The sequence below is a fragment of the Nonomuraea sp. NPDC051941 genome, from assembly GCF_044593615.1.
In genome coordinates this window covers 1-113,209 of record NZ_JBIUCF010000046.1, presented here as the reverse complement: position 1 = coordinate 113,209, position 113,209 = coordinate 1, and the positions used below count along the sequence as shown (strand labels likewise).

The following is a 113,209-nucleotide window of genomic DNA, read 5'->3' as shown; positions in this document are numbered from 1 at the left end:
TCGTCACCCGGCCGCCTGCGCCGCTGCGCGATCAGGTTCACGTAGTAGACGGCGAGGCGCAGCCCCGCGCCGATGGTCTCGCCCGACCTCTCGTCGGTGCCGTCCTCGCAGTGGTTGAGCAGGTCGTTGTCGGCGCGGATCCGGTCCCGGTCCGCCGCCGGTATGCCGACGACCTCGCACATGACGTCGTTCGGTACGGCTGCCGCGAAGTCCGCGAAGTCGAAGACCCCGCCGTCCCGTGCGGGCGCCAGCCTGGCCCGCGTCAGCTCCCGTATCCGGGGCTCCAGCGCCGCCACCCACCGGGGCTTGAACGTGTTGCCCAGCAGGCGGCGCATCGCACCGTGGTCGGGAGGGTCCATGGCGAGGAAGAAACTGGTCTTGACCGCGGCCTGCCCCCACAGATCCGGCTCCAGGGAGATGCCGTTACGGCTGGAGAACAGCCCCGGGTTCCGCAGCGCGGGCAGGACGTCCTCGTAGCGGGACAGCGCCCAGAAGTCCCGCTCGGCGTTGTGGTAGAGCGGCGCGTGCTCGCGCATCCAGGCGAACACCGGATACGGGTCCTCGTGGATCCGGTACGAGAACGGGTCGTAGACGAGCTCACCCGGTGCCAGGTTGCGCATATTCGGAACGTACGGACATGTCGCCCGTGTCGCCTGTCACGCGAACCAGGGGCTACCCCGGAAGCAGCGTGGTCTCCAGGTCGGGAAGCTTCTCCCACCAGCGGTCGTAGCGGCGATACGGGTGCGGCTCGCGCCCGGCCAGCAGGGCCACCAGGGCCTTCGCCTCGGCCGCGAGCCCGTCCCACGCCTCGTCCGGCAGCGGATGGAACGCCGCCGCCTCGATCCCTCCTTCGGCCGGCCGCCACACCCCGGCGACGTAGCCGTCGACGAGCAGCGTGGGCAGCACGTCGCCGTTGGCGCGGATGACGAGCTTGCGGTAGGCCGGCGGGAGCAGGCGGTCGCGCTCCACGTGCGCGAGCAGCGTGTTGTCCCACATGGCCATCAGCCGGGGCGGCGCCGGGACGTCCTCGGGCGGGCGGGACGCGCCCCGCAGGTCCCACATCACCTTGCCGCCGGGGCCTTCGAACTGCTCGACCTCGCCGTCCATGGCACGCAGCGCGACCTTGACCCGGGCCTGCTGGACGAGCGCGAACTGGGCGACGTCCGCCACCGACGCCGGTCCGAACGCCTCCAGGTAACGCCGCGTCAGCACCCGCAGGGCCTCGGCCGAGGCGTCCAGGTCGAGCGTGGGCCGAGGTGAGGAGGCCACGCACGACACCCGCGTGGTGAACGACCACGACCCGCCGGTCGGCACCCGCAGCAGCGGCGTGTACGAGCGCAGGATCGCCCACACCCCCGCCGCCGACAGCTCGCCGAGGCGTGGCTCCAGCCAGTCCTTCATCTCCTCCACGGTCCGCGGCTCAGTGGCGAACTCCAGCAGGTCCCTGACCAGGATCCGCCCCGCCTCGACGGTGAGGCCGCGCGGCGTGAAGCGGCCGTTCAGATGGGTGGCGTACATGGTCGGCTCGATGGCGTCGCGGAAGGCCGGATAGTCGTCGACGTGCACGGCGTGCAGCGTCATCCGCATCATCGTCCCCCGCACGACCGTGTAGCTCGAGAAGGCGGCGTCGAGGTCGGCGAGGTCCAGGTCGGCGACGCGGTTCCACAGCGCGACATACGGCGAGGCCGCCTGCTGCGCCTGCAACGCCATCACGCGGCGCACCGCCTCGGCCACCTCCAGCGGCTCCCTCCGCAGCAGGAGCTGCCGATCGAGTGTGGCCCGGTTGAGTGCCCGCGCGGTGAGCTTCATGCCCGGATTCTCTCAGCCCCCGTCTCCCGGGCAGATCCCCCGGAGGTCCCCAGTAGAGGGGACAGGTGCGCGACCGTGGCTCGACCTAGGCTGCCGCTGCGGCGGCATATGCCGCGAAGCCCCATGTCATGCCGCTGGGAGGGCCACAGATGATCGAGGTTGGCAACCTCACCACGATGGAAGTCGACGCGCTGACCGACGTCGATGGCGGCCTCAACCTAACCGACGGTCACGCGAGGCTGGTCCTCTCCGAGCAGCAGGCGGCCATCGTCGCCCGGATCCCGGAGATGTTCGCCGAAGCGTCCCGCCGTCCATTCCCCGACATCGAACGCGAGGCGCACGCCACGTTCCTGAAGGCGATCGGGCAGCACAGCGCCCCGGTCGGCACCGGTCGCATCCTGAGCTGCTACTCCTCGACGCTCGCCACCGACATCGTGGCGCGGGCGCTGCCCGCCGGGTCGACCGTCGCCGTGCTGCACCCCACCTTCGACAACATCGCCGACCTGCTCGTCACCCGCGGGCTGAAGCTGGTGCCCCTGGCGGAGGAGGAGCTGCTCGACATGAGCTGGCCGGGGCCGCCGGTCGGCGCCATCGTGGTGACGCACCCGAACAACCCGACGGGGCTGGTCACCCCCGAAGGCCATCTGCGCTCGCTCGCCGAGCACGCCGTACGGCACGGCCAGATCATCATCGTGGACGCCAGCTTCCGCGGGCAGGTGCGCGACGCGCAGTACGACACCTACGCCGTCCTCGACGAGGCGGGCGCCGACTGGATCGTGATCGAGGACACCGGCAAGCTGTGGCCGACGCACGAACTCAAGATCGGGCTGCTGGCCTACAGCGCGCGGACGAAGCTGCCCATCGACCGGGCGTTCTCCGAGTCGCTGCTGTCCGCCTCGCCGGTGGTCCTGCTGCTCATCGCGAACCTCGCCGGCGACTGGGTGAACGGCGGCTACGAGCGCGCCCGCGACCTGGTGACGCGCAACCGGACGGTGCTCAGGGAGACGATCGGCGAGGTCGATCTGCGGCTGGCCGACCCCGCCTCGCAGATCAGCGTCGCGCGGATCGAGCTGCCTTCCCACGGGCCGGACTCGTCGCTGTTGTACAAGGACATGGTCGGGCGCGGGGTGCACGTGCTGCCGTGCGCGCCGTTCCACTGGGCCGACTCGGACAGTGGTCTCCGGTTCATCCGGGTGTCCCTGGCGCGCCCGTACGACACGGTGGAGTCGGCGGCGCGGACACTGGTCCAGTCGTACACGGAGATGTCCGCGCGAAAGCCGTGAACCCCGGTTACTCTCCCGTCTCCCCGTCCACCGACTCCCGGAGGAGGTCGGCGTGACCGTTGTGGCGTGCGTACTCCTCGATCATGTGGACCACGATCCAGCGCAGGCTCGGCGCCTGGCCGTTGGGCCAGGCGCGCTGGGCCGGGCGGTCCAGCCCGCCGTCCTCCAGCGCCTCGGCGACCGCCTCGCGGGAGTGGTCCACGGCCTTCTGCCACAGCGCGAACAGCTCGTCCGGGGTGTCGCCGGCGGCGGAGTGCCACTCCCAGTCCTGGTCGGCGCGCCAGTCCACGGTGTTCCACGGAGCGGAGCGGTCCCGGCCGTGCAGCGCTCGGGAGAACCAGTCGTCCTCCACGTAGGCCAGGTGCTTGAGCAGCCCGCCCAGCGTCATCGACGAGGCGCCGACCGTCGCCGTCAGGCCCGCGGTGTCCAGGCCCCGGCACTTCCAGGCCAGCGTCGCGCGCTGGTAGTCGAGGAAACCCAGGAGGGTCGCGGTCTCGTCGCCTGCGACGGGCGGCCACGGCCGATCGTGCTCGTCCATGTCTGTCATGGGCAGCGAGTGTAGCCACTGGGGCCCTCCACCGGTCACGACTCGCCAGGCCCCAGGTTCCGGGGACGCGACGAGCGCGTGGCCCCGCCGTACAGTCGCCGTGAGCAGCAGTGGAGTGTTGATGCCGCATTACGATCCGTTCGACTTCAAGGTGCAGGAGGATCCGCATCCCGTCTACGCGTGGATGCGTGAGCACGCGCCGGTCTATCGCAACGAGGAGCGCGACTTCTGGGCGCTGTCACGCCACGCCGACGTCCACGCCGCGCTGCGCGAGCCGCACCTTTTCTCCAACAGCCACGGCATCTCGCTGGAGCCGGAGTTGTGGGGGCCGCAGGCGAAGAAGACGAGCCTGTTCCTGTCCATGGACCCTCCCGAGCACGGCCTCTATCGAGGGCTGGTGGCCTCGGCGTTCACCCCCCGCCGCATGGCCGCGCTCGAACCCCGCATCCGCGAGCTGGCCCGCGCCCGGCTGGAGCGGCTGTGGGACGAGCCGACGTTCGACTTCTGCGCCGACTACGCCGCGGCGCTGCCGAACGACGTCCTCTGCGAGATGCTCGGCTTCCCCGCCGACGAGTGGGACGCGGTCCGCGCCGACACCGACCTGCTCAACCACCACGTGGACGGCTCGGACGGGCGCAGCCCGGACTCGGCCATGGCCGCCCTGCGCCTGGCGAGCCGCTTCGTCGTCCTGGTGACCTCGCTGCGCCGCCGGCCCGGCGACGACCTGACCTCGGCCATGATCGCGGCGGAGGTCGGCGGCGCCAGGCTCACCGACGCGCAGATCGTCGCCTTCCTGTTCGTGATGATCGGCGCGGGCAACGAGTCCACCGGCAAGACGCTCGGCAACGCGTGGTACCACGGCTGGCTCCGGCCCGACGTGCAGCGGGCGGGGCTCGACGGGCGGGCCGACGACTGGGCCGCCGAGACGCTGCGCTACGACTCCTCCAGCCAGATGGTGGCGCGCGTGCTGACCGAGGACACCGTCATGCACGGCGTCCGGATGCCCAAGGGCGCCCGGATCGCGCTGCTGCCCGCCTCGGCCAACCGGGACCGGCGGGTGTTCCCCGACCCGGACACCTTCGACCTGGACCGCGAGACCAAACGGATGATCAGCTTCGGGCACGGGCCGCACCACTGCCTCGGGGCCGCGCTGGCCAGGCTGGAGATGCGGATCGCGCTGGAGGAGATCGGGGCGTTGATCTCCTCGTACGAGATCGACCTGGCCAACGCCCGGCGGTCACACTCGCCGCACCAGTGCGGGTTCACCTCGCTGCCCTGCGTGGTGACCCCTCGTACCTGAGCCGAGCGGTACGGCCCGGGCCAGGCCGTACCGCTCAGGCGAGGTCGTGGCTGATGGTCCTGATCACCTGCTGCTCGCCGGCGGAGTCGAAGAAGTGCCCGCCGGGCACCGGGTCGAGGTCGAAACGCGCCGTTGTCTCCACGCGCCAGCCGTCCATCCGCGGCGGCGGCGACTCGATGTCCTCGGTGCCGGCGAAGGCGCGGATCGGCACCTCCAGCGGCTTGTCCGGGTGGAAGCCGTGCGTGCTGAGCACGGTGAGGTCGGCACCCAGCGTGGGCAGCAGGCCCGCGAGCAGCTCGGGCTCGGCCAGCACCTCCGCCGGCGTGCCGCCCATCTCGCGCACGTAGCCCTCCAGGCCGTCCTCGCGGTCTTCCCACGCCCAGGTGCCGTCGTCCAGGCAGGGGGCGATGCTGGCCGCGACGAACAACACGCGCGGCAGCGGCAGCGCGCGTTCCCGCAGCTCGTGCGCGAGCGCCCAGGCCACCCGCGCGCCCATGCTGACGCCGTAGCAGGCGAACGGACGGTCGAGCAAGGGCTTGATCACCGCGATCAGCTCGTCCACGAGCGGCGCCATCCGATCGAACGGCGGCTCGGCGAACCGGTCGGCCCGGCCGGGAAGCTGCACCGCGATCGGCTCGACGTAGCTCGGCACGAGCTGCGGCCAGTGCCGGTACATCGCCGCGCTGCCACCGGCGTGGTGGAAACAGAGCAACTGGACCTCGGCGGGCGTGCCACGCCCGAAACGCTTGAGCCAGCGGGGGTCGCCGTGCCGCACCTGCCCGTCCTTTCCTACCCGTCCTTACGCTGCGCTCAGCCCTGAGCACATCACGTCCAGCAGATCCTCGGGCGCCTCGATGAAGCGGTGGTGGCGGCCGTCGAGGAGCACGGAGGCCGTCTCGCCGCACTCCCCCCATCCGCCCATGGTGGAGAACGGGATCTCGTCGTCCTCGGTCCAGCCGATCGCCGTGATCGGGCACGACAGCCGGTACGGCTCCGGCATCACGTACCGTTTGTTGGTCTCGACGTCGGCCCGTAACACCTCCAGGTAGAGCTCGATGAGCTCCGCGCTGGGCTTCCCCCCGAGCTGGGTGATCAACTTCTCCAGCTCGGCGCCGAGCCCGGCGTCGTCCATGGACAGGAACCGCCCGGCGGGCCCGTCCTGCGGGGCCACCTCCGAGGAGACGTAGACCCGGGCGGGCGCGGGCATGCCGCTCCTGATCAGCTCGGCCGACACCTCGTAGGCCGCCAGAGCGGACCCGCAGTGGCCGAAGAAGCCGAACGGCACGTCGAGATGGTCCTCGAGCCCGATCACCATGCTCTTGGCGAGCTCCTGGTAGGTCTCGAAGTTCGGCTCGGCGAAGCGGGTCTCGTGGCCGGGCAGTTCGACGGGCAGGAACTCGACACCGCCGCGCCGCCGCGGCCACTGGCGGTACATGCTGGCGCCACAGCCCGAGTACGGGATCAGGAAGACCCGGCCGGTCGCCGTGGCCGACGGCTCGTGCGGCAGCCATGGGTTGCGGCGCTTCGGGCGGTTTGCCATGAGCGGCCCTCCGGGAGTCAGAGCGTCTTAGCGGTGATCGGCAGGTGCTTGAAGCCGGAGATGAAGTTGGAGTGCAGGCGGACGGGCTCGCCGGCCGGCTCGAAGGCGGTGAAGCGCGACAGCAGCTGGTTGAACAGGATGCGCAGGGTGACCCGGGCGACGGTGTGGCCGACGCAGTAATGCGGGCCGATCCCGAAGGCGAGGTGCTTGTTGGGCTTGCGGCGCAGGTCGAACGTCTCGGCGTCCGGGAAGACCTCCGGGTCGCGGTTGGCCGCGCCGAGCCAGGAGACCACCGCCTGACCGGCCTTGATCCTGGTGCCGCGCACCTCGGTGTCCTGGACGGCGTACCTCATGAAGTGGCTGACCGGGGAGCCGAGGCGCAGGCCCTCCTCGACCGCGGTGGGGGTGACGCTCAGATCGGCCGCCCACCGGTCCAGCAGGCCGTCGCCTATGTGCTCGGTCATCATGTAGTTCGGCGAGTGCGGGGTGGTGACCACGGCGCCCAGCAGCACGCTGTAGCAGTTGGACATGACCTCGCCGGGCGACATGGTGCGCCCGTCGACCTCGGTGGTGATCAGGATGCTGATGAGGTCGTCGCCGAGGTTGCGGCGGCGCTCCTTGTAGATGTCCTGGAAATAGGCGAACAACTCGCGGTGCGCCTGGTCCAGGGTGGCCTGCGCGCCGCCGGGCACCCGGTACTCCGGATCCTCGGCGGCGATCGAGGCGTTGAGCAGCTGGCCGAGCCAGGGCCAGTCGGCCCGGGGGAGGCCCATGGACTCGCCGCCCACCGCGACCGGCAGGGCCAACATGGCCTCGGCGAAGTCGAACGGACCACCGTCGGCGAGCGGGGAGATCACCTCCAGGACCAGGTCGCGGATCAGGTCCTGCTGCGCCTCGATGGACTTGATGGCCAGCGCCTTCTGCAGGCGGGCCCGCATGATCGTGTGCCGGGGCGGGTCGGTCGCGGCGATCTGCCTGCCGCCCGCCGGGTCCTCGACGCCGAGGATGTTGAGCAGTGTGCCGCGTTCGGAGGTGAACGTCTGGGCGTCGCGCAGCACCCGGTCGACGTCGTGGTATTTCACGACCGACCAGAACCCGTTCCGCTCGTCGATCTGCTCCCAGTCCAGGTGGTCTTGGTTCCGCAGGTCCGCCCACTTCTCGCGGAAGCGGAAGTCGAGATCGGCGTAGAGCATCGGGTCGGCCAGCCCTCGCGCGGCGGTGCTGACTGGGCAGCCGGGCGCGGCCTGCTCGCCGGTGCTACTGGGTCCCTGCATCCGCGCTCTCCTTCCTGGTCGTGCCGGGCTCCTGCCTCAGGAGCAGTTCCTCGGCGAGGGCGGCGATCGTCGGCCGCAGGTAGAGGATGCGGGCCGGCAGGTTGACGTCGAACTCGGCCTGGAGCGCGGACAGCAGCTCGGCGGCGAGCAGCGAGTGCCCGCCCAGGTCGAAGAAGTTGTCGTCCACCCCGATCGGCTCGACGTCCAGCGCGTCGCTCCAGATCTCGGCCAGGCGGCGCTCGACCGGGCGGTCCGGCTCGACGTAGTCGTTCCAGACGTTGCGGGGGATCTTCTCGGTGGGCAGCGCCGAGCGGTTCACCTTGCCGTTCGGGTTGAGCGGGATGTCCCTCACCACGATCACCGCCCACGGCACCAGGTGGGCGGCGACGGTCGCGATGAGTTTCTCCCGCAGCGCCGTACCGAAGGAGGTCCACTCGGCCGGATCCATGTCACCCACGGCCACGTAGGCGATCAGGCGGGTGTCACCGGCCCCGTTCGTACGGGTGAGGACGGCGGCCTGCTCGACGCCCGGCTGCCTGAGCAGCTCCATCTCCACCGTGCTCAGCTCGACCCGGTAGCCGCGGATCTTGACCTGCCGGTCGGAGCGGCCGAGGAAGTCCAGCACGCCGTCCTCGGTCCAGCGCGACAGGTCGCCGGTGCGGTACATGCGGCTGCCCGGCGGCCTGGACGGGTCGGGGTCGGCGACGAAGCGCTCGGCCGTCGCGCCGGGCCGGTTGAGGTAGCCGGTGGCGACGCCGTCGCCGCCGACCCACAACTCGCCGACGTCCCCGTGGGGGACCTCGTGCAGCTGTTCGTCCAGGACCCTGCCGGTGCTGCCGTCGATGGGCACGCCGATCGGCACGCGCGTCGCGTCGCCGCTGTCGCGGGTGGTCCAGCACGTGCTGAACGTGGTGTTCTCCGTCGGGCCGTAGCCGTTGGTGAAGATCAGATCCGGGTAGGCGGCCATCACCCGCTGGACGTGCGCGGGGGACAGCACGTCGCCTCCGGCCAGCAGGTGGCGGATGCCGGACAGCCCGTCGAGGTGATGGGTGACGATCTTGTGGAACAGGCCGGTCGTCAGCCACAAGACGCTGACGCCTTCGTCGCGGAGCGTCGCCACGATCTCCTCGAGGTCGGCGTGCCCGGTCGGTGCGAGCGCCAGCCTGCACCCCTTCACCAGCGGCATCCAGATCTCGAAGGTGGAGACGTCGAAGCCGACCCGGGTCAGTTGCAGGAAGACGTCGTCGTCGCGGACGTCGATCCAGCCGGGAGCGTTGATCAGCCGCCAGACCGCGCGGTGGGGGACGACGACGCCCTTGGGCTCGCCGGTGGAGCCGGAGGTGTAGCAGACGTAGACGGGAGTGTCGGGGTGGAGCGGCTGCGCCGTTCCGGCCGGCTCAGGTGCGCTCGCCTCGGTCATCTCGGGCTCGACGTAGAGGATGTGCTCCACGTCCGGCGCCTGCTCACCGAAGCGCGAGCCGACGACGGCGAACCGGGCCCGCGCGTCGCACACGATCTGCTCCCGCTGGCCGGACGGCTCCGCCGGGTCGAGATAGAGGTAGGCGCCGCCCGCCTTGAGGATCGCGTACAAGGTGACGATGAGCTCCGGCGTGCGGCCCAGGACCACCGCGACCACCGATCCGCTGCCGACCCCGGCCGTTCGCAGGCGCGACGCCAGAGCCTCCGCGGCCTCGTCGAGCCGGCGGAAGGTCAGGGTGCTGCCGCGGAAACTGACCGCGATCCGGTCAGGCGTGCGTGCGACCTGCTCGGCCACCATCTCGTGGATGCATCGCGGTGCTCCTGCGTCGGTCATCGCCACTCCTACTCGTGAGCGGTACTCGCGAGGTGCTCGCGACGGGCGCTGCGCGGGCGCAGGTCCGTCCAGTTGGCCTCGATGTAGTCCAGGCACGCCTGCCGCGTGTCCTCGCCGTGCACGACCCGCCACCCGGCGGGGACGTCCAGCGCCGCCGGCCACAGCGAGTGCTGGTCCTCGTCGTTGACGAGCACCGTGAAGCTGCCATCGGGGTCATCGAACGGGTTCATGAAGTCCTCTCCTTACGCTCCACCAGCAAAGCTAACGAGGACGCCGCTCGCCCGGATGTCCCCTCTAACGGGGACCCATGCGGGACGCGGATGGCTCCTACACTCCGGAATGTCACCGACATGGAAGGGAACCGCGGTGCGCCGTTTGACGCTGACACCGGAGGACAACGCGGAGCTGTCCCCGATGATCGCCGAGATCGCCAAGGCCTATGACACGGTCGAGAACCCCGAGCTGATCCGCCGGGCGCCGGTGCTCGCCCGGTCCTTGCCGGTCCACGTGCTGGAGTTCCTGGAGGAGTACCGGATCGGGGAACCCTCGGCCCTGTGCGTGATCTCCGGGCTCGACGTCGACGAGGCGCAGCTCGGGCACACCCCCGAACACTGGCGCGACAGCCAGTACGACTCCCCGGCCTTCCCCCAGGAGGTGTTCTTCCTCCTGTGCGGCTCCGTGCTCGGCGACGTGTTCGGCTGGGCCACCCAGCAGGACGGCCGGATCATGCACGACGTGCTCCCCATCAAGGGCCACGAGCACTACGAGATCGGCTCCAACAGCCTGCAGCACCTGTCCTGGCACACCGAGGACGCCTTCCACCCCTGCCGGGGCGACTACGTGGCGCTCATGTGCCTGAAGAACCCCGACGCCGTCGAGACCATGGTCTGCGACGCCGCCGACCTCGACTGGCCGGCCATCGACGTCGAGACGTTGTTCGCCGCCGAGTTCACGCAGATGCCCGACAACTCGCACCTGCCGCAGAACGCCACCGAGTCCACCGGCGACCCGACCATCGACCGGCTCCGGGCCAGGAGCTTCGCGCTCATCCAGTCCTGGAACGACGATCCGGTCAGGCGGCCCGTCCTGTTCGGCGACCGCGCTCAGCCGTACATGGCGCTCGACCCGTACCACATGAAGACCGAGGGCTGGTCCGAGGCGTCGCTACGCGCCTTCCAGGGGTTGTGCGACCAGATCGAAGCCAACATGAAGGACGTCAGCCTGCGTCCCGGCGACTGTGTGTTCATCGACAACTTCCGGGCCGTGCACGGACGCAAGTCCTTCCGTCCTCGCTACGACGGGTCCGACCGCTGGCTCAAGCGCCTCAACATCACCCGCAACCTTCGCGGCTCTCGCGCATGGCGGCCGGCTGCCGACAACCGCATCATCTACTGAACCCGCGCCGCGGAGGTAAAAGGGCCAGTGACCAGAGGAGACTTCCCCAACGTTCGCACGGTCGCCGAGGTGGAGACGCTGGCGTGGCTGCTCCGGTGGCGGGCTGCCCGCCGGCCCGAGCAGGTCGGTCACGTCTTCCTCGCCGAGGACGGTGCCGAAACCCCCCTCACCTACGGCGAGCTGGACCTCCGGGCCCGCGCGATCGCGGTCCGGCTGCGGCGGGCGGGCCTGGCCGAGGGTGATCGGGCGCTGCTGCTCTACCCGCCCGGCGCCGACTTCCTCGCGGCGTTCTTCGGCTGCCTGTACGCCGGCGTGGTCGCCGTCCCCACGTTCCCTCCCGACCCGCTCCGGCTGGACCGCACGCTGCCGCGCCTGATCGCCACCGTCACGGACGCCGATCCTCGCGCGGCGCTCACGGTCACGCCACTGCTGCCCCTGGCCGGCAGCCTGCCCGGGCAACCGGCCTGGATCGCCACCGACGCACCTGCCTCGGACGCCGCCGAATGGCGGCCGCCCGAGGCGACCGCTTCCTCCACCGCCGTGCTGCAGTACACCTCCGGCTCCACCGCCGAGCCCAAAGGCGTGATCCTCTCCCACGGCAACCTGCTGCACAACTCCCGGCTCATCCACGAGTTCTTCGGCACCACCGAGGACAGCCGCGGCATGAGCTGGCTGCCTCCCTACCACGACATGGGCCTGATCGGCGGTCTCCTCCAGCCGCTCTACGCAGGCTTCCCCGTCTGGCTCATGTCTCCCCTCGACTTCCTGCGGCGGCCGCTGAGCTGGCTGGAGACGCTGTCGCGGGTGGGCGTGACGGTCAGCGGCGGCCCCAACTTCGCCTACGACCTGTGCGTGCGCAAGACCACGGCGAGCGAGCGGGACCGCCTGGACCTCAGCTCATGGCGGGTCGCCTTCAACGGCGCCGAACCCATCCGCCGCGCCACCCTCGAACGCTTCGCCGACGCCTTCGCACCCGCCGGTTTCTCCAAGGAGTCCTTCTTCCCCTGTTACGGCCTCGCCGAGGCCACGCTCATCGTCACCGGCGGCTTCGCCTCCACCGTGGACGACTCCGTGGACGACTCCGTAGACGACCGGGTCAGCAGCGGCCGAAGCGCACCCGACCAGAGCGTCGAGATCGTCGACCCCGGCACCTGCCGCCCCTGCCCGCCCGGTCAGGTCGGCGAGATCTGGGTACGCGGCCCCAGCGTGGCAGGAGGCTACTGGGGCCGTCCCGACCTGAGCCGCGAGGTCTTCCAGGCGAAGCTCGCCGCTGGTCCGGGCTACCTCCGGAGCGGCGACCTCGGCTTCCTGCGCGACGGCGAGCTCGTGGTCACCGGCCGGATCAAGGACCTGATCATCATCCGGGGCCGCAACCACTACCCCCAGGACCTCGAGGCCACCGCCGAGCGGGCCCACCCCGCCGTGCGTCCCGGCGGGGTCGCCGCCTTCCTCGTCGAAGACCGGCCGGCCCTGGTGTACGAGCTCGCCAGGGACGCCGGTGACGTGGACATGGCCGCCGTCTCCCGCTCGATCCGCCACCGGGTCGCGGAGGAGCACGGGGTGAGCGCCGGCCTGGTCGTGGTCATCCCTGCCGGCGCTCTGCCCAAGACCACCAGCGGCAAGGTACGGCGTGACGCCTGCCGTCAGCGACTGCTGGCAGGTGAGCTGCCCGAGATCGGCAGAAGCGAAAGCGACCCCGACGCGATGGACGTGTCCGCCGCCGGTCTCACCCGGGAGGCGCTGCTCGCCATGCCCGGCGACCGGCGGGCCGGGGCCGTCCAGGACTACCTGCGCGCCCGGCTCGCCGCCCTCTGCGCCGTGCCCGCCGACGACCTGACGCCGGACCTGCCGCTGCTGGCCGCCGGGCTGGACTCGCTGGGCGCGCAGCAGCTCCAGCAGGACGTGGAGACCGAGCTGGGGTTGCGCCTGCCTCTTGCCGACATCCTCAGCGGCGCCGCGCTGTCCGAGGTCGCCACCCGGATCGCCGCGTCCGCGGACGGCGAGGCCGTGCCGGACCCGCACACCACGGCACCGGCGGCACCCGAGACGACGACGCGGCTCACCCCCGGCCAGCGCACCCTGTGGTTCCTGCAGCAGTTGGCGCCGGAGAGCACCGCGCACACCACGGTGGCGGCGTTCCGGCTGAGCGGCCCGCTCGACCCGCTCGCGCTGCGGGCTGCCTTCGACGCGCTCGTGTCCCGGCACGACGCGCTGCGGGCGGCCTTCACCGGCAGGGACGGCGAGCCCGTACGGGTGGCCCTGCCGCACCTGCCGGGAGCCTTCGAGCACGTCGAGGCGGACGGGCTCGACGACGAGGCGCTGCGGGCGCGGCTGGCCGAGGACGCCCACCGGCCGTTCGACCTCGCCTCCGGCCCGCTCGTGCGACTGCGCCTGTACCGGCGCGCGAGCGACGAGCACGTGGTCCTGGTGACGGCGCACCATATCGTGACGGACTTCTGGTCGACGATGATCCTCGGCCGTGAGCTCGCGGCGCTGTACACGGAACGGGCGGGCGGCCCGCCCGCCGAGCTCGCACCGCCCGGCGCGGAAGTCATGGACGTGCTCGCGTGGCAGGACGCGCTGCTCTCCGGCCCGGCCGGACGTGAGCTGGATCGCTACTGGAGCCGGCGGATCGGCGAAGGCGCTCCTCCGCTGGAGCTCGCGTCGTGGAACGCGGACAACGCATCGGATCGCGGTCAGGCCCGGCATTTCAGGATCGACAGCGCGCTGATCGGCAGGCTGAAGCGACGCGCGGCGGAAGAAGGCGTCACGCTGAACGTGCTGCTGCTCGCCGGTTTCCAGGCACTGCTGCACCGGCTGACGGGCCAGGACGACATCGTGGTCGGCACGCCGGTGGCCGCCCGCACCGGACCGGGTTTCGCGGAGATCGTCGGCTACCTCATGAACCCGGTGCCGATCAGAAGCCGCGCCGACGGACGGCTCACCTTCCGGCACCTGCTGAAGGAGACCAGAAGCCAGGTCATCGGCGCGATCGAGCACCAGAACCTGCCCAGCGCGCTCCTGGCCGAGCGGCACGCGCGCCGCGGGTTGTTCCAGACGATGTTCGTGTTCAACCAGCCGAACGCCGCCGACCTGGCGCGCTTCCCCGCGGTGCTGCTCGGCCACGCGGGGGTGCGCAGAGCCTTCGGCGGCGGTCTGGTGGCCGAGTCGCTGCCGGTCGAACCCCGGGAGAGCGCGTTCGACGTGGAGGTGTCGCTGTCCGAGATCGACGGCGAGGTCCGCGGCCTGCTCCGATACCGGACCAGCGTGTTCGACGGCCCGGGAGCGGAGCGGTTCGCGGAGACCTTCCTGACGCTGCTGGAGGCCGCCGCCGACGATCCGGAGACCCGGCTCGGCACGCTGCTGCCCGCGACGGGGGCCGAGCGCGTGCGGGTCCTGCGGGAGTGGAACGCCACGGATCGCGCCGTGGACACGAGCACGACCGTGGCGGAGCTGTTCGAACGGCAGGCCGCCCGGACACCGGACGCGATGGCCGTCGTGGCGGGCGGCGAGCGGGTCTCCTATCGGGAGCTGGACGAGCGCGCCAACCAGCTCGCGCACCTGCTCGGCGAGAGAGGGGTCAGCCCAGGAACACGGGTGGGGATATATCTGGACAAGGGGCCGGCCATGGTCGAGGCGCTGCTCGCGGTCGTCAAGGCGGGTGCGACCTATGTCCCGCTCGATCCCCTCAACCCCCCGGAGCGGGTCGCCACCGCCTTCGCCGACGCCTCCGTGAAGAGCGTGCTGAGCGAGCATGCCCTGAGAGACAAGCTGCCGGAAGCTCCGGTGATCCTGCTCGACGCGGACCGGCCGGAGATCCGGCGGCAGCCGACGACGCCGCCACGGATGAAGCCCTCCGACACGGCATACGTGATCTACACCTCAGGCTCGACGGGGACGCCGAAGGGGGTGGCGGTCCCGCACGCGGCCCTGACCAATCACACGCTGCACGCCGCCGGGATGTACGGGATCAGCCCGGCCGACCGGATCCTCCAGTTCGCCTCGATCGGGTTCGACGCCAGCGCCGAGGAGATCTACCCCGCCCTGGCTCAGGGCGCCTGCCTGGTCCTGCGCACGGACCGCATGCTGGCCGACCCGGCCGGGTTCCTGCGGGCCTGCGCGGCGGAGGCGGTGACCGTGCTCGATCTGCCGACCGCGTTCTGGCACGACCTGGTGGGAGCGCTGGAGGACGGCGAAGCCGTACTGCCGGAAACCCTGAGGCTCGTCATCATCGGTGGCGAGCGCGCGCTGCCGGACCGGGTCGCGGCCTGGCGGGGACGGGCCGGCGACCGGGTGCGGCTGGTCAACACCTACGGGCCCACGGAGGCCACGATCGTGGCCACGTCCGGCGAGCTGACGGGCGCCGCGGCCTCCATCGGCCGTCCGATCGCGAACACCCGCGCCTACGTGCTCGACGAGGCGTGCCGGCCGGTGCGGGCCGGAGTGGTGGGTGAGCTGTATCTGGGTGGCATCGGACTGGCCCACGGCTACCTCGATCGGCCGGCGCTGACGGCGGAGAGGTTCGTGGCCGATCCGTTCGGCCCCGCGGGCGGGCGGCTGTACCGGACGGGCGACCTGGTCAGGCACCTGCCGGACGGCTCGCTGGCGTTCGTGGCCCGCGCCGACCGCCAGATCAAGCTGAACGGCTACCGCGTCGAGCTCGGCGAGATCGAGTCGGCGCTGCGCCGCCTGCCCGGCGTCGCCGACGCGGCGGTGACCCTGCGAGCGCACCTGATCGCCTACGTGACGCCTGCCCTGCCCGCCGAGGAACTGCCCGCCGAGGAACTGCCCGCCGAGGAACTGCGCGCGTCTCTGCGCGCCGTCCTCCCCGGGTACATGGTCCCGGCCCACTACGTCCTCTTGGCCGCGCTTCCCCGGACCGTCAACGGCAAGATCGACTACGCCGGGCTGCCCATGGCCGATCCCACCCCCGTGCGGGAGGGCCCGGCCGAGCCGCCGCGGACGCCGGAGGAGCGCGCGCTGGCGGAGATCTGGCGCGAGGTGCTGGGAGTGCCGGAGGTGGGGCGGCACGACGACTTCTTCGCGCTCGGCGGCCACTCGCTGCAGGCCACCAAGGTGCTGGCCCGCGTGGCCGACACCCTCGGGCTGGACCTGCCGTTGCGCGCGGTCTTCGAGTCGCCCACGCTCGCCGCCCTCGCGGCCCGCCTTCCCGGCGCCGCGCCCACCCGGTCCGGGCCGGTGCCGCCCGCCCCGCGGGACCAGCCGCTGCCCCTGTCGTTCGTCCAGGAACGCATCTGGTTCCTGCAGCAGGTCGAGCCGGACAGCACCAATTACAACGTCCCCCGGGCCATGCGCCTGTTCGGCAAGGTGAACCTGGAGACGGTCACCCGGGCGCTGGCCGACCTGGAGGTCAGGCACGAGATCCTCCGCACGACCTTCCCCGACTTCGACGGCGAGCCGGTGCAGCACGTGCACGAGCCACGCGGCATCCCGGTGACCACGCTCGACCGGACCGGGCTGCCCGAGCACGAGCGCGACGCCTGGATCCGCGACTACATCCTGGCCGCGGGACAGGAGCCGTTCGACCTGGCGGAGGGCCCGCTGCTCCGCGTGTCCCTGGTCCGGCTGGCGGCCGAGGAGTACGTGCTGGTCGTCGTGGAGCACCACATGATCCACGACGGGTGGGCACAAGGGGTGTTCCTGCGCGACTTCCTGGAGCTGTACGAGGCGCACGCCACCGGCCGCGAGCCACGCCTGCCCGAGCTGCCCGTCCAGTACGCCGACTTCGCGCACTGGCAGCGCCGCGCGATCGCGGGGGAGCGGCTGACGACCCTGCTGGACTTCTGGCGCGGCCGGCTCGACGGCGCGCCGCCCCTGCTGAAACTCACCACCGACCGGCCCAGGCCCGCCGAGCCGACGTTGCGCGGCGGTGAGGAGGTCCTGGTCATCGAGGACGGCCTCGCGCGGCGACTGCGCGAGCTCGGACGGGACCACGACGCCACCCTGTTCATGACCATGTTCGCGGCGTTCGCGATGCTGTTGTACGGCGACAGCCGCCAGCAGGACATCGTCATCGGCAGCGGCATCGCCAACCGGCAGCGGGCCGAGCTGGAGAACCTGCTCGGCATGATGATCAACACCGTTCTGCTGCGGGTGGACCTGTCCGGGGACCCGGCCTTCCCGGAGCTGCTGGAGCGGGTCCGTGACACCTGCCTGGAGGCGTACGCGCACCAGGACATGCCGTTCGAGAAGCTCGTCCAGCACCTGCGACCGGCGCGGAGCCTGAGCCACACACCGTTGTTCCAGGTGATGTTCAGCTTCCTCGACACGCCGATGCCGAGACTGCGGCTGCCCGACGTGCGCCTGGAGGTGCTGAACGCGCACAACCGCTCGGCCAAGTTCGACCTGAACGCGGTGATCATCCCGCATGCCGAGGACCGCTTCCAGGACGCGGGCTCCGGGCCGCGTGAGGAGACGATCACGGTGTTGCTGGAGTACAGCACGGATCTGTTCGACGCGGCGACCGTGCGCGGGATGCTGGATCGCTACCTCACGCTGCTGCGGGCGGTCGTCGCGCGGCCGGGGATGTCGGTGGCGGAGCTGGTGACGGGTGACGGGGTGCTCCTGTGAACGACTCGCTTCCCGCGTTGTTCGCGGAGGTGTGCGCGCGGCAGCCGTACCGGATCGCGGTTGTCTGCGGCGCGGAGCGCCTGACCTACGCGGAGCTGGACGCCGCGGCCCGGGGGCTCGCCGCCGAGCTCGTGCGCCGGGGTGTGCGGCGCGGGGAGCTGGTGGGGCTGCGGGTGAGCCGGTCGGCCGACGTTCCGGTGGCGGTGCTCGGGATCATGCTGGCGGGCGCGGCGTATGTGCCGCTCGATCCGCGGTATCCGGCCGAGCGGCTGCGGCTCATGGTGGACGAATCCGGGATTCGGCACACGGTGGGCGGCGACGTGCCGGTCTGGGGCCACGAGCCGGCACCGGCGGACGGGCTGCCCGCGCTCACCCCCGGCGATCTCGCCTACGTGATCTACACCTCCGGCTCCACCGGGCGGCCGAAGGGCTGCGTGCTCACCCACGCGAACGTGCTGAGCCTGCTCGACGCCGCGCTGCCGCTGTTCGACGTCGGGGCCGACGACCGGTGGACGCTGTTCCACTCGATCAACTTCGACTTCTCGGTGTGGGAGCTGTGGGGGGCGCTGGCCACGGGCGCGACCCTGGTGATCGTGGACGCCGAGACCTCCGTGGACCCGGTGGAGTTCCTGGAGCTGCTCATCCGGGAGGGGGTGAGCGTGCTCAACCAGGTGCCGCCGGTGTTCCGCGTGCTGGTGGAGACGCACGCCGACGCGGGACGGCCGCCGCTGCCGCTGCGCTATGTGATCTTCGGCGGGGACGCCGTGGACCTGGACGTCACCGCCGCCTTCCTGGACGCGCTGCCCGAGGACGGCAGGCCGGTCGTGGTCAACATGTACGGGATCACCGAGACCACCGTGCACGTCACCTTCAAGGAGCTCGACCAGACGGCGTTGCGGGGCCCCGACCGCTCGCCGATCGGCCGTCCGCTCCCGCATCTGGACGTCGTGCTCCGCGACGCGTACGGCGCGGCGGTGCCGGACGGCGAGGCCGGCGAGATGTGGGTGTCCGGCGGCGGGGTCGGCGCGGGTTACCTGGGCCGTGACGACCTGACGGCCGAGCGGTTCGTCGTCGCGGACGGCGTTCGCTGGTACCGGTCGGGGGATCTGGCCCGCCGTACAGGTGACGGCGAGTTGCAGTACCTCGGGCGGGCCGACCGGCAGGTGAAGCTGCGCGGGCTGCGCGTCGAGCTCGGGGAGATCGAGACGGTGTTGCGCGGGTGCACGGGGGTCCGGGACGCGGTGGTGCGGTTGGTCGCCGATCGCACGCTCGGGGATCTCCTGATCGCCTATGTGGTCGCGGGCGACGGCTATGACGCCGAGCTGGTGCGGGACGAGTGCGGGACGGTGTTGCCCGCCTACATGGTGCCCGCCCGGTACGAGACCCTGCCGGCGATTCCGCTGTCCACCACCGGCAAGGTCGACCGGGCTGCCCTGCCATACCCCTAAGGGCGCTTCATCGCGACGATGCGCAGCTCGGCGGTGTAACGGGCGCCGCGGGCGTCGCGCAGCCACAGGCGGTCGATGTCCGGCAGCATCTCCGAGATCGTGACCGTGCCGGTCCCGGTTTCGGCGCTACGGCGGATGGACTTGCCGAGCAGGTTCACCAGCGACAGGCTCCTGAAGTCCACGGCCATCGGCTTGCGCTCGGTCGGCACCCGGACGAAGCCGCGTTCCGGCAGGCCATGCTGAGCGCGCCAGCGTCGTCCCTGCACGTAACGCCGCCGCTCGTCCTTGACGAAGGCCCAGGCCACGTCGGCGGCCGGGAACGTCCACGCCTCGCGGTTGACGACCAGCCGGTCGATGGTGATGCGCGGGCTGTGCGCCGCGCCGCCGAACGGCTTGAACGCGTCGACGACCAGCGAGCTGAACAGGTCGCCCGCGGCCTCCGTGAACGTGTGCTCGCGGCCGTGCCCGGAGCGATGCCGCACGACGAGGTCGTCCCCGCGCCGCTCCACCACCAGGTCCAGCACGGAGACCAGCGGAGACTCCGGTGGCGGCTCGAACGACTCGGCGCCGATGCACAGGTAGGTGTAGCCGGACAGCATCATCTCGTCGGCGCGCGACATCCGCGTGGTGGCCAGCGGCGAGTCGGCGCGCGGGACGACCACCACGCGCTCGTCCAGGCCGCTGGCGACGGCGGCCTCGTGCAGGCGGCGCGGGTCCGGGTGCTGGTTGACGAATACCTTGTTCTCCAGCGTGTTGGCCGAGCAGTGCAGCTCGCCGAGCACGAAGTCCACGTCGCCGCGGGCCAGCGCGTCCTCGTCGGCGGTGAGGAGCATGAGGTCCGGCGAGAACCAGTGCGCGGCGCTCCAGCGCGGCACGCCCGTGGCGAACTCGGCCGCCACCCGGCCGGCGAGCTCCCCGGCGGTGAACCGGAGCTCCCGCGTCGAGCCGAACTCCTCCGGCGGCAGCTCGATCACCCGCCGCCAGCGCCGCCGGAACTCCTCCACGACCTCGTCCACGATCTCCGACCCCGGCGTCAGCGTGAGCCTGCCCAGCTCCGGCATGACCGAGGTCAGCAGTTGCAGCAGCGGCATCGTGGCAGAGCCCGTGCGGGCCGTCTCGCGGTCGAACGACTCGCGCGCCCGCGCCTCGTAGCGCTCGGCGACGGCATCGGTCAGCCACCTCGCGCTGTCCAGCACCAGTCCGAGCGGCGCGGCCAGCGCGTCGGTCACCCTCCGTCCCAGCCGCACGTCGAGGTCGCGGACGGTGTCCTCATAGACGAGGGTACGGCCGGCGTACACGCCACCGGAGCGGCGGGTGGCCTGCCGGCCGGTGATCCGCTCGAACGTCTCGGCCAGCTCACCCTGCGCCGCCATGAGCCGCTCCGCGTCGCCCGCCGCGGCCGACACGGCGTCACGCGCGCCGACCAGCTCGTCCAGCGAGGACCGGGCGCGGGCGCGTACTGCGGCGTCGGCGATCAGGTCGATGCGCTCGGCCAGCTCCCGCTCGGGCCAGGTGACCAGCTTGCCGTTCAGGTCGACGCGCACCGCGCCGAGCTCGCACAGCCGTAGCAGGACGGCGACGATCGCCGGATCCGGCGGGTCGCCCGCGAGGTCGCGCACGGTGCGGCGGCCGTCGCAGCGTCCGAGGACACGCAGCTCGGCGGCCCGCAGCGGGACCGGCTTGCGGAACGGCAGCCGCAGCACCCCTCCGGTGAGCGTCGCCGCCGCGTCCGTCGTGGGACGCAGCCAGGGCCACACCTCGGGACGTGCCGCGAGCGTCTCCGCCACGGCGTCGATGGCCCAGCCCTCGAAGTAGGCGGTGCGCCGGGACAGCAGCCCGGACCCCGGAGTCATTTCCAGGCCGGTGTCATCCGCGCCGATCCGGGCCCAGCCGAGCGGGCCGAAGAAGCCGACGGTGTCGTTCTTGAGGGAGTAGCGCTGCAGGTATGTCGTGATGGTGAGCTCGTGGCGGCGGCCCTCGCGGTGCGAGCGAGGCTCACCGGCGGCCACCTTGTCCAGGCAGACGCGGACGACCTGCGGGTTCTGCCAGGCCACCGCCTCGCGGAACAGGGGATCGGTGGACGCCCGGCGCATGACGGCGGTCAGCCGGTCGGTGGCGGCGGCCCAGACCTTCTCCCACTGCTGCTGGGTGGCCGGAGCGCGCTCATCCAGGTGGTCCGCCGCGGCGGCCAGCTCGGCGTCGCACAGCTCGGCGAACCACGCGGCCGGGAACCCCGTGCTGCGCAGCGCGCATTCGCGCCACAGCATCCAGCCTGTCGCGCCGAGCGGCGTGTGGTGCTCGGTTTCCTGGGTCATCGTCCTCAAGCTCCCGGTCCTGCCGACTCGATCTCGTTCAGCAGCGCTTCGAGGTCGTCGGCGCCGTACAGCTCTCCCTGAGCGCGGACGATCAACTGGGCCAGGCTCTCCACCGTCGGCGAGCCGAAGACGTCCCGCAGCGACAGCTCGATGCCGAACGTGTCACGGATGCGCGAGGCGAGCTGGGTGGCCAGCAACGAGAAGCCGCTCAGCTCGAAGAACGTGTCGTGGACGCCGACCCGCTCCACGTTGAGCAGCTCTTCGAAGATCGCGACGAGACGGTGTTCGATCGGCGTGCTCGGCGGCGCATAGTCGTCGACCGGGTCGCCGTCGTCGTCGGGGACGGGGAGCGCGTCGAGGTCGTAGTCGCCGTCGCGGGTGCGGGGCAGCTCATCCAGGACGAACAGGTGCTCGGGCATCAAGGCGTCGGACAGCACCGTGAGGAGGTACTGGCGGATCTTGACGGTGCCGAGCGCCGGGTCGGGGCCGGTGAGGTAGCAGGCCAGCACGATCCTGCCGTCCGCCGCGACATGCTCGGTCACCAGCGCGTCCCGGATGTCCGGGCCGTCGCGCAGCGCGGCCAGCGTCTCGACGGGATCGGCGTCCGCCCGGCCGATGAACTCCAGCGTGCCGTCGATCCAGCGGCGGGCCAGGTCGCCGAAGTGCTGGGAGCCGGAGCAGAGCTCGGCCACCTCGCCCACGGCGGCGAGCTGATCGCCGGAGTGGCGCAGCTCGGCCCGGTCGTCGGCCGGACCGCCGCTCAGCGGCACCCGCACGCCTGCGTTCTGCGGCTGCCAGTCGGCCGGGACCGGATAGACGGCGACCGGCCGCCCGTCGCGGCCCACCCGGTAGACGCCGACACCCCGGCATCCGGGAGACAGGCGGCGCAGCGCCACCAGGTCGTGGGAGATCAGGTCGCCGGAGTTCTCCACGAACGCGTGGCGGAGCGCCGGGAGCGTCTCGCGGGCAGCGTCCAGACCGCGCAGGATCGCCGGGGTCAGGTAGGCGACCGTGACCGCGTGTTCCCGCAGCAGGGACAGGTCGCCGCGCTCCGGCAGCAGCAGCGCCGCTCCGGCGCCGAACGCGCTGGACATCGCCGACACCAGGTGACCGGGCAGGGCCGACAACACCGCGAACCGGTCATCCTCCTCCAGCCCGAACCTCCGCACCGCCCAGTCAGCCTCCGGCCGCTCGGGATCCGGCCCCTCCGTGGCTCCGGTCACCCTTTCGCCGTCGTTGCCGGATATTTCGGCGAAGATCGGGCTCAGATCGACATCCACTTCGCTCCCCGGGAGCACGTCCACCACCGTGGAAACCCCGAGATACCGTGCCGCGACCGGCCCCGCCTCCTCGATCACGGAGAAGGTCACGCCCGCCTTCCCGCATCCGAGGACCGCCGCCACGAAGGCCGCCGAGGCTCGCCGTACCACCCCGAAGTGCTCCATCTGCGACGCCGCACGCTCCGACACCACGCGAGCCACCCGATCGGCCGCGCGGCTGATCCAGCGGTAGCTCCGCTCGCCGTCCCGGTCGATCACCGCGACCCGATCCCGCCCCTGCGCGAACCAGTCCACCGCCAGATGCGGCGCCACGGCAGGCCAGTCACCGGCGGCCGTCTTGTCGGCCGCGTCCGGCGGGTAGTCCAGCAACCCCCGGCCGGGATCCTCCACCACGGCGTGCAGGAACACCCGCAGCTGCTCCATCAACACCCGCATCATCGCCGACCGGTACCGCTCGGCGTTGAACTCGAGGTGGATCTGCAGCGCCTCCCCGACCTCCTGCGCGCTGATCATGAGATCGAACTTGCTGTCCAGCGCGGGCATCTCCATCGGCTCGACCGCGACGCCGGTGATCTCCTCCGCCACCGGACTCCCGATCACGTTGAGCAGCACCTGGAACAGCGGCGTCCGGCCCGGGTCCCGTGGCACCCGCAGCTCCTTCACCAGCACGTCGAACGGCGCGTCGGAGTGCGCGTACCCGTCCAGCGCGACCTGGCGCACCCGGGTCAGCAGGTCCGCGAACGTCGGCTCGCCCGACAGGTCCACCCGGAACGGCAGCGTGTTGACGAAGAACCCGATCAACCGATCGGTGCCCTCGTCCGTACGCCCGGCGACCGGCACGCCGATCACCACGTCCCGCTGCCCGGACCAGCGGCCCAGCGTGGTGGCCAGGCTCGCCAGCAGCACCATGAACGGCGTCACACCGTGCTTGCGGCACAACTCGTGCAGCTCACCGGTCTCCTGCGGCGACAGATCGAACCGCAGCCGCTCACCCCGCGCTCCCCTGGCCGGCGAGAACCGGCGCGCCAGCGGCAACGCCAGCGGCGGTGGCGCGTCGGCCAGATGCTCGCGCCAGTAGCCCACCTCTCGCTGGAGCGCCTCGCCCGCCAGCGCCGCCCGCTGCCACACCGCGTAGTCCCGGTACTGGATCGGCAGCTCGGCCAGCTCCGCCCGCTCCACGTCGCCGCCGGCCTCGTACAACGCCGACAACTCACGCACGAACAGCCCGACCGACCAGGCGTCGGAGACGATGTGGTGCATCGTGACGGCCAGCACGTGCTCGGTGTCGCTCAGCCTGACCAGCAGGCACCGGAACAACGGCCCCCGCGCCAGGTCGAACGGAGTGGTCGCCTGCTCGTCCGCCAGCCGGCGCGCCTCGTCGAGATCGGCGCCGTCGACGACCTCCAGCCTCCAGTCGGCACCGAGATCGTCCACCACCTGGACCGGCCGCCCGTCCACGGTCGGAAAGCGGGTACGCAACGTCTCGTGCCGGACCAGGATCGCGCGGATGCTCGCCTCCATCGCCGCCACGTCGAGCGGCCCCACCAGCCGCCGCCGCCCGTGCACGTTGTAGGCGGTACCCGGCCGGAGCTGGTTCTCCAGCCACAACCGCTCCTGGTCGAACGACAACACGGGCTCGGCCTCAGCCGTACGCGGCTCGACGGCGGAACCCTCCGACGACGAGCGCGCGGCCACCACCGCCGCCAGCCCGGCCACGGTGGGGGCGGCGAAGAACTCCTTCACCGAGACCCGCACACCCAGGATCTTCCTGATCCGCGCCACCACCTTGGGCGCCAGCAGCGAGTGCCCGCCCAGCTCGAAGAAGTCGTCGAACACGCTCAGGTGCGGAGAGCCGAGGATGTCGCGCCAGATATCCGCGACAACCTCCTCATAGGGGGTACGCGGGGCCATGCGCCGGCTCGGAGCCCAGGAAGGGTGTGCCATAGCCGAACCGTACGTGTCGCCCCCGGGCGTCCGGATGTCACACAAAAGGGGGATCGCAGCAGCCCGGCCCGTCCGGGCGCTACCCCCGGATCACGTGCTCCGGGCCGGGCAGCGCCGCCGACTCGGGGCTGCGCAGATATCCCATGACGAGATCGGCCAACCCGGCCCGCCGCGCCTGCCCGCGCGGGTTGGGGGCGGGCTCGCCCCTGACGAGGAGCTCGGCCTGCCTCCCGGCACGGCTCGCGCTCACGACCGCGGCCCCGGCTGCCATCGGCCCGGCCGGTTCGGTGGACCCGGTGAGGACGTAATGGCCGGCCAGTAACTCCTCGATGTCGCCGCTCACCTGCACCTGCCCGTCGTTCAGCATGACCAGCCAGTCACAGGTCTCCTCGATGTCGGCGACCACGTGCGAGGACAGCAGCACGGTCAGCTCCCGCTCGGCCACCTCCGCCATGATCGAGCGCATCACATCGTGCCTGGCGAGGGGGTCGAGGTTGGCCAGCGGTTCGTCCAGCACGAGAAGGTCGGGCCGCCGGGCCATCGCCAGCGTGATCGCCACCTGCGCCCGCTGCCCGCCCGACAGGACGCCCACCTTCCGATCCAGAGGCACACCCAGCCGGCCGAGCCGGTCACGGGCGGCGCCGTCGTCGAAGCGGGAGTTCACCCGGCGGCCGAAGGCGAGCATCTCGGCGGCGGTGAACCTCTCGGTCAGCGGCCTGTCCTGGGCCACGAACGCCACCTCGCCGTGCACCACGACGCTGCCGCACGTGGGCTTGAGCATGCCGACGGCGGCGTGCATGAGCGTGGTCTTGCCCGCGCCGTTCGGTCCTACGAGCGCGGCCACGCGCCCGGCCGGGATGGACAACGAGCAGTCACGCAACGCCCAGGAGCGGCGGTACCGCACACCCAGCCCGTTCGTCTCCAGCGCCGGCCTCACGCCGCCCCTTCCTTCGCGCCCTTCCCGGGGCCGCCCTTCTGGGAGTCCGCGAGGACAACGGTGACCAGCGCCCTCAGGTCCTCCTGGTCGAGCCCGGCCTCGCGCGCCTCGCGTACCCACCTCTCCAGGTCGCGCCGCAATCGGGTGTGCGCGACGAGCGTCGCGCCCGTGACACTCTGCAGCACGAATGTCCCCATGCCCGGCCGCCCTTCGACCAGCCCGTCCCGCTCCAGCTCGCGGTAGGCCTTGAGCACGGTGTTGGGGTTGATGGCCAGGCTCTCGACCACCTCGCGGGCGGTGGGCAGCTGGTCTCCCGGCCGCAGCGTGCCGAGCCTGAGAGCCTGCTTGACCTGGTGCACGAGCTGGAGGTAGGTCGACACTCCCGAGCCGCGGTCGAGATGGAACTCGATCACCGCAACACCCTTTCTCTATTCGAATAGTGAAAGAGTGTTGCAGGGGATCACCTGTTGTCAACTCCGAGCCGCGTCATGGGGTGAAGCGGTAGCCCATGCCCGGCTCGGTGATCAGGTGGACCGGGTGGGCGGGGTCGCGTTCGAACTTCTTGCGCAACTGGGCCATGTACTGGCGCAGGTAGTGGGTCTCCTTGACGTGCTTGCTGCCCCACACCTCGGTCAGCAGGTAGCGCTGGGGGATGAGCTTGCCGGGGTTGCGCAGCAGGATCTCCAGGATGTGCCATTCGGTGGGGGTGAGCCGCTGGCCACCCGAGATGGTCTTGCCGACGAGGTCGACCGTGTGGTCGCCGATCTGGATGCTGGCCAGCTCGGCCTCGTGGATGGCGGCGCGGCGGGAGACGGCCCGGATGCGGGCCAGGAACTCCTCGATGCTGAACGGTTTCGTCACGTAGTCGTCGGCGCCGGCGTCCAGAGCGTCGATCTTGTCCTGGTTCCCGGCCCGGCCGGACAGCACCACGATCGGGATGCGGGTCCAGCCGCGCAGGCCGTGGATGACGTCGACGCCGTCGATGTCGGGCAGGCCGAGGTCGAGCACGACGAGGTCGGGATGCCATTCGGCGGCTTCGCGCAGCGCGGAGGAGCCGTTCTCGGCGACGGCGACCTCGTACTGGCGGGCGGCCAGGTTGATGCGCAGGGCCCGCAGGATCTGCGGTTCGTCGTCGACGACGAGGATCTTGGTCATACTGTCACCGCCTGGGATGAGATGGGCATCTGGACGGTCATGGTGAGACCTCCCCCTGGTGTCTCTTCCGGTATGAGCGTGCCGCCCATGGCCTCGGTCAGGCCGCGGGAGAGCGCGAGCCCGAGGCCGACGCCCGTGCCGTTGTCGCGGTCGCCGAGCCGCTGGAACGGCTGGAAGACCCGGTCGCGGGCCTCGGGCGGGATGCCGGGGCCGCGGTCGATGACGCGGATCTCCACCTGCTCGTCGTGCCAGCTGGCGGTGATGAGCACCTTCCGGCCGGCGGGGCTGTAGCGGACGGCGTTGGTCATCAGGTTGACCAGGACGCGCTCCAGCAGGGCGGGGTCGGCGACGATCTCGGGGAGTTCGATGGAGATGTCGCCCTCGACGCGGTCGCGCAGCGATCCGAGGTCGTCGATCGCCCGCGGCACGACCTCTTCCAGGGCGACCGGCTGGAGTGACAGGCCGAGCACTCCGGCCTGCAGGCGGCTCATGTCGAGCAGGTTCTCCACCAGCCGGTCGAGCCGGCCCAGTGATTCATGGGCGGTGTCGAGCAGTTCGTCGCGGTCCTGGGGAGACCAGTCGATGTCGGCGCTGCGCAGGCTGTCGACGGAGGCCTTGGCGGCGGCCAGCGGGGTGCGCAGGTCGTGGCTGACGGCGGCCAGCAGGGCGGTGCGCATCTTGTCGGCCTCGGCCAGGGGCTTGGCCTGCCCGGCCTCCTCCTCCAGGCGTTCCTGCCGCAGCGCGACGGCGGCTTCGGCGGCGAACGCCTCCAGCACCCGCCGGTCGCTGGCGTCCAGCAGCCGGCCGCGGGCGGCGAGCACGAGCCGGTCGTTGATCTGCACGTCCGTGTCGGCCGCGCCAGGGTTGGTGCACGGGGTCTGGCCGGTGGTGGCGATGATGCGCCAGGCGGCGGGCTCGGACTGGTCGTCCGGGGTGGGCTCGCCGAGGCGTTCGAGCAGGGTGACCGAGTCCAGCCCGAACGTCTCGCGCAGGCGGCCGAGCAGCGACGGCAGCGCCGCCTCGCCGCGCAGCACGTGCCCGGCCAGCGTGGACAGCGCCTCGGCGTCCGCGCTCGCGCGGGCGGCCTGTCTGGTACGGCGGGCGGCGAGGTCCACGATCGAGCTGACCGCCGCCGCGACCAGCACGAACACGACCAGCGCGAACAGGTTCTCCGGATCGTTGATGGTGAACTCGCCGATCGGCGGCGTGAAGAACCAGTTGAGCAGCAGCGATCCCCCGACGGCCGCGGTGACGGCCGGCCACATGCCACCGGCCAGCGCGACCCCGACGGTCAGGCAGAGGAAGAACAGGATCTCGCTGGGCAGCGACAGCACGTCCCTGAACGGCGCGAGCAGGGCCGTGAGCAGCGGCATCCCGGCCACCGCCAGTGCCCAGCCGGTCAGGCGGCGCTTCCTGGTCAACGCGGCCCGCGAGCGTTCGGGACGCCTGCGCCCCTGCTTGACCTCCTCGTGGGTGATCATGTGGACGTCGATGGAGCCGGACAGGGCCGTGGTCTCCACGCCGACGCCCCGGGAGAAGATCTGCGCGAAGCGGCCTCTCCGCGACGCTCCGAGGACGAGCTGGGTGGCGTTGACGCCGCGGGCGAAGTCGAGCAGCGCCTGGGGGATGTCGTCGCCGACGACCTGGTGGTAGGTGCCGCCCATGCTCTCGACCAGCGTGCGCTGGCGGGCCAGGTTGGCCGGGTCGCCGCCGGCCAGTCCGTCGGCGCTGGTGACGTGGACGGCCAGCAGGTCGGCGCCCTTGGTGCGGGCGGCGACGCGGGCCGCCCGGCGTACCAGCGTGTCGCCTTCCGGGCCGCCGGTCAGTGCGACCACGACGCGTTCCCGGGTGTCCCAGGTGGTGGCGATGCCGTGCTCGGCGCGGTAGCGGTCGAGCTGGTCATCGACCTTTCCCGCGACCCAGAGAAGGGCGAGCTCACGGAGGGCCGTGAGGTTGCCGACGCGGAAGTAGTTCGACAGGGCGGCGTCGACCTTCTCGGGCATGTACACGTTGCCGTGGGCCATGCGGCGGCGCAGCGCCTCCGGCGACATGTCGACCAGCTCGACCTGGTCGGCGCGGCGCACCACCTCGTCGGGGACGGTCTCGCGCTGCGGGATTCCGGTGATCTCCTGGACGACGTCGTTGACGGACTCCAGGTGCTGGATGTTCACCGTGGAGATGACGTCGATCCCGGCGTCCAGGATGTCGTCGATGTCCTGCCAGCGCTTGACGTTCCTGGAGCCGGGCACGTTGGTGTGGGCCAGCTCGTCGATCAGCGCGATCTTCGGCTTGCGCTCGATGACGGCGTCCACGTCCAGCTCGGTGAAGGTGGCCCCGCGATAGACCAGCGTCCTGCGCGGGATCACCTCCATGCCCTCCAGGAGGGCCGCGGTGCGGGCGCGGCCGTGGGTCTCGACGAAGCCCACGACCACGTCCCGGTCGCGTTCCAGTCCGCGGCGGCCCTCGCAGAGCATCGCATAGGTCTTGCCGACCCCGGGCGCCGCGCCCAGGTAGACCCTCAGCCGCCCTCTCATGTCACCCCCTGTCGAGTGCGAGGTTGAGTTCGAGCACGTTGACGGCGGGTTCGCCCATGAAGCCGAGCGCCCGGCCCGTCGTGTTCTCGTTGATCAGCGTCTTGACCTTGTCCAGGGCCAGACCGCGTTCCTTGGCCACGCGAGGCGCTTGGAGCTCGGCGTAGGCGGCGGAGATGTGCGGGTCGAGGCCGGAGCCGCTCGCCGTGACGGCGTCGGCGGGCACGGCGGGCGTGCCCGCGTTCCCCCGGATCGGGACGGTGCGGCCGGCGGCGTAGTCCTCGCCGGGCTTGGCGCACTCCACCTTCAGCCCCTGGTATTCCGCGATGAAGGGGGTGGCGGGGCAGGCCTGGTTGATGCTGACGGCCCGGTCGGGGAAGACCTTGAGGACCGCGCCGACCCCGTCGGGGGTGCAGTACGGGCGGGCGCCGCTGACGCCCTCCAGCTCGCCGACCGCCTTGGAGCGGGTGCACACCCGGGTCAGCAGCGACTGCTTGCCCTCGTCCGGGTTGCCTTCCTCGTCCTTGGCGCCGGGCACCGGCAGCACGTCGACGACGTCCTCGGGACCGAGGTTGCTGGCGCCGGTCGAGGTCGGGTCGTAGCCGTCGCCGGCGGCCGACGGGCGGGACTGGAAGTACTTCTTGACCGCCTTGCCGTCGGCGTCGGTGAAGGACTGGCCGATGATCGCGCTGCCCACGTCCTTGCCGCCGGCCCGCACGATCGAGCCGTTGGCCTTGCCGTTGAACAGCGCCTGCGCGATCCCGGTCGTGGCCAGCGGATAGATCAGGCCGAGCAGCACGGTCAGGACGGCCACGGCCCTGATCGCGGCCAGATGCCGGCGCAGCCAGCTGGGTAGACGGTCCATTACGACATCCCCGGAAGAAACTGGATGAACAGGTCGATGATCTTGATGCCGACGAACGGCGCGACGATGCCGCCCAGGCCGTAGACGTACAGGTTGCGCGAGAGCAGCTTGGAGGCGCTGGAGGGCCGGTACCGGACGCCGCGCAGCGCCAGCGGGATCAGCGCGATGATGACCAGGGCGTTGAACACGACCGCGGACAGGATCGCCGACTGCGGGCTGGCCAGGCGCATGACGTTCAGGGCGTCCAGGCCCGGGTAGACCGCCGCGAACATGGCCGGGATGATCGCGAAGTACTTCGCGATGTCGTTGGCGATGGAGAACGTGGTCAGCGCGCCGCGGGTGATGAGCAGCTGCTTGCCGATCTCGACGATCTCGATCAGCTTGGTCGGGTTGGAGTCGAGGTCCACCATGTTCCCGGCCTCCTTGGCGGCCGAGGTGCCGGTGTTCATCGCCACGCCGACGTCCGACTGGGCCAGGGCGGGGGCGTCGTTGGTGCCGTCGCCGGTCATCGCGACCAGGCGGCCGCCCTGCTGCTCCTTCCTGATCAGGGCGAGCTTGTCCTCGGGGGTGGCCTCGGCCAGGAAGTCGTCCACGCCGGCCTCGTCCGCGATGGCTTTGGCGGTCAGCGGGTTGTCGCCGGTGATCATGACGGTGCGGATGCCCATGCGGCGCATCTCGTCGAAGCGTTCGCGCATGCCCTGCTTGACCACGTCCTTGAGGTGGATGACCCCGAGCACGCGGCCCTTCTCCGCGACGACCAGCGGGGTGCCGCCGGAGCCGGAGATGCCGTCCACGATGTGCCCGACCTCGTCGGTGGGGTGGCCGCCCCGGTCGCGGACCCACTTCATCACCGCCGTCGCCGCGCCCTTGCGGACCTGCCGATCGCCCAGGTTGACCCCGGACATGCGGGTCTGGGCGGTGAACTGCACCCACTCGGCGCCGTGGATCTCCCGCTCGCGCAGGCCGTAGCGCTGCTTGGCGAAGACCACGATCGAGCGGCCCTCGGGGGTCTCGTCGGCCAGGCTGGACAGCTGCGCGGCCTCCGCGAGCTCGGCCTCGGTGACGCCGTTCACGGGGACGAACTCCGACGCCTGCCGGTTGCCCAGGGTGATCGTGCCGGTCTTGTCCAGCAGCAGCGTGGACACGTCCCCGGCGGCCTCGACCGCGCGGCCGGACATGGCCAGGACGTTGCGCTGGACGAGGCGGTCCATGCCCGCGATGCCGATCGCGGACAGCAGCGCGCCGATCGTGGTCGGGATCAGGCACACCAGCAGCGAGACCAGCACCACGCCGGTGACGCCGTCGGCGTTCAGCGCGAGCGAGTCCGGCACGCCCGGGTTGGTGAGCTTGGAGTAGATGGCCAGCGGCTGCATGGTGACGGTGGCCACCAGGAAGATGATCGTCAGCGCGGCGAGCAGGATGTTGAGGGCGATCTCGTTCGGCGTCTTCTGCCGGTTCGCCCCCTCGACCAGGGCGATCATGCGGTCGATGAAGCTCTCGCCGGGCTTCTGGGTGATCTGCACGACGATCCGGTCGGACAGCACCTTGGTGCCGCCGGTGACCGCCGAGCGGTCGCCGCCGGACTCGCGGATCACCGGGGCGGACTCGCCGGTGATGGCCGACTCGTCCACCGACGCGATGCCCTCGACCACGTCGCCGTCGCCGGGGATGGTCTCCCCGGCCTCGACGATCACGAAGTCGCCCTGCCGCAGCTCGGGCGCGCCGACCACGTCCCAGTCCGTGGAGGTGCGGCTCTTGAGGCGGCGGGCCCGGGTGTCGGTCTTGGCCTTGCGCAACGTGGCCGCCTGCGCCTTGCCGCGCCCCTCGGCGACGGCTTCGGCCAGGTTGGCGAAGACGGCGGTCAGCCAGAGCCAGACCACGATGGCCCAGGCGAAGAACGACGGGTCGAGGATCGCCAGCACGGTGGTGAACGCGGCGCCGACCTCGACGATGAGCATCACCGGGTTGCGCCACAGCGTGGCCGGGTTGAGCTTCTTCAGCGCGTCCGGCAGCGACCTCAGCAGCTGTTTCGGATCGAGCAGACCGCCGCCCACGCGGCCGTTCCGCTCCGCTGTCTTGAGCGCGGGGGATGACATGTCAGGACAGTCCTTCTGCGATGGGGCCGAGCGCGAGCGCCGGGAGGAAGGTGAGGGCGACCAGGATGATCGTCACGCCGACGACCATGCCGACGAACTGCGGCCGGTGCGTCGGCAGCGTGCCGGCGCTCTCGGGGACCGGCGACTGCGCGGCCAGCGATCCGGCCAGCGCCAGCACCAGGATGATCGGCAGGAACCGGCCGAAGGCCATGCACAGGCCGAGCGCCACGTCGTACCAGGGTGTGTTGACGGTGATCCCGGCGAAGGCGGAGCCGTTGTTGTTGGAGGCGCTGGTGAACGCGTACAGCACTTCGGACAGGCCGTGCGGGCCCGAGTTCAGCATGCTCGCCCGCTGCTCGGCCGAGCCCATCGCGAACGCCGTGCCGACCAGCACCAGCACCGGCGTGACCAGGAAGTACAGGGAGGCCAGCTTGATCTCGCGCGAGCTGATCTTCTTGCCCAGGTATTCGGGGGTGCGGCCGACCATCAGCCCGGCCACGAACACCGTGATCACGGCCAGGATCAGCATGCCGTACAGGCCGGAGCCGACCCCGCCGGGCGCGACCTCGCCCAGCATCATGTTGAACAGCGTCATCATGCCGCCGAACGGCGTATAGGAGTCGTGGAAGGAGTTGACCGCGCCGGTGCTGGTCAGCGTGGTGGCGGCGGCGAAGGTGGCGGAGTCGGAGACGCCGAAGCGGACCTCCTTGCCCTCCATCGCCGCCCCGACGGCCTGCGGCACGGTCGCGTGGCCGCCCAGCTCGAAGACGTTGGTGAGCAGCACGCTGGCCAGCGCGATCACGCCCATCACGGCGAGGATCGCGTACCCCTGCCTGACCTGCCCGACCAGCTTGCCGAAGGTGCGGGTCAACGAGAACGGGATCACCAGGATCAGGAAGATCTCCAGCCAGTTCGTCCAGGTGGTGGCGTTCTCGAACGGGTGGGCTGAGTTGGCGTTGTAGAAGCCGCCGCCGTTGGTGCCCAGCTCCTTGATGACCTCCTGCGAGGCGACCGGACCGCCGGTGATCGGCTGGGTGCCGCCGGTCAGCGTGGTGATCTCGTGCGGGCCGGCGAAATTCTGGATCAGCCCGCCGGCCACCAGCACCAGAGCGCCGACGAAGGCGATCGGCAGCAGGATCCGGAGCGAACCGCGGACCAGGTCCACCCAGAAGTTGCCGATCGTGTCGGAGGTGCGCCGGGCGAACCCGCGCACCAGGGCGATGGCCACGGCCATGCCCACCGACGCCGACACGAAGTTCTGCACGGCCAGCGCGGCCATCTGGGTCAGGTGGCCCATCGTGGACTCGCCGGAGTAGGCCTGCCAGTTGGTGTTGGTGACGAAGCTGATCGCCGTGTTCCAGGCGATGTGGTCGGTGACCGGCTTCATCCCGACGCTGAGCGGCAGCTTGTCCTGCAGCCGCTGGATCGCGTACACGAACAGGATCGAGACCAGCGAGAACGCCAGCAGGCTGCGGGCGTAGACACCCCAGCTCTGCTCGGCGTCCGCGCGCACCCCGAGCAGCCGGTAGATCACGCGCTCGACGGCGTTGTGCTTGGCGCTCGTGTAGATCCGGTGCATGTAGTCGCCGAACGGCTTGTGCACCAGGGCCAGAGCGGCGATCAGGGAGACGATGAAGATCATCCCTGCGACGGTCGTGCTCATCAGAAACGCTCCGGGAACAGCAGGGCCACGACCATGAAGATCACCAAACCGGCGACCACGATCAGGCCGGCGGCGTTGACGGCACTCACAGCCGCTCCACCGCCTTCACCACGAGCCCGAAGATCACGAAGATCGCGATCGTCAGGGCGACGAAGATGACGTCAGCCATCCCCACTCCTCAATCTGGACATGTTGGTTGGGCCGCGCCCATCTCGGGCGGCGCCAAGGCCAGCAAACCCTGAGATTTGGGGCGTTTTTCCTTTCTTGACGGGTTCCATACGGCCGGAGCCTGATTTTTGACGGCATCCCTACGCGCCGCTTCGAGCGCCGTCTTCTTGGCGCGTCAGGGTCTCGTGGACGTTCGTCATCGAAGTGTCCAGGACCTGTCACGACTGGCCGCGTCCGCGCTCAGGGGAGGAGTAGTGCCTTGAAGACCCTTGGAGGAGGTTCATGGTGCGAGATGGGCCGCCCGATGTGAGATATGCCGGGATCGAGCAGTTGCATCATCCGCGTCCCATGTCCTGGGGCGGACGCCCTACCCCCGTGCGAGAGCGGCTTCTGAGCGGAACATGGAAACCCTGTCGAGGTCCGGGCCGGTTGGCCCGGTAGGCCGATCGCAAGTGGAGCGGAAACCTCCAGCAGGACAGGATGCCCAAGAAGCGGATGCCGGTCACCGAAAGGCAGCGGGACCCGAGGCAACGAGCCGCTACTCCAAGCGGTCGTCTCGGGTACCGGCCGAATACCGGCCCCTGCGGATACGCAACATCCTGTTCTAGGATCGCTCGCGACTGGCGTCGGCCAGGGCGGGGCGTGGGGAACGGTGCCGTGCTCGGGATGTCATGCCTACGGTCGCGGCCACGTCGGCCGCGACCGTAGGTGAAGATCGGACGAACTACTTACCGGTGACCAGGGGCAGCGACACCGAGGTGCCGGCCAGGTCGACGGTGACCTTCGCCCCGGTGCCGGGTTCGACGTCCGCCCCGGTGCCGTTGCCGGACACGTCTTTGTTGAAGTCGTCGTTGGTTCCGGTCAGCACCAGGCCCAGCCGGTGCCCGGCCTTGAACTCGTAGTCCTGCGGCAGCATCTTCCAGGCGATCTGGTACGGCTTGCCCAGCGTGAGCGGTGTCGAGCGGCTGAGCGACTCGTGGTTCTGCGCGTCCAGGATTCCGCGGGTGACCACGTTGAAGCCGGAGGTCTCCAGGTTGTCGCCGGCCTTGAGGTAGCAGCCGTCGTCCTGGGCCGTGCTCTGGCCGACGCAGGATTCGCCGCCGATGAACGTGAGGCCTTGCGCGGCCGTCAGGCTGTTCTCGAGGTAGTCGATGCGGGTGTCGGTGCCGTAGTCGACGAGCAGGACGCCCAGGTTGGCGGTCGGCTTGTCCAGCTTGAGGCGCAGGCTCACCGACGGCGTTCCGGACAGCCGCATCGCGTTCTGCAGCGGCGGGGTCAGGTAGGCCAGCCGGTTGGAGTTGGTGGTGGCGGGGTTGTCGGCCATCGCGACCTCGGTCTGGGCGGTGTCGAGGTAGCTGCCCGTGCCGGTCGAGGGCTTGGCGCCCAGGGAGCCGTCCTGCTGCGGCCTGAAGGTCACCTTCTGCGCCGGTGCCGGCCAGTCGGCCTGGGTGATCCACCGGTCCGGGCCGAGCTGCACATCGACGCGCGGCTGCCGCATGATGTCGTTGGCCACGCCCATCAGTTCGTGGTCGAACCACTGGTGCAGGGTGTCGACCCACACCTCGCGGCGGGCCCAGAACGGCTCGAGATGCCCGTACTGCGTCACCCACATCTTGCGCTGGACGTTGGAGGGCAGCAGGGCCCACCACTCGGGGATCTGGTTGCTCACCACGTTGCGGTCCTGCATGCCCATCACCGCGAAGACGCTGGCCCGGATGTTGCGCGCCTTGGAGATCGACCCGTTGCGGTAGTTGCGCTCGTGCCAGTAGGCGTTGTAGTTGCCGGTGGCGTCGTCGGAGTCTTCGAGCATCTTCTGACGTACCGCCGCGCACTTCTCGAGCGGATCCTTGTCGACCCGCTCGGCCTGCCACGCCGCCGCACCCTTGAACCAGGTCAGGACGCCGTTGATGCGCGAGTTCTCATACCCGCTGGTGTAGCCGGCGATGTTCACGATCGTCGCCAGCCCTTCCGCGCCGGTGCCGGCGACGGCGGCGCCGAGCGCTCCCTCATAGGAGTGGCCGATCATCCCGGTACGTCCGGTGGTCCAGGTGGCCTTGACCGGAGCACCCTGGTCGTCGAAGGCGTCCGCCCGGCCGTTCAGCCAGTCGACGACCGCCTTGCCGCCCAGCGCCGTAGGAGGCCGGGCAGCCCTCCGACAGCCTGGTGCCGATCATGTCGACGGACACGAACGCGTACCCGCGGGGCACGAAGTAGTTGTCGTACCACATCGGGAACTTCGTCACGTTCCCGTTCGCGTCGTAGGTCTTGTGTTCGACCTCGTAGCCGACGCCAGGGTCGTCGTAATACGGGGTTTCCTGCATGACCACGGGGACCTTGAGCCCGGAACCGGACTCCTTCGGCCGGATGATGTCCACCCGGACCAGGTCCTTCTTGCCGTCGCCGTCACTGTCGACCTGCGACTGCACCCGGACGTGCTCACGGATGGCGTCGGCGTAGGAGAAGACTGGCTGCGTCACCCCGCCGGAGACTTTGATCTTCGGCTCCGCCGTCGCGGACGCGGCGGGAGCACCGGCGACCACGAGCGCGGTCGCGAGGGTGACTGCGGCGAGAGACCTTCGCCGTCGCGAGGGTAACATGTGTATCCCTTCTAGGGTCGGTTGCTGTCATGGGTGAAGCCATCGCCGGCGCCATGTGGCGTTTCCGCTTGTCAGTGCGGGTGTGCCGGCCAGATCAGCGGGATCAGCGTCGGCTAGCGGAGCACGCGGAGGTGGCGGCGAGTGCGCCGCCGGACAGCGGCAGGCTCGTCGTGGCGCGGGCGAACGGTGAGGGTGCGACCGGCAGTGGCCTGGGTGCAACGCGAGCGCAGCGGGCAACCGGTGCAGAACGCGGCACAGTGGCGGGTTTGATCACGGCGCGGATGCCCGGCGCCCGCTGTGTCGGCCAGGGGGAGCGGGCCTGGCTTGGCACCTCTGGCGGGATCGGCCCCTGCCTGACACAGCGGTGGCTGCGCGGGTCGACATCCCGTCAAGCGGCGTCGAGGGCTTCGGTGATCTTGCGGGTCATGTCCGCCACGGTGGGGCTGGGCTGTCCCTGGTGGGGGCGGGCGGATGCTTCGATGGCGACGAGGACGGTGCGGCGGAAGTTGTCGGCCTCTGCCGGGTCCTGCTTGTTGAGCAGGCTCACGGCTGCCGTCAGAGCCGGCAGCACCTGGTCGGCGATTGCGGCTACCGACTTGCTGTCCAGCTTCATGTCCTTTGGGTACTCGGCGAGCACGTGCCCGACCAGGCCGGTTGCGGAGGCCAGGGCGATGGAGCCTTCGGTGGCGGCCTTGTGGGGCTTGCCGGCGGCATCGGCGGCGGACATCAGCGTGACGGCGCCGTAGGCGGCGGTGCGCAGGGTGAGCTTGTCCTGGTCGGTAAGGGTGATGGACATGGTGGTGTGCTCCTTTGATTCTGTTCTGAAGTTCAATCGAACGGACGGATGGTGGAATGCGGTCCTGGTGGTGCCCGGGGTGTCTCCATTGCTGAGGCCGGTCGCCCGAGGGGAATCGCAACCCTCGGGCGGCCCGGCCTCAGGTAGACAGGGCCAAGCCCGACCCCGCGCGGAGACGTCGACGGTTCGGCCGCCAGGGCCGACCGGTTGGGTGCCGTGGGTTGCAGGCAGGCGTACCGGGCGCGGGCTTGGTGTCAGTTGTCGATGGCCTGGTAGAGCGTGGTCCAGAAGTCGTGCATCAGCTGCATCGAATTCGAGGCGGACGCGCCGACCTGGGTGAGCAGGATGCCGGTGAGCTGGTTGGCCGGGTCGGCGTAGGTGGAGGTGCCGCTTCCGCCGTCCCAGCCGAACTGGCCGATGGGCGCGTAGTCGCCGCGGTAGGTGCGCACCGCCATCCCGAAACCCCAGCCGCCGTGCTGCCCCTGGCCGAAGGACACATGGACGTTGTCGACGGCCATGGCGTGCCGGGCGGCCTGCTGCTCGGGCGTGAGGCGGTTGGTGGTCATCAACTCGACGGCGGGCCGCGACAGGATCCGCTCGCTGCCGTGCCTGCCTCCGTTCAGCAGCATCCGGAAGTAGGCGTGGTAGTCGTCGGCGGTGGAGACCAGCCCGCCGCCGCCACCCTGGAAGGCAGGCGGCTGGCTCCACCGTCCCCCCGCGGGCTCGTCCCACACGTGGAACTCTCCGGTCTGCGGGTCGGGGGCATACAGGGTCGGCAGCCGGTCGATCTTGTCGGTGGGCACGTGGAAGCCGGTGTCCTTCATCCCCAGCGGCTCGAAGATGCGTTCACGCAGGAACGTCTCGAACGACTGGCCCGTGACCCTGGCCACCAGCACGGCGAGGACATCGTGGCTGATCTGGTACTGCCAGCGCTCTCCGGGCTGGTACATCAGCGGCAGCGTGCCCAGGCGGCGCATCCACTCGTCCGGCTCGGGCATCGGCTCCGGCAGATTGGGCGTGAGTCCCTGCTCGAAGACCGCGCCCATGATCGGGGTGCCCAGCGACGTCATGTCCATGCCGAGCCCGAACGTGGAGGTCAGCAAATCGCGCACGGTGATCGGCCGCCGCGCCGGCACGGTGTCCTCGAGCGGACTGTCGATCCGCTTCAGCACCTGCCGGTCGGCGAGCTCAGGCAGCCACTCCTGGACCGGGTCGTCCAGCCGCAGCCGGCACTCGTCCAGCAGGACCATCGCCGCCGCCATCGCCACCGGCTTGGAGGTGGAGGCCATCCGGAAGATCGTGTCCCGGCGCATCGGCGCGCCGCCGTCCTGGCGCATCGTCCCGATCGTTTCGACGTGCGTCTCCTCGCCCCGGCTGACCAGGGCGACGAGCCCGGGAATCTTCCCGGAATCGACATGCCGGGCCAGCACCTCATGCAGTCTGTACAGCCCGCTCTTGGAGAAGCCGCTGTTGCTGTGTCCCATCATGTATCTCCTTGCCTAAAGTGTTCGATCTTGCGAGACCCGTCCCGGCGTGGCGCTTATGGGCTTCCATGAGCGACGCACGAGGGTCGGTGTGGCCCGGTTCGTAGCCTCGGAGGCCGCGATCGCTGAACCGTTCATGGCGTCCACCTTCGCCGACCGCTCTGATGCCGGGCCGTTGTCGTCCTGACGCCGCCGCTGACACGACACCGCATGGTCGACGGCGAGCGCGATGATGGTCATGCCTGGCTGCACCAGCGGTCGAGGGCGGCGTGGGCGGGCTGCCACTGGGTGTCGTAGGCGGTGCGGACGGACTCCGGCAGGGTGGCGAGCATTCTCGCGGTGGTCTGCGGGTCGGCATTCTCCAGCAGCCACGGCAGCAGCCGGGGTGCGTCGGCTCGAACGCGCCCACCTCGCCGCCCGCGGCATCACCCACGTCCTGCGCGTCGGCATGCTCCCAATCAACGTCCAAGACCTGCGCCCCTACTGGGACACCTTCCGCACCCGCCACCCGCAGTGGAAGCTGCAGATCCAGCACGCCTCCTTCGTCGATCCGTTCGCCGGGTTGCGCCGTGGCGACCTCGACATGCTGGTCTGCTGGCTGCCGGTCGAAGAACCTGACCTGACGGTGGGCCCGGTCCTGTTCGCCGAACCGCGGGTGGTGGCCGTGGCCACCGACCACGAACTCACCCGACTCACCACGGTTTCGCTGGACATGGTCGCCGACTTCCAGCACGCGAACCCCCCAACGTGGACGGACAACTGGGCGGACGGCTACGTCCCGTCCCACACCCGCTCGGGGCGGCGGATCGAACGCGGCCCGTTGGTACACAACACGGAGGAGGCTCTCACCCTGGCCAGCACCGGGGACCTCGTCAGCCTCTTCCCCGCCCACATGAGGCGCTATTGGAGCCGGCCCGACATCGCCTACCTGTCCGTCACTGACATCGACGCCCTGCCGTACGCACTGGTGTGGCGTAGCGAGACCGAGAACGACCCTATCCGGGCCTTCGCCCGAGTCGCCGCCGACATCGGCACCCTTGCCATCTGAGCCGCACATCCTGGGCACGTCGCCTTGGTCGCGCATGCTGACAAGATCCCCGTCCCGCCTGGGTGGCACTACCGCTGGCGGGGACCCGCGCAGACGTACGCGACAACAGCCCACTATCACGTACATCAGCGATCAAAGCCGCCCGCCGACCAGGCGATCCGTCTCCGACGACGCTGGGCGACATGGGCACGTTATCCGGTACATCGGCTCGGCAGCCGGTTCCGGGTCCGGCTGCCCGCTCGTTCCCGGCATCGCCGGGCGGTGGGCGGCATGAGCGCGCCCTGGCGTTCTCGACGTAGCCGATGGCAGCCTGGGGCGAGGCCCGCACACCGACGCCGTGGCCATCGGGCCACGGGAGGCCGTGGTGATCCAGATCTGGCTGACCGGGCGGTCTCCATGACGGACTGCTTGTCGATCAGGATTGGCGGGTGCTGTCGTCAGCGTTCGCTTTGACGACCAAGGAAGCCCGCCGATTTCCGTGGGTGGGCTTGACCTTGCCCCAGGGGCAGGGTTCGACGATGTTTCGCATGAACAGCAACGCACTGCACATCGTCGAGGCCCAGATTCGCGAGCAGGCCGCCGCCTACTGCGAGTCCAACAACGTCCCCGGGTTCGTCGCCGGCGTCTACCACGCCGGCGAGCAGATCGTCGTCGCCCACGGCACCGCGAACATCGCCACCGGCGCACCGATGCTCGAAGACACCGGATTCCTCTTCGGCTCTGTCACCAAGGTCCTGACCGCCACGCTGGTCCTGCGGCAGGTCGAGCGTGGACTGCTGGACCTCGACACGCCGGTGGTGAAGTACCTTCCCGAATTCGCCCTGGCCGCACCGGGCGCGGCGGACAAGATCCTGGTCCGGCATCTGATCTCACACACCAACGGCATCGATGCGGACCTGTTCTTCCCCGATGCCAAGGGCCGCGACGCCCTGAAGACCTACGTCAACGGCCTCGCGAGCAATTGCGGCACCCTGTTCGAACCGGGCGAGCAGCTCAGCTACTCCAACGGCGGCATGATCGTCGCGGGCCGCCTGCTGGAAGTGGTGACCGGCATGCCCTTCCCCGATCTGCTCGAGCGCGATATCTACGCACCCGTCGGCATGAAGGACTCCAGCACCTCAGCTGAGCAGGCCATCCTGCGTAGCACGGCGATCGGCCATTTCCTGGACCCCGAGACCATGGCGGCCAAGCCCACAGGCATGTTCATGCTGCCCGACACCTGGGGGCCGGCCGGCGGCACGCCGATCGGCACCGTCGCCGACCTGCTCGCCTTCGGACGCACCCACCTCGCGGACGGGGTGTCCCCATCCGGTACGCGCGTCCTGTCGGCCGAGTCGACCGCGCTGATGCGGCAGGTCTCGCACGACATGGCGACCCCGAACGTCCCGCCGATGGGCATGGGCTGGGTGCTGTACCCGTTCGGCGACACGACCGTCCTGGCCATGTCGGGAGCGTCGCCCGGCGGCGTGTCCATCCTGTGCGTCGTTCCCGAACACGACCTGGTCTTCACCGCCTTCGGCAATGCCTCGGGGGCGATCATGCTCATGGACCAGATCCTGCAGCGGCTCCTGAGCGAACATCTCGGCGTCCAGATCCCCACTCTGGTCCGCGAAGTGGAGCAGGACGTCGACCTCACCCCATACGTGGGCACCTACCGCTCCAATCAGCTCCGCATCGACGTCAGCATCGTCGAAGGCCAGCTCGAGGAGCGGACGACCTACGAACCGGCGGACGAATCGCAAAAGCAGATCTTCACCGAGTTCGCCGGCGGCATGACCTCCGCCCCGCCGCGGCGCTACGTACCGATCCGGCCCGGCCTTTTCGCGCCCGCCGGATACCCGCTGGAGACGTTCGACGGATACCTGCGACTGCTACTCGTCTCCTACCACGACGTCCGCGACGGCCAAGCACGCTTCCGCAACGGCGGCGGCCGCCTGACCCGACGGGCCTGACCGCCGAGTGGAAGGATGTCCAGCATGCTCACGATTGGCCAGCTCGCGGACTACGCCGGAGTGACCATCAAGGCCATCCGCCACTATCACGAGCGCGGCCTGCTCCCCGAGCCCGGCCGCGACTCGTCCGGCTACCGCCGCTACACCGCCCAAGGTGCCATCGACCTCGTCAAGATCAGGACTCTGGCCAATGCGGGCGTGCCACTCGCCCGCATCAAAGACCTTCTTGACGCCGACCCGGACGCGCTCACGGCGGCCATCGCCGAGATCGACCACGACCTCCAAGACCGCATGGCGCAGCTGCGGCGGAGCCGCGATCAACTCGCCCAGTTGCGCGGCGGCGACCGGCTTTTCGTTTCCCCCGAAGTCGCCGACTATCTCGACGATCTGCGCGAACTCGGCGTCAGCGAGCGCCAGAGACGCCTGGAACGCGACGGCTGGATCCTCATGCAAACAGCCTCACCCGAGGATGCCTCCCGGTGGATCGCCGAAAAGCGCGAGGTGATGGCCGATCCCGAGTTCCGCGCCCTCTACCTCGAACATGACGCCGCCTACGAGTGGCCGCCGAGTGACCCCCGCCTCCCCGCCCTCGCGGACCGTACCCGGAACTGGTTCACCAATTACCACAGCCGATCGGAGACCGGTCCCGTCCACAACCCGGCCATCGCCCGGTTGGCGGCGCAATCCCAGCCCGGAGCCTCATCCCCAGCTTGGGACCGCCTGGCCCAACTCACGAAAGGCTAGCCTCGATTCTGCGCTGCTCGGCTGGGAGTGCCTGATCTCCGGTGAGTCCGATCTCCGTCCGACCGGCCGAGTGTGATGGTTCGGTGGGCAGGATCTCGATGTTGGAGATGCGTCCGCCGGTCGCGCCAGCACCAACCCGGCCAACACGTCGGGCCTGCGCAGATCCGGATGGCCGTTCCGCGGCTGGCACGCAGCGGACCGCGTCAGCTGCTGATGGCCCAGGCCGTACCCGCGGCGCTCATGGTGATCGCCGGCCTGCTGTGCGGGCTCGGCCGCTGGATGGCCAGAAGGGCGGTCAGGGACTTCGATGGACGGTCGCGCGACTATGCCGGCAACGGTTGATCACTTCCATACATGTCTGATTAACAAGCCTACAGGCTTACTGATTTATACGTTTTCTTGACGCTATCTCCTCGTCAATCGCTCTTCCGCCCCATGTAGTGTCCAATGCGTCTTTACGGGGCTTTGACGAGGAGTGACCGGTATGGTGCTGGCGAAACGGCCGGCCGCTACGGAAGGGACTGCGCGTTCCTGGCTGTTGGAGGGACTGCAGACCGACCGGAGGCAGATCGAGCACGGTCCTCACGCGAAGCACTCGTGGTGGCGGGTGATGTGCCTGACCGGTGTGGACTACTTCTCCACGCTGGGCTACCAGCCGGGCATCGCGGCGCTGGCGGCCGGGCTGCTCTCGCCGCTGGCCACGTTGTTCCTGGTGGCGCTGACACTGCTGGGGGCGCTGCCGGTCTACCGCCGGGTCGCGGCGGAGAGCCCGTACGGGCAGGGCTCGATCGCGATGCTGGAGAAGCTGGCGCCGCAGTGGTGGGGCAAGCTGTTCGTGCTGGCCCTGCTGGGCTTCGCGGCGACCGACTTCGTGATCACGATGACGCTGTCGGCGGCGGACGCGACCGCGCACATCATGGAGAACCCGTTCGTGCCCGACTTCCTGGCCGGGCAGCGGGTCATCGTCACGCTGGTGCTGCTCGCCCTGCTCGGCGGGGTGTTCCTGATGGGTTTCACCGAGGCGATCGGCATCGCCGTGGTGCTCGTCTTCGTCTACCTGGCCCTGAACGCGGTCGTGGTCGCGACGGCCATCGTGCACGTGCTGGAGGCGCCGCAGGTCGTGGTGGACTGGCAGCGCGCGCTGAGCCTGGACTTCAGCAGCCCGCTGGTCATGATCGGGCTGTCGCTGCTGGTGATGCCGAAACTGGCGCTGGGCATGTCCGGCTTCGAGACCGGTGTCGCGGTGATGCCGGTGGTCAAGGGCGACATGGAGCAACGGGTGAAGGGCACCCGCAGGTTGCTGACCACCGCGGCGTTGATCATGAGCGTCTTCCTGGTCTTCTCCAGCTTCGTCACCACCGTGCTCATCCCGCACCAGGAGTTCGAAGAGGGCGGCAAGGCGAACGGCCGGGCGCTGGCCTACCTGGCGCACGAATATCTGGGCGACTGGTTCGGCACCGCCTATGACATCTCCACGATCGCGATCCTGTGGTTCGCCGGGGCCTCGGCGATGGCCGGGCTGATCAACCTGGTGCCGCGCTACCTTCCGCGCTATGGCATGGCGCCGGAGTGGACGGGCGCGGTCCGGCCGCTGGTGCTGGTGTTCTCCGCGATCGGGTTCGGTATCACGATCATCTTCGACGCCGACGTGGACGCCCAGGGCGGCGCGTACGCCACCGGCGTGCTCGTGCTCATGCTGTCGGCGGCGGTGGCGGTGACGCTGTCGGCGTGGAAGAAGCGCGAGCAGGTGGCGACCGCCGGGTTCGCGCTGATCTCGGCCGTGCTGGGCTACACGCTGGTGGACAACGTCATCGAGCGGCCGGACGGCGTGAAGATCGCCTCGTTCTTCATCGCGGCGATCGTCATCACCTCGTTGATCTCCCGCGCCACCCGCTCCACCGAGCTGCGGGTCACCGAGGTACATCTGGATTCGCTGGCCGAGCAGTTCGTCAACGACGCGTGCGGCGAGATCCACGTGATCGCCAACGAGCCGAACGCGCGGGACCAGGCCGAGTACACGGACAAGCTGCGCGAGACGTGGGCCACTCATCGGCTGCGCAGCTCGGAGCCGGTGCTGTTCGTGGAGGTGTCGGTGCCGGACGCCTCGGAGTTCGAGACCGAGCTGCACGTCAAGGGCGAGGAGCGGTACGGCCGCAAGATCCTGACCATCGAGAGCTCGGCCGTGCCCAACACGCTGGCGGCGCTACTGCTCTACCTGCGCGAACGGACCGGGGGAGTGCCGCACATCTACTTCCACTGGACCGAGGGCAACCCGGTCGTGTCGATGCTGCGGTACCTGGTCTTCGGCGGCGGGGACGTCCCGCCGCTGACCCGGGAGGTCCTGCGGCAGGCCGAGCCGGACCCGGAGCGCAGGCCGCGCGTCCACGTCGGCTGACCAGCCTCGTAGGTTTCACGTAAGTATTGCGGCGTTTCGCATCTTAAATGCGTATATATGGACGCCCCTGGGAGTGCATCGGGACCAGCATGAGGACGAAACCCTCATTCAGGAGCATTCTCCATGTCCATCGTGAAATCGCCCGCTGCTGCCAAGGAGCCTGCCGATACCGGCGAACGGCATCGCCTGTCCGTCGTCGGCGGTCTGGCCGCGCTGTCCCTGGACGCGATGGCGTCGGTGGCGTACGGGCCCGAGGCGATCGTGCTGGTGCTCGCCCTCGCGGGCGGCGCCGGGCTCGGCTTCACCATCCCGGTCACGCTGACCATCGCGGGCCTGCTGGCCGTGCTCACCCTCTCCTACCGGCAGGTCATCGCCGCCTTCCCCGACGGCGGCGGCGCCTACGGGGTGGCCAGGACGTACCTCGGCCGCCGGGCCAGCCTGGTGGCGGGGGCCTCCCTGGTCATCGACTACGTGCTCAACGTCGCCGTCTCGGTCGCCGCCGGGGTGGCCGCGCTCACCTCGGCCTTCCCCGAGCTGCTGCCGTACACGGTGTGGTTGTGCCTGGCCGTGCTGGCTGTCGTGACGGCGGTCAACCTGCGCGGGATCGCGCACAGCGCCCGCGCGTTCATCGCCCCGACCGTGATCTACGTGGGCGCGATCCTGCTCGTCGTCGTGGCCGGGCTCATCCGCCGCGAACCCGCCGTGGACGTCTCCCACCAGGTGAGCGGCCTGCAGACGGTGGGGGTGCTGCTGTTGCTGAAGGCGTTCGCGAACGGCTGCGCGTCGCTGACCGGCGTGGAGGCCATCGCCAACGCCGTGCCGTCCTTCAGGAAGCCCCGCGTACGGCGGGCGCAGCGGGCCGAGGTCGCCTTGGGCGCCCTGCTGGCGGTCATGTTGCTGGGCATCGCCGCGCTGATCGAGAAGTTCGCCATCGCCCCGGCGGACGGGGTGACCGTGCTCGCCCAGGTCACGCGGGCCTCGCTCGGGGATGGGCCGCTGTTCTACGTGGTGCAGTTCGCCACCGTGGTGCTGCTGGCGCTGGCCGCGAACACCTCCTTCGGCGGCCTGCCGGTGCTGGCCGAGCTGCTGGCCCGCGACAACAACCTGCCGCACTTCTTCGCCCTGCGCGCCGACCGCCAGGTGCACCGCTACGGCATCGCGTTCCTGACCGTCACCAGCGCCCTGCTGCTGATCGTGGCGGGCGGCGAGATGAATCTGCTGGTGCCGCTGTTCGCGATCGGGGTGTTCGTCGGGTTCACGCTGTCGCAGGCCGGCATGGTCCGGCACTGGGTGGGCGAGCGGCCCGCCGGGTGGCGGTGGCGGGCCGGGCTGAACGGGTTCGGCGCGCTGCTGACCTTCGTGGCCGCGATCGTGGTGACGGGCTCGAAGTTCGGTGAGGGCGGCTGGTTGATCGTGGTGGCGCTGCCGCTGATGGTGGCCGGCATGGAGTGGGTCAACCGCTCGTACGCGCGGATCGGCGGGCGGCTGGAGCTGGGCAGGACGCCGTCGCCGCCGAGGCCACGCCGTTCGCTGGTGGTGGTGCCGGTGCACGCGGTCACCCGGCTGACCCGCGACGCCCTGTCGGCGGCGCTGTCGCTGGGGGACCGGGTGGTGGCCGTCAACGTCACCCACCCCGAGGACGAGCGGCAGGCGCGGGCGTTCGTCGACGACTGGGACCGCTGGGACCCGGGCGTGGAGCTGGTGCAGCTCTTCGACGCCCACCGGCGGCTCGACGAACCGCTGCTCACCTACCTGGCCGAGGTGCCCGAGCCGCACGTGTTCGTGCTCATCGCCGAGGTCGAGCCGGAGCACGCCTGGCAGCGGATGCTGCAGAACCAGCGCGGCGCGGTGCTGGCCAGGGCGCTGCGGCGGCGTACCGACGCGGTGGTGTGCCGGATGAGGTTCCGCGTCTCATGAGGCCCACGGGGGAGTGGGCGTGGGCGGGACGGGGCCATCGGGCGCACGGTGTGACGGCGCTGGTCGCGCTCCTGGCCGGCTGTCTCGCCGGGCTGCTGGCGGCCGGGTCGCTCGTACGCGAGATCGACGCCTACCGGGCCACGCACCGGCAGGTCGTCGCGCGGATCGTCGAGGAGCGGGCCATCGTGTCGCACGTGGTCTGGGACGGCGGGCGGCACAGCGGCTGGGCCCGCGGGCCGCTGGACCGGGTCTCGGACACGACCGCCCGGATCTGGCTGGACGCCCGTGGCCGCCTGGCGCCGCGGCCTCTCGGTGCGGTCGAGGTCGTCTTCGGCGCCTTCATCGCCGCCGTGCCCGCCGGGGCGTTGGGGTGGCTGGTCGTGGGGGCGCTGCTCCCGTGGTGGGCCGCTCGTCGGGCCGTCCTGCGGGTGGATCGGGAGTGGCGCGAGTACGGCTCGTCAGGGCCGTAGCACCGGTTCGGTTGGGCTTGTCATGGTCGGAGCAGGGCGCGTACCCGGTCGATGGTCGCGGCGGCGCGCTCCAGGTTCGCCTGGAGCGCGCCGGTGGCGTGCCGGAGCTGGTCGGCGATGACCTGCTGGTCGGTGACGAGCCCGTTGTCGCCCAGGAACTCCTCGGTTCTCTTGCGCTGTTCGGCTTCGGCATGCTCCCTGGCCTGGTGGATCAGGCCGAGGATGGTCTCGGCCAGCCGCGCCGACTCCATGCGCATGGCGCGTGGGTCAAGTCGCAGGTCCGTGACGCCTGACGCGCTGCTGTACTCGACGCTCACCCAGCCGTCCCGCGATTCCGCGCAGGCCGTCGAGGCACTGTCCGGCAGGCGGCTCAGCCGGCCGAAGAAGCGGTCGGCGTCGGCCGCCAGCCGCTCGGGGTCCAGGCCGAGCTCCCGTTCGAAGTCCATCATCCCTCCCAGGGGAACGTGTAGGAGCCGTCGGCCGCCTGTTCCGGCACGTACCGGCCGGTCACCGTCTGGCTGCCCGTCGAGATGTCGTTGACCGCCTTGGCGCCCGCCAGCTGGGCCAGGCCCTGCGGAGGGCTCGCCCATGGGCCCTTGCCCGGGACGCGGCCGGTGAGGCCGTGGGCGGTCAGGTCGCGTTCGACCCGGTTGGCCGTGCCCCAGATGAACATGGGGCCCTGGGCGAAAGTCGCCGCCGCCAGATCGTTCAGGCCGCTGTGGTCGCCGCGGGCGGACTCGATGCCCACGTCCACTGTCACGACCGCGCTGAGTGCGGCGGCGCATCCGTGCAGCAACGCGTTCAGCAGTGACTCCACCGCGCGGTAGCCCTCGAAGAGCTTGATCAGGCACTGCGTGGCCAGGACCCTCGCTCCTGCCAGGCTGAGCGGCGTGACGGCCGCGGTCAGCACCCACGCCGCCACCGCGGCCATCGCCATCGCGACCAGGAACTGGAAGAGGACGAAAGCCGCCAGCGCGGCCCCGGCCGTGTACAGGGTGAGGGCCGTGACCACCGCCCGGATCTCGATGCCGCGCAGGTCGGCCAGATAGGCGTCCATGCGGCGCTGGAAGGCCCGGCCGTCCTCGCTGCGCCAGCTCGTCGAGGCCACCTCGGCGACGAGAGCATCGACGCCGAGCCGCGCGGCCACCACGTCGTCATGCACCGCCAGCCAGGTCTCCGCCCCGTCGAAGAAGCTCTGCGGCTTGTACTGGTGGATGTACATCTTGCCGACGAACGGCCACCCGGCCGGTACGCCCAGTGCCGACAGCGTCAACGCCGCGCCCGTGCCCATCTCAAGGCTCCGCCGGGACAGGTCGGCGAGGTTCATCTCCATCTGATCGAACTCGCGTACTCCGCATCCTGCCAGTTCGTGAGGGACGCGGTCATGCCGTCCTGGATCCGTACCGTGTCCTCGGCCCGGTGCCGCAGCTCCGCGATGGTGAACGCCTCGACCTCGTTGTACGCGAGCGCCAGCGAGTACGTGAATGACGTGAAGGAGTCCTCCGCCACGGTGAGCGAGACGAGACGCGGCAGCGCGTTCTCGAGCGGCTTGGCGGCCTCGGGCAGGCGGGACCTGATCTCGCGGAGCCGGGCCCGCTCGATCTCCACCTCGTGCGGGTTGTCAGGAGTCCAGGGGCTGGGAATGGTCGGCATGGGTCGCTTTCGATGAGTCTTGTGGTCTTCCCAGCTTGTCCTGCGGAAACTCGGGAGCAGCCGGTTCTGACGCAACCTCTACGCGAACCTGGCGCACCACGTCGTGATCTTGACGTCCGATCTCACCGGGTCAACCGCCGTGCTCTCCGATCGTGGAAGGTCAAGGCCGTCGTGACACCGGCGGGCAGCTCGCCTCGCCCGCTCGAAACGCGGGCGTGCGCGCCCCGAGCCAGTCAAGGCCGTCAATGTCGCGTCAGTATTTGCGCGGTCAGCGTCAGAATTGCGTAGCGATCGAGGATTGACGCCAGCGCCGGTTCTAGCGTCTTCTGCGTACGACAGTTCGCTGGAAGGAAGCAGATGTCAGAGCCCCGATTGTGCGTCCCGGTCACGGTGGGAACGTGCGCCTTGACCCTTCGGTTGTTCCGCACGGCCTCGGGCAAGCGGACGGCGGTCGCGTTCTCCTCGCCGCTCAAGCTGGCCAAGGTGCTCGGAGCCGACCAGCGGTGGGTGCTGCTCACCGCCCCGGCGCTGCGTGGCATGATCGCCGACCTGGACGTCATCGGCATCGTCATCGATCCTGCGGGCACGATGACCAGGCCCGCGAAGCGGGTGGCCTGATGTGCCTCCTGCAGCAGGATCAGGCGGGGCAGGAGTCCGGCCCCGGCTTCCAGCAGGTCGCGGACGCCGAGGGGGCGCCGGGTGCTTCCCCTCAGGCGGCGGGGGGAGACCGTCCCCTTTGCTGAAGCGTCGGGGAACGGCCGTCAGGAGCGGCCGGTGCCGGCGGTGTCGATCGCGGCGCCTGCCTGGTCCGCCGGCGTGACCGCGACCAGCTGGGTCTGCAGGCAGCGCCGTCAAAGCCGCGTCAGAGTTTTCGCGATATGCGTCCAGATTGCGTAGAAATTTGCTGACTTATCCTGCGATGCCTTTAGCGTCCGAATTGAAGCATTTCTCGCAGGAGGAACCAGATGTCAGAGCCCCGATTGCTCGTCCCCGGCCCGCGTGAGCCCGCACGCTTCGACGAAGCCGCGGAGCCCTGGTCGGCCACCACCGGTTTCCAGCCGGTCGCCGCCACCGGAGGCGTGCCGCTCATGGACATCGTCGAGCGCTTCGGCACCCCCGCGTACGTGGTGGACGAGGCCGACGTGCGCCGGCGCTGCCGGGCCTTCCGCGCCGCCCTGCCGGACGCCGACATCCGGTACGCGGCCAAGGCGTTCCTGTGCCGGGCGATGGCCACCTGGATCCGGGAGGAGGGGCTCGGCCTGGACGTCTGCTCCGGCGGCGAGCTGGCCACCGCCCGATCCGTCGGCTTCCCCGCCGAGCGGATCGTCTTCCACGGCAACGCCAAGACCCCGCACGAGCTGGCCGAGGCGGTCCACTACGGGGTCGGTCGCATCGTCGTCGACAACCTCGCCGAGGTCGCCCGGCTCGCGATGCTGGTCCCGCACGGGCATCGGCAGAAGGTGTTGCTGCGGGTCATTCCGGACATCGAGGCGGGCGCCTGTGCGGCGATCCGCACCGGTGGCGAGGGCCAGAAGTTCGGCCTGTCCATAGCCTCCGGGGACGCCGCCGCAGCCGTCGCCAGAGTGCTGCGCCAGCCGGAGCTGCGGCTGGCGGGCCTGCACTGCCACCTGGGCTCCCAGATCCACACGACCGAGCCGTACGAGCAGGCCGCCAGGGTCATGGTCGAGCAACTGGCCGCGATCCGCGACACGTGCGGGATCGTGCTGCCCGAGCTGGACCTGGGCGGCGGCATTGGCATCGCCTACCTGGAGTCCGAGCACGGCCTGACCCCCGACGAGTACGCCACGACGGTCACCAAGGCCGTGGTGGAGCGCAGCGCGGCGCTGAACCTACCGGTGCCCCGGCTGACCGTCGAGCCGGGCCGGGCGATCAGCGGCCCGGCCGGGCTTACTCTCTACCGCGTCATCGCCGTCAAGCGCACCCTCACCCGCACCTTCGTGGCCGTCGACGGCGGGATGAGTGACAACCCCCGCCCGTCCCTGTACGGCGCGCGCTACACGGCCCGCCTGATCGGCCGCCGCTCCGCCAAGGCAGCCCGCGAGGTCACCCTGGTCGGCCACCACTGTGAGGCGGGCGACGTCATAGCCGAAAGCGTGCCGCTGCCCTCGGACATCAGGCCCGGCGACGTCATCGCGGTCCCGGCCACGGGCGCCTACCACCACTCGATGGCCTCCACCTACAACCTCACCGGCCGCCCACCCGTCATCGCGGTCGCCGACGGCGCGGCGCGGGTGGTCGTGCGCCGGGAGGAGATCGACGACCTGCTGCGCCGGGACGTGGGACTGTGATGCGCATCCGGCCACGGCAGGGAGTCCGACCAGAGGGCCTCGTGCTCCTGGCTCTCATCGCGCTCGTCGCGCTCCTCACACTGATCTGGCCAGGGTCCTGACACCGCCTGCCACGCTTCCGGTCGGCAGGTCGGGGCCGCCGTGCGTACGGTCGCGACTACGCAGGCCGCGACCGTACGCTCATGTCGATCTTGCTCTTATTCAATGGGTGTGCCGTTGACCACCGGCAGTGAGATCGAGGTGCCGGCCAGGTCGACGGTGACCTTGGCCCCGGTGCCGGGTTCGACGTCGGTGCCGGTTCCGGTGCCGCTCTCGTCGAGGTTGAAGTCGTCATTGGCTCCGGTCAGGACCAGGCCCAGCCGGTGCCCGGCCTTGAATTCGTAGTCCTGCGGCAGCGTCTTCCAGGTGATCTGGTACGACTTGCCCGGCGTCAGCGGTGTCGAGCGGCTGAGCGACTTGTGGTTCTGGGCGTCCAGGATTCCGCGGGTGACCACGTTGAAGCCGGAGGTCGCCGTGTTGTCGCCGCCCCTGAGGTAGCAGCCGTCGTCATCGGCCGTGCTTTCGCCGACGCAGTCTTCGCCGCCGATGAACGTGAGGCCCTCCGCAGCCGTCGCGGAGCGTTCGCGGTAGTTGATGCGGGTGTCGGTGCCGTAGTCGACGAGCAGGACGCCCAGGTTGGCGGTCGGCTTGTCCAGCTTGAGGCGCAGGCTCGCCGACGGCGTTCCGGAGACCCTGATCGCGTTCTTCAGCGGCGGGGTCAGGTAGGCCAGCCGGTGGGGGTTGGCGGTGGCGGGGTCGGCGGCCATCGCGATCTCGGTCTGGGCGATGTCGACGTAGCCGGCGGTGCCGGTCGAGGGCGTGCGGCCCAGGGAGCCGTCCTGCTGCGGCCGCAGGGTCGTCGTCCGCGCCGTGGGTGCGGGCCAGTCGGCCTGGGTGATCCAGCGGTCCGGGCCGAGCTGCACGTCGACGCGCGGACGGCGCAGGATGTCGTTGGAGACGCCCATCAGTTCGTGGTCGAACCACTGGTTGAGGGTGGTGAGCCACACCTCGCGGCGGGCCCAGAACGGGTCGAGGTGCCCGTACTGCGTCACCCACGCCTTGCGCTGCACCGTGCGGGGCAGCTTGGTCCACCACTCCGAGAACTGGCTGCCCACCACGTTGCGGTCCTGCATGCCCATCACCGAGAAGACACTGGCGCGGACGTTGCGCACCTTGGAGATCGGGCCGGTCCGGTAGTTGCGTTCGTCCCAGTAGGCGTTGTAGTTGCCGGTCTCATCGTCGGATTCGGCGTCCATCCGCTTGCGCACCGCCTCGCACTTCTCCGCCGGATCCTTGTCGACCCGCTCGGACTGCCACCTCGCCCCGCCCTTGAACCAGGTGAGGGTGCCGTTGGCGTGCGAGTTCTCGTAGCCGCTGGTGTAGCCCGAGATGTTCACGATCGTCGCCAGCCCCTGCACGCCGGTGCCGGCGACGCCGACGCCGAGCGCTCCCTCGTACGAGTGGCCGATCATCCCGGTACGGCCGGTGGTCCAGGTGGCCTTGACCGGATCGCCCTGGTCGTCGTAGGCGGTCGCCCGGCCGTTCAGCCAGTCGACGACCGCCTTGCCGCCGAGCACGTCGGAGGCGCCGTAGGAGGTGGGGCAGCCGTCGGACAACCTGGTGCCGATCATGTCGACGGACACGAACGCGTACCCGCGCGGCACGAAGTAGTTGTCGTAATACATCGGGAACTTCGTCACGTTCCCGTCCGCGTCGTATTTCTTCTTCTCGATCTCGAAGCCGACGCCAGGGTCGTCGTAATACGGGCTTTCCTGCATGATCACCGGAACCTTGAGCCCGGAACCGGACTCCTTCGGCCGGATGATGTCCACCCGGACCAGGTCCTTCTTGCCGTCGCCGTCACTGTCGACCTGCGACTGCACCCGGACGTGCTCACGGATGGCGTCCTTGTAGGAGAAGACCGGCTGGGTGAGCCCACCGGAGACTTTGATCTTCGGCTCCGCCGTCGCGGAAGCGGCTGGAGCACCGGCGACCACGAGCGGGATCGCGAGTGCGACTGCGGCGAGGAACCCTCGCCGTCGGGAGTTTGACATGTGCTTTCCTACTGCTGTCGATGGGTTCGGCGGCGGCCGACGAAGCGCGCGGAGGCGGCGGCGTAGTGCGCTGACGGGCAGCAGCGAGCTTGCCGTGATGAGAGTGCGACCGGCTTTGGCCTTGGTGCGGCGCGAGCGCATCGGGCAGAACGCCTTGCGCTACGGGTTTCAGCCTGACGGCGCCGACAACGGGATCTGATGCCCAGTGGGGCAGGTCGCGGTGCTGTCAGCGGCGTCGAGGGCTGCGGTGATCTTGCGGATCAGGTCGGCCCCGGTAGGTCCGGGTGGTTGCTTCGACGGCGACGATGACAGTGTTGCGGAACGCGGTAGCGTTCTCGCCATCGGCCGGCGGTCACGCGTCCCAGGTGACCGGGAGGCTCTTGACGCCGTAGATGTCGGCGGTCTCCGGGCGCAGGGCGACCTCTTCGGCCGGTACGGCGAGGCGCAGGGTGGGGAAGCGGTTGACCAGTGCGGGGAGCGCGACGCGCAGCTCGACGCGGGCCAGCTGCTGGCCCAGGCACTGGTGGATGCCGTGGCTGAAGGCCAGGTGCCCGCCGTCCTGCCTGCGGATGTCGAGCACGTGGGGGTCGGTGAAGCGCTCGGGGTCGCGGTTGGCGGTGGCGTACGACAGGATGACCGTCGAGCCGCTCTTGATGGTCTGGCCGCCCAGCTCGACGTCCTCCAGCGCGACCCTGGCGAACTGCTTGGCGACACTCAGATACCGCAGCAGCTCCTCCACGGCCGGTTCGGCGAGCGCGGGGTCGGTGCGCAGCGCCGCCAGCTGGGCCGGGTTCTGCAGCAGCGCGAAGGTGCCCAGGGCCAGCATGTTGGCAGTGGTGTCGAAGCCGGCCGACAGCAGGATCAGGGCCATGCCCTGCAGTTCCTCGTCGGTCAGATCGCCGTCCATGAGGTCGCTGAGCACGTCGTCGGTGGGGTTGGCGCGCTTGGCGGCCACGAGCTGCGCGAGGTACTGCTGGGTGGCGGTGTAGGCGGCGATCAGTTCCTCGTCGCTGACCTCCCCGCCGAGGAACTTGTCGATGTTGTCCTGGAAGGAGCCCCGGTCCTCGTACGGCACGCCGAGCAGCTCGCAGATGATGATGGCGGGGATGGGCTTGGCGAAGGCGGTCACCAGGTCCGCCGACGGCCCGGCCTTCTCCATGGCGTCCAGATGTTCGGCGGTGATCTGCTCGACGCGTTCGGTGAGCAGGCGCATCCGCCGGACGGTGAACTTGCCGACCAGCGGTTTGCGGTAGCGGCTGTGCTGCGGGTCGTCCATGAGGAGGAACTCGCCGGGCGGCGCCGGGGGGACCTCGATGTCGCCGTACGCGCTGTAGTCGATCAGCGGGTGGTGGCGCATGAGCTCCTTGCGCGAGCTGAACCGCGGGTCCGCCAGGACCGAACGGGCCAGGTCGTAGCCGGTGACCAGCCAGCCCTCGTGCCCGTCGGGAAAGGGGAAGCGACTGATCGGGCCGTGCTCGCGCGCCTGGATCAGCTCCTTGGGCGGGTCGAAGGGGCAGCCGGGCTGACGCTCCGTCGGCATCGTGGGGAGGGTGTGGAGGGATTCAGTCATAACCGTTCCTTCGTTGCAATGAATGGGGGAAGTCAGGAGATCTTGCGGCGGTAGGCGTTCATGGCGAAGACGTACGCGACGGCGAGGATGCCGACACACCAGGCCAGGGCGACCCAGACGTCGGTGCCGACCGGCTGCTGGCTGAACAGGGCGCGGATGGCGTTGACGATGGAGGTCACCGGCTGGTGCTCGGCGAAGAAGCGCACCGGGCCGGGCATGGTGGCGGTGGGTACGAAGGCCGAGCTGAGGAAGGGCAGGAAGATGAGCGGGTAGGAGAACGCGCTCGCGCCTTCCATGGTCTTCGCGGTCAGGCCGGGGATGATGGCGATCCACGTCAGCGCCAGGGTGAACAGGATCAGGATGCCGGCGACCGCGAGCCATGCCTGCACTCCTGCCGCCGAGCGGAAGCCCATGAGCAGGGCGACGAGCACGACGACCGCGAGCGAGATCAGATTGGCGACCAGCGAGGTCAGCACGTGCGCCCACAGCACGGACGAGCGCGCGGTCGGCATGGACTGGAATCGCTCGAAGATGCCGCTCTTCATGTCCATGAAGAGCCGGAACGCGGTGTAGGCGACGCCCGAGGCGACCGTGATGAGCAGGATGCCGGGCAGTTGGTAGTTCACGTACGAGTCCGACCCGGTGTTGATCGCGCCGCCGAACACGTACACGAACATCAGCATCATGGCGATCGGCATGACCGCGGTGGTGATGATGGTGTCCGGGCTGCGCGTGATGTGGCGCAGGGACCGTCCCAGCAGGACGGTGGTGTCGCCGAAGAAGTGCTTGGTCATCGTGGTTCCCTTAGGTGTTGTTGGCGGCGACGAGGGAGAGGAAGACGTCCTCGAGGGTCGGCTGCTTTTCGATGTATTCGACCTTGGCGGGCGGGAGCAGCTGCTTGAGCTCGGCCAGGGTGCCGTTGACGATGATCTGGCCCTCGTGCAGGATCGCGATCCGGTCGGCGAGTTGTTCGGCCTCGTCCAGGTACTGCGTGGTCAGCAGCACCGTCGTACCCCGGCGGGCGAGTTCCTTGACGGCCTGCCACACCTCGATGCGCGCCTGGGGGTCGAGCCCGGTGGTCGGCTCGTCGAGGAAGATGACCGGCGGGTTCCCGATGAGGCTCATCGCGATGTCGAGGCGGCGGCGCATGCCCCCCGAATACGTCGCCACCTTCCGCGCGCCGGCGTCGGTCAGCGAGAAACGGGCGAGCAGGTCATCGGCGACCTTGCCCGGGTTCTTGAGGTGCCGTAGCCGGGCGACCAGTACGAGGTTCTCCCGCCCGCTGAGGATCTCGTCGACGGCGGCGAACTGCCCGGTGAGACTGATCGACTCCCGCACGTCGCCAGCCTGCGTGGCGACATCGAAGCCGTTCACGCTCGCCGTGCCCGCGTCGGCCTTGAGCAGCGTGGACAGGATTTTCACGGCGGTGGTCTTGCCTGCCCCGTTCGAGCCGAGCAGGGCGAAGATGCTGCCGGCCGCCACCTCGAAGTCCACGCCGCGCAGCACGTGTAGTTCCTTGTACGACTTCTCCAGGCCGCGCACCTGGATCGCCTGGGCTTGCTGTTTCGTCATCAGCTGGTCCTGTCTTCTTTTCCGATGTCTTCGCCGGTGGCGCGCGCGATGGCGCTGGTGAGGCGGTTTCGCTCCCGGGCTCTCCACTGCCCGATGGGGTAGTTCTGTGCGAACGCCTCGACGAACTCCACGGGGTCCTCCCCGAAGATGTCGCGGATCGCGGTTCCGTCCGCCGCGCTCCGTTCGAACAGGTCGGCGAGGTCCTCGTACATCGCGATCGAGCCCTCCACCGGCCCGGTGTGGATCAGGTACCGATCCATCGCTTCGACTGCCGTGCGGTAGTTCTCGGGAAGCTGCTTGATGCGCGCCTTGTACTGACGGTAGCGCCGCTTCTCCTCGAGCGACCCTGTGACCACCTCCAGGTACTGCAGGTAGCGGCTCTTCTGCTCGTTCGGCTCTGTGGCCATGTCTACTTACCTCCTTCGTGGAGCTGTTCGAGCCGTTCTGCGAGGAAGCTCCAGGTCCTCCAGAACTCCTCGAGGTACGCCTGTCCCTGAGCGTTGAGGGAGTACACCTTGCGCGGCGGCCCCTTCTCGGACGGGACCTTCTCCACGTCGACGAAGCCGCGCTGCTCGATCCTGACCAGCAGGGCGTAGATCGTCCCCTCGGCGATGTCGGAGAAGCCCTGATCCCGCAGCCACGCCGTGATCTCGTAGCCGTACGCGGGCCGACCGGACAGGATCGCCAGGACGATGCCCTCCAGCACGCCCTTGAGCATCTCCGTCATCTGCTTGCCCATGGAACATCCTTCAGCTACTCGGTAATGCTAGCTACTGGTACATAGTAACGCTGAATAGCTGAAAGGCAAGCCGGGATGTCGATCCTCGGATTCGCCGTCGCGGAGGTTCATGGCATCCACCATCGCCTGCCGCGCTGATATGAGGCCGTTGCCGTGCTGACATGGCACCTGGGGTGATGACGTTCGTGAGTTCGATGGCGGGCTGGAGCAGGTGGATGCGGCTGCTCAGATCCGGGGGCCGAGGAAGCAGCCGCCGGAGGCGTCGATGTCGGCGGATGCATGGTGTCGACGGTGCGGGTGATCTGGGCTACCAGCGGTTATGTTGAGGCATCGGTAACATCGTCCGGTCGCGCGATGGGGGAGCGTTGTGAGCGATCGCCGGCACGTGCCCGCGCCGGAGGCGGCTCGTGGTCCGGGCGCGCACGACGCGGTGCGGCTCGCGTTGGTGGTCGGTGCTCTCGGTGTGGTGTTCGGCGACATCGGGACCAGCCCCATCTACACCCTGCAGACGGTGTTCAACCCGAGCGACCCGCATCCCGTTCCGGTGAGCACGGAGAACGTGTTCGGGGTGGTGTCGCTGATCTTCTGGTCAGTGATGATCATCGTCACGGTCACGTATGTGTTGCTGGCGATGCGCGCCGACAACGACGGTGAGGGCGGCATCATGGCGCTGATCACGCTGCTGCGGCGGTGGAGCGCGCAGCGGGGCCGGCGGGCCGTCGCCGTGCTGGCGGCGCTGGGCATCTTCGGCGCTTCACTGTTCTTCGGGGACAGCATGATCACCCCGGCGATCTCGGTGCTGTCCGCGGTCGAAGGGCTCAAGGTCGTCGAGCCGTCGCTGGAAGAGCTCGTCGTGCCGATCACCGCGTTGATCATCGTGCTGCTGTTCCTGGTGCAGCGCCGGGGCACCGCGGCGGTGGGGCGGGTGTTCGGGCCCGTGATGATCGTCTGGTTCGTGACCATCGGCGCGTGCGGCGTGGCCGGCATCGCCGAGTACCCGGACATCCTCAAGGCGTTGTCGCCGACGTACGCGATCGGCTTCCTGACCGGTCATTTCGGCGTCGCCTTCTTCTCCCTGGCGGCGGTCGTGCTCGCCGTGACCGGCGCCGAGGCGTTGTACGCCGACATGGGCCACTTCGGCCGCCGGTCGATCAACCGCGCCTGGCTGATCCTCGTGTTCCCCGCGTGCGTTCTCAGCTATCTCGGCCAGGGCGCGCTGATCCTCGCCGATCCGGCCAACATCAGCAGCCCGTTCTTCCTGCTCGTTCCCGGCTGGGGGCGGCTGCCGATGGTCCTGCTGGCCACGGCGGCGACCGTGATCGCGTCCCAGGCGGTGATCACGGGCGCGTACTCGGTCGCATCCCAGGCCGCACAACTCGGCTACCTGCCGCGGCTGCGGATCGCGCACACCTCCGAGTCCACCATGGGCCAGGTCTACGTCCCCTGGATCAACTGGCTGCTGATGGTCTCGGTGCTCACCCTGGTCTTCGCCTTCCGCAGCTCCACGGCGCTGGCCTTCGCGTTCGGCATGGCGGTGACCGGGACGATCACCATCACCACCCTGCTGTTCTTCTACGTGGCCCGCGCGAAGTGGGGCACACCGGTCTGGATCATCGGCCTCGGCGCGACCGTGCTGCTGTCGGTGGACCTGCTGTTCGTCGCGGCCAACCTGACCAAGCTCGTCCACGGCGCGTGGCTGCCGCTGCTGATCGGCCTCACCGCGTTCACCGTCATGACCACCTGGCAACGGGGCCGCGAGATCATCACCGCGGAGCGCGAACGGCGCGAAGGCTCGCTGCGCGAGTTCGTCGGCCGGCTGCGCACCGGGAAGGCGGCGACGCGGCGGGTCCCGGGCACGGCCGTCTTCCTCAACCGGGGCAAGGAGACCGCGCCGCTGGCCATGCGCGCCAACGTCGAGCACAACCACGTGCGGCACGACCACGTCCTGATCATGTCCATCGAGACGGAGCCCGTGCCCCGCGTTCCGGCCGATCGGCGCATCGCCGTCGACGACCTCGGCTACGCCGACGACGGGATCTTCCACGTCACCGCCCGCTTCGGCTACATGGAGACCCCGGACGTGCTCGGCGCGCTGGCGCTGCTCGACCCGGCCATGACCGAGGGGCGGCTGCGGCTCGACCAGGCGTCCTACTTCCTGTCGAAGGTCGAGCTTCGGCGTGGCACGGCTCCGACGATGGCGCCGTGGCGCAAGCGGCTGTTCATCGCCACCTCGTACATCACCGCCGACGCCGCCGAGTTCTTCGGCCTGCCCCGCGACCGCACGGTCATCATGGGCTCGCAGATCGAGGTCTAGCCCGACGGGGGTGACCTCGCGGGGGATGCGCCCGGACCTCGGGCGCGGATCGCCCGGCTACTGGGGCTTGTAGTGGGAGAACACGTCCCGCACCTCCTGCGGCGAACAGGCGAGCGCGGCCTCGTCGGGGTCGGCGCCCGTGACGTGAGGCAGGTGCACGACGATGTCATACGCGTCCAGCGCGCTCACAGGGGAGTAGTACGCGCCGACACCGGCGCGTTGCACGGTGGCACCCCGGACGGCCTCGGCGTCGGCCGGCGACAGTCGCCGCAGATCGGTGGCGAAGGGGCCGTCGTGGCCGGCGTGCATGAGGGCGTCGAGGCTGCCGGGCTCCGGAGCCTCCATCGGCGCGAAGAGGACGCCGGCCTGGAAGGCGGCGAAGTCGGAGTTGAGCATGTGACCGGTTCCCGAGGTGGCGCCGATGACCAGGTAGTCCTTGCCCAGCCGGTCGGCCAGGTGCATCCCCATCGGGGTCACCGGGTCCATGCCGGGGAGCGCGGCGGGCCCGCGCTGGACGTGGCCGTTGTGGGCGGCCAGGACGATCCGGTCCTGTCGGCGCAGAATCCATTCGACCGTATCGGCGATCTCGGCGTCGCGGTTGTACATCACGCTCTGCTGGTCGCCGCCGGTCATGCCACGGATGACGGACTCCAGGGTGAGCGCGTGGTGCATGGATCGCAGCGCGCGCTCGTACTCCTCGGCGGTGGTGCGCCGGACGTACTCCAGGCGCCGGCCCTTCATGCGCGCGGCGAGGCCGGTGAGGCCCGCCGTCAGCGCGTCCTTGGTCTCGGGCGGGAGCTGGGCGTAGACGGCCATGGTTGCGGGGGCGGCGAACGCGGACGTCGCCGCGAAGGCCGAGGCCGTCTCCCGGATGGCCGGGTCGAGCTGGAAGCCGGGATCGGCCTGCGCGAGGTAGGCGAGCACGGCGTCCAGGGCGGGGAGCGGGGAGGCGTTCTGGCCTCCCAGATCTATGCCGTAGAAGCCGACGGGGTGCTCGGCGGTGGCGTTGTGCCGGCGCATCCACTCCAGGTGGGCTCCCATCTGCCGCCAAAGGCCCGTCAGCGAGGTCAGGCCGCTCGCCATGATCTCGCCGAGCCGGTCCTCGCCGCCTCGAACCCAGGCGTCGGTACGCCGGCCCTCCGTGAATCCGGTCTCCATCGCGTACGCGCCGAACCCGTGCCGCTCGGTCAGGTAACGCAGCAGGCGGTGGCGCAGCTCGTAGAACTCCCGGTTGTAGTGCGCGCTCTCGCCGATCGCCACCACCCGCGCGTCACCGATCGCGTCGTCCAGCCATTCCAGGTCGTCCAGCGCGGCGCCCGGGTCCAGCGTGCGCAGGGGGATCACCGCCTCGTCGCTGAGCCGTGCCGGTGTCGTGGCCGCGGTCATCGATTGCCCCTCTCGAATAGTCTCAACTTTGGGAACAGTACCAGCTATGGGAATATTGGAGAATGGACACGCTTGAGTTGATCTTGCATCCCGTCAGGCTGCGCATCATGTGGGCACTGTCGGGTGGGCGCACCCGCACCACGTCCGACCTGTGCGAGAGCCTGCCCGACGTGCCCAAGACCACCCTGTACCGGCACGTCGGCCTGCTCGCCGACGCCGGACTGCTGGAAGTGGCCGACGAGCAGCGGGTACGGGGGATGGTCGAGCGCTACTACCGGCTGCGGCAGAACGCCGCCCACATCGATCTCGACACGGCCAAGGCGATGTCACTTCAGGACCACCGCCACGGGTTCGCGGCGGCCATGGCGGCGCTGCTCGCCGAGTTCAACGCCTATCTTGACCGGCCGGGCGCCGATCCGGTCGCGGATCGGGTGGGGTATCGGCAGGGGACGTTGTGGCTCACCTCGGAGGAGATGGAGGAAATCGCGGTTGAGCTGCGGGAGGTGCTCAGGGCGCGGACGGGGAACGGGCCCGGACCGGATCGGCGACCGCATGTGATCAGCGCGATCTTCTTTCCGACGGAGGAGCGGGGGCAGGACGAAGGAAGCACGTGAACTCGTCCCGGACGGCAATGCCCGGCCCGGCGAGCGTGGACGAGAACATGGAGAGGTCAGTCGTCGATTGCCTGGTAGAGGGTGGTCCAGAAGTCGTGGATGGCTCGCGCCGAGTCCGGGGTGGACATCCCGGTCTGGGTGAGCAGGATGCCGACGAGCTGGTTGCACGGGTCGGCGTAGGTGGTGGTGCCGGCTCCGCCGTCCCAGCCGAACTGGCCGATGGGCGCGTAGTCGCCACGGTAGGTACGCACCGCCATTCCGAAGCCCCAGCCGCCATGCTGCCCGGTGCCGTACGCCAAATGGGCGACGCCGCGGGCCCAGGCCTCTCGGGCGGCTTGCTGCTCGGGCGTGAGGCGGTTGGTGGTCATCAGCTCGACGGCGGGCCGGGACAGGATCCGTTCGCTGCCGTGCATCCCGTGGTTGAGCAGCATCCGGAAGTAGGCGTGATAGTCGTCCACGGTGGAGTCGAGTCCGCCGCCGCCTGACTGGAACGCCGGAGGCTTGCTGTGGTGTCCGCCTTCGGCCTCGTCCTCCACGTTGAACTCTCCGGTCTGCCACTCGGGGGAGTACAGGGGCGGCAGCCGGTCGATCTTGTCGGCGGGCACGTGGAAGGCGGTGTCGGTCATGCCCAGCGGATCGAAGATGCGCTCACGCAGGAACTCCTCGAACGACTGCCCGGTCACCCTGGCCACCAGCACGCCGAGCACGTCGTCGCCGACGTTGTACAGCCACCGCTCTCCGGGCTGGTACATCAGCGGCAGCGTGCCGAGGCGGCGCATCCACTCGTCCGGGTCCGGTGCCGGCAACATCCATCCGTCCTCCTGGCCGTACACCCCCTGCTCGAAGAACGCGCTCATCATCGGAGCGGTCCGCGCCGTCATGTCCAGCCCGAGCCCCAACGTGTCGGTGAGCAGGTCCCGCACGATGATCGGCCGCCGCGCCGGCACGGTGTCGTCCAGCGGGCCGTCGGGCCGCTTCAGCACCCGCCGGTCGGCCAGCTCGGGCAGCCACTGATCCACCGGGTCGTCCAGCCGCAGCCGGCACTCATCCAGCAGCACCATCGCCGCCGCGACCGCGACCGGCTTGGTCGTCGAGGCCATCCGGAAGATGGTGTCGCGGCGCATCGGCGCGCCACCGTCATGGCGCATCGTCCCGATCGCCTCGACGTGGGTCTCCTCGCCCCGGCTGACCAGGGCGACCAGCCCGGGAATCCTCCCGGACTCGACATGCCGTGCCAGCACCTCGCGCATTCTGTTCAGTCCGGCCTTGGAGAAGCCGCTGTTGCCATTTCCCATCATGAATCTCCTTACACACAATGTTCGATCTTGTGAGACCCGTCCCGGCGTGGCGCTCATGGGCGATGCACGACGTTCAGCGGTGAGCTGTGATGCGCTGTGCCGTTGTCAGGCCGTCTTGCCTTCTTCGCCGGCGGCGCGCTCGATGGCGTCGGTCAGCCGCTTCCGCTCACGGGCGGGGACGTAGCCACCTTCGGAGTAGTTCTGTACGAACGTCTCGGCGAAATCCACGGGATCCTTCCCGACGACCTCGCGGATCGGCGTACCGTCCGCTGCGGCCTGTTCGAACAGGCTGGCGAGGTCTTCGAACATCGACGCGTTGCTGTCGCCGTCGGTCGGCACGAAGAGCATCAGGTGCCGCTCGATCGCGTCGACCGCCGTGCGGTAGTTCGGCGGGAGTTGTCCCACGCGCGCCTTGTACTGACGCCACCGCCGCTTGGGGCCGATCACCTCTGTGAGCAAGCCGCCCTTTTCAGCGTCGGACATGGTCATCTGCCTCCTCCGGAATTCTTCGCGACGCCTGCCCCTCGCGTACCGCGAGGGATGTTCATGCATCGCTGAACTTCTGCGAAGGTACATTGCATTCATTATTCGGTCAACATAAATGGAAGGCTTGATGCCCTGTTCAATAGCAATAAGAGGCTGAGATTGCAATGAATATGACACTGAATGCAATAGGTGATCAAGATTCGTATTGCAATGGACTTCGAGTGAATGCATACTGTGCGGAGCCCTGCGCATGCCGGCAGATGGGAGACGAGTACCGATGCCCGGAGACAGACTCACCAACGAGGACCGTCAGCACATCGCTGAGGGGCTGGCCGAGGGGCTCGGATTCACAGAGATCGGCCGGCGTCTCGGGCGGCCCGCCTCGACCATCATGCGAGAGGTCACCCGCAACGGCGGGCCTGACGATTACGGGGCGCAGCAGGCGCAGGAGGCCACCCAGCAGCGTGCGCGCCGCCACCGGAAGGCCAAGCCTCCGGTGCCGCTGGCCGGCGACAGCAGCCATGGGCGTGACCCCCAGGCGGTCCAGAACCTCACGGAATCCTTCGCCACACTCCTCGAGCAGCAGGGGATGCCCCGGATGGCGGCCAGGGTGCTGGCCTGCCTGTACGTCACCGACTCCGGCACCCTCACCGCCGCCGACCTGGTCCAGCGGCTACGCGTCAGCCCAGCGTCGATCTCGCAGACCATCGCCTTCCTCGAACAGCAGGGACTGCTCAAGCGGGAACGAACTCCCGGCGGGCGCCGCGAACGCTATGTCGTCGACGACGAGCTCTGGGTCCGGTCCACCCTTGCGGCACTGGAAATGAACGACACCCTGATCGCCGCATCGCAGCGCGCGGCGGAGATCCTCGGGGCCACGACCCCGGCCGGCGCCCGCTTCGGCTTCTCCGCCGAGTTCCTGCTCCTCGTGAACGCGCCCCTCCGGCAGGCCATGGAGCGGTGGCAGCAGAGCCAGGCCGACCGGAACGCCGAGCGCCAGTCATGATCTCTCGCGGCTTTCGTTGGGGCCTTTCCGGCCGCCCCGCCCACGGCCAACCCCGACACCCACAGCGCCTCCGCCGGCCGCAGGAGTTTGGCGAGGATCGCGCTCAGCCGGCCGCGCTCGTCGGAGGTGAGGGCTTGGAAGGCGTCCTCAAGGAAGGCCGGAATCAGGGCTTGGGCCTCGGCGAGCCGGCGGCGGCCTGAGCCGGTGATGGTGACGGCGTAGGACCGCCGGTCGCGCGGGTTGCGTTCCCTGCGGACGCGGCCCCCGCGGCCTGCACGTCGGCGGCGCGGGCCGCGGCGACCGAGGCCCGGTACAGCGCGATGTCGAGCCGCTCGGCGGCGAGTCGCGGAAAGTAGGCCGTCCCGCCTTCCTGGTCGTTGCCGCCATCACTCTCCTCTTGCGTCCACCTGGCAGCCTACCGCAGATCCATCTCCAGACAGATTGTTTGACAGCAGATGATTTGCAGACATACGGTCCGAACCGTCTGTCCGTCAATTGTTTGCATGCAGATGGAGAGTGATCGTGATCCGAACCGACGGCCGCCAACAGGCCGCTCCGGCGGCGCTGTCGCTCATCACCACCGCCTTCGCCGAGGGGCCGCAGCGCAACCGGGCGCTGGGGGTCTACTCGCTGGCCGGGGCGACCGGATACACCGCCGGGCTGATCGCGTCCGGCCTGCTGACCGAGATCAGCTGGCGCCCGATGTTCTTCCTGCCGGTCCCGGTCACCCTGCTCGTGCTGGCCGCGGCGCCGCTGGTGCTGCCACGCGGCGTCCGGCCGGCCGGGGCGCGCGAGGGGTTCGACGCCGCCGGCGCGGTGGCCGTCACCGGCGGCGTGTTGCCGCTGGTGTTCGCACTGGCGGAGCGGAGCTGGCCTGCCGGTGCTGTGGCCGTGCTCCTGCTGGGCGCCTTCGTCACCATCGAACGCAGGCGATCGTTCCCCAGCCTCAACATCGCCGCCGTCGCCGGTCTGCCGGACGAGCGGCAGGGCCTGGCCTCGGGGCTGCGCTCGCGCCGCCCCGTACCCGTCACCACAGCCTGACAGGATACCCATCGTGACGCTGGACCTCACCCCCGACGAGCTGCTGAGCACCACCCGGGCCGTGCGCAAACGCCTGGACTTCACCCGGCCGGTGCCTCGCGAGCTGATCGAGGAGTGCGTGGACCTCGCCGTGCAGGCGCCCACCGGGCGCAACCGGCAGCGCTGGCACTTCATGGTCGTGACCGAGGCCGAGCAGCGCCGGGCCGTGGCCGACATCTTCCTGCGCGCCCTTACGCTGGCCACGGGGCAGCCGCTGACCGAACGTGATCTGTGGCGCATGAGCTACCATTCCGGCTCCACCGGGCGGGTTTTCGATGGCCTGCGGCACCTGGCCGCCAACATCCACCGGGTGCCCGCGTTCGTCATCCCCGGCGTGGAGGGACGCACCGACCATGAGCCGGTGGCCGTGCAGTCGGGGGCGTGGGGGTCGATCCTGCCTGCGGTGTGGAGTTTCATGCTGGCCGCCCGGGCGCGCGGGCTGGGCACGGTGTGGACCACCGCGCAGGCGCCGCTCGAACGCGAGCTGGCCGAGGTGCTCGGCGTGCCGTACGAGGAGGTCATGCTGGCGGCCTTCATCCCGCTGGCCTTCACGCTCGGCACCGACTTCAAGCCCGCTCCCCGCATCCCACGGGAGGAGGTTCTGCACTGGGACCGGTGGTGAGCGCGCCGGCCAGACCGCCCTGACCCGGGTGCGGCCTGGTGAGCTCGGCCGCTGGCCCACCGCACCCGGGCGCTCGATGATCCGAGACTTGGCAAGGTCTTGGAACGCCCCATGCCATCACCCGAACACCTCGTGCACAGCCTGCTACGGCCCGCGTGTTCGACTGGTTGGAGGGATGGCGCATGAAGACTCCGCGACGTTGGTCGATTACGGTGCGTATCACGTTGTTCGCGGGGGCGGTTGCGACCCTGCTGTCCGCGCTCCTGGCCACGATGGTCATGATCGCGATCCATCGGGTCGCCGTGGGAGACCTCATGGGGGAGCTCACCGCCGCCGGTGGTCGTGTGGCCCACGAGGTGGAGCACAACGAGGTGGTCACGCCGCTGGTCGAGTACAAGGGCCGCAACCTGCAGATCGTCGACGGCACGGGGAAGGTCGTCGCGGCGACGCCGCAACTGCAGGGCAAGCCGGTCATGGCCGGTATCACCCCCGACCACAAGAACGTCTCCAGCGGCGTCGTCTGCGGCGGGGTCTTCCGTTCCGGCGAGTGCAACCTCGTGGTCGCCCAGTCGGCGTACCGGCCGGGGGACGACTGGGTCGTTTACAGTTCCTCTCCCACGGTCCCCCTGTACGTCGATCCGTGGCTGGCCGCGACGGTGATCGGCGCCGCCGTGGCGATGGCCGTGGCCATCACCACGATCGGCCATCGGATGGTCACCGAGTCGCTCAGACCGGTGAACGCCATCCGGATGGAGCTCGACAAGATCACTGAGACCCGTCCCGACCGGCGGGTGCCTCTTCCGCGGAGCCAGGACGAGATCCACGAGCTGGCCGACAGCGTCAACCGGACTCTGGCGCGGCTGGAGGCCGCGATGAAACTGCAGCGGCATTTCACCTCGGACGCCTCCCACGAGCTTCGTACCCCCATCGCCGCGATACGGGCCGAGGTCGAGGACGCCCTGCACGCGCCCGAGGAGACCAGCGTGCCGACGCTGGGCAACACCGTTCTGAGGAGCGTGGACCGGCTCGAGGCGATCGTGGGCGACCTGCTGACCATCGCGCGGCTGGAGGCGGGCAAGGAGGTGGACCGCGAGCCGATCGACCTGGCCGAATTCGTGACCTCGGAGTGCGAGAGGCGACCGAGGCAGGACAAGCGGTTCGAGTTCTCGCTCGAGCGCGGTGTGGTGGTGACCGGCGACCGGGTTCAGCTGTCGCGCCTGCTCGCCAACCTGATCGACAACGCCGAGCGGCACGCCGCCACCACCATCGCCTTCCACGTACGGCGCTCGTTCTGCCCCAAGCGCGACACCCAGCGCTTCCCGAACGGCATCGCGATGCTGGAAGTGATCGACAACGGTCCGGGCATCGATCCGGAGAAGCGCGAGCTGGTCTTCCAGCGCTTCACCCGGCTGGACACCGCCCGTGACAGGTACGCCGGCGGCACCGGACTGGGCCTGCCGATCGCCCGGCAGATCGCCGAGGCGCACGCCGGCACCCTTCGGATCGAGGACAGCCCCCACGGCACACGGTTCATCCTCCGCCTTCCGCTCGGCTAGGCGTGGCCTGGTGGAGGGTGGTCCAGAAATCGTGGATGGCCCGCGCGGAATTGGCTGCGGGGCTCAGGGCCCGTGACTCAATGTTCGAGCGGCACACGCTTCCACGCCGCATCGCGCAGCAGGCGCAGGCCGTTGAGGCCGACGATGACGGTGGAGCCCTCGTGCCCGGCCACCCCCAGCGGCAGCGGCAGCTCACCGAACAGATCCCAGGCCACCAGCACGGCGATGAACGTGCCGGCGATGACAAGGTTGGCGACCACCAGGCGGCGGGCGCGGCGGGCCAGGGCGAGGACCGCCGGGACGGTGGACAGGTCGTCGCGGGTGATGACGGCGTCGGCGGCCTGCAGGGTGAGGGCGGCCCCGGAGCCACCCATCGCGATGCCGGCGTGCGCGCTGGCCAGAGCGGGGGCGTCGTTGACGCCGTCGCCGACCAAGGCCGGCCGGGCGCCTTGCCGCCGCAGTTCGTGGACGGCCTCGACCTTGTCCTGCGGCAGCAGCCCGGCCCGTACGTCGGTGATGCCGGCCTGTTCGGCCACGCGGGCCGCAGCGCGGGGGTTGTCACCGGTCAGCAGGACGGGGGCCGTCCCGGTCAGGCCGGTCAGCTGCGCCACCGCCTGTGCCGCGCCGGCACGCATGCGGTCGGCCAGACCGAGCACCGCGACGGGACGGCCGTCCAGGAGCAGCAGTACGGCGCTGTGCCCGTCCTCCTCGACCTCGGCCACGACCTGGCGGGCCTGCTCGGCATCGCCGGACATGGCGCCGCCCGCGGTCTGGTCCAGCAGGCGAGCGGGGCTGCCGATCTCGACCAGGCGTCCATCGACGCGGGCGCGGACGCCGCGCCCGGGCAGGGCGGCGAAGTCGGCCGCTGCGGGCAGCGGCAGGCGCTGGTGTTGGGCGGCGGCGACGATGGCGCGGCCGAGCGGATGTTCCGAGCCCTGCTCGGCCGCGGCCGCCAGCGCGAGCAGCCGATCGGCCTGCACCCCGCCCTCTGATCCACTTCTCGCGGTGGCCGCCGTGCCGGTCAGGACACGCAGGCAGGTCAGGTACGGCCGGCCCTCGGTCAGGGTTCCGGTCTTGTCGAAGGCGACCAGATCGACGTCGGCCAGGTGTTCCATCACCACCGCGGACTTGACCAGCACGCCGTTGCGGCCGGCGGTGGCGATCGCGGCCAGCAGCGGCGGCATGGTGGCCAGCACCACCGCGCACGGCGAGGCCACGATCATGAACGTCATCGCCCGCAGCAGACTGTCCTGCACCGAGGTGCCCCACAGCAGGGGCAGCGTGAACAGAGCGAGGGTGGCGGCGACCATGACGATCGAGTAGCGCTGCTCGACCTTCTCGATGAACAGCTGGGTGCGGGCCTTGGTGGCGCTGGCCTGCTCGACCATGGCCACGATCCGGGCGATCACCGTCTCGCCGGCGGGCCGGGTGACCTGGACGCGCAGCGCGCCGGTGCCGTTCATCGTCCCGGCGAACACCTCATCGCCGCTCTGCTTGTCGGCTGGGAGGCTCTCGCCGGTGATGGAGGCCTGATCGACGTCGCTGACCCCGGCCACCACGCGCCCGTCGGCGCCGATGCGCTCGCCCGGCCGTACCACGATGACGTCGCCCACCCGCAGGTCGGCGGCCGCCACGACCTCCTCGTCACCGCCGGAGTCGACGCGGGTGGCCTGGTCGGGGGCCAGGTCCAGCAGGCCGCGCACCGAGTCCTCGGTGCGTTTGGTGGCCACCGCCTCCAGCGCGCCGGAGGTGGCGAAGATGACGATCAGGAGCGCGCCGTCGAAGACCTGACCGATCGCCGCGGCGCCGATCGCGGCGACGACCATGAGCAGATCGACGTCCAGGGTCTTCTCGCGCAGGGCCTTCAGCCCGGCCAGGCCCGGTTCCCAGCCGCCGGCAGCGTAGCAGGTCAGATACAGCGCCCACCACAGCCAGGCGGGCGCGCCGGCGAGCTGGGCCAGGCCGCCCGCGGCGAACAGCGCGGTGGCCGCCAGGGCCCAGCGCACCTCCGGCAGTGAGCCCGCCCCCGAGCGCCACCAGCGCAGCGGTCTGGATGCGGGCGCCGGGCGTGCGGGGGCTTCGAACGTGGTCAGATCAGTGGTCACCGAAGCATCATATATGCGCAGTCACGCAGATACGCATGCAGTGAGGTTCAGGGTAGGCTTGCCGTATGCACACGTCGCTGCCCGACTTCGACATGCCGAACGAGGAACAGGTGCATCTGGCCGCCGAGTCATTCCGCCTGTTGTCCGATCCCACCCGCATCAAGATCCTTTGGGCGCTGCTGCAGGGCGAGTCCAACGTCGCCTGCCTGGCCGAGCTCGCCGACGCCGCTCCCACCGCGGTCAGCCAGCACCTGGCCAAACTCCGCCTGGCCGGACTCGTCAAGGGCCGCCGCGAGGGAACGTTCGTGTACTACAGCGCCGCCGACGAGCACGTCCGGCGCCTGCTGGCCGAAGGACTGTTCCACGCCGACCACCTCGACCGAGCCGGCCAAGCTGAAGGGGCCGGCCAGGCCGAGGCTCGGCTGGACGCGCCGCCGGGCGAACGAGCGGCCGCGCACGCACGCTGACCCGTCCAGCCGTCGCGGGTAGGCGTTTTGGACACTCCAACGGCATCGATCATGAGTCCGGAGACGCTTAGATCACAACAGGTCAGAGCGGTGAACCGCCGACGGGCAGACGGTCGAGTGTGTGCATGATGGCGGCTTGGCCGGTGCGCAGGGCGGCGGCCGGGTCGGTTTCGACCGGTCCCTGCCAGCGGAGGTAGACCATGGTGGTGCCATGGCGCACGCCCACGGCGACATGAGCAACCGAGTGGCGGAAGGTGCCCTTGGGCCGACGCGACGGGTCTTTCATGAGCAGGAGGTCGGACGTGACTTCGATGGGCCCCTCGGCTCCCGGATCGAAGGGCCCTTCACGACCGGCCCAGAATGGCCGGAAATCCTGGCGCGACCGCATCCACTGGGAGATGGTGGGCGCCCTGGCGGGCATTGGCGGGTTGATCGTCGCTCTTGCCGCGCTTCGGACGGGTGGCGAACCTGGATCAGGGATCGCGTCGGCGTCACCGACGCCGACGGTGACGGTGACCGAATCGGCGGCCCCGTCTTCCCGCTCTCGTTCCAGGACGCCGAAGCCGACGGCCGAAGAGGACCCGTCGACCGAGCCGACGGGGTCGGCGTGCGTCATGACGACGGGCGAGTGCCGGCTGGAGAAGATGCTCGGCTCGGCGGACTTGAGGAACTGCCGGCCTGCCGCTCGTCCTCCGGCCGGTGCGGTGGCCGCTCTCGACTGCACGGCCGTCCGGTCGGGTCCGGTTCACGATCCGATGATCGTGCTGTTCCGCAGCGACGCCGACGCCGAGACGTGGGTGGAGTCGTACTGGTGGGCCCTGCACGACGGCCGGGGAGGCAACTGTGCCACCGGGGCCGAGTACAAAGGCACCTGGGTCAGGGGCAAGCTGCTCTGCACCCTCAACGGGCCGTACTACGCCATGTCCTGGACGTACACAGGTCGGTCCGTGGCCATGACCGCCGAGGCTTGGACCCCACAGCCGCTGTACGCCTGGTGGCAGGGCCTTTCACTGCTGAGCAACTGAGCCGGCCAGACTGGGCCGCAGTTCGTGTTATCGACACCCATCGGTCCGATTGCTAGGTTCGTCGTGATCAACCAAATCAGCCGAACGACCGGCAGGGTGATGCACTTGCGCGAAAATGCCCACATCGGCGGAGCATCGGCCATAAGTCGTCGCACGCTCCTCCGAACCGGTACAGGGATAGCAGCCGCCGCCAGCGGCGGCCTTTCCCTGTTCGCGGCCGAAGCGGCGTCCGCGACCGTCGCGACATCGCAGCGTTTCGTGTTCGAGGGGGCCGGCGGCGATCCCGTTGTGCGGGCCACGCTTCACCAGCCTTACTGGCCGATGCAGTCCTTCGCCTTCGACCACGTCCACGGGCACATCTACTTCGCGCAGAGCAAGGTCGGGAGCACGAACGGCGACCTCTGGATGACCAGGACCGACCTGAGCGGCAAGGTGCTGGGCGCCATGGCGCTCCACGGGTTCGACCACGGTTCGTCGATGGCGATCCAGCCGGACACGTCCGGGTCTCCGTATGCGTGGCTCGCGGGCGACTGGAGGAGTTTGTCCCCCGATACGGCACCGAACAGTCACACGATCTGCCGCATCAAGTACAGCGACGGGGGCGTGCTCGACTACGCCAACGGCGCGGGGGTCCGGAACTTCCCGGTCCGCCTCTCCGATTTCCTGGACTGTCCGAGACCGTCGATCGATCCCTACACCAACCGGCTGCTCGTCCGGTATATGGGGACGACGAGCCCGTGGCGCCTCGCGCTGTTCGACCTCGCCGCCGTCCTCGACAAGGGCATCGGCGACACCACTCCCGTCCTTGCCATGCGCGCTCTCCCGACCAACGCACAACTCGGTCTCTCCGACTCCGACCTCTTCCAGGGCGTGACCTCGTACGGCCAGTACGCGTACCTCTCCTACGGCGGTCCGCCCGCGCAGCCCTCGGACCCGGCCAAGCCCTCCTACCTGGTCCGTCTCGACATGAACAAGACCGGGGGTTCGGTCGAGGAGGTGTACCGGACGAGAGCGGGCGAGTCGCTGCCCGGTCGCGAACCTCAGGGAATGGCGATCTGGCGCTCGTCGGACGGCCCGCGCCTCGCGTTCGGCTTCTCCAGCAAGATCAGTGGCAGTCCTGACCGGTTCCAGGCGACCGTCTTCTACAAGAGCCAGCTCACCGGGTAAGTCGCCCAGGGAGCCGGCGCATGTCCGTGGAGAAGCCAAGCGTCGCTACGCGCGCCAGGCGGGGAAGTACGTGCTCGCCGACCCGGTACGCCTCCTCCAGATGCGGCCAGCCCGACAGCACGAACTCGTCCACCCCGGCGGCGGCGTATTCCCGGAGCAGGGCGGCGACCTCGTCGTATGAGCCGACCAGCGCGGTTCCCGCCCCTTCGCGCACCAGTCCGATCCCGGCCCACAACCCCGGGTGGATCTCCAGGTCGCGGGTGTCGCCGGTGTGCAGATCCACCATGCGGCGCTGGCCGACGGAGTCGTAGCGGGCGAAGCGGCGCTGGGCGGCGGCGATGCGGGCCGGATCCATGCCCGTCAGCAGCCGGTCGGCCTCGGTCCAGGCCTCGGCTCCGGTGTCGCGGGCGATGACGTGCACGCGCAGGCCGTACCGGAGCTCCCGCCCGGCTGAAGAGGACAGCGAGCGCAGGCGGGCGATGCGCTCGGCGATCGCGTGTGGTGGCTCGCCCCACATCAGCACCACGTCGGCATGCCGGGCCGCGACCTGCTCAGCCGCCGGGGACGCGCCGCCGAAGTACAGCTCGGGCGCCGGGTCGAGGGGCTCGGCCAGCCCGCCGCCCTCGACGCGGTAGTGCTCGCCGTGGTGGTCGAAGGGCACGCCCTCCCAGGAACGGCGCAGCACCTGCAGGAACTCGGCGGTCCTGGCGTAGCGGGCGTCGTGGTCGAGGAAGTCCCCGTACGCGCGCTGCTCCACCGGGTCGCCGCCGGTCACGACGTTGAGCAGCAACCGCCCGCCGGAGACCTCCTGGAAGGCCTGGGCCTGCTGGGCGAGCAGGGTGGGCAGCGCGTAGCCGGTGCGGAAGGCGACCAGCATCTTCAGCCGCTCGGTGTGCTGGGCCAGCGCCGCGCACACGATCCACGGGTCGGGGCAGCCCGCGCCGACCGGGGTGAGCGCGGCCTCGAACCCGGCCTGCTCCGCGGCCCTGGCGACCTGGGTCAGGTAGGCGACGGTGGCGGGGCGGGCCGCGGGACGGAACGCGTCGGTCGTGGTGATGGCCGAGCGGACGTCGTGGCCGTCGCCGGTCGTCGGCAGGAACCAGTGGAAGCGCATCAGGTCACCTCGGGATCGGAGGAGGCGGCCCGCCGTACGGCTGCCGCCACGGTCTCGCGTACGGCGGGGAACTCCGGGTGGGTGTGCGGGTCGAGCGCGTGCGGGAGGTCGGAGGGCTGATCGAGCACGATGCGGCCGGGCCGGCGGCTCATCACCAGCAGGCGGGTGCCGAGACAGACGGCCTCGTCGACACTGTGCGTGACGAACAGCACGGTCTTGCCCGTGGCCTGCCAGATGCGCCGGATCTCCTCCTGCAGGCGCTCCCGGGTGAGCGCGTCCAGCGCGGCGAACGGCTCGTCCATGAGCAGGATCGCGGGGTCGGGGGCGAGCGCGCGGGCGATGGCGGCGCGCTGCTGCATGCCACCCGACAGCTCGTACGGCCGCCGCCCGGCCACGTCGCCCAGCCCCACGAGGTCGAGCAACTCGGCGGCCCGGGACCGCCTGACCGGCGCGGAGACCCCGGCCATCCGCAGCCCGAACTCCACGTTGCGGCGCACGTTCAGCCACGGGAACAGGCGCGGCTGCTGGAACACCACACCCCGGTCCGGCCCCGGCGCCGTCACCGGTTCGCCTGCCACGGCGATCTGCCCGCCGGTCGGGAACGCGAACCCGGCGACCAGCCGCAGCAGCGTGCTCTTGCCGCAGCCCGACGGCCCGACGATGGTCACGAACTCGCCCGCGCCGATGTCGGCGCCGATGCCGCGCAGCGCCTCGACAGGCTCGGCCCTGGACCAGCGGGAGCGTGGGCCATATGTCAGCGAGACCTCGCTCAGCCGCACCGCGGCTGCGGTGCGCGCCGCGGTGAGCGTCTCATCCTGCGAACGCATCGCGGAGCTCCTCGGTGGCCAGCCCCTTCTGGAAAACGGCCGGATCGGGCACGGCGGGGAGCTTGTTCTGCGACTTGAGGAACTCGGCGGCGCTGCGCAGGTTCTCGGCGAGTGCGCCGGGCTTCTCGGGCGTGCCCAGGTAGTCGGGGCCGGCCTGCTCCTTGCCGTCGAGCAGGATGAGTTCGTCGATCTGTTCGGCAGCCGCGGCCGGGTCGAGGTTGAGCTGGCGGGCGACGGCCGCGGCGGCTGATGCCTTGTCCGCGCGTACCAGCTTGACCGCCCGGTCCTGCTGCCGCAGCCAGGTCCGCAGGGCCGCCGGGTACGTCGTGGCGAACTGGGTGCGGACCACGGCCAGGTCGGCGGTGAGCTTGCCCTTGGCGGCCAGCTCCTTGCTGGTGACCAGCACCTTGCCGGTCTTGCGCAGCTCGCCGAGCACCGGCGTCCAGACGTAGGCGGCGTCGATGTCGCCGCGCGTCCAGGCGGCCTGGATGTCCGGCGGCTCCAGGTCGACGACGGTGACGTCGGACTCGGCAAGCCCGGCCTCCTGCAGGGCGGCCAGCAGGCTGTAGTGGGAGGTCGAGGAGAACGGGGCGGCGATCTTCTTGCCCTTGAGTTCGGCGACCGAGGCGGCCTGGCGGGCCACGAGCGCCTCGTTCTCGCCGATGACGTCGTAGATCCACGGCACCTGGTACGGGATGTTCAGCGGCGCGGACAGGCCGCGGGTGACCGGGCTGCTGCCGGCCAGGCCGATGTCGATGCTGCCGGCGACCATCGCGGTGTTCACGTCGCCGCCGGAGTCGAACTTGATCCAGCTGATCTTCGTGTTCGGCAGCGAGGTCTCCAGCCATCGCTGGTCCTTGACGATCAGGTCGCCGTTCGGAATGAGCTGGTAGCCGATGCGCAGTTCCTTGGGGCTGCCGTCGGCGTTGGGCGCGGCGCTCGTCGTGGCGCCGGTGCCGCTGGAGCACGCGGCCAGGCACAGGGCGAGCGCGAGCGCGGGGACGAGGCGGTGTCTCATGGCTGATGCCTTCTTGTCATGCCTTGCCGCGCCAGGGCACGAGCAGGCGCTCAGTGAGTTGCAGGAGAGCGTCGATGAGCAGGCCGGAGGCGCCGATGACGAGCAGCCCGAGCACGACCACGTCGGTCTGGTTGTAGCGCTGCGCGTCGCGGATCATCCCGCCGATGCCCGGCACCCCGTTGACCGTCTCGGCGGCCACGACCGTGGTGTAGGCGACCCCGACGGCCACCCGGATGCCGGTGATCACTTCGGGCAGGGCCGAGGGGAGCACGATCCGGTACGGAAGCTGCCACCGCCTCGCCCCCAGCGACCGGGCCGCGTGCAGATAGTCCTCGTGCACGCCGCGTACCGCGTCCGCGGTGGCCACCGCCACGGGTGGCAGCGCGGCCACGAACAGCAGCGAGACCTTGGGCGGCTCGTCGATGCCCAGCCAGATGATCAGGAGGCTGAAATAGGCCAGCGGCGGCAGCGTCCGCACGAACGTGATCAGAGGGTTGAGCAGGGCCCGCACGGTCGGCACGAGCCCGACGACCAGGCCGAGCGCGATCCCGCCGGCGATGCCGTAAAGGCTGCCCAGGGCGATGCGGCGCAGGCTGGCCAGCAGGTGCTCCGAGAGCAGGTAGCCGCTGTAGCCGCGCTGCCCGTCGTGCACGGAGGAGGTCAGGAACAGCTGCTCCCACACGGAGCCGGGGGAGGGGACGAACACCTCGGGCCACAGGTGGGCGGCTGAGACCGCCCACCAGATCGCGGCCAGCAGGACCACGCCCGCCACCCGGAGCCCGACACCACGGATCACCGGCTCTTCCCCTATTCCCTAAAAGCGACTGGTTTAGTGGGAATTACGGTAGATGATTCCACCTGAGCCGCGCAACCTGCTGTCGGCGGGTGGGCGGCGAGCTCGCCACCGCGCACCCGACGTCCGTCTCTTAACTCCCTACCGGGAAAGTCTTGATTTGCGAAGTAGATCACTCTTACAGTCGAAATACTGACCCATTCGTACGACTTACTCGCCTAGTGAGGTTTATCGTCCTGTCTGCGTGGCTTGTCTGACCGGCTCCCTCCGTCACTGATCGCGCTCTGACGTAGCGCTCGATCCCACCCCCTTCTCGCACGCCTTCTTTCGGAGCCTTCCTCATCGTGAAGAGATTCTCTTTCTCCCTGCAGTTGCTGCTGGGCCTGGTCCTGGGAGTCGCTCTCGGCTTCGCCGCCCGCATCTGGGACCTCGCCTGGCTGGCCACGACCCTCACCGAAGTCGGAGCAATCTTCGTCCAGCTGCTCAAGCTGGCAGTGCCGCCGCTGGTGTTCACCGCCGTTGTGGTCAGCGTCGCCAACCTCCGCAACGTCAACGGCGCGGCCAGGCTGGCGGGCAAGACGCTGTTCTGGTTCCTGGCCACCGCGCTGATCGCCGTCATCGTCGGCATCGGCCTCGGCCTGATCATCAATCCCGGCCAGGGCGTCACCCTGAGCACGGCGGGCGCCAAGGCGCCCGAACACGTCGGAACCTGGGTCGACTTCCTCACCGGCATCATCCCGACGAACATCATCACGGCGTTCACCGAGCTCAACGTCCTCCAGATCGTCTTCCTGGGGATCGTCCTCGGCGCGGCGGCCATCGCGATCGGCGAGAAGGCCGAGCCGTTCCTCAACTTCAGCCGCTCGATCCTCGAACTGGTCCAGAAGGCGCTGTGGTGGGTCATCCGCCTGGCCCCCATCGGGACCGCCGGCCTGATCGGCAAGTCGGTCGCCACGTACGGGTGGGATCTGCTCGCGCCGCTGGCCAAGTTCAGCCTCGGCGTCTACGTCGGCTGCTTCATCGTCCTGCTGGCCGTCTACCCGACGCTGCTCTCGCTGGTCGGCAAGGTCAACCCGATCACGTTCTTCCGCAACGCGTGGCCCGCGATCGAGCTGGCCTTCGTCTCCCGCTCCTCGGTCGGCACGCTGCCGCTGACGCAGAAGGTCACGATCGAGCGTCTGGGAGTCGACCGCGACTACGCCTCCTTCGCCGTGCCGTTCGGTGCGACCACCAAGATGGACGGCTGCGCCTCGATCTACCCGGCGCTGGCGGCGATCTTCGTGGCGCAGGTGTTCGACATCCCGCTGGGGGTCGGCGAATACCTGCTCATCGCGTTCGTCTCCGTGGTCGGCTCGGCCGCGACGGCCGGTCTGACCGGCGCGATCGTCATGCTCACGCTGACCCTGAGCACGCTGGGCCTGCCGCTCGAGGGCGTCGGCCTGCTGCTCGCCATCGACCCGATCCTTGACATGATCCGCACCGCGACCAACGTCGCGGGACAGATCGTGGTGCCGGTCCTCGTCGCCCGCGGCGAGGGCCGGATCGACGAGGCGGTGCTCAACGCTCCGCCGCAGCCGCTCGACGAGTCTCCGGTGAACGCGCCGCGCCCCTCCGGCGAACCGGCGATCGCATGACCTCCTCGCTCGGATGACCAGGCGGGGCGGCCCGCGCAAGGGCCGCCCCGTCCGCTTCGACGGCTCGCTCGCCACGGTCATGCTCGACGGCCTCCGGGCCTGAGAGCGGCCGCAGAGAACCCGAGGTGGGATCACCGGTTATGGGATCCGAGCGCGGCGTGGCGTCATGGACCGACTCGCGGCGGCTGTAAGCATCGTACGAGTCTCCTCGGTTCGCTCAGCGGGCGATGAGCGCTGCTTTCGGCTGCCGGACAGTAGCGGTCAGGGTTCGTATTTCTGAAGGAACGGTACATGTTCACGCCAATTCCCCGAACAGCAGCCGTAGCCGCTCTCGCCAGGCCAGGGGTACGTCACGCGACCCAGAGAACGACCATGTCGACCATGAGCGGCTGCCTTTCGATGGTCATGGTCGCTGCCTTGCCCCTCTCCGCGCGCGCGGACAGCGTCGGCCACAGCCGGTGCTCTCCGCGCACCATCTTCAAGGCCGATTGGCTTTCACCGAGGAACTTCACCGTTCCCCGCACCCGCTACATCGATGGCCCCGGCGGCAAGATGAGGGTCTCGGTCACGAGGGAGCACCAAGTGCGCGCGTCCATTGAGACCTTCGACATCAGGCCCGCCGCGATCAGCATTGGCGACCTGGTCCGCGGATTGCAGCGGCTGGGGCTTCCCCATCTCCGGGAGGAGTACAAGGTCTTCGCCGGACACGAATACAAACGGGAGGTCAGCAAGGGCATGTACGGCAACCTCTGGTACCGCGTCGCCGGTTACCGCATCGGATGGTCCGCCTGGTCCGTCCTCGGCACGTGCCGCCACGTCCAGATCGATTCCGGAATCGCCAACGTGCCCGCCAGGGTCGAAGGCTGGCGATATTGGGAAACCAGGCACCCGCAGTTCAAGGGCCGCCGACTCGATCTCTGACACCTTCTGCCTGGACTCATGAGCGCAACCATGGTTACAGTAACTGTGGTTGCGGCAAGGGAGGCCTGATGGCGGAGACGGTAGGGCAGTGGGTGCTGCTGGCGTACCGCATCCCGCGCCAGCCCTCGACGTTGCGGATCACGATCTGGCGCAAGCTGGACCGGCTCGGCGTGGCGCGGCTGGGCGACGGGCTGGTGGCGCTGCCCGCCGACGCCCGTACGCGCGAGCACCTGGAGTGGCTCGCCGAGGAGATCGGCGAGCTGGGCGGCAGCTCGACCATCTGGCTGGCCGCCCCGGGCAACGCGGCGCAGGAGAAGGCCATCGCCGTGGACATGCGCCGGGCGCGGACGGCCGAATATCGCGAGGTGATCGCGCACGCCGAGGCCGCCGCGCACGCGCGGCCCGGAGAGCGCAGCCGGGCGGTCAAGCGGTTGCAGGCCGAGCTGCGCAGGATCGGCCGCCGCGACTACTTCCCACCTGCCGAGCGCGAGACCGCGCAGCGGGCCGTGCGCGCTCTGGCCCGAGAGATGGAGAGCGCCGGATGAGGTGGGCCACGCGTGCCGGGGTGCACATCGACCGGGCGGCATGTGCCTGGCTGATCCGCCGCCAGCTCGATGCCGAGGCGGAGTTCGTGTTCGTCGATGATCCGGCCGAGGTCCCCGCCGATGCCACGCCGTTCGACATGCGCGGCGTGGAGTTGTCGCACCACGGCGGCGACTGCAGCTTCGAGACGATCCTGCGCCGCTACGATCTCGACGATCCGGTGCTGTGGAAGCTGGCCGAGATCGTGCATGAGGCCGATATCGACGATGAGCGCTATGACGCGCCCGAGGCCGCCGGTCTGGACGTGATCCTCCGCGGGCTGTCGATGACCTGCGACGATCGGCGGGTTCTCGAGCTCGCAGGCCCGCTCTTCGACGGGCTGTACGAGTTCTACCGGCGCTCGATGCTGCTGGGACGCGAGCCGGCATGATCCGGAATGTCGTCGGCATCCTGCTTGCCGCCCAGGCGCTACGCGGCCTGGGGTACGGCGTCGCGGCGGTCCAGCTCGGTGTGATCCTGCGAGCCGACGGGTTGTCGCCGGCCGAGGTCGGGCTGATGCTGGCGGCGATCCTGGTCGGCACGTTCGCCTCCAGCCTCGTCCTGGCGCGCTGGGGTGATCGTGTCGGCCGCCGCCGGGCGTACGCGGCTCTGTACGGCGCGCTGGCCTGTTGCGGGATCGTCATCGCGGTCGGGGCGCCCATATGGCTGCTGGCCGTGGTGGCCATGACGGGCGCACTGTCGGTCGAGGTGATCGAATCCGGGCCGTTCACCACGCTGGAGCAGGTCATGCTGGCCAGCACGGGGCGCCCGCAACGCGAGGTCGTCCGCGGGTTCGGGCTCTACAACGCGATCGCGGCGGTCGCCGGGACGCTGGGTGCGCTCCTCGGCGCGCTTCCGGCGGACCGGCGGCTGCTCGGCGGTGTGCTGATCATGGCAGGGGCCGTCGGTGCGATGCTGGCGGCGCGGCTGCCCGCGAGCGTCGAGGCGCCGGTGACGCTGCCCGGTCTGCCGCGTCCGCGGTTGCTCGCTCGTTCCCGTGGGCCGGTGGCCCGGCTGGCCGCGCTGTTCGCGGTGGACAGCCTGGCCGGTGGGTTCGTGGTGCAGGCGTACCTCGGGTACTGGCTCAGCGTCAGTTACGGCGCCACCACGCAGACGATCGGGATCACCTTCGCCGCGCTCGGCGTGTTGCAGACCGCGTCCCTGCTGGCCGCGCCGTTGGTGGCGGGGCGCATCGGATTGCTGCGCACGATGGTCTTCACGCACCTGCCGGCCAACCTGCTGCTGGCAGCGGTCCCGTTCGCGCCGGTCCTGCCTGTCGCTATCGCACTGCTGCTGGCCCGTGCCTGCCTGTCGCAGATGGACGTGCCCACCCGGCAGGCGTACGTGATGGCGCTCGTCCCTGCGGAGGAGCGGACCGCGGCGGCGGGTGTCACCAACACCGCCCGCTACCTCACCCGGCCCGTCGGTCCGGCACTTGCCGGCCTGCTGTTCCCGCTCGGGTTGGCGTTGCCCTTCCTGATCGCCGGAGTCGCCAAGACCGGCTACGACCTGACCTTATGGCGGATCTTCCGATCCGTCCGTCTGCCCGCCGATCAGCCTTCTCCCTGATGAGGTCGCCATGACCACCGAAGCGACACACGACCTGATCCCGTTTCGGCAGGCCGTACGTACCTGGTTCCTGATCTCGTTGCAGACGTTCGGCGGCCCGGCCGGGCAGATCGCCGTCATGCAGCGCACACTCGTCGAGGAGAAGCGCTGGATCGGCCAGCAGCGCTTCAACCACGCCTTGAACTACTGCATGCTGCTGCCCGGACCGGAGGCCCAGCAGCTGGCCATTTACGTCGGCTGGCTGCTCAACGGCACCCGAGGTGGGCTGGTGGCGGGCACCCTCTTCGTGCTGCCCGGCATGCTGGCGCTGCTCGTCCTGTCGGCCGTCTACATCCTGTGGCAGGACACCACGGTGGTGACCGCGCTGTTCGCCGGAATCGCCCCGGCGGTGCTGGCCGTCGTCGCCCAGGCCGTCATCCGCGTCGCCAGGCGCTCGCTCACCCATCCGGCGTTCGTCGCCGTCGCGGTGGCCGCCTTCGCCGCGCTGGCACTGCTCGGAGTGCCCTTCCCCGTCGTCATCGCGGTCGCCGCGCTCATCGGCTGGACCGCTCACAAGCTGGCCCCTCAGATCTTCCAGAGCCGTGGGGGACATGGCGGCGACGGGGGACCGGCTCCGCTGATCTCCGACGACGCCCTGCACCACGCGCAGCCAAGCCGGCGCTCCGCGGGCAAGATCCTCGCCGTCGGGCTGGTGGCCTGGTGGCTGCCCGTGGCGGCGGTCGCGCTGCTCACCGGCACCGACAGCGTCTTCACCACCCAGGGCCTGTTCTTCTCCGGCACCGCGCTGATCACCTTCGGCGGTGCGTACGCGGTGCTGGCCTTCGTGGCGCAGCGGGCCGTGGAGACCTACGCCTGGCTGGCCCCGGGCGAGATGGTCCGCGGCCTGGCCATGGCCGAGACCACGCCGGGACCGCTGATCATGGTGGTGCAGTTCGTGGCGTTCCTCGGCGCGTACCGGGATCCCGGGGCGCTGTCGCCGTGGGGCGGCGCGCTGCTGGGGGCGCTGCTGACCACCTGGGTCACGTTCGTGCCGTGCTTCCTGTTCATCTTCCTCGGCGCCCCGTACGTGGAACGGCTGCGCCACAACGCCGCCATCAGCGCCGCGCTCACCGGCATCACCGCGGCGGTCGTCGGCGTCATCGCCAACCTGGCCCTCTACTTCGCCCAGCACACCCTGTTCGCCAGGACCTTCACCTGGGTCTGGGGGCCGTTCAACGTCCAACTGCCCGAACTGGGGACGGTGAGCCCGATCGCCCTGGCGATCACAGCGGCCGCGCTGGTCATGACGTTCGCTCTCAAGTGGCCGATGCTGCGCATCCTGGCCATCTGCGCGGTGCTGGGCCTGGGCACGGTGCTGCTGGCGTGAATCGCAGAGCCATGCCTTCGGCCGGTTACACAACGTGGTCGAACGGGCGACACGCTGCACCATAATCCGCTGCAGCGGACACTTCATGCTTAACCTTGGAAAACGGGAGCGGGCGAAGGCCAACTCATAGACCACCGGCGTGGACGCGCCACGCGACCCGGGGCGACATTTTCGCGGTGGCACGCATTCGACCTTGAGCGTGCGGGTTGCGGCAACGAAGGGAAAGCCATGACGAACGCATCGCCGCACATCACCTCCTTGGCGACCGTGTCACCCGCATTCGAGAACGAGCTCGGCTCGGTCACCATGGTCGACGCCACCGTGCTGCCGATCCTCAACCGGCTCTCGCTCAAGCGCGTCGTCCTCGAACCCGGCGCGATCCGCGAGCCGCAGTGGAATGTCAACGCCAACCAGCTCGGCTACTGCCTTTCCGGCACGGTCCTGGTGTCGATCCTCGGCAACGCCGACGCCTTCTCCTCGTTCATCGTCAGCGCCGGTCAGATGTATCACGTCGAGTCCGGCGCCGTTTACCACATCGAGAACATCGGTGCCGAGCGCGCCGAGTTCCTCCTCGCACTGCGCAACGAGCGCCCGCAGCATTTCTCGCTGCACGACAGCTTCAACGCGATGACCGATGCGGTGCTCGGCAACACCTATGACCTGCCCTCATCGGCGTTCAACGCCTTCGAGCGGTCTCCGGCTCAGCAGATCGTCCGCCGTACCGGTGCCGCCGACGTCCCGTCCACCGCCGGGCTGCCCAATGCTCACCTGTTCGACGCCGAGGGCCAGCACGCGCCGCTGTCCTACGCCTACGGTGACGCCCGCCTGGCCCGTAAGCAGTATTGGGCCGCCCTGGAGGACATCTCCATGTACTCCCTGCGCATCAGGGAGAGCGGGATGCGCGAACCGCACTGGCATCCGGTCACCGCCGAGATGGGATACGTCGAGAAAGGTCACGCGCGCATGCGTGTCCTGGACCCCGACAACACCCTCGACGAGTATCTGCTCGCCCCCGGCGACCTGTACTTCGTGCCACGAGCCTTCCCGCACCATATCGAGGTCATCGGCGACGAGGACATCCACTTCCTCATCTTCTTCGATCAGCCCATGCCCGGCGACATCGGCTATCGGGCCACCGCGTCGGCGTTCTCCCGCGAAGTCCTCGCCGCGAGTTTCGGCATTCCCGAGCGTGAGCTTCCGCAATTCCCCTTCACGCCGATGGACCCGCTCATCGTCGCCCGGGCCAACCCCAGCGATCCTGTTCGGCAATGACGCCTGGCGGCTCTTATCGCCAGTCTCGTTTCGGCGACAGGAAGAAAAGGGAACGGATCAGCTCCTTCCCTCCTATGATCGCCACGGCGAGCAGAATCGCGGCACACGTGAGCAGCAGCGTGAGGGTGAGCCATACGGTCGCACCAAAAATCGCACAGCCGACGGCCAGTCCGGCGAAGACGAAGAACTTGACCCGAATTCTGGCCAGGGAAATCGGAATCACCGTCTCGGGCGGGGTGCGGTCCTCCTCGGGCCCGGTGTGGTCGTGCATCGAAAGACCCCGTTCATAGGTCAAAACAGCAGGAGAACCGGCAGTGAACAGCCGAGAAGAGCGACGATCGCCGCGGCGGTGCCTGCGATCCAGGTCGTGTGCGGGGCGTTGACGAGCGGACCCATCAGCGACCGGTCGCGGCAGAAACGCACGAGCAGGAACAGCACCACGGGCACGCCGAGGGAGATGACCACCTGGCTGAGAATCAGCAGGTCGGTCAGCGGCGCGCCGGAGAACAGCGCGAGGACGGCCGGCGTCATGGTCACGATCCGGCGCACGTGCACGGGCACCCGCCGGTCCAGGAAGCCCTGCATCACGATGTCGCCTGCGAGCGTTCCGATCCCGGAGGAGGAGATCCCGGACGACAGGAGCGCGATGGCGAAGGCGAGGGCGGCGGCTCCGCCTATCCGGGCGCTCAGCTCCGCATGGGCGGCCGGCAGGTCGCCGGCCCACGCACCGCCGGTCTCGGCGCCGAGCCCGGCGCCGAGGGCGATCATCGACACGTTGATGACCGTGGCGACGCCCAGGGCCAGTGAGCAGTCCAGGCGCAGGATCCGGCGGACGAGGTCCGGCTGCGAGCGGGCGGCAGCGGTCGTCATGCCGCGTCCCTGCACCAGCGCCGAGTGCAGGTAGACCGCGTGGGGCATGACCGTGGCGCCGACGATGCCCATGGCCAGGAGCAGCGCTCCCTCACCTCCGAGGCTCGGGATCAGCCCGGTGGCGAGTCCGCTCGCGGACTGGTTTCCCGTGACGATGATGTCGTACCCGATGCCTGCGCCGACGAACAGGAGAGCCGCGGCGCTCATGAGTTCGAACGGGCGGGTGCGGTCCTTGCGACGCAGTTCGAGCAGCGCGAGCGACACCGCCGCCGTCGCCACCGCCGACACCCCCACCGGCATGCCGAACAGGAGCTGCATCCCGATCGCCGCGCCTACGAACTCCGCGAGGTCGGTCGCGAGCACGACGACCTCGACCTGCAACCACAGCATGAGGCTGCCCGTCCGGGTGAACCGCTGCCGGCACAACTGCGGCAGGTTCTTCCCGGTCGCCATGCCGAGTTTCGCCGCCTGGAACTGCACGAGGATCGCGACGAGGCTGGCCGCCACGACGACCCATACCAGGGTGTAGCCCAGCGTCGCGCCCGCGGTGAGGTTGGTGGCCACATTCCCGGGGTCGACGTACGCGATCGCCGCGACGAAGGCCGGCCCCAGCATTTCCGGCCTCGTAGCGGTGGTGGCGGTGCGGAGTCTGCCGGACCACCTACGCGAATTCGTCGGCTGGAGGCGAGCAATCACCGAGCTTCCCTAATGATGATGTATTCGGCATTTTTCCGTGTCGCCAGAATCGGCATGCCGAGTCAGGGATACCCGCACAAAGAGGGTCGTGAAACACGATCATTTCACGAAAGGGATCGGATCGATATCGTGGGATTGCTAAATTGCCATCAATCCATTCGAAGAGCTCTATCTTCAGGTTTCCCTGCAAATCCAGGCGATCTGGGTATGTGGCACGGGGGCCTCAACCGGAACACCTCTAGCGCCGGTACGCGCTGACGCCGACCGGCACCCGGCCGTCCACGGCGCGGATGACCGGCTCGGCACCCTCGGGCCCGGACCCGCCGTACAGCTCGATCAGCTGCAGCTCGCCGGCCATCTTCCCGGCCGCCTCGCCGGCGACGGTCTCGTCGGGCACCGCCACAAAGGTCGTCCTGCCGCCGTCGGCCTTCTCGTGCACCACCACGTCGACCGCCGGATCGGCGCCTTCGTGCACGATGATGAACGCCTCGGACAGCGTCTCCCCGGCCTCGAAACGGGTCTTGTACGAGGCCACGCCGGTCAGCGACTCGAACCCGTAGTAGATGGCCCCCACGGGGACCTTCCCACCGGCCGCCCGGCCGGCCGCGGCGTGCCAGACCGCGCCGAACCCGCCGCAGATCTCAACTTGGGTCGCCCCTTCGCCGACCAGCCGGGACACGAGCTCGGTCAGCTGCCCTGGCTCGCCGACGGCCCGCACCCGCGTGCGCCCGCCCTCGTTCTGGATCGTCATGACGTCGGTCCACGGGTCGGCGCCGGTCTCCTCATAAATGATCACTCTGTCTTCGCTCATGTCTACGAGCCTGCTACCTCAACCAAACTTGAGGTCAACTCGGCGGACCCATCCTGAACCATTCGGACGCGGGGCGTCGACGGCCTCGGCGCCGGGTGCGGGCGGCGCCGTGCGGCAGGCGGGGCAACGGGTGAGCGGTCCCGCTGTCCCGGTCCGTCGCCCTCAGGCGACGCGGTGGTCGTCGAGAGCATCGGGATTCCAGTCGATCCCGATGCCGGGCATGTCGGGCGGTGTCACATGGCCCTCCTCGATCACCAGAGAGCTGCGGGTGATCGCCTGCAACTGCGGGATGTGCTCGACGTACATCCCGTTCGGCACGGCGGCGGCCAGGCTGACGTGCAGTTCCATGAGGAAGTGCGGGCTCACCGCGACGTTGAACGCCTCTGCGGCGTGGGCGACCTTCAGCCAGGGGGTGATCCCGCCGATGCGGGCCACGTCGACCTGCACGATGCCGACCGCGCCCGCGGCCAGGTAGTCGCCGAACCGCTGGACGGAGTAGAGGGATTCGCCGACCGCCACCGGCACCGAGGTGGAGGCGGCCAGTCTTCGGTGTCCGTGCAGGTCGTCGGCCGGCAGCGGCTCCTCGAACCAGGCGATGCCGAGCGGCTCGTAGGTCCGGGCGCGTCGGATCGCCTCCGCGGAGGTGAACGCCTGATTGGCGTCGACCATGACCTCGAAGCCCGGTCCTACCGCCTCGCGGACGGCCGCGAGCCGCTCGGCGTCCTCGGCGAGCGACGGCCTGCCCACCTTGATCTTCACCCCGCACAGCCCGGCCGTGGCCGCTCGCTTCGCGCCGTCCACCAGTTCCTCGACGGGCAGGTGCAGCCAGCCGCCCTCGGTGTCGTAGACGGGCAGCCGCTCGTGCGCGCCGCCTGCCATCTGCCACAGCGACTCACCGGTACGCCGGCCGCGCAGGTCCCAGAGCGCGGTGTCGACGGCGGCGAACGCCAGCGAGGTGATGGCCCCGACGGTGGTCGCGCGGGTCTGGTCGAGCATGTGCCGCCACAGCGCCTCCACCGGCCGGGCGTCCCGGCCCAGAAGCGCCGGGACCAGGTGGTCGGTGATGAGCGACATGACGGCCCGCCCGCCGGTCCCGATCGTGTACGAGTACCCGGTACCGGACAGCCCGTCGGAGGTGTGCACGGTGACCAGCACCGTCTCCTGCTTGACGAAGGACTGCATCGCGTCGACGCGGACGGCCGCCGGTTGCAGGTCGACCAACTGGACGTCGATTCGTTCGATTCGGGTCATGTCATATGCCTTCTTCACTTGAGCGCACCCAGGGTGATGCCGCTCGTGACGTAGCGCTGGAAGATCAGGAAGAGGATGACGATCGGGAACGTCGCGATCACGAGGCCGGCGAAGAACGCCCCCTGGTCGCTGACGAACTGGCCCTGGAAGGAGAGCAGGCCGACCGACAGCGTGCGGTTCTGCGGGCGGGTCAGCAGGACGACTCCGAACTGGACCTCGCTCCACACGAAGATGAGCCCGAGCAGCGTGACCGAGACGAAACCGCCCTTGCTGATCGGCAGGACCACGCGGAGCAGCGCGGCCAGCTCCCCGTAGCCGTCGATCTTGGCCGCCTCGAGCAGTTCCCGCGGTACGGCGGCGAACACCGACCGCATGATGAGGGCGATGGTGGGCGTCATGAACGCCGCGTAGACCAGCGAGATGCCCGGCACGCTGTTGAGCATCTGATACCTGCCCAGCAGCTCGAACGTCGGGATCAGCGCGACGACCAGCGGGACGCTCAGGGCGAGGACCATGACGCGGCTGACCGCGTTCGACAGGCCCCTGGTCGCGCGGGCCAGGCCGTAGCCGGCCAGGCTGCCGCAGGTCACGCCGATGGCCAGGCTGCAGAGTGCCACCAGCACGCTGTTGATGATGTACGTCGACAGCGGCGCGCCACCGACCACGCCCCGCCAGGCGTCGGCGTAGTTCGACAGCACCCACTCGCCGCCCAGCCCCAGCGGGTGGGCGTAGATGTCGCTGGTCGGGTGCAGCGACAGCAGCAGCATCGACACGAACGGCACGACCGTGAACGCCGTCCAGACCAGCAGGAGCGTGTAGCCGACGTACCAGAGCGGGCCGTGCCGCCAGGCAGATCGTCGCCGTACGGCCGCCGAGCCGACGTGCCGGGCCCCGTTCGGGGTCCGCGGCGCCGTCATCGCGCGTCCAGGGTCTGCTGGCGGAAGATCCGCATGACCATGATCCCGATGACGGCGACGATCAGCGTCGTGATGACCGCGGTGGCCGAGCCGTAGCCGTAGTCCTGGTCGACGAAGGACTGCTTGTAGACCAGCACCGGGAGGATGCTCGTGGAGTTGCCCGGGCCGCCCCGGGTCATCGCGTAGATGACGCCGAACGCGTTGAACGAGAACACCGAGGTCAACGTCGTGATCGTGCCCAGCATCGGCACGATGTTCGGCAAGGTGATCCGGAACAGCCGTCCGGCCGCTCCGACGCCGTCGATCGTGGCCGCCTCGTGCACCTCCTGGGGGATGGCCTCCATCGCGCCCAGCAGGATCAGCATCGCGTACCCGGTCTGCGTCCACACCGCGACGAAGATCGCCGCGTACAGCGCCGTCGAGGACGACGCCAGCCAGGCGTGCCCGTCTCCGAGCCCGATCAGGCCGAGCAGGGAGTTCACCACACCGGTCGTGGGCTGGAACGCGTTCGACCAGAAGATGCCCGCGATGCTGACCGGGATGATCACCGGCAGGAACCAGACGACCTTGAAGATCCGGGCGCCGGGGACCTTCCGGCTGATCGCGTTGGCCAGCAGACAGCCCAAGGTCACCGTGAACACCACGGTCCCGATGAAGAACTGCAGGCTGGTCCCGATGGACTGCCAGACCAGCGAATCGTGCAGGAGCCGCCGGTAGTTGTCCAGGCCGTGGTAGACGACCGCGCCGACGCCGTCCCAGGAACCGAGGCTGATGCGCACGGATCCGGCGATCGGGTAGGCGACGAGCGCGAGCAGCAGCACCAGGGCCGGGGCCATCACCGCGATCGGGAAGATCCGTGCCCTCCGGCGAGGCGGCCGCGCCGTGGCGGCCGTCGCCAGAACGACTTTGTCGGCGGTCATCAGTCGGACGCCCCCGACACCTTGCCGGACTGCAGGTCCTCCAGCGCCGACTGGTACTGCTGCGCCGCCTGCTGCGGGGTCAGCTTGTCCGCCACGAGCTTCTGCAGCACCGGCACCGAGAACGCCTGCCCGAGGGTGGAGGGCACGGTGGAGTCCCAGATGTTGACCAATCCGACGGACTGCGACAGCTCGAACTGCTGCTGCACCAGGTCACCGAGGTTCGACAGGCTCGATGCGGGGATCGAGGTGAACACCGGGAGCGACCCGGTGGCGGCGATGACGCTGACCTGGTACTTGTCGGTCATGAAGAACTGGAGGAACTTCTTGGCCAGCTCCGGGTTCGCCGCCTTGGCCGGGACCACCAGGGTGTCCCCGTTGAAGGCGTTGAACGGCGTCTTCCGGCCCGGGGTGAGCGGGGGCAGCAGGAACCAGCCCATCTCGAACGACGGCTTGGCCTCCTTCAGACTCGCGTAGGTGTAGTTGCCGCCCTGCAGCATCGCGAGTTTTCCGCTGGTGAACAGCCCCTGGGCCTGGTCGGTGTCCATGCCGAGCATCCCGTTCTGGTAGATGCCCTTCTTCTGCCAGTCCTGGATCGTCTGGAGCACCTTCACGAAGCCGGGGTCGGTGTACTTGACGTTCGTGGGGGATCCGGGCTTGAAGTTGGTGAGCATGGCGGCGTAGTCGTCGGCCGACACCGCGGTGGGCAGCAGCGCGTCCAGCGTGTGCCCCAGGTCGTACGGGCTCGAACCGCCCACGCCAAATCCCTCGTAACCGGCCGCCTTGACCTTGCCCACCATGGACTCGAAGTCGGCGACGGAGGCGATCTGGTGGTCGGCCGGCTCGGGGATGCCGGCCTTCGCGAAGGCCGCCTTGTTGTAGTAGACGGGGTTGATGAGCAGTTGCTCGTAGAGGACGCCGTAGTGGCGCCCGTCGGTCGTGTAGTAGTCGACCTGGCTCTTGGAGTACTTGTCCGCCAGGCCCGCGGCCTTCCAGACGTCGTCCAGCGGGGTCAGCTGCTTGTTCTTCAGCAGCGCGGACCAGACGCCCGTGCTGCGCTGCAGGTAGCCGATGTCCGGGGTGCCGGTCGAGCTGAGCAGGGCCACGTTGGGGCCGCGGGAGCTGCCGGAGTCGACGCCCTCGAAGGTGACCACCGTGCCCGGGTTGGCCTTCTCGAAGTCCTTGCCGACCTGCTGCATGGCGCTCGCCAGCGGTCCGGTGGGGATCTGGATCCGGAGCGACTTGCCGTCGCCGCCGCCCGGTCCGGTGCCGGTGCCGCACGCGACGCCGACGGCCGCGAGCAGGACGCCCGCGAGGACCGGCCTGACTGCCCTGAGAGTTCTAGAGAGTGGCACGGGACCCGTCCTTCCAGGGGGCTGACAGCTCTATGGCGATGACATCGATGAGCGCGCCGGTCGGTGGTGGCACGGTGATGAACAGCTCGCCGAGCGGCTCGTCGTCCGCGCCGTTCGCCTTGTGCACTTCCTCGTTGACGCTGTACGGCAGCTGCTGCTCGGTGCCGAGCAGGCGGACGCCGACGACCGAGCCGATGGGAACGTTCCGGACGATGAGCACCTCCTGTGGCTGCAGCAGTAGGTGGAGGTAGACGTTGTTGCCGCGCTGCGTGGCCGGGCCGTGGAAGTCGAGGCGTTCCGGCGCGGGCGCGGCCCCGACGATGCTCTCGCCGTGGCTGGCGAGCCAGCTGCCGAGCTGCTTGAGCGTGGCGACCTCGGTCGGCACCAGCGACCCGTCACCCCGCGGTCCGATGTTGAGCAGGAGGTTTCCGCCCCGGGAGACGACCTCGCTCAGGTAGGAGGCGAGCAGTCGCGGGCTCTTGTAGTCGAGGTCGTCGGGCCGGTACGCCCAGCTCTCGCTCATGGTGAGACACAGCTCCCACGGTCCGCCCGGTGGCCGGCGCGGCATGCCCTGTTCGGGGGTCGCGTAGTCGCCCTGGCCCGGCAGCCGGTCATTGATGATCACGTCCGGCTGCAGGGATTTGATCAGCTCGCGCAGCTCGGCGGCGTGCCACTCCTCCGCGGTGCGTTCCCACTCCCCGTCGAACCACAGCAGGTCGATGGTCCCGTACTCGGTGAGCAGTTCGGTGAGCTGCCCCTTGACGTAGTCGAGATAGCGCGCCCACTGCTCAGGCGCGGGCCGCCGGTAGCGTTCGTGCGGGTAGGGACGATCGGCGTCGGTGAACGCCGGGTAGTCGGGATGGTTCCAGTCGAGCAGCGAGTAGTAGACGCCGACGCGCAGGCCCTCGGCGCGCAGCGCGTCGAAGAACTCCCGGGTGATGTCACGTCCGTACGGCGACGCCGCGACGGAGAACTCCGACTGCCTCGTGTGGTACATCGAGTACCCGGCGTGATGGCGGACGGTGAAGACCACATAGCGGGCACCCGCGTCGCGGGCGAGCCGCGCCACGTCTCGCGGGTCCCAGCGCCGCGGGTCGAACGTGGCCGCGCTCGACTGGTACTGCGTGATCGTGATGTCGGCTTCGGGTTCTGTCCGGCCCGGAAGGATCGAATGGCCGACCAGGGGCCAGCCGATCTCCACGCCTTGTTGGCTCGCATGGTCCCAGTGCACGAACAGGCCGAAACCCGCGTCACCGAACCAGCCGGGAAAGGTCACGAGCTCATCCTTCTGCGTTGGGCGAGCTTGCCCAGATCGGATACGATACGATTTGGATGAGGATGCAGGGCGGTTCGGGCATGTGTCAACCACGAGAGCGAAGATGTCCGTGGTGGCCTCAGAGGGAGGGACGATGGGTGACTCCGCGCCGGTGGCAGGCGCGTCCAGCGGCTCGGGTTCCGACGAGCCGGCCAAGGTCAGTGTGCGCGAGTCGGTCTTCCAGGCGCTCAAGGCCCGGCTCATGGATCACGACCTGGAGCCCGGGACGAAGCTGTCGATCGACGGGCTCTCCCGCGAACTCGACGTGTCGCAGACGCCGGTCCGCGAAGCGCTCGCGCGCTGCGAGTCGGAGGGGCTCGTCGTCCGCCGGCCGAACGCCGGCTATCTGGTGGCTCCGCTGCTCGACCGGGCCGCCCTCGACGACCTGTACGACGTTCGCCTGCTCCTCGAACCGTCCGCTGCCGCCCGTGCCGCTCGGCACGCCACGGATGCCGAGGTGGCCGCCATGCGGGAGGCGCTGGAGCAGATGATGTCGCCGCTGCTCGGCGACACCTACGAGGCCTACCGTGGCTTCGCGGAACTGGACGCCCTGTTTCACAACGCGATCGCCGAGGCCAGTCGCAGCCCGCTCATCGCCGACACGCTGCGCAGGTTCCGCGCGCACACCCATGGTTACCGCCTCTACTTCCGCCACGGGATCGCCACCCACGCCGCCGATGAGCACCGCGCGGTGCTCGACGCCATCTGCCGCAAGGATCCCGAGGCGGCGGCGAGCGCCATGACCGCCCACCTCGAGGCGTCGCGGTCACGCCTGACGAGCGCCTACGAAGCCTGACCCTGCCAGATCCGCGGAGAGTGCGGCGTCGCGGGCCAGGGGCAGCGCAAAATGCCTGATCAGAGGCTGCTATCCTCGCCCGCATGCCCGAACTGATCACACCCACACGTCGACTCCAGTCCTCATGGCTCGCGGCGCGTGACGAGTGGCCTCCAGGTGCCCATCAGGACGGGACCGGCTTGCGCCTCGCACCTGAGGCCGAGCTGGACAATCCCGAGGTCTTCTCGGCGTGGGTCAAGGAACTGCGGCAGCAGTCGGACAGGTCGGTCACCCTGGGAGACGGGAGCGTCCACGCCACCTACTGGTGGATCGTCGAGGGCGACGACTATCTGGGAGCCATCGATCTGCGGCACTACCTGAACGCCGTCCTCCTCGATATCGGCGGGCACATCGGCTACAGCATCCGGCCTTCTGCCCGAAGGCGCGGCCTGGCCACGTGGGCCCTCGGGGCGGTTCTGCCCGAGGCGCGTGCGTTCGGTATGGATCAGGTCCTGGTCACCTGCGACGACGACAATGTCGGATCGGCGCGCAGCATCGAGCGCAACGGTGGCGTCCTGGAGGATGTCCGCACCACGGAGGTGGGCGTCAAGCGCCGCTACTGGATCACTCTGTAGGCAGTGGTTCGGTCCGTCACCGCCTCGCCGGTGCCGTTCACCCTGAGCCCCGCCGACGACCTCCCCTTCGCCGCCTCCCTGCCGCGGTTGTTCCGGCGGGTTCCGATCTGGTCAGGCCTACCTACGCATGCCCGACCAGAACTGATCACCGCGCCTCAGAGGAGTTCGCCGGCCCGGCGCAGGCGGCGCTCGCGAAGGGCCAGCAGCGGCGGCAGACCCACCTGCACGACGATGTACGCGGCCACGGCGAGCGCCTCCCAGAACCCCGCCGAGCCGATCGCGTTGCCATCGAGCTGCGTCAGGGCCCAACGTCCGAGAGAGAGGGCCAGCGGCAGCACGCCCGTGACGAATATCCAGACCATGCCCGCGATCCCCGCGACGTACGGCACCACGAACCACCGGGCGACCCGGCGGTCACGCGCGCTCGTCTCCGACAGCTCGGCCGTCTCGGCCTGAGTGAGCCGGAACAGCGTGGCCTTGGCGGTCAGCCAGGTCGTCCGGTAGAGGTTGTGGCACCGCAGCACGTTCGCGAGCAGAGCGTACGAGTCGCTGCGCAGCGGCAGCGCGGCCCACTGCCAGACGATGCCGACGATCTGGGACAGCACCACCACGGCGAGGAGATCGTCGAGGACGCCGGGCGGGTCGAGCAGCCGCAGTCCCAGCGCGGCGGCCAGCACCACGGTGTCGATGGCCATTCCGGCCAGGTAGACGCCGTGGCGGCGGTTGCGCGGCACCGTGACGATCTGGGTGAGATCGGTCTCGAAGACGACGTATATGCCCCGATAGCTGACACGGAAGATCGCCGGCACGCCGATCGCCCGCCCCGCGAGCCAGTGCCACGCCTCGTGCACGGCGCCGAACGCGATGCCGATCAGCAGCCAGCCGAACGCGGACAGGCCGGGACCGGGCAGGAACCAGGCGTCCTCCCAGGAGGGACGCAGATCGGGCCGGAACAGCAGGAGGGAGCCGGCGAAGACCGCGGCGGCCGCGTAACACGACCAGGCGGCGGGCCCGAACAGCCGGGCCGCCGATCGGGGGCTGACCCCTTCGATCCATTTGATCTGCCCGCGCCTTCCACCCGCCTCGGCCGGCGGGTCGAGCAGCCCCGCCGCGGCGAGCCCGTCGACGAACTCCGTGCCGTTCACCTGCTCGCCCGCGACCTCGCCGGCCCGCGCGGTGGCCTCGTCGAGCGAGCCGGTCTCCTGGAGCGCGGTGACGAAGACCGCGCCGGGCTCCGGCACCGCGACGAAAATGCCCAGCTCGGGGCGGCCTAGAATCCATGCCTCGCCGTCGAAGGCGACCGTCAGCCGGGCGGCCCGCTCGCGCAGCTCCTCATCCAGGGACGCGGCCATTCTTCACTCCATGGTCGTCAGGAAGGGGGAAGGGCCGCACCCCGATCAGGCAGGAGTGCGGCCCCTTGGCCCGATTCTCAGGAATCGGTGCCGTTCTGCGTGAGACGGGCGTTCTCGACGCGCACGATCTCGATCTTCATACTGATCACCTCCCTCCGCATACCGCACAAGCGGGGTCGCGCGGCCACTCGGTCTGACTGGTCGCACAGCCGTGCGCGAAGTCGATGTCGAGTGGCCTACCGGCGTACGCCGGTGGCTCGAAGCCGGTCAGGTAGCGCAGCACCTCGAAGGCGCCGAAGGCCCCCAGCAGGCCGGCGACCGGCCCGATCCCACGGTTGGGCTGTGGCCTGCTGACGAAGAGGCGGGTGGCGGCGATGGCGCCGGCGATGACCGGGTCGTCGGGGTCGGGGAAGTCGGCCGGGTTCGAGGGGTCGGCCGGTACGCAGGCGCGGCACGCGCTGACGCCCGGGTTCACCGACCAGACCGTGCCGGTGGTGACCGACATGCCGCCGCGGACGAACGGCACGCCGTCGCGTACACACGCCTCGTTGACCCAGAGGTCGATGTTCTTCGGACGGTCGATGCCCGAGGCCACGACATCGGGCCGGACCCGGCGGATGAGCTCGACCAGTTGCTCGGGGCCGGTGACGTCGGCCTCGACCCACTCGACCTGGATGGCCGGGTCGAAGGCCCGCACCCATGCCGCGGCGCGCTCGACCTTGCGTGCGCCGATGTCCTCCGTGCGGTAGAGGTACTGCCGGGCGAAGTTGCGCGGTTCGACGGCGTCCCGGTCGAGCAGCGTCATCGCGCCGACGCCGAGCCCGGCGAGGTGCGGGATGGTGTTGGAGTTGAGGCCGCCGGTGCCGAGCACCAGGACGTGCGACTCGCGCAGGCGGCGCTGCAGGTCCTCCCGGCTGCGGTCGAGGGTGCCGAACGACTCGAAGAAGGCCAGGTTGCTGAAGTACCGCTCGGCGTCGGAGGGCTCCAGCCGGTCGAGGCGGTCGCCGTCCTCCAGCAGCCGCTCGGCGTCGAACGCCGCGACGGCCTCGCGTACGTCGGCCACGTCCAGCGACAGCTCGTCCGCGATCTCGGCGACGGTCCTGCCGCCCTCGCTGAGGAGGCCCACGAGCTTTTCCACGATCCCGTCGGGGTCGGTCAGGAGCAGCTGGTCGCGTGGGTCATAGACCAGCCGCAGCTCATCCCCGACCCGCTCCCAGGAGATGCCTTTGAGTCGTGGCCTCATCGGCGCACCAGCCAATCTCTGAGATGGGATTTGGCAACACAGTGGCAGCCGCGCGCATGGACGCCGCATGGATCCCGCACGGAAGCACATTGCCCCTGCCGGAGGGGTGGACCAGCCTCGAACTCGTGATCTTGGCCGGTGTCCGATTCCTCGCCTCAGGCGTCCCGCTGGGCGAAGGCGAGCGCGGCGCCGGCCAGCCCGACCGTCAGCCACGCCCCCAGCACCAGCCCGCCCTCCACCGGCGTCAGCCCCGGCCCTTGCAGGTAGATCCGCGCCCCCGCCACACTCGGCAGGTAGCCGGCCAGGGTGGTGACGCGGCCCAGGACCGGCGGCAGGATCAGGACCAGCACGAGCGCGGTGCCGAGAGCGGCGACGACGTCCCTGGTCAAGGTCGCCGCCACCGCCCCGAGCAGGCCGATCAGCACCAGATAGGCGGCGGCGCGCAGCAGACCGGCGACGTCCACCTCGGCGCCGTCGGTGAGGCGGGCGGCGAGCGCGGCGCCGGTGACCGTGAGCAGGGCGGTGCAGGACGCGACCACCAGGTACGCGATGAGCTTGCCCGCCATGAGCGGCATCCGCCCCGGGACGGCGGTGAGGGTCGTACGGATCTGGCTCCCGGCGTACTCGGACGCGACCGACAGGACGCCGAGCACGAGCAGGCCGGCCTGGGCGTAATCGACGCTCCTGAACGCCGACGCCATCGCGGACGGTGGCCCGGCGGCGATGACGGCGGCGAGCCCGGCCGGGACGAGGACGGTCGCGCAGACCGCGGCGAGCGCGGCCGGGAGGGTGACGAGCTTGATCACTTCGGCGGCGACGGTGTTGCGCAGGCCCATGGGTCACGCGTCCCTGTGGACGAACACGCCCGCGGCCACGGCGAGCAGCACGGCCGCCCACGCCGCCATGACCAGGCCGCCGGTCGCCGGCTCGAATCTGACCTCGGCCGGGTAGTTCCTGACGAACATCTGCGCGCCGGCCACGTCCGGAAGGTACTTCGCCAGCGAGGTGACCTTGCTCAGCAGGAAGGAGACCGACACGACCGAGGTGTTGACGATGAACACGACCATCGGCACGACGCCGGCGCGGGTCATGACCGTGACGGCGAAGGCGATCAGCGCGGTGAGCACCCAGTAGACGACGGCCCCGAGCGGCCGCCAGCCGAGCGCCGCCAGCACCGCGCCGGGCGAGCCGGCATGCCCGCCGAGCAGGGCCAGCGAGATCAGGATGCCGGCGCCGATCGTGACGATCGCGAGGGCTCCGCTGACGAGGGCGAGCACGATCGCCTTCGCCGCCAGCAGGACGCCGCGGTCAGGGGTGGCGGTGAGGGTGACCGCGATCTGCCTGCCGCCGCCCGCGTCCTTGGTGGTGGAGGTGTACTCGCTGCTGATGATGACGACCCCGAGCACGATCACGCTGATGACGCCGAAGGCCGCCATCTCCAGGACGAGGTCGAGCGTGCGGCCGTCCTCCGGCATCCCGCCGTCCAGCCTGCCGCGCCTGCTCGCCATGGACATGGCGGTGAACATGAGCGTCAGCCCGGTGCCGGCCACGGTCGCGACCAGCGCGGCAGGCAGCAGGACGAGCTTCCTGAGCTCGGCGGCGATGGCGTTCAGCACGGTCACGACCTGCTCCCGGCGTCGCCGGAGCGGTGCGCCGGATCGGTCAGGACGAAGAACGCCTCCTCCAGCGAGGCGTGCCCGGCGATGACCTCGGAGAGCGGCCCGGAGGCGACGATCCGCCCCGCGCTGATCACGATGAGGTCGTCGGCGACCTCGGCCATCTCGCTCATCAGGTGGCTGGAGATCAGCACCGTGCCGCCGCCCTTGGCGTACTCCTTCAGCAGCCGCCGCATCCAGCGGATCCCGTCGGGGTCGAGGCCGTTGACCGGCTCGTCGAGCACCAGCGCCGTGGGTTCGCCGAGCAGCGCCGCCGCCAGCCCGAGCCGCTGCCCCATGCCCAGCGAGAACGTGCCGACCCGCTTGCCCGCGACGTGCTCGAGCCCGACCTCCGCCAGCGCCTGCGCCACCCGGTGCTTGGGGATGCCGTTGCTGCGCGCCACCCAGGACAGGTGGGCGCGCGCGGTGCGGGAGCGGTGCGCTCCGCTGCCCTCCAGCAGCGAGCCGACCGTGCGCAGCGGGTCGCGCAGCTTGCGGTACGGCAGGCCGCCGATCAGCGCGGTGCCCGCGTCGGCGCGGTCGAGGCCGAGCAGGATGCGCAGCGTGGAGGACTTCCCCGCCCCGTTCGGGCCAAGGAACCCGGTCACCCGCCCGGGCCCGACGGCGAAGGAGACGTCGCTGATGGCGACTTGGGCGCCATGACGTTTGGTGAGGCCGACAACTTCGATCATGGACTGCAGCGTTCCAGCCGGGGCCGGACGGCCGCATCGGCCAAAGGTTGACAGCTACCGCAGGCCGTCCACGAAGCCGGACTCGTAGGCCAGGATGACGAGCTGGGTGCGGTCGCGCACGCCGAGCTTGAGGAAGAGCCTGCTCAGGTACGTCTTGACGGTGGCCCGGCTGAGGAACAGGGCGGCGGCGATCTCCTCGTTGGACATCCCCTGGACGACGGCGGCCACGACGTCGCGCTCGCGCTCGGTCAGCCCGGCCAGGCGGGCCGCGCCCGGGCGGGGGCGGGCGTAGCCGGCGATCAGCCGCCTGGTCACCTCGGGGGCGAGCATCGCGTTGCCGTGGTGAACGGTGTGGACCGCCCTGAGGATCTCGTCGGTGCCGGCGTTCTTCAGCAGGAAGCCGCCGGCGCCGGCGCGCAGGGCCTCGAAGACGTACTCGTCCAGGTCGAACGTCGTCAGGATGACGACCTTGACCTCCGGGCGGGCCGCGCAGATGGCCCGGGTCGCCTCCAGGCCGTCCATGACCGGCATCCGGATGTCCATCAGCACCACATGGGGGCGCAGCCGTGCGGCGGCCGCGACCGCCTCCCGGCCGTCACGCGCCTCGCCCGCCGCCGTCAGCGCGGGGTCGGAGTCGACGAGCTCCACGAGCGAAGTCCGCAGCAGATCCTGGTCCTCGGCGACCAGCACCCTGATCGGCTCAGTCACGCGCCACCTCCGGCATCGGGATCACGGCGCGCAGCTCGAACCCGGCCCCCTGCCGGTGCCCCGAGGTGAAGGCGCCGCCGAGCAGCTCGACCCGCTCCCGCAGCCCGACCAGCCCGAACCCGGGCTCACCCCGCCCGGCGAACGCACCGCCGCCGTCGTCGACGACCGCGACGCGTAACTCGCCGTCCACGCCGCTCACCGTGACCGTGCAGCGTGCGCCGGGGGCGTGGCGGGCGACGTTCGTCAGCCCTTCCTGGACGATCCGGTACGCCGCCAGCCCGGCTCCCGCCGGAACCCCCTCGGCATCCGTCACCGTCAACGTCACCGGAACGCCGCCCTCCCGCATCCGGTCCGCCAGCTCGGCCAGGTCGCCGATCCCCGGCGGCGGACGGCGTTCGGCGGGCTCGTCGCTCTCACGGACGGCGCCGAGGGTCGTCCGCAGTTCCTCCATCGCCTGCCTGCTCACCTGCTCGATCTGGCCGAGCCTGACGCGCATGCGCCCCATGTCGTCCGCGCGGGCCGCGACCCCGGCGGTGACGGCGATCGTGCCGAGCGAGTGGGAGACGACGTCGTGAACCTCCCGCACCACGCGCAGCCGCTCCGCCGTCACGGCCCCACGCCGCTCGGCCAGCATCGCGTGCTCGGCCTCCAGCGCCGCGCGGCGCGTCGTGGCGCCCAGCACCCAGGCCGAGGCCAGCGCGAACAGGCTCAGCATCGTGTAACGCACGGCGCTCCCCGCGTCGGCGGTCCCCAGGAACGCCACCGCCGCGATGGTCGCCCCCGTCGCCGCCCCCACGGTGTTGAGGGACCTGGCGGTGCCGTGCCTGAGGGCGACGCGGTAGAGCACCCACGCCGAGGCGACGAACGGGTCCAGCGTCATCCCGAACGCGGCGCCCGCCAGGGTGACGGCGCCGACGACGCCCAGCGCGACGAACGGTCGCCGCCCGCGCAGCAGCATGCCGACGACCAGCAGCGCGATCAGCCCGGCGTGGACCCAGGCGGCGCGGCCACCACTGTCGATCGGCAGCCAGAACACCAGGACGCACAGCGCGACAGCCGCCAGGTCCCACCCGGTGGAGCCGGACCGGTCGGGATCGAACCAGTGCTGAGCCATACCGCAGACCCTAACGAGCCCGCCGCTCCGCACGCCCGGTCCTTCCGGTGGCTGTCGGCCGGCCTCCCCGTGGTCAGCACGCCGCTGAGCCTGTTGGTGACTCCGTTCTATGGCCGTGTGGCGCGGACGTAGTAGAGGAGGTACGGCAGGCGGCCTTCTGATTCCACCCGGAAACCGGCGTCGGGGATCATGGTGCCGAGAAGGTCACGAGGGTCGTGCCGCATGGCGGGGCCGCTGAGGGCGCCGATGAGGTGTCTGGCCAGGGGGTTGGCAGGTGGGCGGAATTCGGCGATGAGCAGGCGGCCGCCGGGCCGCAGCACGCGGAACATCTGGCGCAGCGCCTCGGGCCGGGCACCGGCGGGGATGTGGTGGACGGCGAAGCTGGAGACCACCAGGTCGAACGAGCCGTCGGGGAACGGCAGGTCCTGGCCCTCGCCTTCCACATAGGTGCAGTTGGCCGAAGCGTGCCGGGTGGCGTAGTCGATCATCGCGGGGGAGGGGTCCACGCCGGTGACGTGGCCGCCGGGCGTGACGACCGGGGCGAGGATCCGGCTGAGATAGCCGGTGCCGCAGCCGACGTCCAGGACGCGATCGCCTGCTCGTGGCCTGGCCGCTGTCGCCACGCGGGTGAAGGCGGCGCGGCGGCCGCCCAGGAATCCGATCGAGACGAGGGTCTCGTAGGTGCGCGGGTGGTCGATGGTGCCGCCGGCGTCGGCGTGCTCTTCGTGGGTGTGCAGGAGCTTTCCCAGACCCATGGCATTGCCTCCCAATGATGAACAAGCTGTTCAGTTATGAATGATGCGTTCATTATGGTGAGGGGGCAACGAGCAGATCGGCCGTGTTGTGCGGTACCGAACAGAGGGTGGGGAAGTGTCCGGAGACAGGCGGGTTCGGCGTACCCGGCGGATCGTCCAGGAGGCGCTGGTGGCGCTGATCCTGGAGAAGGGGTATGACGCGGTGACCGTCACCGACATCATCGAGCGCGCGGACGTGGGCCGGTCCACGTTCTACTCGCACTTCACGGACAAGCAGGACGTGCTGTTCGGCAACCTCGACGAGCTCGCGTTCCTGCATCCCGTACCGGCTGCCCGATCGGGGGAGCTTTTCGCGTTCAGCCTGCCGATGTTCGAGCACGTGCGGGAGCAGCGGCGGCTCGTGCGTGCGCTCCTGGGGCGGCGGGGCGGCGGCCAGGTGTACGCGCGCGGCGAGCAACTGCTCTCGGCCGCGGTCAGGAACGAGCTCGTGGCCGCGGGCGCGCGGGCGTCGGCCTCGCTGGACCTGCTGGTGGTGTGCGTGGTCGGCGCGTTCATGGGGCTGATGCGGGCGTGGGTGGACGGCGAGAGCACCGCTACGCCCGCCGAACTGGACGCGGCCTTCCGCGCGGCGATCGAGCCGGGCGTGCGGGCGGCGCTGGGTCAGGAGTAGCTGAGGGTGAGGGGCACCACCAGGAAGGCCAGGGCCGCGGTCCAGAACGCGCCCGCACCCGGGGCGCCCGCTAATGAGCCGAACATCGCCGCCAGGCCTGGGACGACGGGTTGGGCGACACCCCAGGACGATCCCTGGAAGGCGAACCAGCGCGGCCGTTCGGGCTCGGGTGCGGAGTCGGCGACGAGGGTCTGCCAGCGTCCGAGCAGCAGTCCGTTGGCGGCCGTGGACGCGAGGTAGGCCGCCGCGGTCAGCCCCGGCTGTTCGGTGAGTGCCATGGTCAGGGCGAGCAGGCCGAGCAGCACGGCGCCGCCACCGAGCACGATCCCGTGACCCAGGCGTGCCAGTCGCCGCCCGCCTGCCCACAGCGCGAGCGGGCTGAGCACCGCCGCGCCGGCGAGGGTGAGCCCGGGTGCCCAGGCAGGGGCGCCGCGTTCGAGCAGGGCCAAGGGGATGAACATCATCACGGCCAGATAGCCCACCGCGAAGGCGGTGCTGGCGAGGGTCAGCCGGAGCAAGGGCGCGGGAGGCCGCCAGCGCCGTTTCGGCGCGACGGCCCGTTCCTCGCCGCGTGGGAGGAAGCGCAGGGCGACTCCGGCGGCTACCAGGCACGTGACCGCATCCGTGATCACCAGCCACCGCACGCCCAGAGGCAGCAGTACGGCGGCGAGCAGGCCGGCCATCGCCCCTGCTGCCGACAGGCAGACTCCGAGCAGGGCGTACACCTGTTGTCGCCGTGCTCCGGTGGCGACGCGGGCGATGAGCTCCTGGGTGGCGGGCTCGTACAGCTCGAACGCCAGACCCACGAGGACGACCGCTCCCAGCATGTGCGGCGGGGTCCGGGCGGCGGCGAGGGCCAGCAAGGACAGGCCGGTCAGGCCGAGGCCCAGGCCGAGGACCGTCCGTGGCGGCATGCGGTCCAGGAGGAAGGCCCCCATCCAGCGTGAGATCAAGGCGGCGATCCCGAAGCTCGCCAGCGCGGGGGGTGCGAGCTCAGGGCCGGTGAGCACCGCGAGAAAGGCCAGGGCATAGGAGCCGAGCTGGTTGAGCACCCGTATCCAGAGCAGCGTCTTCGCCGCTGCCGGGAACGGCTGTCGCTGCTTCTTGCCCATGAACACCGACGCAGGCTACCCGGCCGCTCCGACAAAAGGCTTCCTGACGCCGGCCTTGACGGAGCGATGTGGCGTTGGATCATCGCTCCGATACGTTTGGCATATGGTGACGGCCCCTCCGAAAACTCCTCAAGCCGCGCATACTGCGCCTACCCGACTGGCGTGGCTGGACGCGTTGCGTGGCGTCGGGGCGCTCGCGGTCGTGGGGGAGCACCTGACGACCTGGGCCATGCCCTGGCTGCGCCCCACCTCGTTCAATCTGGGCGTGTACGGCGTCTTGGTCTTTTTCCTGGTCAGCGGGTACATCATCCCGGCCTCGCTGGAGCGGCAGGGCGGCGTGCGCGCCTTCTGGATCGGTCGCCTCTTCCGCCTCTATCCGCTCTACCTCGCGGTCATCGCCGTGGTGCTGGCCCTGTCGTGGTGGATTCCCGTGCGCGACGAGGTGCCCAGGGAGGCCGCGTCGGTGGCCGCGCACGCGACGATGCTGATGGACGCGATCGGTGTGGCCGGCGTGCTGAACACCATGTGGACGTTGTCGTACGAGATGGTCTTCTACCTGCTGGTCGCCGCGCTGTTCGTGACCGGCGTGCGTGACCGCAACGCTCTGCTCCCGGTCCTGTTCGGGCTGATCTGCGCCGTCACCGGGCTGGCTCTGTCCGGTGCGTCGCTGTCGGGCGGGTGGCTGGCCTGGCTGTCGTTCGCCGTGTTCGTCATCGGTCTGGCGGGTGTGATCTCCGGACGCGCGATCACCGTTGGATCCTGTGCCCTGGGCGTCATGGCGCTGGCTCTGGTCCTGGTGAGCAGCCGCGTCCCGTGGTTCGCCGCCGCGATCCTCGCGGTCATGTTCGCCGGTACGGCGATTCATCGGTGGGAGCGCGGCGACGGCCGGCTGTGGCCGGTGGCGGTCGCCGCCGTCCTGGTGACGGCGACGCCTCTGTGGGCGATCAACGCGGGATGGTGGTGGGTTCAGCCTGATGTGTGGAGCCTGACCATCGTCCTGGCGGGCGCCACCTTCGCCGCTGCCATGGTCTGGCGCACGCGCCGCGTGCCCGTCTTCCTCACCTGGCTCGGGACGATCAGCTACTCCCTCTATCTCGTGCACCTGCCGATCCTGCTCGTCGTCATGCAACTGGCGGGGGAGATGCGCTGGTCACCCCTGCCCCTGCAGATCGGCATCAGCGTGCTCTTCGTCGGTGTGCTCTTCCCGGCCAGCTGGCTGAGCCACCGATTCATCGAGCGCCCCCTGCAGCGATTCGGCCGCCGCCTGGCTGACCGGCACTCCTCCGCGGCGCCCGTACTCACGTGAGGACCACCGGGGCCGGGTGAGGATCGGCGGCATCGGCATTCCTTTCAGTGAGCTCGGCATACGGCAGCGGGCAGTCAGGGCAGGTGCAATGCATCAGACTGGTGCAGCGGGCTGCGATCACCTGCCCGAGCGTGTCCCGGATGGTGGTCAGGTCGGCGATCTTGCGATCTATCTCGGTCATCTTGGCCTTCGCCCGCTCTTGCAGGTCAGGGCTGGGATGGCTGCGCCGTCCCGTCTCGAGCAGCTCAGCCACCTCCTCCAGGGTGAAGCCGAGCCGCTGGGCTGCTTTGATGACACCCAGCAAGGTGACCGTCTCGGGCGGGTATGCGCGATGCCCGCCGGGGCTCCGGTCCGGCTTGGCGATCAAGCCCCGGCGCTCGTAGTAGCGCAGCGTCTGGATGTTGACCCCGGCGAGCTCGGCTACTTGCCCGGTGCGCAGGTGGACGGATTCGGTCGGCTGCGTCGCGGTGATCTTGGAGCGGTTGCCATAGGGGTTCGAGCCGGATGTCATGTCAGGCCGGCCGCCGCTTCGGCCCGCGCCTGCAGGGCGTCCAGGACCTTCACGTGCTGCTCGGGCACCCGTACCTCCAGGCCCATGACGCCATCCGCGATGGTGAGGGTGAAGGAGAAGAACGAGCAGCAGCCGCTTTCGCGAGCGGCCAGCTGCGAGGCTCGGCCGGCGTTGTCCGGAGCGAAGACCAGATCAAGGAGCAGCCGGGTACGGTCCGGCCGCCGGACCGCCCGCACAGCCTCAGCGAACAACGCGTCGAACTCGGCCACGCGAAGCGGCTGCTCGGCGGTGGGCAGCGTGCACGCCGACGGCACCCACTGCTGGTCCAGGGTTATGGCCTCTCGTGTCATGCCTCGACGGTAAACCCGTACCTGGGTACCGAATACAAGTACTTCGACGAGCACCGTCTACGCCGAACGCTCATCCGCTACCTGGCGCTCAGCAGGGCGGGACGCGGGAGTCGCGCGGCAGGATCTCCTCCATGAGGTTCGCGACCACGCGGTCCGGCTCATGAGTGCAGTCCGCGCGGAACCCCGGTTCGTCCGCCTCCAACGGCTCGAGGGTTTTCATTTGAGAGTCGAACAGCGCCCCCGGCATGAAATGCCCGGTGCGTGCCTCGACGCGACGGGCGATGAGGTCCGGCGGGGCATGGAGCTCGACGAACACCACACTCGGGGCCTCGGCGAGAATGGTCTCCCGATATATTCGTTTGAGCGCCGAGCACGCGACGACCGCCCCTTCCGCTCGTAACCCGGCGAGAGCGCGTCCGACCGTGACGAGCCACGGGAAACGGTCGTCGTCCGTGAGCGGGACGCCCGAAGCCATCTTGGCCACATTGGCCCGCGGATGAAGGTCGTCGCCGTCGAGGAAAGGCACTCGCAGCCGCTCGGCGAGTAAGCGGCCGACGGTGGTCTTTCCGGCCCCGGACACGCCCATCACCACAACAAGTGGTCGCAGCGGAAATCCCCTTCCTCGGTCTGATCGGCCGATATCGACCCGCGGCATCAGTAGAACTCGACCGTGTCGACGACGTTCACGAGCTCGTGCCCGTACAGCAGCCGAGTGGCGTTGTCGGCGAACAGCTCGACGACGGCCGCCTCCTCGTCGACCGCGAGGGCCGCGGTGTGCGGACTGATCAAGACGTTGGGCATTCCCCAGAGCGGGCTCGCGGCGGGCAACGGCTCGACCTCGAACACGTCGAGTGCCGCGAACCCGATCCGCCCGTCCTCCAGCGCCGCGATCAGGGCCGGCTCGTCGACCACGCTGCCGCGGCCCACGTTCACGAACGTGACACCGCGTTTGACCCGCGCGAGCAGCCGTTCGCCCACGATCCGTCGCGTCAGGTCGGTGCCCGGCAGCGCGGACACGATCACGTCCATCTCGCCGACGACGTCGTCCAGTTCGTCGATGCTCACGAACCTGTCGACGTCCAGGTGTTTGGCGTCGGCGTGGCGTGAGGTCGCCGTGACGCTCATGCCGAGCGCGGAGAGAGAGCGGGCGACGGCCCTGCCGATCCCCCCGAAGCCGAGGATCAGCACCTTCTGCCGGGAGATCTGCCGCGACATCCACCGCTCGCCCCACTGGCGCCGGCTTTTCTGCCGCAGCAGCCGGGGAAGATCCTTGGCACCGCAGAGGACGCCCAGCACCACGAACTCGGACAGCGGCGATCCGTGCACGCCCGCCGAAGTGGTGAACGTGACCCTCTGGAAGTGCGACGGGCTCAGCCCGGCCTTCCCGACCTGCTGGCCGCCGCCGGCGGAGGTCGTGTGCACCCACTTCAGGCGCGGATTCGACTGCACCGTACGGGCCAGCGCCGCAGGATCGACGTCGGGGATCCCCAGCAGCGCGTCGGCGGAATCGAGGAGGGCTTCGAATCTTCGCTGCTGCTCCGGAGTCCGCCGAAACCCGGGATCGCCGGAGAAGTCCGCCTGGTGCCGGGCGGGCGGCAGCAACGAGGGATCGAACAGCAGGGTCACGCGCGGTTCGCGTTCCAGGATGAGCCGGTAGGACTCCTCGTGAAGGGGGTTGGCGACGGCTACTCGAAGGTTTTTCCGGCCGGGCGGGAGTCGGTCCCCGTCCGGCTCCTTGTGATCGCTCACTCGCCGATCAGCTCTCGACGAAGAGTCGCTGGGCGCGTTTCCACGCCTCTACGGAAGTGTCCATGTGCACCTTCATCGCGTGACGCGCCTTGTCAGGGTCACGCTGCTCGACCGCTCGCAAGATCTCCGTGTGCTCCTTCAGCGCAAGTGAGATCGCGCCAGGCAGACGATCGGTCAGCTGGCGCGCGTTCAGAAGAAGATCCCCCACACCCTCGAGCACGTTGCGGAACGCTGCCCTGGGAGGCGACGCCGTCGCACGCCGGATTCACGCCCGACGACGTCGAGCCGTGGCTGCCCATACCCGCGTGGGCGGGACGGTTCAGCGCCGAGAGCCAGGAGCTCGACCCCCGCTCGCTCCTCTCCCGCGTCCAGGAACTCCTGAAGCTCCGGCGAGAGCTGGCCGCGCTGCGTCAGGGCGGCATCACCGTGCTCTCCGCCGACCCGGACCATCTCGCCTACCTCCGTGGCGACGGCGAGAACTCGCTCGTCGTGGCGGTGAACCTTTCCGACCGCGACCAGACGGTCGCGTTTCCCGGTTCCAGGAGCACGCTCTGGTCATCGCATTCGACCGTCGGCGAGCGAGACCGGCTGCCCGGTGCGGTCACTCTCGCGCCTTTCGAAGCGCGACTCCTGCGGTGACAGTTCGGGGGCCGCGCGTGCTGACCAGGCTCGGCCTTCCGGACCGGGCCGCCCGCAGCGACACCTCAGATGGCCCCTGCGTCGCCTCGTACACTGGCTGGGTGCCCAAACTGTGGAACGAGACGATCGAGGCGCACCGCCGTACCGTGCATGACGCGATCCTGGACGCCACAGTGGAGCTGGTGGGCGAGCGAGGGCTGCTGGCGGTGACGATGTCGCAGATCGCCGAGAAGACCGGCATCGGCCGGGCCACGCTCTACAAGTACTTCCCCGACGTCGAGACGATTCTGGTGGCCTGGCACAACCGCCAGGTCGCCGGGCATCTGGAGCACCTCGTACGGGCGGGGGAGCGCGAGGCCGATGCCGGGCAGCGCCTCGAGGCCATGCTGGAGACGTACGCGCTCATCCACCAGCAGATGGCAGGGCACGGTTTCAGCCCCGACCTCGTCACTCTCCTGCACCGATCGCACGACGCCGGCCACGCCCGGCAGCAGCTGCACGCCATGTTCCGCGATGCGCTGGCCGATGCCGCGCGGGCCGGCGTCATACGTGACGACGTGGCGGCGGACGAGCTGGCCACGTTCTGCCTCCACGCGCTTCAGGCGGCCGGCGCCCTTCCGTCCAAAGCCGCTGTCCAGCGGCTCGTCGCACTCACTTTGTCCGGGTTGCGAGCCCGCTGAGCCGGACGCCCGCTCGGTCTCAGCGGGCTTTGGCGGACGGGCGGAGGCGTCGCCAGGCGTGGGTCGCCACCAGGGCCGCCTTCACCAGGAGGGCCACCAGGACGACGTCCGCGCCCAGTCCAGCCCATTGCGGAATCGCCAGAATGCCCGCGGCCAGGCCAACGTGCACGCCGACCGCCAGGACGGCGGCCACCGTAAGGCCGAGCACCATGTGCCGGCCTCGACGCGGTGTAGCCTTCGCCGCGGCGGGCGCCGTTCCGGTGTTCGCGTCCGTACGGTTCCAGTCCACGGCCAGGCCGTCCCTTCTGCCCATCCGCGTGATGTTCCTGGTGAGGAGGGTCTGGAGGCGCTGCAGCTCGTCCTTGTCCTCGGCCTCGATCCGTAATGTCAAGGCCTCGGGAGTGGCCTCCAGGACGCAGGATCCCCGGTCGACGGTGATGGTCCCGCTGGTCTCCGACCACTCGGCCTGGACGTTCTTCGGCCTCTCGCTGCCCATGTGCCGGTCGCGGCCGGGGTGAGCGGGGAAGCCGTGGCCCATCTGGGTGGCGTGGCGGCACAGCTGGACGAGGTATCGGCCGGCGCGTTCGGTTGCGACGCGGGCTTCGGCGGTCGGCATCGGCAGTCCTTTCGGGATTCGGTGAGGGTCGGATTCTGGTGAGCGCGGCGAGCCAGGCCAGGACGCCGTCGGGGATGCGAGCGCCTCTCTGTCTCGATCTGGAACACGTCGTACTATATACATACACTCTGTATCGCAAAATTCCGCAATACCGCGAACAGGTGAGGAGCACTGGACACGTGAGCACGCTCGAAGTCCCAGGAGCCCGTCTCTACTACGAGACCCACGGGAGGGGCCCTCTCCTCCTCCTGATCACAGGCGCCCCTGGCGTGGCCGACGCATATCGAGCCGTCACCCAGCACCTGACCGCCCACTTCACCGTCGCCATCTACGACCGCCGCGGCTTCTCCCGCAGCCTCCTCGAAGGCTCGCAGGACTACGACCGCCGCCTGGAAACCGACGCCGACGACGCTCGCCGTCTGATCGAGCACCTCGGCGCCGGGCCGGCGATCGTCTTCGGCGCCAGTTCCGGAGCCGTGGTCGGACTGGAACTCCTGGCCCGCCACCCCTCTGCGATCCGCACTCTCATCCCGTACGAACCGCCCGTGACGCGACTGCTCCCCGACGGCGACACATGGGTGCGGTTCTTCTCCGAGGTCTACGACCTCCGTCGGAGCTCCGGCCCCGAGCTCGCGATGACGCTGTTCCGGGAACGCACATTCGCCCCCTATGACCACCGGTACATGGCCAACGCCCCGAGAAGCGACGCCAACGCCGCCTACTGGTTCGAGCACGAGCTACGCCAGTACCCGCCGGCCCCTCTCGACCTTGCCTCGCTCGCGGCGCACGCCGGTCGTGTCACTCCCGCGGTCGGCCGCGAATCACGCGGACGCCCCTGTTACGAGGCGACCGTGGCGCTGGGCAGGCGTCTGGGCCGCGACGTGGCCGAACTTCCCGGCGGCCACATCGGCTTCATCACCGACGCCCCGGCATTCGCCGCCGCACTCGTCAAGTCGCTCTGACGGGCGCGGAGGGGAGAAGCTCAAACCCGGCCTTCCACAGTCGCCCAAAAAGTGATATCACTTTGATATCAGGGTGAAGTCGCATAGAAGGGGCGGACGATGGCGAACGCATCGGGCGAGGCCGCACTTGAGACCGCCGTCGTGGACATGCCCGCACCGCGCACGAGCGAGCACCCGGTGCGGGTGGCCAACGGGTTCGTGATGCTGGGGGTGGCGACGGGGCTGGACCTGGCCGGGATCGCGCTGCTCGTCGTGGGGATCGTCCTGCTCGCCGCGGGGGCGGGGCAGGGCGGCATGTGGGTGGTCATCGCGAGCAGCCTGATGATCCTGCTCGGGCTCTTCATGTCCTTCAGCCTCACCGCGGTGGCGCCGGGGGAGGCCAGGGCAGTGCAGCTGCTCGGCCGGTACGTCGGCACCCTGCGCGCCTCCGGCTCCCAGCGGGTCAACCCGATCACGGTGCGCCGGCGCGACGGACGTGACGAAGGTCAACGACGCGACCGTGGTGGTCTGGCAGGTGCAGGACACGGCGCAGGCGGTGCCACCCAGCCGGTGGTCAACACCGGCACGCTCTACCAGTAATCGCCGTGGAGCGGAAGAAGATCCTGTTGCGGCTTGACCCGGTGGTCCACGACGCGCTGGCGAAGTGGGCCGCCGACGACCTGCGCAGCACGAACTCGCAGATCGAGTTCCTGTTGCGCAGGGCCCTCTCAGAGGCCGGTCGCCTGCCCGACAGCGTGGGGCGGATGCGCCCACGCGGACGGCCGAGGAAGGCGCCGGAGGACGACACAGATCAGGAAGAAGAAGGGGAGCAGGCGGATGGAGACGCAAGTGAAGCAGGGTGAGTCACTGACCCGATCGGCCTTCCTACTGGCCTTCGACCTGCGGAAGGAGAAGCTGACCCAGCGGGGAGACCTGGGTTACCTGCTGCGCGCGGCCACCCTCGCCGAGCTGCTGCTGGCGGGCAACCTGGCGGACGAGTCGGGCAAGGCGCGAGCTCTCACCGCCCCGGCCGCCGAGCCGGGTTCCCTGCGGGCCGTGGTCTGGGAGCAGATCTCGAACTCGCCGCCCCGCTCGTGGCGGCGGTGGGTGCAGAAGCACAACGGCAAGGCGGTCCGCTTGGTACGCGACGAGCTGGCGGCCGCCCGGATGATCAACGTGGAGCGGCGCCGGATCCTGCTATTCCCGGTCGAGCGGATCACGCCGCGCAAGGCGTACCTGTCACGCAGGCTGGCCGAGCGCGTCGGCCAGGCCATCCGCGGCGGCCAGCCGGTCGGGCTCCTGGATGAGGACGTCCGCGTCCTGGCGGCGCTGGCCACGGCGGCCCGGCTCAAGACGGTGGTTCCCTCCTGGCGGGAGGCGCGTCTGCGCCGGGACCGGATCCAGCAGCTGTCCGCGCCCGTCGAGCCGATCGCGACCGCATTGCGCAAGAGCGTCGAGCAGGCCAGGGCGGCGGCGGCGAGCGGGGGCGGCTGACATGACGCATCACGGCGGCTCATCGCACAGTTCTTGACGGCACCCATGATGGAGGAGAGCACCTGATGCTCGAGATCAGCGAGTTACACAAGCGCTTCGCGGGCGGCCCCGACGCTCCCGACGGCAAGCTCGCCCTGGACGGGATCAGTTTCGCCGTACGGCCGGGAGAGATGTTCGGGTTCGTCGGCGCGAACGGCGCGGGCAAGACGACGACCATGCGCATCGTGATGGGTGTGCTCCAGGCCGACTCCGGCTCGGTGAGCTGGCAGGGCCGCTCGCTCGGCTACGACGACCGGCGCCGCTTCGGCTACATGCCGGAAGAGCGCGGCCTCTACCAGAAGATGCGGGTCGCCGAGCAGATCGAATACTTCGGCCGCCTGCACGGGATGAGCGCCGCCACTGCCAAGAAGGCCGCCGAGGACCTCATGGAGCAGTTGGGCGTGGCCGAGCGCAGGAACGACCCGGTGCAGGCGCTCTCGCTGGGCAACCAGCAGCGCGTGCAGCTCGCCGTGGCGCTGGTGCACGACATCGAGGTCCTGGTGCTGGACGAGCCGTTCTCCGGACTCGACCCGATCGCGGTGGACGCGCTGGCCACCGCTCTGCAGGAGCGGTGCAGGGGCGGAGTGCCGGTGATCTTCTCCAGCCACCAGCTGGAACTGGTCGAGCGGCTGTGCGACTCGGTCGGCATCGTGTCCGCCGGGCGGATGGTGGCTACGGGCACGGTGGCCGACCTGCGTTCGGCCGAGGACGACACGCTGCGGGTGGTCGTCCGCGATCCGTCCCCCGGCTGGGCGGACGGCCTGCCCGGCACGGTCACCGTGTCCGGCGACCGGCACATTCTGCGCACGACGAACGGCGACGACCAGGAGATCCTGCGCCGCGCCATCAAGGCCGGGTACGTCGAACACTTCGGCCACGAGCGCCCGACCCTCACCGAGATCTTCAAGGAGGCCGTGGCGTGAACGAGTTGATGCTGGTCGCCCGCAGGGAGATCGTGACGCAGCTCCGTACGAAGGCGTTCGTCACCGGCCTGATCATCACGGCCGTGCTGGTGGCGGCCGTCTCCTTCGCGCCGAAGCTGCTCGACGGGCCTAATTCCTACACCCTCGGCACCGTCAACTCCCAGCGGCTGCCGCTGGAGGCCGCCGCCCCGGACTCGGAGTTCACCTGGCGCGCGTTCTCCGACGAGGCCGCCGCCAAGCGGGCCGTGCTCGCAAAGGACGTGGACGCGGTGCTGGTCAACGGCACCAAGGTGCTCACGGACGGGGAGATCGACGACCAGCTCGGCGTGCTCCTGCAGAGCGTCAACCGGGAGGCGAAGCTCGGGGCCGCAGGCGTGTCGATCCCGCCGCTGAAGATGGTGTCCGTGGGCGCCGACACCCGCTATCAGGCCGCGCGCACCGGGCTCGCCGTGGTGCTGGTGATCGTGCTCTTCATGATGCTCATCGGCCAGGTCGGGATGGTGGCCATGGGCGTGGTGGAGGAGAAGGGCAGCAGGATCGTGGAGATCCTGCTCTCCACGCTGCGGCCGTGGCAGCTGTTCGGCGGCAAGATCGTCGGGCTGGGCGCGGTCGGCCTGATCAACCTGGTCACGATCCTGGCGGTCGGCCTGGCCGCCTCCATGGCTTCGGGTATCGCCGGCGACTTCCCGCCCGGCATGCCGGGGCTGGTGGCGGGGGTGGTGGTGTGGTTCGTCCTCGGGTACACCTTCTTCGCCACGCTGGCGGGGGCGTTCGCCTCGCTGGTCTCGCGCCTGGAGGAGGTCAACAGCGTGCTGACGCCGGTCATCATGGTGATCATGGTGAGCTACTTCGTGGCCTTCTACGCCACCCTCGATCCCACGGGCACGCTGGCCACGGTCATGTCGTACGTGCCGCCGTTCTCCTCGATCGTCATGCCGGTGCGGATGGCGACCGAGGTGCCGCTGTGGCAGGCGGGGCTCTCCACGGCGGCGATGGTGGCGGCGGTGCTCGCGGCGCTGGCCTTCGGCGCCAAGGTGTACCAGCGGGCGGTGCTGCGGACGGGCGCCAGGGTCAGGCTCGGCGACGTGGTACGCGTGCGCTGAATGGGACGATCTCAAGCGGGCACGGCGGCTCACCTCGGGCAGCTCCGGGGGCCGCTGTCCTGCCCGGCGCCGACGACGGTGACCTGGCCGGCAGGGATTTCCGGTGCCATGGCGGCGGCCGTGCACACGATCTGGTCGATGGCCAGCGCGGGCAGTTGGCCGGGCGGGGTGGACAGGGTCACCACCAGGTGGCCGCCGGGCTCGGCGGTCATCGAGAACGGGCCGGCTTCGGGTGGGACGTCGGTGGTGAGCCCCCGGGTTCGTTCTCTCGGGGTGGGTCCGGCTGCCAGCAGCGCGAGCGTGTCGGTTGGGGACAGTCGGTAGCCGGGCCGCGTCACCGTGCTGAGCCGGCCGTTCTTGACCAGGTAGAGGGTGACCTTCAGGGGTGGTGCGACGGGTCCGCTCGGCGGGTCGCCGGCGGAGATGGCGTCGCTGGGTTGCACGCCGCAGCCGGCCGCGAGCGTGAGCAGGGCCGCGGCGAGCAGGTGGCGGGTGGGTCG

Annotated in this window: 107 protein-coding genes and 1 pseudogene (1 of these 108 cut by a window edge); 42 read left to right on the top strand and 66 right to left on the bottom strand. The window is 69.9% G+C overall.

Annotated elements, in window-relative coordinates; genetic code table 11:
• Together ACIHFD_RS51615 and ACIHFD_RS51610 are read right to left on the bottom strand one after the other, a co-directional pair.
• Positions 1-620, bottom strand: the 5' portion of a protein-coding gene (locus ACIHFD_RS51615; RefSeq protein ID WP_397373170.1) for a cytochrome P450. It extends 595 nt beyond the left edge of the window; only the first 620 of its 1,215 coding nucleotides appear in the window; its start codon is at positions 618-620; its stop codon lies off the left edge, out of view.
• A gap of 52 nt (positions 621-672) precedes the next feature.
• Positions 673-1,809: a winged helix DNA-binding domain-containing protein gene (locus ACIHFD_RS51610; protein ID WP_397373169.1), complete on the bottom strand. Its 1,137-nt coding sequence runs from the start codon at positions 1,807-1,809 to the stop codon at positions 673-675.
• 149 nt (positions 1,810-1,958) lie between these two features.
• Between ACIHFD_RS51610 and ACIHFD_RS51605 the strand changes: the two genes are divergently transcribed.
• Positions 1,959-3,092, top strand: a complete 1,134-nt coding sequence (locus ACIHFD_RS51605; protein WP_350737241.1) for an aminotransferase class I/II-fold pyridoxal phosphate-dependent enzyme — start codon at positions 1,959-1,961, stop codon at positions 3,090-3,092.
• A 7-nt stretch (positions 3,093-3,099) separates the two neighbouring features.
• Here ACIHFD_RS51605 and ACIHFD_RS51600 read toward each other — a convergent pair whose 3' ends face one another.
• Complete coding sequence (locus tag ACIHFD_RS51600; RefSeq protein WP_363983645.1) at positions 3,100-3,639, bottom strand: DinB family protein; 540 nt, start codon at positions 3,637-3,639, stop codon at positions 3,100-3,102.
• Positions 3,640-3,760: 121 nt separating this feature from the next.
• Here ACIHFD_RS51600 and ACIHFD_RS51595 point away from each other — a divergent pair, with 121 nt between their 5' ends.
• Positions 3,761-4,939: a cytochrome P450 gene (locus tag ACIHFD_RS51595; protein ID WP_397373168.1), complete on the top strand. Its 1,179-nt coding sequence runs from the start codon at positions 3,761-3,763 to the stop codon at positions 4,937-4,939.
• 34 nt (positions 4,940-4,973) lie between these two features.
• On the opposite strand, the gene ACIHFD_RS51590 is transcribed toward ACIHFD_RS51595, so the two are convergent.
• Genes ACIHFD_RS51590 through ACIHFD_RS51570 form a run of 5 tightly spaced genes read right to left on the bottom strand, consistent with a single transcriptional unit; the run spans position 4,974 to position 9,796 of the window.
• The gene (locus tag ACIHFD_RS51590) at positions 4,974-5,714 is read right to left on the bottom strand and encodes a thioesterase II family protein (RefSeq protein ID WP_397373167.1); all 741 of its coding nucleotides are present in this window, start codon (positions 5,712-5,714) and stop codon (positions 4,974-4,976) included.
• Between the two features lie 24 nt (positions 5,715-5,738).
• Positions 5,739-6,479 (bottom strand): thioesterase II family protein, encoded by a 741-nt coding sequence (locus ACIHFD_RS51585; RefSeq protein ID WP_397373166.1) that lies wholly within the window; start codon positions 6,477-6,479, stop codon positions 5,739-5,741.
• A 17-nt stretch (positions 6,480-6,496) separates the two neighbouring features.
• Positions 6,497-7,753 carry a cytochrome P450 gene (locus ACIHFD_RS51580; protein ID WP_397373165.1) on the bottom strand — a complete coding sequence of 419 codons (1,257 nt, stop codon included), beginning with the start codon at positions 7,751-7,753 and terminating at the stop codon, positions 6,497-6,499.
• Entirely contained in the window at positions 7,737-9,566 is a 1,830-nt protein-coding gene (locus ACIHFD_RS51575) for an amino acid adenylation domain-containing protein (protein ID WP_397373164.1), read from the bottom strand. Before ACIHFD_RS51575 ends, ACIHFD_RS51580 begins: the two co-directional genes overlap by 17 nt.
• 8 nt (positions 9,567-9,574) lie before the next feature.
• Positions 9,575-9,796, bottom strand: coding sequence for an MbtH family protein (locus ACIHFD_RS51570; protein ID WP_355205830.1), 222 nt, complete (start codon positions 9,794-9,796; stop codon positions 9,575-9,577).
• 136 nt (positions 9,797-9,932) lie between these two features.
• Between ACIHFD_RS51570 and vioC the strand changes: the two genes are divergently transcribed.
• The 3 genes from vioC to ACIHFD_RS51555 are packed head-to-tail and all read left to right on the top strand — an operon-like array spanning position 9,933 to position 19,000.
• Complete coding sequence (gene vioC, locus ACIHFD_RS51565) at positions 9,933-10,961, top strand: arginine beta-hydroxylase, Fe(II)/alpha-ketoglutarate-dependent (protein ID WP_355205833.1); 1,029 nt, start codon at positions 9,933-9,935, stop codon at positions 10,959-10,961.
• 27 nt (positions 10,962-10,988) lie between these two features.
• Positions 10,989-17,552: an amino acid adenylation domain-containing protein gene (locus tag ACIHFD_RS51560; protein ID WP_397373163.1), complete on the top strand. Its 6,564-nt coding sequence runs from the start codon at positions 10,989-10,991 to the stop codon at positions 17,550-17,552.
• Positions 17,549-19,000: an amino acid adenylation domain-containing protein gene (locus ACIHFD_RS51555; protein ID WP_397373162.1), complete on the top strand. Its 1,452-nt coding sequence runs from the start codon at positions 17,549-17,551 to the stop codon at positions 18,998-19,000. The genes ACIHFD_RS51560 and ACIHFD_RS51555 overlap by 4 nt, the downstream gene beginning before the upstream one ends.
• Here ACIHFD_RS51555 and ACIHFD_RS51550 read toward each other — a convergent pair.
• The 16 genes and pseudogenes from ACIHFD_RS51550 to ACIHFD_RS51475 all read right to left on the bottom strand — a co-directional run bounded on the left by ACIHFD_RS51550 (position 18,997) and on the right by ACIHFD_RS51475 (position 39,071).
• Positions 18,997-21,315: a lantibiotic dehydratase gene (locus tag ACIHFD_RS51550; RefSeq protein WP_397373161.1), complete on the bottom strand. Its 2,319-nt coding sequence runs from the start codon at positions 21,313-21,315 to the stop codon at positions 18,997-18,999. The genes ACIHFD_RS51555 and ACIHFD_RS51550 overlap by 4 nt on opposite strands.
• A gap of 5 nt (positions 21,316-21,320) precedes the next feature.
• The gene (locus ACIHFD_RS51545; RefSeq protein ID WP_397373160.1) at positions 21,321-24,539 is read right to left on the bottom strand and encodes a condensation domain-containing protein; all 3,219 of its coding nucleotides are present in this window, start codon (positions 24,537-24,539) and stop codon (positions 21,321-21,323) included.
• A 79-nt stretch (positions 24,540-24,618) separates the two neighbouring features.
• Positions 24,619-25,476 (bottom strand): ABC transporter ATP-binding protein, encoded by an 858-nt coding sequence (locus tag ACIHFD_RS51540; RefSeq protein WP_397373159.1) that lies wholly within the window; start codon positions 25,474-25,476, stop codon positions 24,619-24,621.
• A complete protein-coding gene (locus ACIHFD_RS51535) occupies positions 25,473-25,889 on the bottom strand; it encodes a GntR family transcriptional regulator (protein ID WP_364260734.1) in 417 nt (138 codons plus the stop codon). The genes ACIHFD_RS51540 and ACIHFD_RS51535 overlap by 4 nt, the downstream gene beginning before the upstream one ends.
• Before the next feature lie 73 nt (positions 25,890-25,962).
• Positions 25,963-26,631 (bottom strand): response regulator, encoded by a 669-nt coding sequence (locus ACIHFD_RS51530; RefSeq protein ID WP_363983670.1) that lies wholly within the window; start codon positions 26,629-26,631, stop codon positions 25,963-25,965.
• Positions 26,628-29,165: a DUF4118 domain-containing protein gene (locus ACIHFD_RS51525; RefSeq protein WP_397373158.1), complete on the bottom strand. Its 2,538-nt coding sequence runs from the start codon at positions 29,163-29,165 to the stop codon at positions 26,628-26,630. The genes ACIHFD_RS51530 and ACIHFD_RS51525 overlap by 4 nt, the downstream gene beginning before the upstream one ends.
• A gap of 1 nt (position 29,166) precedes the next feature.
• Positions 29,167-30,027: a potassium-transporting ATPase subunit C gene (locus ACIHFD_RS51520; RefSeq protein ID WP_397373157.1), complete on the bottom strand. Its 861-nt coding sequence runs from the start codon at positions 30,025-30,027 to the stop codon at positions 29,167-29,169.
• Positions 30,027-32,123: a potassium-transporting ATPase subunit KdpB gene (gene kdpB / locus ACIHFD_RS51515; RefSeq protein WP_397373156.1), complete on the bottom strand. Its 2,097-nt coding sequence runs from the start codon at positions 32,121-32,123 to the stop codon at positions 30,027-30,029. The genes ACIHFD_RS51520 and kdpB overlap by 1 nt, the downstream gene beginning before the upstream one ends.
• 1 nt (position 32,124) lies before the next feature.
• The gene (kdpA, locus tag ACIHFD_RS51510) at positions 32,125-33,786 is read right to left on the bottom strand and encodes a potassium-transporting ATPase subunit KdpA (RefSeq protein WP_397373155.1); all 1,662 of its coding nucleotides are present in this window, start codon (positions 33,784-33,786) and stop codon (positions 32,125-32,127) included.
• The gene (gene kdpF / locus ACIHFD_RS51505; protein ID WP_350737184.1) at positions 33,786-33,875 is read right to left on the bottom strand and encodes a K(+)-transporting ATPase subunit F; all 90 of its coding nucleotides are present in this window, start codon (positions 33,873-33,875) and stop codon (positions 33,786-33,788) included. The genes kdpA and kdpF overlap by 1 nt, the downstream gene beginning before the upstream one ends.
• Positions 33,876-34,678: 803 nt before the next feature.
• Complete coding sequence (locus ACIHFD_RS51500; RefSeq protein WP_397373176.1) at positions 34,679-35,452, bottom strand: CocE/NonD family hydrolase C-terminal non-catalytic domain-containing protein; 774 nt, start codon at positions 35,450-35,452, stop codon at positions 34,679-34,681.
• 147 nt (positions 35,453-35,599) lie between these two features.
• Positions 35,600-36,551: pseudogene (locus ACIHFD_RS51495) on the bottom strand (CocE/NonD family hydrolase); the annotation flags it as partial.
• 113 nt (positions 36,552-36,664) lie between these two features.
• Positions 36,665-36,943, bottom strand: coding sequence for a transposase (locus tag ACIHFD_RS51490; protein WP_397373154.1), 279 nt, complete (start codon positions 36,941-36,943; stop codon positions 36,665-36,667).
• Positions 36,940-37,347, bottom strand: coding sequence for a hypothetical protein (locus ACIHFD_RS51485; protein WP_397373153.1), 408 nt, complete (start codon positions 37,345-37,347; stop codon positions 36,940-36,942). Before ACIHFD_RS51485 ends, ACIHFD_RS51490 begins: the two co-directional genes overlap by 4 nt.
• Before the next feature lie 254 nt (positions 37,348-37,601).
• Entirely contained in the window at positions 37,602-38,831 is a 1,230-nt protein-coding gene (locus tag ACIHFD_RS51480) for a serine hydrolase domain-containing protein (protein ID WP_397373175.1), read from the bottom strand.
• 15 nt (positions 38,832-38,846) lie between these two features.
• The gene (locus ACIHFD_RS51475) at positions 38,847-39,071 is read right to left on the bottom strand and encodes a hypothetical protein (protein ID WP_397373152.1); all 225 of its coding nucleotides are present in this window, start codon (positions 39,069-39,071) and stop codon (positions 38,847-38,849) included.
• A 145-nt stretch (positions 39,072-39,216) separates the two neighbouring features.
• On the opposite strand from ACIHFD_RS51475, the gene ACIHFD_RS51470 reads away from it, so the two are divergent.
• The 7 genes from ACIHFD_RS51470 (at position 39,217) to ACIHFD_RS51440 (ending at position 47,357) form a co-directional block, all read left to right on the top strand.
• The gene (locus ACIHFD_RS51470; RefSeq protein ID WP_397373151.1) at positions 39,217-39,879 is read left to right on the top strand and encodes a LysR substrate-binding domain-containing protein; all 663 of its coding nucleotides are present in this window, start codon (positions 39,217-39,219) and stop codon (positions 39,877-39,879) included.
• A 527-nt stretch (positions 39,880-40,406) separates the two neighbouring features.
• Positions 40,407-41,831: a serine hydrolase domain-containing protein gene (locus ACIHFD_RS51465; RefSeq protein ID WP_397373150.1), complete on the top strand. Its 1,425-nt coding sequence runs from the start codon at positions 40,407-40,409 to the stop codon at positions 41,829-41,831.
• A gap of 15 nt (positions 41,832-41,846) precedes the next feature.
• Positions 41,847-42,575, top strand: coding sequence for a MerR family transcriptional regulator (locus ACIHFD_RS51460; protein WP_397373149.1), 729 nt, complete (start codon positions 41,847-41,849; stop codon positions 42,573-42,575).
• Between the two features lie 168 nt (positions 42,576-42,743).
• Positions 42,744-42,917 (top strand): hypothetical protein, encoded by a 174-nt coding sequence (locus tag ACIHFD_RS51455; RefSeq protein ID WP_397373148.1) that lies wholly within the window; start codon positions 42,744-42,746, stop codon positions 42,915-42,917.
• 268 nt (positions 42,918-43,185) lie between these two features.
• On the top strand, positions 43,186-44,970 hold the full coding sequence (locus ACIHFD_RS51450; protein ID WP_397373147.1) for an amino acid transporter: 1,785 nt from the start codon (positions 43,186-43,188) through the stop codon (positions 44,968-44,970).
• Positions 44,971-45,093: 123 nt separating this feature from the next.
• The gene (locus ACIHFD_RS51445) at positions 45,094-46,887 is read left to right on the top strand and encodes an APC family permease (RefSeq protein WP_397373146.1); all 1,794 of its coding nucleotides are present in this window, start codon (positions 45,094-45,096) and stop codon (positions 46,885-46,887) included.
• A complete protein-coding gene (locus tag ACIHFD_RS51440; RefSeq protein WP_397373145.1) occupies positions 46,884-47,357 on the top strand; it encodes a hypothetical protein in 474 nt (157 codons plus the stop codon). Before ACIHFD_RS51445 ends, ACIHFD_RS51440 begins: the two co-directional genes overlap by 4 nt.
• 20 nt (positions 47,358-47,377) lie before the next feature.
• On the opposite strand, the gene ACIHFD_RS51435 is transcribed toward ACIHFD_RS51440, so the two are convergent.
• From ACIHFD_RS51435 to ACIHFD_RS51425, 3 genes are read right to left on the bottom strand one after another with little or no spacing between them, the layout of a single operon-like run.
• Complete coding sequence (locus tag ACIHFD_RS51435; RefSeq protein ID WP_397373144.1) at positions 47,378-47,806, bottom strand: YbaB/EbfC family nucleoid-associated protein; 429 nt, start codon at positions 47,804-47,806, stop codon at positions 47,378-47,380.
• Positions 47,803-48,684, bottom strand: a complete 882-nt coding sequence (locus ACIHFD_RS51430) for a hypothetical protein (RefSeq protein ID WP_397373143.1) — start codon at positions 48,682-48,684, stop codon at positions 47,803-47,805. The genes ACIHFD_RS51435 and ACIHFD_RS51430 overlap by 4 nt, the downstream gene beginning before the upstream one ends.
• The gene (locus ACIHFD_RS51425) at positions 48,681-49,010 is read right to left on the bottom strand and encodes a hypothetical protein (RefSeq protein WP_397373142.1); all 330 of its coding nucleotides are present in this window, start codon (positions 49,008-49,010) and stop codon (positions 48,681-48,683) included. The genes ACIHFD_RS51430 and ACIHFD_RS51425 overlap by 4 nt, the downstream gene beginning before the upstream one ends.
• 357 nt (positions 49,011-49,367) lie before the next feature.
• Here ACIHFD_RS51425 and ACIHFD_RS51420 point away from each other — a divergent pair, with 357 nt between their 5' ends.
• A complete protein-coding gene (locus ACIHFD_RS51420) occupies positions 49,368-49,628 on the top strand; it encodes an SAV_915 family protein (RefSeq protein ID WP_397373141.1) in 261 nt (86 codons plus the stop codon).
• 347 nt (positions 49,629-49,975) lie between these two features.
• Positions 49,976-51,319, top strand: coding sequence for a diaminopimelate decarboxylase (lysA, locus tag ACIHFD_RS51415; protein ID WP_397373140.1), 1,344 nt, complete (start codon positions 49,976-49,978; stop codon positions 51,317-51,319).
• A 197-nt stretch (positions 51,320-51,516) separates the two neighbouring features.
• Here the strand turns inward: lysA and ACIHFD_RS51410 are convergent, their stop codons facing one another.
• The 6 genes from ACIHFD_RS51410 to ACIHFD_RS51385 all read right to left on the bottom strand — a co-directional run bounded on the left by ACIHFD_RS51410 (position 51,517) and on the right by ACIHFD_RS51385 (position 57,293).
• Positions 51,517-53,412: a CocE/NonD family hydrolase gene (locus ACIHFD_RS51410; protein ID WP_397373139.1), complete on the bottom strand. Its 1,896-nt coding sequence runs from the start codon at positions 53,410-53,412 to the stop codon at positions 51,517-51,519.
• Between the two features lie 352 nt (positions 53,413-53,764).
• Positions 53,765-54,982 carry a cytochrome P450 gene (locus tag ACIHFD_RS51405; RefSeq protein WP_397373138.1) on the bottom strand — a complete coding sequence of 406 codons (1,218 nt, stop codon included), beginning with the start codon at positions 54,980-54,982 and terminating at the stop codon, positions 53,765-53,767.
• Between the two features lie 32 nt (positions 54,983-55,014).
• Entirely contained in the window at positions 55,015-55,776 is a 762-nt protein-coding gene (locus ACIHFD_RS51400) for an ABC transporter permease (protein ID WP_350737161.1), read from the bottom strand.
• A gap of 10 nt (positions 55,777-55,786) precedes the next feature.
• Complete coding sequence (locus ACIHFD_RS51395; protein ID WP_397373137.1) at positions 55,787-56,554, bottom strand: ABC transporter ATP-binding protein; 768 nt, start codon at positions 56,552-56,554, stop codon at positions 55,787-55,789.
• Positions 56,554-56,961 carry a DUF1048 domain-containing protein gene (locus ACIHFD_RS51390; RefSeq protein ID WP_397373136.1) on the bottom strand — a complete coding sequence of 136 codons (408 nt, stop codon included), beginning with the start codon at positions 56,959-56,961 and terminating at the stop codon, positions 56,554-56,556. The genes ACIHFD_RS51395 and ACIHFD_RS51390 overlap by 1 nt, the downstream gene beginning before the upstream one ends.
• A gap of 2 nt (positions 56,962-56,963) precedes the next feature.
• Positions 56,964-57,293, bottom strand: coding sequence for a PadR family transcriptional regulator (locus ACIHFD_RS51385; protein ID WP_350737154.1), 330 nt, complete (start codon positions 57,291-57,293; stop codon positions 56,964-56,966).
• Between the two features lie 367 nt (positions 57,294-57,660).
• On the opposite strand from ACIHFD_RS51385, the gene ACIHFD_RS51380 reads away from it, so the two are divergent.
• A complete protein-coding gene (locus ACIHFD_RS51380) occupies positions 57,661-59,607 on the top strand; it encodes a potassium transporter Kup (RefSeq protein WP_397373135.1) in 1,947 nt (648 codons plus the stop codon).
• A 57-nt stretch (positions 59,608-59,664) separates the two neighbouring features.
• Here ACIHFD_RS51380 and ACIHFD_RS51375 read toward each other — a convergent pair whose 3' ends face one another.
• Positions 59,665-60,993, bottom strand: a complete 1,329-nt coding sequence (locus ACIHFD_RS51375; RefSeq protein ID WP_397373134.1) for an erythromycin esterase family protein — start codon at positions 60,991-60,993, stop codon at positions 59,665-59,667.
• A gap of 62 nt (positions 60,994-61,055) precedes the next feature.
• Between ACIHFD_RS51375 and ACIHFD_RS51370 the strand changes: the two genes are divergently transcribed.
• Positions 61,056-61,607: a helix-turn-helix domain-containing protein gene (locus ACIHFD_RS51370; RefSeq protein WP_397373133.1), complete on the top strand. Its 552-nt coding sequence runs from the start codon at positions 61,056-61,058 to the stop codon at positions 61,605-61,607.
• A 56-nt stretch (positions 61,608-61,663) separates the two neighbouring features.
• Here ACIHFD_RS51370 and ACIHFD_RS51365 read toward each other — a convergent pair whose 3' ends face one another.
• Both ACIHFD_RS51365 and ACIHFD_RS51360 read right to left on the bottom strand, forming a co-directional pair.
• Entirely contained in the window at positions 61,664-62,905 is a 1,242-nt protein-coding gene (locus tag ACIHFD_RS51365; RefSeq protein WP_397373132.1) for a serine hydrolase domain-containing protein, read from the bottom strand.
• Positions 62,906-63,010: 105 nt separating this feature from the next.
• A complete protein-coding gene (locus ACIHFD_RS51360; RefSeq protein ID WP_397373131.1) occupies positions 63,011-63,394 on the bottom strand; it encodes a DUF1048 domain-containing protein in 384 nt (127 codons plus the stop codon).
• 274 nt (positions 63,395-63,668) lie between these two features.
• Between ACIHFD_RS51360 and ACIHFD_RS51355 the strand changes: the two genes are divergently transcribed.
• The 4 genes from ACIHFD_RS51355 to ACIHFD_RS51340 all read left to right on the top strand — a co-directional run bounded on the left by ACIHFD_RS51355 (position 63,669) and on the right by ACIHFD_RS51340 (position 67,655).
• Positions 63,669-64,397 (top strand): helix-turn-helix domain-containing protein, encoded by a 729-nt coding sequence (locus ACIHFD_RS51355; protein WP_397373130.1) that lies wholly within the window; start codon positions 63,669-63,671, stop codon positions 64,395-64,397.
• A 522-nt stretch (positions 64,398-64,919) separates the two neighbouring features.
• On the top strand, positions 64,920-65,438 hold the full coding sequence (locus ACIHFD_RS51350; protein ID WP_397373129.1) for a hypothetical protein: 519 nt from the start codon (positions 64,920-64,922) through the stop codon (positions 65,436-65,438).
• A gap of 13 nt (positions 65,439-65,451) precedes the next feature.
• Entirely contained in the window at positions 65,452-66,099 is a 648-nt protein-coding gene (locus ACIHFD_RS51345) for a nitroreductase family protein (RefSeq protein ID WP_397373128.1), read from the top strand.
• A gap of 212 nt (positions 66,100-66,311) precedes the next feature.
• Complete coding sequence (locus tag ACIHFD_RS51340) at positions 66,312-67,655, top strand: sensor histidine kinase (protein ID WP_397373127.1); 1,344 nt, start codon at positions 66,312-66,314, stop codon at positions 67,653-67,655.
• 77 nt (positions 67,656-67,732) lie between these two features.
• On the opposite strand, the gene ACIHFD_RS51335 is transcribed toward ACIHFD_RS51340, so the two are convergent.
• On the bottom strand, positions 67,733-69,760 hold the full coding sequence (locus tag ACIHFD_RS51335) for a heavy metal translocating P-type ATPase (RefSeq protein ID WP_397373126.1): 2,028 nt from the start codon (positions 69,758-69,760) through the stop codon (positions 67,733-67,735).
• Between the two features lie 65 nt (positions 69,761-69,825).
• Here ACIHFD_RS51335 and ACIHFD_RS51330 point away from each other — a divergent pair, with 65 nt between their 5' ends.
• A complete protein-coding gene (locus tag ACIHFD_RS51330; RefSeq protein WP_363983717.1) occupies positions 69,826-70,227 on the top strand; it encodes a metalloregulator ArsR/SmtB family transcription factor in 402 nt (133 codons plus the stop codon).
• Between the two features lie 82 nt (positions 70,228-70,309).
• Here ACIHFD_RS51330 and ACIHFD_RS51325 read toward each other — a convergent pair whose 3' ends face one another.
• On the bottom strand, positions 70,310-70,843 hold the full coding sequence (locus tag ACIHFD_RS51325; protein ID WP_397373125.1) for a hypothetical protein: 534 nt from the start codon (positions 70,841-70,843) through the stop codon (positions 70,310-70,312).
• Here ACIHFD_RS51325 and ACIHFD_RS51320 point away from each other — a divergent pair.
• Together ACIHFD_RS51320 and ACIHFD_RS51315 are read left to right on the top strand one after the other, a co-directional pair.
• Complete coding sequence (locus tag ACIHFD_RS51320) at positions 70,842-71,252, top strand: hypothetical protein (protein ID WP_363983721.1); 411 nt, start codon at positions 70,842-70,844, stop codon at positions 71,250-71,252. The genes ACIHFD_RS51325 and ACIHFD_RS51320 overlap by 2 nt on opposite strands.
• Before the next feature lie 321 nt (positions 71,253-71,573).
• On the top strand, positions 71,574-72,419 hold the full coding sequence (locus ACIHFD_RS51315) for a hypothetical protein (protein ID WP_397373124.1): 846 nt from the start codon (positions 71,574-71,576) through the stop codon (positions 72,417-72,419).
• Here the strand turns inward: ACIHFD_RS51315 and ACIHFD_RS51310 are convergent.
• The 4 genes from ACIHFD_RS51310 to ACIHFD_RS51295 are packed head-to-tail and all read right to left on the bottom strand — an operon-like array spanning position 72,409 to position 76,174.
• Complete coding sequence (locus ACIHFD_RS51310) at positions 72,409-73,533, bottom strand: LLM class flavin-dependent oxidoreductase (protein WP_397373123.1); 1,125 nt, start codon at positions 73,531-73,533, stop codon at positions 72,409-72,411. The two genes, ACIHFD_RS51315 and ACIHFD_RS51310, sit on opposite strands and share 11 nt — an antisense overlap.
• Entirely contained in the window at positions 73,533-74,360 is an 828-nt protein-coding gene (locus ACIHFD_RS51305; protein WP_397373122.1) for an ABC transporter ATP-binding protein, read from the bottom strand. The genes ACIHFD_RS51310 and ACIHFD_RS51305 overlap by 1 nt, the downstream gene beginning before the upstream one ends.
• Entirely contained in the window at positions 74,344-75,378 is a 1,035-nt protein-coding gene (locus tag ACIHFD_RS51300) for an ABC transporter substrate-binding protein (protein ID WP_397373121.1), read from the bottom strand. Before ACIHFD_RS51300 ends, ACIHFD_RS51305 begins: the two co-directional genes overlap by 17 nt.
• 16 nt (positions 75,379-75,394) lie before the next feature.
• Positions 75,395-76,174 carry an ABC transporter permease gene (locus ACIHFD_RS51295; RefSeq protein WP_363983731.1) on the bottom strand — a complete coding sequence of 260 codons (780 nt, stop codon included), beginning with the start codon at positions 76,172-76,174 and terminating at the stop codon, positions 75,395-75,397.
• Positions 76,175-76,515: 341 nt separating this feature from the next.
• Here ACIHFD_RS51295 and ACIHFD_RS51290 point away from each other — a divergent pair, with 341 nt between their 5' ends.
• From ACIHFD_RS51290 to ACIHFD_RS51260, 7 genes are all read left to right on the top strand, one after another.
• A complete protein-coding gene (locus ACIHFD_RS51290) occupies positions 76,516-77,805 on the top strand; it encodes a dicarboxylate/amino acid:cation symporter (RefSeq protein ID WP_397373120.1) in 1,290 nt (429 codons plus the stop codon).
• A 381-nt stretch (positions 77,806-78,186) separates the two neighbouring features.
• Positions 78,187-78,726: a hypothetical protein gene (locus ACIHFD_RS51285; RefSeq protein ID WP_397373119.1), complete on the top strand. Its 540-nt coding sequence runs from the start codon at positions 78,187-78,189 to the stop codon at positions 78,724-78,726.
• A gap of 68 nt (positions 78,727-78,794) precedes the next feature.
• Positions 78,795-79,271, top strand: a complete 477-nt coding sequence (locus tag ACIHFD_RS51280; protein ID WP_350737102.1) for a Chromate resistance protein ChrB — start codon at positions 78,795-78,797, stop codon at positions 79,269-79,271.
• Entirely contained in the window at positions 79,268-79,699 is a 432-nt protein-coding gene (locus tag ACIHFD_RS51275; RefSeq protein ID WP_397373118.1) for a chromate resistance protein ChrB domain-containing protein, read from the top strand. Before ACIHFD_RS51280 ends, ACIHFD_RS51275 begins: the two co-directional genes overlap by 4 nt.
• Positions 79,696-80,877 (top strand): MFS transporter, encoded by a 1,182-nt coding sequence (locus ACIHFD_RS51270; protein WP_397373116.1) that lies wholly within the window; start codon positions 79,696-79,698, stop codon positions 80,875-80,877. Before ACIHFD_RS51275 ends, ACIHFD_RS51270 begins: the two co-directional genes overlap by 4 nt.
• A gap of 10 nt (positions 80,878-80,887) precedes the next feature.
• Positions 80,888-82,243: a chromate efflux transporter gene (gene chrA / locus ACIHFD_RS51265; RefSeq protein WP_397373115.1), complete on the top strand. Its 1,356-nt coding sequence runs from the start codon at positions 80,888-80,890 to the stop codon at positions 82,241-82,243.
• A 228-nt stretch (positions 82,244-82,471) separates the two neighbouring features.
• Positions 82,472-83,515 (top strand): cupin domain-containing protein, encoded by a 1,044-nt coding sequence (locus ACIHFD_RS51260; protein ID WP_397373114.1) that lies wholly within the window; start codon positions 82,472-82,474, stop codon positions 83,513-83,515.
• Positions 83,516-83,528: 13 nt separating this feature from the next.
• On the opposite strand, the gene ACIHFD_RS51255 is transcribed toward ACIHFD_RS51260, so the two are convergent.
• The 8 genes from ACIHFD_RS51255 to ACIHFD_RS51220 form a co-directional block, all read right to left on the bottom strand.
• Positions 83,529-83,786, bottom strand: coding sequence for a hypothetical protein (locus tag ACIHFD_RS51255; protein WP_397373113.1), 258 nt, complete (start codon positions 83,784-83,786; stop codon positions 83,529-83,531).
• 20 nt (positions 83,787-83,806) lie between these two features.
• Positions 83,807-85,000, bottom strand: coding sequence for an Nramp family divalent metal transporter (locus tag ACIHFD_RS51250; RefSeq protein ID WP_397373112.1), 1,194 nt, complete (start codon positions 84,998-85,000; stop codon positions 83,807-83,809).
• A gap of 319 nt (positions 85,001-85,319) precedes the next feature.
• Positions 85,320-85,892 (bottom strand): DUF6506 family protein, encoded by a 573-nt coding sequence (locus ACIHFD_RS51245; RefSeq protein WP_397373111.1) that lies wholly within the window; start codon positions 85,890-85,892, stop codon positions 85,320-85,322.
• Positions 85,893-86,054: 162 nt separating this feature from the next.
• Positions 86,055-87,143, bottom strand: coding sequence for a mandelate racemase/muconate lactonizing enzyme family protein (locus tag ACIHFD_RS51240; RefSeq protein ID WP_397373110.1), 1,089 nt, complete (start codon positions 87,141-87,143; stop codon positions 86,055-86,057).
• A gap of 14 nt (positions 87,144-87,157) precedes the next feature.
• A complete protein-coding gene (locus ACIHFD_RS51235; protein ID WP_397373109.1) occupies positions 87,158-88,060 on the bottom strand; it encodes a carbohydrate ABC transporter permease in 903 nt (300 codons plus the stop codon).
• Positions 88,057-88,980 carry a carbohydrate ABC transporter permease gene (locus ACIHFD_RS51230; protein WP_397373108.1) on the bottom strand — a complete coding sequence of 308 codons (924 nt, stop codon included), beginning with the start codon at positions 88,978-88,980 and terminating at the stop codon, positions 88,057-88,059. The genes ACIHFD_RS51235 and ACIHFD_RS51230 overlap by 4 nt, the downstream gene beginning before the upstream one ends.
• Positions 88,980-90,332, bottom strand: a complete 1,353-nt coding sequence (locus ACIHFD_RS51225; protein ID WP_397373107.1) for an ABC transporter substrate-binding protein — start codon at positions 90,330-90,332, stop codon at positions 88,980-88,982. Before ACIHFD_RS51225 ends, ACIHFD_RS51230 begins: the two co-directional genes overlap by 1 nt.
• Complete coding sequence (locus ACIHFD_RS51220; RefSeq protein ID WP_397373106.1) at positions 90,319-91,608, bottom strand: alpha-L-fucosidase; 1,290 nt, start codon at positions 91,606-91,608, stop codon at positions 90,319-90,321. The genes ACIHFD_RS51225 and ACIHFD_RS51220 overlap by 14 nt, the downstream gene beginning before the upstream one ends.
• Before the next feature lie 133 nt (positions 91,609-91,741).
• Here ACIHFD_RS51220 and ACIHFD_RS51215 point away from each other — a divergent pair, with 133 nt between their 5' ends.
• Positions 91,742-92,443 carry a GntR family transcriptional regulator gene (locus ACIHFD_RS51215; protein ID WP_397373105.1) on the top strand — a complete coding sequence of 234 codons (702 nt, stop codon included), beginning with the start codon at positions 91,742-91,744 and terminating at the stop codon, positions 92,441-92,443.
• A 179-nt stretch (positions 92,444-92,622) separates the two neighbouring features.
• Complete coding sequence (locus ACIHFD_RS51210; protein WP_397373104.1) at positions 92,623-93,057, top strand: GNAT family N-acetyltransferase; 435 nt, start codon at positions 92,623-92,625, stop codon at positions 93,055-93,057.
• A 155-nt stretch (positions 93,058-93,212) separates the two neighbouring features.
• Here the strand turns inward: ACIHFD_RS51210 and ACIHFD_RS51205 are convergent, their stop codons facing one another.
• The 8 genes from ACIHFD_RS51205 to ACIHFD_RS51170 form a co-directional block, all read right to left on the bottom strand.
• Positions 93,213-94,409: a hypothetical protein gene (locus ACIHFD_RS51205; RefSeq protein ID WP_397373103.1), complete on the bottom strand. Its 1,197-nt coding sequence runs from the start codon at positions 94,407-94,409 to the stop codon at positions 93,213-93,215.
• A gap of 145 nt (positions 94,410-94,554) precedes the next feature.
• Positions 94,555-95,652, bottom strand: a complete 1,098-nt coding sequence (locus ACIHFD_RS51200; RefSeq protein ID WP_397373102.1) for a HesA/MoeB/ThiF family protein — start codon at positions 95,650-95,652, stop codon at positions 94,555-94,557.
• A 155-nt stretch (positions 95,653-95,807) separates the two neighbouring features.
• Positions 95,808-96,488, bottom strand: coding sequence for an ABC transporter permease (locus ACIHFD_RS51195; RefSeq protein ID WP_397373101.1), 681 nt, complete (start codon positions 96,486-96,488; stop codon positions 95,808-95,810).
• Between the two features lie 3 nt (positions 96,489-96,491).
• A complete protein-coding gene (locus tag ACIHFD_RS51190) occupies positions 96,492-97,274 on the bottom strand; it encodes an ABC transporter permease (RefSeq protein ID WP_397373100.1) in 783 nt (260 codons plus the stop codon).
• Entirely contained in the window at positions 97,271-97,999 is a 729-nt protein-coding gene (locus ACIHFD_RS51185) for an ABC transporter ATP-binding protein (RefSeq protein ID WP_397373099.1), read from the bottom strand. The genes ACIHFD_RS51190 and ACIHFD_RS51185 overlap by 4 nt, the downstream gene beginning before the upstream one ends.
• 54 nt (positions 98,000-98,053) lie before the next feature.
• Positions 98,054-98,707, bottom strand: a complete 654-nt coding sequence (locus ACIHFD_RS51180) for a response regulator (protein WP_397373098.1) — start codon at positions 98,705-98,707, stop codon at positions 98,054-98,056.
• Complete coding sequence (locus ACIHFD_RS51175) at positions 98,700-99,821, bottom strand: sensor histidine kinase (RefSeq protein ID WP_397373097.1); 1,122 nt, start codon at positions 99,819-99,821, stop codon at positions 98,700-98,702. Before ACIHFD_RS51175 ends, ACIHFD_RS51180 begins: the two co-directional genes overlap by 8 nt.
• A 107-nt stretch (positions 99,822-99,928) precedes the next feature.
• Positions 99,929-100,576, bottom strand: a complete 648-nt coding sequence (locus ACIHFD_RS51170; protein WP_397373096.1) for a class I SAM-dependent methyltransferase — start codon at positions 100,574-100,576, stop codon at positions 99,929-99,931.
• Between the two features lie 115 nt (positions 100,577-100,691).
• Here ACIHFD_RS51170 and ACIHFD_RS51165 point away from each other — a divergent pair, with 115 nt between their 5' ends.
• On the top strand, positions 100,692-101,246 hold the full coding sequence (locus ACIHFD_RS51165) for a TetR/AcrR family transcriptional regulator (protein WP_397373095.1): 555 nt from the start codon (positions 100,692-100,694) through the stop codon (positions 101,244-101,246).
• Here the strand turns inward: ACIHFD_RS51165 and ACIHFD_RS51160 are convergent.
• Entirely contained in the window at positions 101,237-102,358 is a 1,122-nt protein-coding gene (locus ACIHFD_RS51160) for an MFS transporter (protein WP_397373174.1), read from the bottom strand. The two genes, ACIHFD_RS51165 and ACIHFD_RS51160, sit on opposite strands and share 10 nt — an antisense overlap.
• A gap of 103 nt (positions 102,359-102,461) precedes the next feature.
• Here ACIHFD_RS51160 and ACIHFD_RS51155 point away from each other — a divergent pair, with 103 nt between their 5' ends.
• Entirely contained in the window at positions 102,462-103,664 is a 1,203-nt protein-coding gene (locus tag ACIHFD_RS51155; RefSeq protein ID WP_397373094.1) for an acyltransferase family protein, read from the top strand.
• On the opposite strand, the gene ACIHFD_RS51150 is transcribed toward ACIHFD_RS51155, so the two are convergent.
• The 5 genes from ACIHFD_RS51150 to ACIHFD_RS51130 form a co-directional block, all read right to left on the bottom strand.
• Positions 103,657-104,175, bottom strand: coding sequence for a MerR family transcriptional regulator (locus ACIHFD_RS51150; RefSeq protein WP_397373093.1), 519 nt, complete (start codon positions 104,173-104,175; stop codon positions 103,657-103,659). The two genes, ACIHFD_RS51155 and ACIHFD_RS51150, sit on opposite strands and share 8 nt — an antisense overlap.
• On the bottom strand, positions 104,172-104,525 hold the full coding sequence (locus tag ACIHFD_RS51145) for a hypothetical protein (protein ID WP_397373092.1): 354 nt from the start codon (positions 104,523-104,525) through the stop codon (positions 104,172-104,174). The genes ACIHFD_RS51150 and ACIHFD_RS51145 overlap by 4 nt, the downstream gene beginning before the upstream one ends.
• Positions 104,526-104,613: 88 nt before the next feature.
• A complete protein-coding gene (locus ACIHFD_RS51140) occupies positions 104,614-105,111 on the bottom strand; it encodes a gluconokinase (protein ID WP_397373173.1) in 498 nt (165 codons plus the stop codon).
• Between the two features lie 68 nt (positions 105,112-105,179).
• A complete protein-coding gene (locus ACIHFD_RS51135) occupies positions 105,180-106,274 on the bottom strand; it encodes a D-2-hydroxyacid dehydrogenase (RefSeq protein ID WP_397373091.1) in 1,095 nt (364 codons plus the stop codon).
• Positions 106,275-106,281: 7 nt separating this feature from the next.
• Positions 106,282-106,494 carry an FCD domain-containing protein gene (locus tag ACIHFD_RS51130; RefSeq protein ID WP_397373090.1) on the bottom strand — a complete coding sequence of 71 codons (213 nt, stop codon included), beginning with the start codon at positions 106,492-106,494 and terminating at the stop codon, positions 106,282-106,284.
• Between ACIHFD_RS51130 and ACIHFD_RS51125 the strand changes: the two genes are divergently transcribed.
• Both ACIHFD_RS51125 and ACIHFD_RS51120 read left to right on the top strand, forming a co-directional pair.
• Entirely contained in the window at positions 106,422-106,913 is a 492-nt protein-coding gene (locus ACIHFD_RS51125) for a DUF3459 domain-containing protein (RefSeq protein ID WP_397373089.1), read from the top strand. The two genes, ACIHFD_RS51130 and ACIHFD_RS51125, sit on opposite strands and share 73 nt — an antisense overlap.
• 101 nt (positions 106,914-107,014) lie before the next feature.
• Positions 107,015-107,593 carry a TetR/AcrR family transcriptional regulator gene (locus ACIHFD_RS51120; RefSeq protein ID WP_397373088.1) on the top strand — a complete coding sequence of 193 codons (579 nt, stop codon included), beginning with the start codon at positions 107,015-107,017 and terminating at the stop codon, positions 107,591-107,593.
• A gap of 19 nt (positions 107,594-107,612) precedes the next feature.
• Here the strand turns inward: ACIHFD_RS51120 and ACIHFD_RS51115 are convergent, their stop codons facing one another.
• Positions 107,613-108,209, bottom strand: a complete 597-nt coding sequence (locus ACIHFD_RS51115) for a DUF2218 domain-containing protein (RefSeq protein ID WP_397373087.1) — start codon at positions 108,207-108,209, stop codon at positions 107,613-107,615.
• A gap of 179 nt (positions 108,210-108,388) precedes the next feature.
• Here ACIHFD_RS51115 and ACIHFD_RS51110 point away from each other — a divergent pair, with 179 nt between their 5' ends.
• The 6 genes from ACIHFD_RS51110 (at position 108,389) to ACIHFD_RS51085 (ending at position 112,709) form a co-directional block, all read left to right on the top strand.
• A complete protein-coding gene (locus tag ACIHFD_RS51110) occupies positions 108,389-109,171 on the top strand; it encodes an alpha/beta fold hydrolase (protein WP_397373086.1) in 783 nt (260 codons plus the stop codon).
• A 99-nt stretch (positions 109,172-109,270) separates the two neighbouring features.
• Positions 109,271-109,750, top strand: coding sequence for a hypothetical protein (locus ACIHFD_RS51105; RefSeq protein ID WP_397373085.1), 480 nt, complete (start codon positions 109,271-109,273; stop codon positions 109,748-109,750).
• A 5-nt stretch (positions 109,751-109,755) separates the two neighbouring features.
• Entirely contained in the window at positions 109,756-110,013 is a 258-nt protein-coding gene (locus ACIHFD_RS51100; protein ID WP_397373084.1) for a hypothetical protein, read from the top strand.
• Entirely contained in the window at positions 109,988-110,644 is a 657-nt protein-coding gene (locus tag ACIHFD_RS51095) for a GPP34 family phosphoprotein (RefSeq protein ID WP_397373083.1), read from the top strand. Before ACIHFD_RS51100 ends, ACIHFD_RS51095 begins: the two co-directional genes overlap by 26 nt.
• A 65-nt stretch (positions 110,645-110,709) precedes the next feature.
• Complete coding sequence (locus tag ACIHFD_RS51090) at positions 110,710-111,606, top strand: ABC transporter ATP-binding protein (RefSeq protein WP_397373082.1); 897 nt, start codon at positions 110,710-110,712, stop codon at positions 111,604-111,606.
• Entirely contained in the window at positions 111,603-112,709 is a 1,107-nt protein-coding gene (locus ACIHFD_RS51085) for an ABC transporter permease (protein ID WP_397373081.1), read from the top strand. Before ACIHFD_RS51090 ends, ACIHFD_RS51085 begins: the two co-directional genes overlap by 4 nt.
• A 29-nt stretch (positions 112,710-112,738) precedes the next feature.
• Here ACIHFD_RS51085 and ACIHFD_RS51080 read toward each other — a convergent pair.
• Positions 112,739-113,209: hypothetical protein (locus ACIHFD_RS51080; protein ID WP_397373080.1), on the bottom strand; the 471-nt coding region annotated here is incomplete at its 5' end.

Bases quoted from the DNA above. Each gene is read 5' to 3' on its own strand.
- ACIHFD_RS51405 (WP_397373138.1), bottom strand. From the start codon at position 54,982: ATGACTGAATCCCTCCACACCCTCCCCACGATGCCGACGGAGCGTCAG.
- ACIHFD_RS51205 (WP_397373103.1), bottom strand. From the start codon at position 94,409: ATGGCCGCGTCCCTGGATGAGGAGCTGCGCGAGCGGGCCGCCCGGCTG.
- ACIHFD_RS51115 (WP_397373087.1), bottom strand. From the start codon at position 108,209: ATGCCGACCGCCGAAGCCCGCGTCGCAACCGAACGCGCCGGCCGATAC.
- ACIHFD_RS51400 (WP_350737161.1), bottom strand. From the start codon at position 55,776: ATGACCAAGCACTTCTTCGGCGACACCACCGTCCTGCTGGGACGGTCC.
- ACIHFD_RS51385 (WP_350737154.1), bottom strand. From the start codon at position 57,293: ATGGGCAAGCAGATGACGGAGATGCTCAAGGGCGTGCTGGAGGGCATC.
- ACIHFD_RS51465 (WP_397373150.1), top strand. From the start codon at position 40,407: ATGAACAGCAACGCACTGCACATCGTCGAGGCCCAGATTCGCGAGCAG.
- ACIHFD_RS51445 (WP_397373146.1), top strand. From the start codon at position 45,094: ATGTCCATCGTGAAATCGCCCGCTGCTGCCAAGGAGCCTGCCGATACC.
- ACIHFD_RS51095 (WP_397373083.1), top strand. From the start codon at position 109,988: ATGGAGACGCAAGTGAAGCAGGGTGAGTCACTGACCCGATCGGCCTTC.
- ACIHFD_RS51145 (WP_397373092.1), bottom strand. From the start codon at position 104,525: ATGACACGAGAGGCCATAACCCTGGACCAGCAGTGGGTGCCGTCGGCG.
- ACIHFD_RS51435 (WP_397373144.1), bottom strand. From the start codon at position 47,806: ATGATGGACTTCGAACGGGAGCTCGGCCTGGACCCCGAGCGGCTGGCG.
- ACIHFD_RS51600 (WP_363983645.1), bottom strand. From the start codon at position 3,639: ATGACAGACATGGACGAGCACGATCGGCCGTGGCCGCCCGTCGCAGGC.
- ACIHFD_RS51195 (WP_397373101.1), bottom strand. From the start codon at position 96,488: ATGGGCCTGCGCAACACCGTCGCCGCCGAAGTGATCAAGCTCGTCACC.
- ACIHFD_RS51450 (WP_397373147.1), top strand. From the start codon at position 43,186: ATGTGCCTGACCGGTGTGGACTACTTCTCCACGCTGGGCTACCAGCCG.
- ACIHFD_RS51545 (WP_397373160.1), bottom strand. From the start codon at position 24,539: ATGGCACACCCTTCCTGGGCTCCGAGCCGGCGCATGGCCCCGCGTACC.
- ACIHFD_RS51175 (WP_397373097.1), bottom strand. From the start codon at position 99,821: ATGGCTCAGCACTGGTTCGATCCCGACCGGTCCGGCTCCACCGGGTGG.
- ACIHFD_RS51270 (WP_397373116.1), top strand. From the start codon at position 79,696: ATGATCCGGAATGTCGTCGGCATCCTGCTTGCCGCCCAGGCGCTACGC.
- ACIHFD_RS51255 (WP_397373113.1), bottom strand. From the start codon at position 83,786: ATGCACGACCACACCGGGCCCGAGGAGGACCGCACCCCGCCCGAGACG.
- ACIHFD_RS51575 (WP_397373164.1), bottom strand. From the start codon at position 9,566: ATGACCGACGCAGGAGCACCGCGATGCATCCACGAGATGGTGGCCGAG.
- ACIHFD_RS51330 (WP_363983717.1), top strand. From the start codon at position 69,826: ATGCACACGTCGCTGCCCGACTTCGACATGCCGAACGAGGAACAGGTG.
- ACIHFD_RS51185 (WP_397373099.1), bottom strand. From the start codon at position 97,999: ATGATCGAAGTTGTCGGCCTCACCAAACGTCATGGCGCCCAAGTCGCC.
- kdpA (WP_397373155.1), bottom strand. From the start codon at position 33,786: ATGAGCACGACCGTCGCAGGGATGATCTTCATCGTCTCCCTGATCGCC.
- ACIHFD_RS51355 (WP_397373130.1), top strand. From the start codon at position 63,669: ATGCCCGGAGACAGACTCACCAACGAGGACCGTCAGCACATCGCTGAG.
- ACIHFD_RS51370 (WP_397373133.1), top strand. From the start codon at position 61,056: ATGGACACGCTTGAGTTGATCTTGCATCCCGTCAGGCTGCGCATCATG.
- ACIHFD_RS51460 (WP_397373149.1), top strand. From the start codon at position 41,847: ATGTCCAGCATGCTCACGATTGGCCAGCTCGCGGACTACGCCGGAGTG.
- ACIHFD_RS51090 (WP_397373082.1), top strand. From the start codon at position 110,710: ATGCTCGAGATCAGCGAGTTACACAAGCGCTTCGCGGGCGGCCCCGAC.
- ACIHFD_RS51585 (WP_397373166.1), bottom strand. From the start codon at position 6,479: ATGGCAAACCGCCCGAAGCGCCGCAACCCATGGCTGCCGCACGAGCCG.
- ACIHFD_RS51520 (WP_397373157.1), bottom strand. From the start codon at position 30,027: ATGGACCGTCTACCCAGCTGGCTGCGCCGGCATCTGGCCGCGATCAGG.
- ACIHFD_RS51315 (WP_397373124.1), top strand. From the start codon at position 71,574: ATGCAGTCCTTCGCCTTCGACCACGTCCACGGGCACATCTACTTCGCG.
- ACIHFD_RS51285 (WP_397373119.1), top strand. From the start codon at position 78,187: ATGAGCGGCTGCCTTTCGATGGTCATGGTCGCTGCCTTGCCCCTCTCC.
- ACIHFD_RS51280 (WP_350737102.1), top strand. From the start codon at position 78,795: ATGGCGGAGACGGTAGGGCAGTGGGTGCTGCTGGCGTACCGCATCCCG.
- ACIHFD_RS51320 (WP_363983721.1), top strand. From the start codon at position 70,842: ATGACGACGGGCGAGTGCCGGCTGGAGAAGATGCTCGGCTCGGCGGAC.
- ACIHFD_RS51550 (WP_397373161.1), bottom strand. From the start codon at position 21,315: ATGACCCAGGAAACCGAGCACCACACGCCGCTCGGCGCGACAGGCTGG.
- ACIHFD_RS51455 (WP_397373148.1), top strand. From the start codon at position 42,744: ATGGCCGTTCCGCGGCTGGCACGCAGCGGACCGCGTCAGCTGCTGATG.
- ACIHFD_RS51395 (WP_397373137.1), bottom strand. From the start codon at position 56,554: ATGACGAAACAGCAAGCCCAGGCGATCCAGGTGCGCGGCCTGGAGAAG.
- ACIHFD_RS51485 (WP_397373153.1), bottom strand. From the start codon at position 37,347: ATGTCCATCACCCTTACCGACCAGGACAAGCTCACCCTGCGCACCGCC.
- ACIHFD_RS51500 (WP_397373176.1), bottom strand. From the start codon at position 35,452: ATGCGGCAGCCGCGCGTCGATGTGCAGCTCGGCCCGGACCGGTGGATC.
- ACIHFD_RS51430 (WP_397373143.1), bottom strand. From the start codon at position 48,684: ATGAACCTCGCCGACCTGTCCCGGCGGAGCCTTGAGATGGGCACGGGC.
- ACIHFD_RS51595 (WP_397373168.1), top strand. From the start codon at position 3,761: ATGCCGCATTACGATCCGTTCGACTTCAAGGTGCAGGAGGATCCGCAT.
- ACIHFD_RS51440 (WP_397373145.1), top strand. From the start codon at position 46,884: ATGAGGCCCACGGGGGAGTGGGCGTGGGCGGGACGGGGCCATCGGGCG.
- ACIHFD_RS51250 (WP_397373112.1), bottom strand. From the start codon at position 85,000: ATGCTGGGGCCGGCCTTCGTCGCGGCGATCGCGTACGTCGACCCCGGG.
- ACIHFD_RS51525 (WP_397373158.1), bottom strand. From the start codon at position 29,165: ATGAGAGGGCGGCTGAGGGTCTACCTGGGCGCGGCGCCCGGGGTCGGC.
- ACIHFD_RS51570 (WP_355205830.1), bottom strand. From the start codon at position 9,796: ATGAACCCGTTCGATGACCCCGATGGCAGCTTCACGGTGCTCGTCAAC.
- ACIHFD_RS51215 (WP_397373105.1), top strand. From the start codon at position 91,742: ATGGGTGACTCCGCGCCGGTGGCAGGCGCGTCCAGCGGCTCGGGTTCC.
- ACIHFD_RS51480 (WP_397373175.1), bottom strand. From the start codon at position 38,831: ATGGGACACAGCAACAGCGGCTTCTCCAAGAGCGGGCTGTACAGACTG.
- ACIHFD_RS51230 (WP_397373108.1), bottom strand. From the start codon at position 88,980: ATGACCGCCGACAAAGTCGTTCTGGCGACGGCCGCCACGGCGCGGCCG.
- ACIHFD_RS51325 (WP_397373125.1), bottom strand. From the start codon at position 70,843: ATGACGCACGCCGACCCCGTCGGCTCGGTCGACGGGTCCTCTTCGGCC.
- ACIHFD_RS51170 (WP_397373096.1), bottom strand. From the start codon at position 100,576: ATGGGTCTGGGAAAGCTCCTGCACACCCACGAAGAGCACGCCGACGCC.
- ACIHFD_RS51420 (WP_397373141.1), top strand. From the start codon at position 49,368: ATGTCAGAGCCCCGATTGTGCGTCCCGGTCACGGTGGGAACGTGCGCC.
- ACIHFD_RS51580 (WP_397373165.1), bottom strand. From the start codon at position 7,753: ATGCAGGGACCCAGTAGCACCGGCGAGCAGGCCGCGCCCGGCTGCCCA.
- kdpB (WP_397373156.1), bottom strand. From the start codon at position 32,123: ATGTCATCCCCCGCGCTCAAGACAGCGGAGCGGAACGGCCGCGTGGGC.
- ACIHFD_RS51410 (WP_397373139.1), bottom strand. From the start codon at position 53,412: ATGTCAAACTCCCGACGGCGAGGGTTCCTCGCCGCAGTCGCACTCGCG.
- ACIHFD_RS51235 (WP_397373109.1), bottom strand. From the start codon at position 88,060: ATGACGGCGCCGCGGACCCCGAACGGGGCCCGGCACGTCGGCTCGGCG.
- ACIHFD_RS51150 (WP_397373093.1), bottom strand. From the start codon at position 104,175: ATGACATCCGGCTCGAACCCCTATGGCAACCGCTCCAAGATCACCGCG.
- ACIHFD_RS51605 (WP_350737241.1), top strand. From the start codon at position 1,959: ATGATCGAGGTTGGCAACCTCACCACGATGGAAGTCGACGCGCTGACC.
- ACIHFD_RS51365 (WP_397373132.1), bottom strand. From the start codon at position 62,905: ATGATGGGAAATGGCAACAGCGGCTTCTCCAAGGCCGGACTGAACAGA.
- ACIHFD_RS51530 (WP_363983670.1), bottom strand. From the start codon at position 26,631: ATGACCAAGATCCTCGTCGTCGACGACGAACCGCAGATCCTGCGGGCC.
- lysA (WP_397373140.1), top strand. From the start codon at position 49,976: ATGTCAGAGCCCCGATTGCTCGTCCCCGGCCCGCGTGAGCCCGCACGC.
- ACIHFD_RS51245 (WP_397373111.1), bottom strand. From the start codon at position 85,892: ATGAGCGAAGACAGAGTGATCATTTATGAGGAGACCGGCGCCGACCCG.
- ACIHFD_RS51140 (WP_397373173.1), bottom strand. From the start codon at position 105,111: ATGGGCGTGTCCGGGGCCGGAAAGACCACCGTCGGCCGCTTACTCGCC.
- ACIHFD_RS51375 (WP_397373134.1), bottom strand. From the start codon at position 60,993: ATGACCGCGGCCACGACACCGGCACGGCTCAGCGACGAGGCGGTGATC.
- ACIHFD_RS51310 (WP_397373123.1), bottom strand. From the start codon at position 73,533: ATGCGCTTCCACTGGTTCCTGCCGACGACCGGCGACGGCCACGACGTC.
- ACIHFD_RS51105 (WP_397373085.1), top strand. From the start codon at position 109,271: ATGGCGAACGCATCGGGCGAGGCCGCACTTGAGACCGCCGTCGTGGAC.
- ACIHFD_RS51425 (WP_397373142.1), bottom strand. From the start codon at position 49,010: ATGCCGACCATTCCCAGCCCCTGGACTCCTGACAACCCGCACGAGGTG.
- chrA (WP_397373115.1), top strand. From the start codon at position 80,888: ATGACCACCGAAGCGACACACGACCTGATCCCGTTTCGGCAGGCCGTA.
- ACIHFD_RS51155 (WP_397373094.1), top strand. From the start codon at position 102,462: ATGGTGACGGCCCCTCCGAAAACTCCTCAAGCCGCGCATACTGCGCCT.
- ACIHFD_RS51260 (WP_397373114.1), top strand. From the start codon at position 82,472: ATGACGAACGCATCGCCGCACATCACCTCCTTGGCGACCGTGTCACCC.
- ACIHFD_RS51360 (WP_397373131.1), bottom strand. From the start codon at position 63,394: ATGACCATGTCCGACGCTGAAAAGGGCGGCTTGCTCACAGAGGTGATC.
- ACIHFD_RS51200 (WP_397373102.1), bottom strand. From the start codon at position 95,652: ATGAGGCCACGACTCAAAGGCATCTCCTGGGAGCGGGTCGGGGATGAG.
- ACIHFD_RS51300 (WP_397373121.1), bottom strand. From the start codon at position 75,378: ATGAGACACCGCCTCGTCCCCGCGCTCGCGCTCGCCCTGTGCCTGGCC.
- ACIHFD_RS51475 (WP_397373152.1), bottom strand. From the start codon at position 39,071: ATGACCATCATCGCGCTCGCCGTCGACCATGCGGTGTCGTGTCAGCGG.
- ACIHFD_RS51390 (WP_397373136.1), bottom strand. From the start codon at position 56,961: ATGGCCACAGAGCCGAACGAGCAGAAGAGCCGCTACCTGCAGTACCTG.
- ACIHFD_RS51610 (WP_397373169.1), bottom strand. From the start codon at position 1,809: ATGAAGCTCACCGCGCGGGCACTCAACCGGGCCACACTCGATCGGCAG.
- ACIHFD_RS51275 (WP_397373118.1), top strand. From the start codon at position 79,268: ATGAGGTGGGCCACGCGTGCCGGGGTGCACATCGACCGGGCGGCATGT.
- ACIHFD_RS51240 (WP_397373110.1), bottom strand. From the start codon at position 87,143: ATGACCCGAATCGAACGAATCGACGTCCAGTTGGTCGACCTGCAACCG.
- ACIHFD_RS51160 (WP_397373174.1), bottom strand. From the start codon at position 102,358: ATGGGCAAGAAGCAGCGACAGCCGTTCCCGGCAGCGGCGAAGACGCTG.
- ACIHFD_RS51305 (WP_397373122.1), bottom strand. From the start codon at position 74,360: ATGCGTTCGCAGGATGAGACGCTCACCGCGGCGCGCACCGCAGCCGCG.